The following is a 115,343-nucleotide window of genomic DNA, read 5'->3' on the forward strand; positions in this document are numbered from 1 at the left end:
TGGCCTGGGCCTGCATGCCTTCGTTGACCATCAACACCCGCGGCGCCAGGGCCTGTACCTGATGGATGATCTGCGACAGTTGCTCGCCCACTTGCTGCACCTCCGACATGCCACGGCGCACCTCCTCGGAGAACTTGTCCATGCCCATCACCCCCGCCGACACCGCCGACTGGATTTCACGCACCATCTGCTCGATGTCGTAGGTCGCCACAGCGGTCTGGTCGGCCAGGCGGCGCACTTCGGTGGCAACCACGGCAAAGCCGCGCCCGTACTCACCGGCTTTCTCAGCCTCGATGGCCGCATTCAGGGACAACAGGTTGGTCTGGTCGGCCACCTTGACGATGGTCACCACCACCTGGTTGATATTGCCGGCCTTCTCATTGAGGATCGCCAGCTTGGCGTTGACCAGGTCGGCGGCGCCCATCACCGAGTGCATGGTTTCTTCCATGCGGGCCAGGCCCTGCTGGCCGGAACCGGCAGCCACCGAGGCCTGGTCGGCGGCGGTGGACACTTCGGTCATGGTGCGGACCAAGTCCTTGGACGTGGCGGCAATCTCGCGGGAAGTGGCGCCGATTTCGGTGGTGGTGGCTGCGGTTTCTGTCGCGGTCGCCTGTTGCTGCTTGGAGGTCGCGGCAATCTCGGTGACCGAGGTGGTGACCTGCACCGATGAACGCTGCGCCTGGGACACCAGGGCAGTCAGCTCGGTCATCATGTCGTTGAAGCCGGTTTCAACCGCGTTGAATTCGTCCTTGCGCTCCAGGTTCAGGCGCTTGCTCAGGTCGCCGGTGCGCATGACTTCGAGGATTTGAACGATGCGCTGCATCGGCGCCATGATCGCGCGCATCAGCAACAGGCCACACAGCGCGGCGGCGAGAATCGCCAGCAACAGCGAGACGCCCATGCTGATCTTCGCGGCCGCTACCGCATCATCGATGGCGGCGGTGGCGTTGTCGGCGACCTGCTTGTTCTCATTGATAATGTCATTGAGCTTCATGCGGCCTGCTGTCCAGGCGGGGGTCAGTTGCTCGTTGAACAACCTCAGTGCTTCGGCGGCGTTATTGCTCTGATGGGCCGCCAAAACCTGGGCGAGAATCTGGTTGTAGCTCTGGTGCAGTTTTTCGAAGGCATCGAATTCGGTGCGATCCTGGGTGATATTGATCGTCCCTGCGTAGCTGGCCATATGTTGCTCAAGCCGAGCCTCGAAAGACTTGTAGTCCTGTTTGTCGGTTTCGGAAATACCCTGGTTCTCGTGGATTCCGACCAACTCCTGGGTTTGCAGGTAGCTGTCGACCCAGGCGCTGCGAATCATCGAGCTGAAAAACACCCCGGGCACCGCATCGTCCCGCACTGAGTTTTCGCTGATTTCGATTTTCAGCAAGCGCGAATACGAGACCACGACCATCAGCAGCATGATCGCGATAATTACCGCAAAGCTCGCCAAAATCCTTTGGCGCAGGGTCCAGTTCTTCACAGTAATTCCTCGCAGGGCCATTCAAATGGAGGGGAGTATAGCTGAGCGGCTGCGCGCTTTTATCAAGGCTTTTGATGTGCAGTGCACAGAATGCAAAAGTGGGAGCGGGCTTGCTCGCGGATGCGGTGAGTCAGCCAGAAATAGAGTGACTGGTCTACCGCATTCGCGAGCAACCCCGCTCCCACATTTTTGATTGGCGTGCGGCCTTGTTTATGCGTTAAGCCGCACTTGTTTTTCCAACTCAAGCTTCAAGCCGGGCTCAAGTTTCAGTTGGCGGGCCAGTTCGTCCAGGTAGGCTTTTTCCATGAAGTTTTCTTCGTCCACCAGCATCACGCTGGCGATGTACATTTCGGCGGCCATTTCCGGGGTGCTGGCGGCGCGGGCGACGTCGGTGGGGTCCAGGGGCTTGTTGAGTTCGGCGTGCAGCCAGTGTTGCAACTCCTGGTCGTTATCCAGCTTGGTAAACTCGCCTTCGATCAAGGCACGCTCGCGCTCATCCACATGGCCGTCAGCCTTGGCCGCGGCCACCAATGCCTTGAGAATGCCTTGGCTGTGTTGTTCGACCTGGGCCGCTGGCAGGCGGTCGATGGTTTGCGGCTCGCCTTGGGGCGCGCTGGCCTGCTGGGACTGCCAGTTGCCGTAAGCCTTGTAGGCAATCACACCCAGTGCGGCCAGGCCGCCGTAGGTGAGCGCTTTGCCACCGAATTTACGCGCCTTCTTGTTGCCCAGCAGCAAGCCCATGGCTCCCGCCGCCAGGGCCCCGCCGCCTGCACCGCCGAGCATGCTGCCGAGCCCGCCACCGCTGAGCAAGCCGCCGAGGGCGCCCTTGTCATTCGACTTAGGCTGCCCACCAGCCTTGTTTTGCAACATATCCTGGCCAGACTTAAGCAGTTGATCGAGCAATCCACGGGTATTCATTCGTAGCCTCCAGACACTTGGGTTCGTAGGACCAATAGGCCTCCAGCGTAAAACTAAGTGCCAAAAAGCCGCGATCTAGAGTGCTTCCAGATGTAACGTTCTACTGCGATGCTGGAAATGTCTTGTTGCATATGCAACGCCATCATCCCGCCATCAATCAATTTGCCTTGTTCATCGAACCGCTTAAGCTATCCGGCGTCTGTTTATTGTCCGTTGCGTTTGGCCGAAGGCATGTCCGAACCGTTATTTCTGATCCGCTACGTGCCAGGAACGGCGCGGGATTTGCTCACGACAGGTTGTCTCTATGCACCGCAGGAATTTGCTCAAAGCATCCATGGCCATTGCGGCTTACACCGGTTTGTCGGCCAGTGGCCTGCTGGCCGCGCAGGCCTGGGCCGGGAATCGGGCTGCCGATGGCAAGGCCGTGGCGTTCGATTTCGAATCGCTCAAGGCCCAGGCCAAGCAATTGGCCACCCGTGGCTACCAGGACACTAAGCAGGTGCTGCCGCCGACCCTGGCTGCCATGACCCCGCAGAATTTCAACGCCATCGGCTATGACCGTAACCATTCGCTGTGGAAAGAGTTGAACGGCCAACTGGACGTGCAGTTCTTCCACGTCGGCATGGGCTTCAAGACGCCGGTGCGCATGCACAGCGTCGACCCCAAGACCCGTGAAGCCCGCGAAGTGCATTTTCGCCCGTCGTTGTTCAACTATGAAAAAACCACGGTGGACACCCAGCAATTGACCGGCGACCTGGGTTTCTCCGGTTTCAAGCTGTTCAAGGCACCGGAGCTGGACCGCCATGACGTGCTGTCGTTTCTGGGCGCCAGCTACTTCCGTGCGGTGGATTCCACCGGCCAGTACGGCCTCTCGGCGCGTGGCCTGGCGATTGATACCTACGCGAAAAAACGCGAGGAGTTCCCCGATTTCACGCAGTTCTGGTTCGAAACTCCGGACAAGGACGCCACGCGCTTTGTGGTCTACGCCCTGCTCGACTCGCCAAGCGCCACCGGTGCCTACCGCTTCGACATCGACTGCCAGGCCAACCAAGTGGTGATGGCGATCGACGCGCACATCAATGCGCGCACCGCCATCGAGCAACTGGGCATCGCGCCCATGACCAGTATGTTCAGCTGCGGCACCCATGAGCGCCGCATGTGCGACACCATCCACCCGCAAATCCACGACTCGGACCGCCTGGCCATGTGGCGCGGCAACGGCGAGTGGATCTGCCGCCCCCTGAACAACCCGGCCAAGTTGCAATTCAACGCGTTCGCCGACACCAACCCCAAAGGCTTCGGCCTGGTGCAGACCGACCATGAGTTCGCCAGCTACCAGGACACCGTCGACTGGTACAGCAAACGCCCAAGCCTGTGGGTTGAACCGACCACGGCCTGGGGCGAAGGCTCCATCGACTTGCTGGAAATCCCCACCACTGGCGAAACCCTGGACAATATCGTGGCCTTCTGGACCCCGAAAAAGCCTGTGGCCGCCGGTGATTCGCTCAACTACGGCTACAAGCTGTACTGGAGCGCACTGCCGCCAGTGAGCACGCCGCTGGCACAGGTCGATGCGACCCGTTCCGGCATGGGCGGCTTTACCGAAGGCTGGGCACCCGGCGAGCATTATCCGAAGGTATGGGCGCGGCGTTTCGCCGTGGACTTCAAGGGCGGCGGCCTGGATCGCCTGCCAGCGGGCACCGGCATCGAGCCCGTGGTGACCTGTTCCCATGGTGAGGTGAAGGACTTCAGTGTGCTGGTGCTGGACAACATCAAGGGCTACCGCATCCTGTTCGACTGGTACCCCACCAGCGACAGCGTGGAACCAGTCGAATTGCGCCTGTTTATACGAACCCAGGACCGCACCCTCAGTGAAACCTGGCTGTATCAGTACTTCCCACCTGCCCCAGAGCAACGCAAATACACCTGATGCCACACTGCACGATCATTCCCACGCAATAACGTGGGAATGATCGGATTTGGCTCAGAATCGCGACACGCTTTTCATCGCGCCAATCAGATAGCGCATCGCCACCTGATCGCTCTCGGTCAGCGCCCGGTATTGCACCAGCAACTCCATCTCATCTGAACTCAACCTTCGACCCCGCAAGGACATCCGGCGACTCAGAAAAGACGCCACTGCACCCGCTACGCCATAGGACTTGGCCATGGACCGCTACTCCTGATATCAGTCAAACACTCCTGGTGCCCATTTCCCAACTCCCGGGAAGCGCAACGGCTTCGCGGACCAACCGCCTGTCTCCCTGGGCCAGGAGTCGGGCTTACCCTTAGCGTAGAAACTATCTCACCATTCGTGGGATTTTTTTAGAGTATTAACTTAAAAAAATAACGTCGGTAATAAAAGCCTACAGCCATTACTCACGCAGGGGTCGATACAGGTGGATGTCTAGCGGTTCTTGCGCATAAAGCTCAGCGTGGGGTTGCTGCAACAAATGGCAACCATGGCGCAGGTAAAAGTCCACGGTGTTACGCGACTCCGTCGCCGAGATATAGAGCGCTTGGACCTCCACTTGCCGGCCGTGCTCGCAAGCCAGCGCCAACAACCGACCGCCCAGGCCAGTACCGCGGGCACTATGGCTGACATGCAGGAATTTCAACTGCCGCATCAGCAAGCCCTGGTGATGGAAGGACCGATTGTCCACCACCACTGCGGCGACCAGCACCGGGCCGTCGAATACGCCCCACAACCACCCGCCGCGCTGGAGGCAGGCATGCAGCGCCACCGCATCCTGTTCAGCCTCGCCTTCAGGCCAGCCGCGCATATCATGATGTGTGGCATACAACACCAGTTCGCCGCAGTCCATGCGATAGCACGCCGGGATCAGCTCCGTACGATCGATGGTTGCCAGCAAAGGGATATCGTCTTCGGTTAACGCGCGTTCCACCAGCATAAGCTTCTCCTGCTTAACAACCGCCAAGGATCAGCCTTCCTATAAACGCGAGCAAGAAAAAACCCACCGTGTCAGGGTGGGTCCGGTAGGGCCGTGTGCAGGATCAATCGCGCAGATCCGACTCATGAATCGGCTGGTCGCGGTGGGTGGCGCGCTGGTATTGCGCGGGCCAGATGGCCTTGCGCCCACCCAGATCATCGTCGGCATGCAAAGGCCAGTACGGGTCGCGGAGCAGTTCCCGGGCCAGGAAGATGATGTCGGCCTGGCAAGTGCGCAGGATATGCTCGGCCTGGGCCGGTTCGGTAATCATGCCAACCGTGCCGGTGGCGATGCCCGACTCCTTGCGCACTCGCTCGGCGAAGCGCGTCTGATAGCCGGGGCCGGTGGGAATCTCGGCATTGGCAGCGGTGCCGCCAGAGGACACGTCGATCAAGTCAACGCCCAAGTCTTTCAGGCGGCGCGCCAACTCCACGGTTTCATCCGGGTTCCAACCATCTTCCACCCAGTCGGTGGCCGACACGCGCACAAACAGCGGCAGCTCCTCTGGCCACACGGCACGCACGGCCCTGGTCACTTCCAGCACCAGGCGAATGCGGTTTTCGAAGGAGCCGCCATAGTGGTCCTGACGCTGGTTGCTGATCGGCGAGAGGAACTGGTGCAGCAGATACCCGTGGGCGGCGTGGATTTCCACCACTTCAAAGCCTGCGGTCAAGGCGCGCTTGGCAGCGGCGACAAAGTCGGCGATCACTTGCTGGATCTGCCCTTCGTCCAGTGGCTTGGGCTGGGTGTGATTGGGGTCGAAGGCAATCGGCGAGGGCCCCACCGGCACCCAGCCGCCCTCCTCCGGCTTGACGCTGCCGTGTTTGCCGATCCATGGCCGATGGGTGCTGGCCTTGCGCCCGGCGTGGGCCAGCTGGATCCCAGCCACCGCGCCCTGGGCCGCGATAAAACGGGTGATGCGCCGCAACGGTTCGATCTGGGCGTCGTTCCACAGGCCCAGGTCCTGGGCGGTGATACGGCCATCGGCGGTCACCGCCGTGGCCTCGGTAAAAATCAGCCCGGCGCCACCCACGGCCCGGCTGCCGAGATGCACCAGGTGCCAGTCATTGGCCAGGCCATCGTCGCTGGAGTATTGGCACATGGGTGAAACCGCGATGCGGTTGAGCAGGGTCAATTGGCGCAGGGTATAAGGTTCGAGCAGCTGACTCATGGCGCACCTCTTCTGGGCTTCATAGGCATTTTTGTAGGAGCGAGCTCGCTCCTACCAGCCTAGTCGACAACCATCGTTTGCACAGGGTTCAGAAGGAAAGCGGGAGCCGATTGCCGGCTCCCGGTAGGCAGCGCCTTACATCTCGACCTGGGTACCCAGCTCGATCACACGGTTGACCGGCAGTTTGAAGAACCGCAGGTTGCCGTTGGCGTTTTTCAACATGAAGGCAAACAACACTTCGCGCCAACGGGCCATGCCTTTGATGCGCGAGGCAATCACCGTTTCACGGCTGAGGAAGTAAGTGGTGCGCATCGGGCTGAAGTCCAGGTCATCCAGATGGCACAGTTTCAGCGCTTCAGGCACATCCGGCTCATCGGTGAAACCGAAGTGCAGGATCACGCGGAAGAAGCCTTCGCCGTAGGCATCCACCTCGAAGCGTCGCGCCGCTGGCACCCGTGGAATGTCTTCGTAAACCACGGTCAACAGTACCACCTGCTCATGCAGCACCTGGTTATGCAACAGGTTATGCAATAGCGCATGGGGCACGGCGTCGGGCCGCGCAGTGAGGAACACTGCCGTACCCTGAACGCGATGGGGCGGCTGTACGCGGATGCTGCTGATGAAGATCGGCAACGGCAGGCCACCCTCGTCGAGACGGCCGACGAGCAATTGCTTGCCGCGCTTCCAGGTGGTCATCAGCACAAACAACACGATCCCCGCCAGTACCGGGAAGGCGCCGCCCTGGAGGATCTTCGGCGCGTTGGCTGCGAAGAACAGGCCATCCACCAACAGGCAGCAGAGCAACAGCGGCACGGCCAGCACCGGTGGCCATTTCCACAGCAGCAGCATCACCGCCGACACCAGGATGGTGGTCATCAGCATGGTGCCCGTCACAGCTACGCCGTAGGCCGAGGCCAGGGCACCGGAGGATTCGAAGCCTAGGACCAGCAGGATCACACCGACCATCAACGACCAGTTCACCGCACCGATGTAGATCTGGCCCTGTTCGGCACTGGAGGTGTGCTGGATATGCATGCGCGGGATGTAACCCAGCTGGATCGCCTGGCGGGTCAACGAGAACGCGCCGGAAATCACCGCCTGGGAAGCAATCACCGTGGCCATGGTGGACAAGCCCACCAACGGGACCAGGGCCCAGCTCGGCGCCAGCAGGTAGAACGGGTTGCGCGCCGCCTCCGGATCGCCCAGCAGCATCGCGCCCTGGCCAAAATAGTTGAGCACCAGCGCCGGCAGCACCAGCAGGAACCAGGCGCGGGCGATGGGTTTGCGGCCGAAGTGGCCCATGTCGGCGTACAACGCTTCAGCGCCGGTCAATGCCAGCACCACCGCGCCGAGGATCGCCACGCCAATACCGGGGTGAACCATGAAGAAGCGCACACCCCATGCCGGGTTCAGTGCATTGAGCACTTCGGGTTGCTGCAGGATGCCGTACACCCCCAGGCCGCCCAACACCAGGAACCAGGTCACCATCACCGGGCCAAACAGCTTGCCGATGCGGTCGGTGCCGTGTTTCTGGATCAGGAACAGCGCCACCAGCACCACCAGGGCAATGGGCACCACCCATTTTTCCAGGCCGTCGAACGCCAGTTCCAAGCCTTCGATGGCCGACAACACCGAAATTGCCGGGGTGATCATGCTGTCGCCGTAGAACAACGCCGCGCCACACAGGCCACACACCACCAGGAAACTGCGCAATTTCGTGTGCTTCCCGGCAGCTCGCCGGGCCAACGCGGTGAGGGCCATGATGCCGCCCTCGCCCTGGTTGTCGGCACGCAGCACGAACAGCACGTACTTGATCGACACCACCCAGACCAGCGACCAGAAGATCAGCGCAAGGATCCCCAAGACACCGTCATGGTTGACCTGCACCCCATAACCGCCGTTGAACACCTCTTTAAGGGTGTAGAGCGGGCTGGTCCCGATATCGCCATAAACCACCCCGACCGCCGCCACTAGCATGCCAATCGGCTTGGCTTTTGAATGCTCGGCACCTGCTGCCTGACTACTTGCCTGACCCATCAACCACTCCTGCCCTTTGACCTGAGGTCTTTTATAAACAGCGCTTCTAAGCTGACCCTAGCATGCGCTGTTTTACTTCTCGTAACAGACGTTTTATTGACCCAAGGGCTTTACCCGTGCGCAACGGCGCGAAGCATAGCGCAGCACTCGTCGTATTTCCCCGTTCAAGTGAACGGGGTGTCGTTTTAGGCAATCAGTCATAGCGGGCACAGCAGCACTTTGGCGCCTTTTTGCCTGCATTGATCACATTTACGGCCAACCGTATATTCCTGGCCCGGCTCAGTCGTGCTGCCTGGGTGGTGTGAGCAGGAGCGCCTTGGCCGGATTACCTGATCAGTCAATCGTGCATTCGCAGGGCGCGCAGTCGATATAAAAACTCAACTATCGGACTGTATCTTTTAAGGTACACTCCTCATGTACGAAGTGAAACACGTACTGTCAATCAACGGCGTGGATATCTTCCAGGCTTGGCTGGATACAGTGCAGGACACGCGTTCGAAAGCAAGAATCACCACCAGAGTGGATCGAGCGTCCCTTGGTCACTTTGGCGTTACCGAGCCAGTGGGTGATGGGGTCTTTGAAATGAAGCTCGATTTCGGCCCGGGGTTTCGCGTGTATTACGCAGTCCAGGATCGAAAAATCATTTTCCTATTGGGCGGTGGTTCGAAGGCCAGACAGCAGAACGATATCGATCAGGCCAAGGCTCTCTGGAAATCTTACAAGGTGCAGCAAAAATGACCATTCGTACCCGCCCGCACGAAGATAGCGTTCTGGAAATGCTTCGCAACGACGAAGCATTCGCCCTCGAATATTTATCTGTCGCGCTTGAGGAAATAGATGAAGCCGGTGGCGAGGACGCTTTCCTTGTCGCTATCCGTCGAGTGGCGGAAGCCCGTGGTGGGATGCTCAGCTTGTCGCAGAACACAGGACTCAATAGAGCAAACCTCTACAGGTCCATCGGCGTCGGCGGCGATCCTAAGCTCTCCACTTTGCTTAAAGTCCTCCAGGCGTTAGGTGTGGGTATGTCTAAAGTGGTATCGCACCGAACCGAACAAGACATCCGGGCTTAAGCGCGCGCCAGTGGCTATGGGGATGACCCGGCGCAGCACTCGTCGCATTTCCCTGCATAAAGCTGGTCAAGTGCGTTGCCCACCGATAGAATTGCGCACTTTTTGATCAGAGGCGCACCAAGCGCCCATCCGTTGCCTTGTCGTGCACGACCGGCAGCGTCATTCAATACCGAGGTTAGACATGTCCACCACCATCGCAAAAGCCAACCCCAAGGTTGGCTTTGTTTCCCTGGGTTGCCCGAAGGCGCTTGTCGACTCCGAGCGCATCCTCACGCAATTGCGTATGGAAGGCTACGACGTCGTGTCCACTTACCAGGACGCCGATGTGGTGGTGGTCAACACCTGCGGCTTCATCGACTCGGCCAAGGCCGAATCCCTGGAAGTGATCGGCGAAGCCATCAAGGAAAACGGCAAGGTCATCGTGACCGGCTGCATGGGGGTGGAAGAAGGCAATATCCGTAACGTGCACCCGAGTGTGCTGGCGGTGACCGGCCCGCAGCAGTACGAGCAAGTGGTCAACGCTGTGCACGAGGTGGTGCCGCCACGCCAGGATCACAACCCGCTGATCGACCTGGTGCCGCCTCAAGGCATCAAGCTGACCCCACGCCACTACGCGTATCTGAAGATTTCCGAAGGCTGCAACCACAGCTGCAGCTTCTGCATAATCCCGTCGATGCGCGGCAAACTGGTAAGCCGCCCGGTGGGTGATGTGCTCGACGAGGCCCAGCGCCTGGTCAAGTCTGGCGTCAAGGAGCTGCTGGTGATCTCCCAGGACACCAGCGCCTACGGCGTCGATGTGAAATACCGCACCGGTTTCTGGAACGGCGCGCCGGTGAAAACCCGCATGACCGAGCTGTGCGAAGCCCTCAGCAGCCTGGGCGTGTGGGTGCGCCTGCACTATGTTTACCCTTACCCGCACGTGGACGAGTTGATCCCGTTGATGGCCGCCGGCAAGATCCTGCCGTACCTGGACATCCCGTTCCAGCACGCCAGCCCGAAAGTGCTCAAGGCGATGAAACGTCCGGCGTTTGAAGACAAGACCCTGGCACGCATCAAGAACTGGCGCGAGATCTGCCCGGAGCTGATCATCCGCTCCACCTTCATCGTCGGTTTCCCCGGCGAGACCGAGGAAGACTTCCAGTACCTGCTGGACTGGCTGACCGAAGCGCAGCTGGACCGCGTCGGTTGCTTCCAGTACTCGCCGGTGGAAGGTGCTCCGGCCAACCTGCTGGACCTGGCCGTGGTGCCGGACGACGTCAAGCAAGACCGTTGGGAGCGCTTCATGGCGCACCAGCAGGCGATCAGCTCGGCACGCCTGCAACTGCGCATCGGCAAGGAAATCGAAGTGCTGATCGATGAAGTCGACGAGCAAGGCGCGGTGGGTCGTTGCTTCTTCGACGCCCCTGAAATTGACGGTAACGTGTTTATCGACGATGCCAGCGGCCTGAAGCCGGGTGACAAAGTCTGGTGCACCGTGACCGACGCCGACGAGTACGACTTGTGGGCTGAAAAGCGCGACTGATCGCACGGTGATAAAAAAGCCTCGCCTCTGAGAAGATGCGGGGCTTTTTTAGGTCTATCGTATTGTCCATCAACCCCGAATACAGCAAGGGACAGCGGGTATGCGTCAGCATTCGGTGATTCACACACCTAAAACCAGCGACTACGCACGCCTGGTGCAGATCTGGGAGGACTCGGTACGCGCCACCCACGACTTCCTCCCGGACAGCTATATCGACATGTTGAAAAACCTGGTGCTGAGCCGCTATCTCGATGCGGTCATGCTGATCTGCACCAAGGACGTGCGCCAGCACATTACCGGCTTCGCCGGGGTGTCGGCGGGCAAGGTGGAAATGCTGTTTATCGACCCGCGCTACCGTGGCCAGGGGCTGGGCCGGCAATTGCTGGGCTACGCGATCGAACACATGAACGCCGATGAACTGGACGTCAACGAACAGAACCCCCAGGCCCTGGGTTTTTACCTCAAGCAAGGCTTCGAGGTGATCGGGCGAACGGACCATGATGGGCTTGGGCAGCCTTATCCGTTGTTGCACCTGCGTCTGCGCCAGCAGCAACAGGCCCGTAATGCCTGAACTGTGGGAGCTGGCTTGCCTGCGAAGGCGTCGGGTCAGTCTACCCATCCGGTGCTGGTATATCGCCATCGCAGGCAAGCCAGCTCCCACATTTGACCCGTGTTGTGTTAGTTAAGTAATTGTTATGGCCGATGTGCTGAAATGGGGCCGGGATTAACCGGCGCCAGGCAGGTACAATAGTGGCCCCCTTTTGTTACGGCCCTTGTCATGACTGACCCCATACGCCTCTCCAAACGCCTTATCGAACTGGTCGGTTGCTCCCGTCGGGAGGCTGAGCTGTTTATCGAAGGCGGCTGGGTCTCGGTGGACGGCGAAGTGATCGACGAGCCGCAGTTCAAGGTCACTGACGAGAAAGTCGAGCTGGACCCGGAAGCTAAAGCCACCGCGCCAGAGCCGGTGACCATCCTGATGCACGCCCCCGCAGGCATGGATGCTGAAACCGCCATGGCCTCGATCAGCGCCGAAACCCTCTCTGAAGAACACCGCTTCGGCAAGCGTCCGCTCAAGGGGCACTTTCTGCGCCTGAGCGCCAGCGCCGACCTGCAAGCCAAAGCCAGTGGCCTGCTGGTGTTTACCCAGGACTGGAAGATTCTGCGCAAGTTGACCGCCGATGCCGCCAAGATCGAGCAGGAATACGTGGTGGAAGTCGAAGGCGACATGGTTGCCCACGGCCTTAACCGCCTGAACCACGGCTTGACCTACAAAGGCAAAGAGCTGCCTGCCGTCAAAGCCAGCTGGCAGAACGAGAACCGCCTGCGCTTTGCGATGAAAAACCCGCAACCCGGCGTGATCGCGCTGTTCTGCGAAGCCGTTGGGCTGAAAGTCATCGCCATCCGCCGCATCCGCATCGGCGGCGTGTCCATCGGCAAAGTGCCAGTGGGCCAATGGCGTTACCTGTCCGGCAAAGAGAAGTTCTAAGCCGTTCCCCTTTTCCCGACACCGCCTGATTCCGGCGGTGTCATCAGTTGAATACCAGGATTGCCCACCATGATTCACAACGACGTACTGCGCAGCGTGCGCTACATGCTCGACATCAGCGACAACAAGATGGTCGAGATCATCAAGCTCGGCGGCATGGACGTGACCAAGGAAGACCTGCTGACCTACCTCAAAAAAGATGAGGAAGAAGGCTTCGTGTTCTGCCCGGATGAAGTCATGGCTCACTTCCTCGATGGCTTGGTGATTTTCAAGCGCGGCAAGGACGAAAGCCGCCCGCCGCAGCCGATCGAAACCCCGGTGACCAACAACATCATCCTGAAAAAGCTGCGCGTGGCCTTCGAACTGAAGGAAGACGACATGCATGCAATCCTCAAGGCGGCGGAGTTCCCGGTGTCCAAGCCAGAGCTGAGCGCGCTGTTCCGTAAGTTTGGTCATACAAACTACCGCACCTGTGGCGATCAGTTGCTGCGTAACTTCCTCAAGGGCCTGACCTTGCGGGTCCGTGCCTAAGCCCATGAGTTACCAGGTCTCGCCCGTCGGCTTCGTACGCTCCTGTTTCAAGGAGAAGTTCGCCATCCCGCGCCAACCGCAACTGGCACCGGCTGCCCGTGGCGTGCTGGAGCTGGTGGCGCCGTTCGACCAGGGTGAGGCGGTGCAGGGGCTGGAGCAGGTCAGCCATGTGTGGCTGCTGTTTCTGTTTCATCAGGCACTGGAAGACAAGCCACGCCTGAAAGTGCGCCCGCCACGCCTGGGCGGCAATACGTCCATGGGTGTGTTTGCCACCCGCGCAACCCATCGTCCCAATGGCATCGGCCAGTCGGTGGTGAAGCTGGACAAGGTGGAACCGGGGCGGTTGTGGATATCGGGCATAGATTTGCTCGATGGCACGCCGGTGCTGGATATCAAGCCGTATGTGCCGTATGCCGATATCGTGGATGCGGCCACCAACGACATCGCCAGCAATGCGCCCGCGCTGATCGGCGTGCAATGGCTCAAGGCTGCACTGCAACAGGCGCAAGGCCATGCACAGCGCCTTGGTGAACCGTTGGTGGAGTTGATTGAACAGTGTCTGGCACAGGATCCGCGGCCGGCGTATCAGGTTCCTACCTCAGAACGGGAATACGGTGTGCGGTTCTGGGATGTGGATGTGCGCTGGCACTACCCGGAGCCGGGGATGATTTGTGTGCTGGAAGTGGTTTCGGCTAAATAGGGCGAAAACCAAATGTGGGAGCTGGCTTGCCTGCGATGCAGACACCTCAGTGGTTCAGTTGAACCGAGGTGATGCTATCGCAGGCAAGCCAGCTCCCACACTTTTTGGATCGCTGGTGTTACTGACTCTGTATTACTTCTCGACGAACGCACGCTCGATCAGGTAGTCACCCGGCTCACGCATCCGTGGCGAAACTTTCAGGCCGAAGCTGTTCAACACTTCGCTGGTCTCATCCAACATGCTTGGGCTGCCGCACAGCATGGCGCGGTCGTCCTCGGGGTTGATCGGCGGCAGGCCGATGTCGCTGAACAGTTTGCCGCTGCGCATCAGGTCGGTCAGGCGACCTTCGTTTTCGAACGGCTCGCGGGTCACGGTCGGGTAGTAGATCAACTTGTCACGCAGGGCCTCGCCGAAGAACTCGTTCTGCGGCAGGTGCTCGGTGATGAATTCGCGGTAGGCGACTTCGTTGACGTAGCGCACGCCGTGGCACAGGATGACTTTTTCGAAACGCTCATAGGTCTCCGGGTCCTGGATCACGCTCATGAATGGAGCGAGGCCAGTACCGGTGCTGAGCAGGTACAGATGCTTGCCCGGCTTCAAATCGTCAAGCACCAGGGTGCCTGTCGGTTTTTTGCTGATGATGATCTCGTCGCCTTCCTTCAGATGCTGCAACTGGGAAGTGAGCGGGCCATCGGGCACCTTGATGCTGAAGAACTCCAGATGCTCTTCCCAGTTCGGGCTGGCAATGGAGTAAGCGCGCATGAGCGGGCGGCCGTTGGGCTGTTGCAGGCCGATCATCACGAACTGACCGTTCTCGAAGCGCAGGCCCGGATCGCGGGTGCACTTGAAGCTGAACAGAGTGTCGTTCCAGTGATGAACACTGAGGACACGCTCGTGGTTCATGTTGCTCATGTACGGGGGACTCCTGGAAATGGGTCTGCGCCAAAGGTAAGGATGCGCAATTGCACAGCATTCTAATGGCGGCGACAATATCTGTTAACTGGATTATTAAGATAAGGGTTATCGGTTATATCGATATGCGATTTACTCTCCGTCAACTGCAAGTTTTCGTCGCCGTCGCCCAGCAGGAAAGCGTCTCGCGCGCTGCTGGCCTTCTGGCCTTATCTCAATCCGCCGCCAGCACCTCAATCACCGAGCTGGAGCGTCAATCCAGCTGTCAATTATTCGACCGCGCCGGTAAACGCCTGAGCCTCAACGCCCTCGGTCACCAGCTGTTGCCCCAGGCGGTGGCATTGCTGGACCAGGCCAAGGAGATCGAAGACCTGCTCAACGGCAAGTCAGGCTTCGGTTCCCTGGCGGTCGGCGCCACGCTGACCATCGGCAATTACCTGGCGACGCTGCTGATTGGCAGCTTTATGCAGCAGCATCCCGAGAGCCAGGTGAAACTGCATGTGCAGAACACTGCGCATATCGTGCATCAGGTGGCGCACTACGAAATTGACCTGGGTCTAATCGAAGGTGACTGCAGCCACCCGGATATCGAAGTGCAAACCTGGGTAGAAGACGAGCTGGTGGTGTTTTGCGCGCCCCAGCATCATCTGGCCAAGCGTGGCGTGGCAAGCATGGATGAGCTGACCCACGAAGCGTGGATCCTGCGCGAACAAGGCTCTGGCACGCGCCTGACCTTTGACCAGGCCATGCGCCATCATCGCAGCGCGCTGAATATCCGCCTGGAGCTGGAACATACCGAGGCAATCAAGCGGGCTGTGGAGTCGGGGTTGGGGATTGGCTGCATTTCGCGGCTGGCGCTGCGCGATGCCTTCCGCCGTGGCAGCCTGGTGCCGGTAGAAACCCCGGACCTGGACCTGGCCCGGCAGTTCTACTTCATCTGGCACAAGCAGAAGTACCAGACCTCGGCGATGCGCGAGTTTCTCGAACTGTGCCGCGCCTTCACCGCTGGGGTGCAGCGCAGCGACGAGATCGTGCTGCCGAGTATCGCGTGATCGTCAGATCAGGATTACGGCCCATACCAGGGTGATCATGGTCAGTGCCACGAATTGCGCGGCGCTGCCCATGTCCTTGGCGTTTTTCGACAGCGGGTGGCGGTCCAGGGAAATACGGTCAATGGCCGCTTCTACCGCTGAGTTAAGCAATTCGACGATCAGCGCCAACAAACACACTGCAATCAGCAGCGCCCGTTCAACCCGGCTGACCTGCAGGAAAAAGCTCACGGGAATCAGGATGACATTCAGCAATACCAGTTGGCGGAATGCCGCCTCGCCAGTGAAAGCCGCACGCAGGCCATCCAGGGAATAGCCCCCTGCATTGAAGATACGTTTGATACCGGTTTGACCCTTGAAAGGCGACATAGATGTAGGCAACTGAACCAAAGAAGTGGGGAAGCTAGATCACGCAAAGTCAAAAAAGCGTGAAGCGGCTGTAACTTAATGTTGCGAGATGGACTCGAGTTGCTGCAAAAGCAACGCCGCCTGAGTGCGCGTACGCACGCCCAACTTACGGAAAATCGCCGTAACGTGGGCCTTGATGGTCGCTTCCGACACACTCAATTCGTAAGCAATCTGCTTGTTCAACAACCCTTCGCAGACCATGGTCAATACTCGGAACTGCTGGGGCGTCAAGCTGGCCAGGCCATCGCGGGCGGCCTTGGCTTCATCGGACACATTGATTTCTTCAAACGCCTGGGGTGGCCAGGACACATCGCCGTCCAACACCGTGCGCACTGCTTTCTGGATATCTTCCATCGCGCTGGACTTGGGAATGAAGCCGCTGGCGCCAAACTCTTTGGAGCGCACCACCACGTCGGCTTCTTCCTGGGCCGACACCATCACCACGGGGATCTGCGGGTATTGGCCACGCAGCAGCACCAGCCCGGAGAAACCGTACGCGCCCGGCATGTTCAGGTCGAGCAACACCAGATCCCAGTCGGATTTTTCAGTCAGGCGGGCTTCCAGTTCGGCAATGCTGGCCACTTCGACCAGACGTACATCGGGGCCAAGGCCCAGGGTTACGGCCTGATGCAGTGCGCTGCGAAACAGCGGGTGGTCATCGGCAATCAGGATTTCGTATGTGGCCATTGGTTAAATGATCCTGTTTTTTATGGGAGCCCTGATGGGTTCAGGGTTCACCAATACACGAGGCGACGGCCAGGCAGCGATCGCCACAGGGCCCGCTCAACGTCAAAAACACATGAAACGACGTCGATAATTCACGGTTGCACCCAATCGGCGCACAGCATGCCCAGCGTAGCCTGGAGGGTCAAGCACTACGCCCGTGGGGATTTTAGCGGGTTGCGGGCTTACAGTGCCATCATGCAAACGTCGTCTGGTTATCCCGCCGGGATGTAGGGTGCAAGGCGGGTATGCACGGTGTCCGCCGCATCCAATGGCAGTTGGAATTTGGCAGCCAGGTAATGGGTGCTGAACACATCAAGGTAGGCATCCAGCACTTCGCTGGCGGCCAGGTCATCGGCCAGCTCCAGGCACAGCGCCGCCACCTCGGCGGTGCAGAAATGGTCATCGCGCTTGGAGCGCCGTAGTTTGTAGCGTGACAACTGTTCGGGCGCCAGGCTCAGCACCGGTAAATGTTCCAGATAGGGACTTTTGCGAAACATCTTGCGCGCTTCGCTCCAGGTGCCGTCCAACAGGATGAACAGTGGGCGCTTGCCCTCCTCCACGCGCACTTCACTGACCACCCGTTGCGGCGCCACGAATTCACCGGGAAATACGATGTAGGGTTGCCACTGCGGGTCGGCCAGCAACCTGAGCAACTCGGGGTCGACTTCGGTACGCGACCAGGCAAACGCGGTGGTGTCGTGTATGACATCGGCGATCAGCCAGCCCGTGTTACTGGGCTTCATCGGTTCAACGTCATGCATCAACAGGCACATGGCGGACTTGGCTTCTACCTGAGGCCGCCAGGCACACAGGCAGTACTCAGGAATGACCCGACAGCCGGGACAGCGCTCAGCACGGGAACCCCGATTGAGAAACGGCCTGACGGCACGCGCCAGACGCTGGGTACGCAAACGGGAGACGGCGTGACTCATCGGGCACGCGGCGAAGTAGAAGAAATCGACACGGAACAAACTCGTGAAAAACAGAAGTCCCGCAGTTTACCAGCGATACGCCTGGCTGTAGTGGCAAGGGCTCACCTATAATTGCGCGCCACTGAACGCACAGCCCAGTGGCTGGTCTATGCACCAGTAACCGAATCAGGAGAGTTTCATGCTGCGTTCCATGCTGCGCCTTGTTGCCCCATCCGTCGCCCTTGCGCTGGTCTTGCCTATGGGCGCCCACGCGGCCTCGCTGCTGGAGGCTCAAATGAACAAGAAGCTGCAAAGCGTCGCGGCCGAAAGCAACAAGGACCTGCCCCGGGAAATCGATGAAAAAACCCTGGAAGTCGCCTACACCGTTGAAGGCATGCAACTGATCGATCACCTCAGCGTGTTGCCTGACCGTGCCGAACAGATGCGCGCCAACCCCAAGGCTGTGTATTTCCAGCTGGGCCGCAGTGTATGCACCAACCCGGGCTACCGCGAGCTGATGGCCAAGGGCGCAGTGATGCGCTATGAAATCACCGAGAACAAGACCAATCGCCCGGTGGCCTCGGTCAAGTTCGCAGAGGCCGATTGCCCGGCTCCGACGAAGAAGAAAAAGTAACCTTTGCTTGCCCCTCCCGCGCCGCTGCCCAGCGGCGCGCACGCCCCCGCTGCGTTTGCTGTCAACGACTAAACTGCCTAATGAGCCATCAATAAGCGGTTGCCAGCCAAGGGTTTTTCGGCCCATGATCAGCTCATCCCAGATGCCCGCCCACCACAGTTTTTAACGCTGTTCTGTCACATTTTCAGGGCAAAAAAGGCCTGCCCTCCTGCGGCATGCCGCGACACAAGCAGTGTCGTGGCCCAGGCGACGTTCTCGTCGACTACCCAGGCCCTGTAGAGAAGGAGAAATTGAATGCCTTATGAATCGAATGATTTGTTGCTTCGTCATTTTGAAGAAAACGGGACCGACCTCACCCAGCAGGTCGACGCACAAATTCAGTTGATCGCCCCCAACAGCCCGAATATCTCCCTTTATCGAGACATGATCCTCACCGTCCTGCGCATGGCCCAGGACGACCGTGATCGCTGGAACGCCAAGATCACCCTGCGGGCCATCCGCGAACTGGACCATGCCTTTCGGGTGCTCGAACAATTCAAGGGCCGGCGCAAAGTCACGGTATTCGGCTCGGCGCGTACGCCAGTGGAAAGCCCGCTGTATGCGCTAGCCCGAGAGGTAGGTGCGGCGTTGGCACGGTCCGACCTGATGGTCATCACCGGTGGCGGTGGCGGCATCATGGCCGCGGCCCACGAAGGTGCGGGCCTGGAGCACAGCCTAGGGTTCAATATCACCCTGCCCTTTGAACAGCATGCCAACCCAACCATTGATGGCACCGACAACCTGCTGTCATTCCACTTCTTCTTTACCCGCAAGCTGTTCTTCGTCAAGGAAGCCGACGCGCTGGTGTTGTGCCCTGGCGGTTTCGGCACCCTCGACGAGGCATTGGAAGTGCTGACCCTGATCCAGACCGGCAAGAGCCCACTGGTGCCGGTCGTGCTACTGGATGCGCCGGGCGGTGGGTTCTGGCAAGGCGCCCTGGATTTCATCCGCAGTCAGTTGGAAGCCAATCGCTATATCCTGCCCACCGACCTCAAACTGGTCCGCCTGGTCTACAGCGCCGAAGAGGCCGTAGACGAAATCAACCAGTTCTACGCCAACTTCCACTCCACCCGCTGGCTTAAGCGTGAGTTTGTGGTGCGCATGAATCATCCCCTGAGTGAGCGCGCCCTCGCCCATATGCAGCAAGCGTTTGCCAGCCTGCGGCTCAGTGGCGAATTCCAGCAACTCGCCTATACGGGCGAAGACCATGACGAACCGAGATTCAGCCATTTGACGCGCCTGGTGTTCAATTTCAACGGTCGCGATCAGGGGCGATTGCGGGAGTTGGTGGATTACATCAACCTGCCGGAGAACTGGGCACAGGCTCAGGGCAAGGCCCAGCAACGGATGACGCCAGAGACAGCGTGATTTTTTGCAGGCAAAAAAAAAAGGCCCACTATTTTCATAGTGGGCCTTTTGTTTTTTGGCGTTCAGTCGTCCATATCCCGGCCGCTCAACAAGCGGCTGATCATGTCCATCGAAAACCCGCGATAACTCAAGAAGCGACCTTGCTTCGCACGTTCTTTGGCATCAATCGGAAGATGCCCCGCAAATTTGCGACGCCAGGTGTCTTCCAACTGCGACTGCCAATTGATACCGCACTCACGTAGCGCAAGGTCAATATCGGCACGTTGCAGTCCACGTTGGCTTAACTCCTCGCGAATCCGCGCAGGGCCGTAACCGGAACGTGCGCGGTAAGACACAAAGCTTTCAAGGTAACGGGCTTCCGACAACAGCCCTTCTTCCGTTAACCGGTCGAGGGCTGTTTCGATCATCTCTGGCTCTGCGCCGCGCTGACGCAACTTACGTGTCAGCTCGACTCGACCATGCTCGCGGCGAGCGAGCAGGTCCATCGCAGTGCGCCGAACGGCGACGAGTGTATCCAGTACAACAGTCATCGTTTGCTTCAGACGTCAGTATCGGCTTCTTCCATTTCATCTACCGGCTCGCGGTTGGCAGCCGCTTTCACGTCCGGCGCTGCGGTCAGCAGCTTGTCGCGGATCTGCTTCTCAAGCGTGGCAGCGATATCCGGATTGTCTGCCAGGAACTTGGCCGAGTTGGCCTTGCCCTGACCGATCTTGCTGCCGTTGTAGGCATACCAGGCACCGGACTTCTCGACAAAACCGTGCAGTACGCCCAGGTCGATCATCTCGCCGTTCAGGTAGATACCCTTGCCGTAGAGAATCTGGAACTCAGCCTGACGGAATGGCGGGGCCACTTTGTTCTTCACGACCTTGACGCGGGTTTCGCTACCGACAACCTCGTCACCTTCCTTCACCGCGCCAGTACGACGGATATCCAGACGGACCGAAGCGTAGAACTTCAGCGCGTTACCACCGGTGGTGGTTTCCGGGCTGCCGAACATCACGCCGATCTTCATACGGATCTGGTTGATGAAGATCACCAGGCAGTTGGCGTTCTTGATGTTACCGGTAATTTTACGCAGCGCCTGGGACATCAGGCGGGCTTGCAGGCCCACGTGCATGTCGCCCATTTCGCCTTCGATTTCAGCCTTGGGCACCAGGGCCGCCACGGAGTCGACCACGATCACGTCGATGGCGTTGGAGCGCACCAGCATGTCGGTGATTTCCAGGGCTTGCTCGCCGGTGTCCGGCTGGGAAACCAGCAGGTCATCGACGTTGACGCCCAGCTTGCCGGCGTATTCAGGATCCAGGGCGTGCTCGGCGTCGACGAACGCGCAGGTAGCGCCCATCTTTTGCGCCTGGGCAATCACCGACAGGGTCAGGGTGGTTTTACCGGAAGATTCAGGACCGTAGATTTCAACGATACGGCCTTTTGGCAGGCCACCAATGCCGAGCGCGATGTCCAGACCCAGAGAGCCAGTGGAAATAGCCGGGATCGCCTGACGGTCGTGATCGCCCATACGCATTACGGCACCCTTGCCGAATTGACGTTCGATCTGACCCAGGGCCGCAGCCAAGGCTTTCTTCTTGTTGTCGTCCATTAAAGTCCTCACGTAATCAATAAGGCCTGACGGCCAACACCTGTATAAGTAGACAGTATTGTTCCACAAAGATCGGTGATCGCCTACCCCTGATTGTCTATTTCTGCTGCAGCTCGTCGCAACAAGCCCTCCAGCGCGGCTTTTACCGTTTGTCGGCGGACCTCGTCGCGGTTGCCGGGGAAGTGCGCAAGCTCGGCGGTCACCTCGTCGCCCACGGCAAAGGCCAGCCAAACGGTGCCCACCGGCTTGTCCGGCGAGCCGCCATCGGGGCCGGCCACACCGCTGACCGCCACGGCAAATCGCGCCAGGCTTTTTTCCTGCGCACCGCGGGCCATCGCCTCCACCACTTCCTGGCTGACAGCCCCGACCTTGACGAACAGTTTTTCCGGCACATTCAACTGTCGGGTCTTCTGTCGGTTGGAATAAGTGACATAGCCCGCCTCGAACCAGGCCGAACTGCCCGGGATCCGCGTGATGGCTTCGGCAATACCGCCGCCGGTACAGGACTCGGCAGTGGTCACGTGGGCACTGAGCACCTGCAAACGGCGCCCCAGTTCGGCAGCCAGTTGAGTGATTTCCTTCACGGTCGTCTCCAGGAATGGGCGGGGGTTTGTCTACCCTACAGGAGCCTATCGGCCATGCAAGGTACAGAGTGCATCAAGAGGCTAATGCGCGACGGCCTGCACCTGCCACACATGCGCCATGAGCAGGCGCGCACCGATCAGGCGAAACGCACCTAAGAAACGCAGAGCACCGCCTTCGCCCGCGCCCACAACTGCAAACGGTCGTCCAGGCCATTGAGGCCGCCGTTGATCCGACGGGTGATGGTGGTGAACTGATCGTTGTCGGCAAGTTCGTTAAGGCCGTTGCTTTGCCAGAACCAGGCGGCGGACTCGCAGGCCCATTGCGGTTGTTCCAGCAGTTGCGGCTGGAGCAGCAGGCGATCATCGCCGAACAGTGCTTGGCTGCACGCAAGGTAATTACGGCGGCCGGTTATCTGGATCAACCCTCTGCCGCGATACTTTTGTCCATCTCCGTCCGCTTCCGGGGTGTTGCCCAGGCGCGCGCCCAAGACGCCGGTGTCATATTTGCTCAAGTATTGATCACTGCCCAATTCGCGCACGTACTGCAACTGGGCAGACTCGTGGCCGATTTGGGCGAGGAAGGCGGCGACGCGACGGGCCGTATTGATCTGATGCCCCGCAAAGGCCGCATTTAGAAAGGTTAAAAAAATGCCCGCGCGAAGGCGGGCTCCAGGCATGACACCCAGAAGCTGAGCATGTGTGATTACCATGGGTTTTACTCTAAGGAAGGATCTACACCGACAAACCGCTGGCCTGGACCGTACTCCGATAGCCACCTTTTCGCTCGCCCCTGGATTTCACCGTTGTAATCGACCAGCGCCCTTGCATGAACCCCGGCCACGACTCATCCAGCAGCAACAGGCCTTCAGCAGCCAACGAAGGATTACCAGGGCAGACCACATCAATCTGCAACCCTTCGCGCCCCACCCGCCGCATCTCTCCCTGCGCCGCCGAGCGTGCTTCGTCCTCGCTCTGGTAGCGCTGTGTCACCACTTTGAAGGGTGCGATGCCCACCTTGACGACACGCTGTTTTCCGGCTGCCGCGTCCCACCATGACGTTTGCGCGCCGTTGTATTTGGCACGGCTGGTTTCGGTGAAACTGGCGCTGATGAACGCGCGGTCACCTGGGCGATTATCATGGGTGATCGACAACCGTACATCCGGCAATGCCTTGCCCGACAGCGTCTTGATCTGGCCTTTGCGCCCCAGTACATACAGCTCATCGACAGGCTTGGCCACCGCATCGAAGCGCTTGGCCAGGCGCGTCAGAAAAGCCATGTCGCTTTCATTGGTCTGATCGATGTGCGCGATCGGCTCACCGTCGAGTTCAGGCGCCACACGCGGTGAAAAACCGTATCGGGTGGTCAGTTGGCGAAACAGCGAACCCAGGGTTATCGGACCATGGCTGGCGGTGCGGCGCTGTTTGAATTCGTGCTCGTCGAACGGTGCCGCCGTGGCCACCAGCACCAGTCGCAATGGGAACATCGAGGGCGTGCGCTGGGTGATCTTGAACACGCCCTTATCCACCAGGCCCGATTCCAGGTACCCAATACGCAGGCCAATTTTGCCGCCCAGATCGGGCAGCCCTTCAAGCCCCTCGATATCGAGGGTCAGCTTCAGTTGATCAGATACAAACCCCGCTGCGTCGGTATGTTCCCACTCCAAGAGCCGCTCGTTGAATAACGCGGCATTGGCTCCGTATAGCTCCACTACAGGTGTAAATCCGAGTGCCATGATGGCTCCTTAATCCCAGGCGGAAACCGGCCGGCTCGCAACCGGTTGCGCGTCCAACTCGGGCACCAGCACGCTGACGCCCGCCGGCAGTACCGCGCCCTGTTCGGCCAACTCCGGGTTCAAGCGCCACAACGCTTCTTCTGCGGCATCATCACTGCGCCCCAGTTCACGGTAGAGCAACAGGTTCACCGAGTCGCCGGCAATACTTCGAACCCTACGCATTGACGAACTCCTCCAGTAACAATGTCCAATTGATCACCATGGCCGTCCCGTCGTCGATCACGCTGGCTTGTTTTTCACTGATCGACTGGATGGTCCATAGCCCCCAGTTACGCCCTAACCCGTCCACCAAAGGCAACGGCGCACGCAGGGCCTGCAGGGTGCGCAACTCATCCAGGCGCGCCATGCCATTGGCACGCGCAGCCTTGCCGCCCAATGCCAGCGTTTCGAGCCCCTGGCCGACCTGGCTGGATTTAGGTTTGCCGGCAATGATGTCGAGACTGACCCAGCCCCCGCTGCTACCACGATCAAGCGTGTCGTAGGCGAACCCACGGGACAGCCCGAAAATAAAAGTACCCAAGACCATCTGTTGTCGCATCACACAGCTCCATCGGTGAGTGCTGCGCCGCGTCGGGTCGCCAGCAGGTTGTCCATCGACAGCGGGGTAAATTGCGCTTCGATCTGTTGCACCACGAGCGCCGCCAGTTGTTGATGGCTGGCTTGCTCAGGCGCGGTGATGGTGATTTGCGGGGCGAAGTTGATTTGGCGGTTGTCGGCTTGAGGGGCGTTGAGGTTTTTGCTGACCTCTGTGGGGGATGGCAGGCGATCGCCCGCCCCCATCACTTTTTCAGCCAGCCACGCACCGACGTCACTGCCCACGAAAGTGCCCACGGCACCACCGACTACCTTACCGATTGCGCCCCCGGCGACGCCGCCCATCACACCGCCCAACACTGTGCCGGCACCCGGAACGACCGAACCGATAACAGCTCCCGCCAGCGTGCCGACCGCTCGGCCTATCGCCATCCCAGCCACATCACCGACGACACCGCCGGCAACACCGCCGCCGATAGAGCCCACGCTAGTGCCAACCGCTTGACCCAGGTTTCCGGTCATCGCGCCTTGCGTCATCTCGACACCGGCCTGGGCCACCACCAAACCCAGGGGGACCCCTTTGGCCAGCTTGCTCACCTTCGCCGCTTTGCCAGAGATGCCAGGGCCGGAAGCAGGCGGGCGATTACCGCTGTGCTCGTCATTGCTCGGGGCTTTGCGCTGGCTGTCCGGCGGCGTGGTTTTATTCCCTGCTGCCGGCCCCTCTCCGAGCACTTTCCCTGCGACCTTTTCGAAAATCTTGTCCTTCACGGCACCGAAAACACCAGAAACCACCGGGATCAGCACCGCCCCCGCCAGGGCGACGGCAGCGGCAGCCTTGGGCAGGCCTTCCGCGAGCCAAGCCACGCCACTGACCAGGCCGTTCATTGCGGTCAGCGAGGCATCTACAACGGGGGCAAGCGCTGTATCAGAGGCGGTGCTCAAGCGTGTGGTACTGGCCTCGTAGGCTTGCCGACGCGCGTAAGTAGAGTCCGCACGAACCGCGGCCGAACGCAGCACCGAACCTTGGTCGCCCAGCGTCGAAGTGGCGTAGGTGGATTTTTCTGCGACCAGCGAAAAGGCCTGTTTCACGCTGTCGATCACCGGTACCAGGCTCAGAATCGTCTGGTTGCCGTCGAACAACTGCGTCGCCAGCACCGCCTGCCTTTCGGCAGGTTGCGACTTGAGCGCCTCCAGCACCGTAAGCACGGCCTGTGGGGCGTCCTGTTTCATGCCCGCCGCGAGTACTTTTGGATCAAGCTTGAGCTCTGCCCAGGCACTGCGTTGCCCTGCAGAGGCGTTGTCGCCTTTAGCCAGGACGGTGCTGATTTTTTCCAGCCCGGCACCAGCAACAGCCTTGCTGTTACCTGCGCTCAACAACGCCGCCGAAAGCGCTGCAGCCTGTTCGGGACTCATGCCCGCAGCCTTCGCGGCAGCGCCCTGGAGTTGCACAACAGCGCCGATATCCGCCGATTCGGCCTTGAGCGATACCTGGGTGCCCAGCACGTTTGTTGCGTCGGCAAGGTCCAAGGCTTGTGCGCGATCAAGGTGCATTGACTCGCGCCAGCCGCCCATGATTTCGCCGGAATTTTTGACGTCGATCTTGAACGCCGTCGCCATGATCGCAGCGTCGCGAGCGAACTGCTGCAGGTCTGCCCGGCGCCCAACGGGGTCGATATTGCCCGAAGCGTCCTTACGATCACTGCCGATACCGGAACGGGCGGCGGCATACTCGACCTTCGCGAGGTCGACGGCACTGGCACCACTGGCAGCTACCACCGGCTCGGACGCCATGGCAAGGTTGGCTTCACGCAATGCCTTGCGCTCATGCCGGGCAAACATCAACAGTTGATCAATATCGGTCATCGCGGCGTCCAGCGCCTGCGAGGGTGTGCGCTTGTCTGTAGCCGCGACGGTCTTCGTACCCTCTGCGTTCCCGGCAGTTTGAGCTTGCCGGGCGTCCATCACCTTGAGCAACGAGACGTTGAACAGCTCCAGCGTATCGACCAACCGTACCTGCCCGTCCGCCAGATGCTTGATCTGCAAGCTGGCATCGGCCAATGCCAGGGCCAGACTCGCCGCACTCCCCGGGGCCACCTCAAGCGGGCTCGGCAGCGCTTGGGTGATAGGTTTGAGACTGGCCTGCATTCCTGTCATCTGAAGGGCGCCCTGAGTCATCACGCCGCCCTTGGCAATGGCTGACCCTGCTCCATGATTACTATCTGCCATTGCGCTCTACTCCTGTTTGACGCCAAGACGACTGATTGCGATGTCGTAGCGGCGCAATGCTTTGCCGGCTTCCCAATCGAGGATTTCCGCTTCGTTCACCGAGTAAACCAGCGGCACTACATCGAGAATCACTTCGATGTCGCGCTCCGAAAGAAGTCCGCCGGTTTGTTTAAAAAATCGTCGATGCGCTCCTGCAGCTCGGTCCAGTCGGGCACGGTCAGGCCGGCAAGATCGGGAATCATCAGGCCCGTGCAATGGGCGGTGATGAACTCGGCGCGCTCTTTGTTAGTGGCGAGTTTTTTCATCACCTTGGTAGCGCGCAGGGCGGGCATTTCCAGGGGCAGTTCCGACAGGTTTCGGCCGGCGGCTTCCAGGGGTAATAGCAGGTGGACAGGCTGGTCGTGGGTCGTCACGTCCTGTTCTTTCAAGAAGAACGAGGCCGGGCGTGTCGACATTTCGTGTACGTACTGCGCAATGCTCACGTAGTCCGGGCGCTTGAGTTGGTCGAGCTCTTTTTCCGACAGGCCGGTGGCGAGTTTCGCCAGTTCGAAGAACTGGTCGTCCTCGTCATCACCGGCCCGGGCCAGCGCGTCTTTTTGCGCGGCATAGAACAACGGTTTGAGTTGAACCTGCTCGATCATTGCACCGGTGTCGGCGGTGATCGGGGACAGCAGGATGTGCAACGGTGGCATCCAGGCCATGGGGAATTCCTTGTTGAGCGGTGTTGAAAAGTGCAAAAAATCTAAACCTGAGCACGGCCCCTGCGGGAGCTGGCTTGCCTGCGATGGCATCCACTCGATGCTCCAGAGATACCGAGTCGCCTGCATCGCAGGCAAGCCAGCTCCCACCTTGACCGTGCTCGCTTCAGATTGCGCCGGCCCTTAAGGCATCAGCACGGCGCGGCGGGCATCGCCAAGGATGTCGACGCCGTTGAGCACGAACTTCTGGGTGCGCACATCGATATCGATCACCGAAATGCCATTTTCCAGACGGTTGTAGGTACGGCAGGACAGCTCCAGCGTGGTGGTGGCCTTGTCGCCCATTTTCAGCTTCGCCTCCTCCAGGGATTTGAGCTTGCCGCCCACGGTGTGGTAGGTGAAATAGGTCTTGCCGTCTTGATCCTGGCCGGCTTCACGCACGTTCAGCAAAATGTCGTCGCCCATGCGCACGCCCAGGGCCAGCATGATTTGCGGGCCGGCACCTTGCAGCACCAGCTTGGCATTGAGCACCTTGCCGCTCTTGGCCATTTCCTCGGCGATAAAGCGCCCGCCGGACATGGCCTCCATGTCGAACTCGATCTTCGGCGGGGTGAATTCTTCCACGGTTGCGGACAACGGCAGGCCTTGAAGGGTGGCCGCAATGGCCTGTCTGACTCGGTTGGTAAACATTAGAGAACGTCCTCCAGGAACTGCTCGATGATTTCATCGCGGGCGTTGAGTTGATAAACCATGTGTTCGTTCGGCGCGTAGCGGCCGTAGTCGATGACGATGAACCAGGTGCCGTTCTTGTACTTCTCGACGCTGTTCAGTTCCGGGTGCAGGTACACGCTGCCGCCGGGGATGGTTTCGTCGGCCACCAGGGTTTGCAGCCAGTCGTTGATGCGCTTGACCTCCTGGTCCATGAAGGACTTGGTGAGGTTCTTGGCCATGGCTTTCTGGCCGGCCTTGACCAGCTTGCGGCTGATGGCATCTTCCAGGCCGACGTAGCTGATGAACTTGCCGGTGATGGAGCGGTTGCCCAACAGCGAGAAGCCGCCGAGGATGGTGCGGGCGTAGTAGCTCACGCCGTAGCGGTTGAGCAGGTCGCCTTCGGTGGAGGTGTCGAGGATGTTGTACTCGACCACGCGGGAAACGTCCTCGGCGAAGGTCACCTGGTTACCTGGACTCTCCCACTGCTTGACCTTGGCCAATGCGGCGATGGCCAGCGAGGATGGCGACAGGAACACGTTCTTCTTCGCGGCTTTGGAGTACACCGACGGCATGTTGTGCACCAGCAGGCAACGGTCGAAGCCGAGGTCGGCCCCGCCCAGTTCGCCGCTGTAGGTCACTTGGTCGGCAACGGACGCGTCCTTGCCATCCAGTACCACACGGGCCTTGATGCGCTTGCCGAAGGAGGCGAACTCACCAGCCACGGCCTTGGTGCCGGTAAAGCCTGGAGCGCCGATGATGGTCAGGTCTTCAGGCACGCTGCTCAGGGCCGCCAGGCCCAGCTTGCGACCGGTGACCGGGTCGTTGCCGCCGATCACATTGTTGATCGTATCGGCCGGGGTGGCGCCCTCTTCGACGATCACGACATAGACCGGCACCTTGACCACTTTGAGGATCTGGTACACCGCCTGGAACAAGGTGCCCGACTCAGTGCCGGTAGGGTCCAGGAGCGCCTGGGCGGTGAAGCTGTTGATGCGAAACGGCGCGTTTTTGGGGATCGACGCATGGGCATTCGGCGCAGTGCCGACCAGGCCGATGACGTTATCGCCAAGGCCACCCATGGCCTCGGGGGATTCAGTGGCATTCACAGTGATGCCGTTGTGCTCGAAGTTCAGGACTTCTGCCATGGTTATTCAGCCTTCTTGGGGGTGGAGTTGAGGACGCTGGTCAGTTCCAGACGGCCGGCGGTGCGCAGGGCGGATGCTTCGACGTCGAGCAGTTCCAGCTCCTCACCGGCGGTAGACCAATGGCCGTTGCCGATGGGGAATGGGATGAGGACGGTGTAGGTTTGGCGGGTGGGCATGGGTGGAAATCTCCGGGTGGGAAATGCAAAAGCCCCTGCGGGGAGGGGCTTTGGGGAGGCGAAAAAAAACCGCTTTCGCGGTGGTTTATTACTTATCCTCAGGTAATGGGAAACGCGCCTTGATTTCGGCTACTTTGGCTCGCCATTCTTTTTCCTTTTCAGCCGTACCGTCGAATTGCCATTCGAGGTACATCGGGTCAGCTTCGCTGACGTAGGCAGAGCGGCGGGCAGCAATAGTGCTAGCGAGCGCGGCTGCGGCAGCGGCGTTCTCGATCAGCTCCTGCGCGGCCTTATCACTAAAACCCAGGCCCTTGAGGGTCTGCGCGCTAGCAGGTACGTTGATCAACGAGTCACCAGCAGGCGTTACCAACTTTTCGATAAACAAAGTCATTTGATCAGTCCTTAAACCTTGGCGGTATAGCGAATGTCGTTATCGTGGGAATAGGCTAGGCGCTTCTCTTCAAGGGTCTTGCCAAGCACGGCATCAGCCTGGGCTAACGCATAAGGCTTCACTGCCCAACGTATTTCCCAATCGGCATTAACGTCATCCTTCATGATCACTTCCGTGTCTAACTTGCTGTAGTTCACAGGATAATCAAACGTTTTGGTAATGGTGTAACTTAGACCACCTCTCAGGTATACCCCGGAAAACTGTGGAGATGTGGTCACTTGCCCCGCGACCAAGCCAAGGTACAGAGGCTTAAGCCCAGTAACGGCACGAGCGATGCAAACCATACCAAAGGAAACACCCCGAACCGTCTCTCGATAAGTCTGCGAGATACGTTTGATCGCTAGAAAATTGGCATCGCCGTTCCATGCGAAGCCCACCCCTTCCAGTTGCAAACTCAAACCCGCAATATGGTAAACCCCTTCACCGAAGGGCGCCTTTTCGCTATCTCGGGCAAATATACGAGAGATAGTAATTTCGGTTTCACCCGCGTCGTTCCCGGGCATGGTCCACCAGACCGGATAAAATACATCTGTAGGCAAACCAGTAAGGTCAATATCCTGCTTGTAAAGCGCGCGCCCGTTAATATCCTTAGCCTGCACACTGTTACGCCACGCCGTGAACTGACTCGAAGCCGCCTCTACTCGCGCATCAATTTTTCCGATCTGATTAGTCACTGTTTCCGTCAGCTTGTTACATGCATCCACAACTTTCGTGATAGTCGCTTCAATTCCCATCTTCAACTCCCTGTCAATTAATCTTTCCAGCACTTTTGTCAGTGCGATTACTTCGCCTCGAGGTGCATAACCCGCAACATCAAATCTACATGGCGGGACATATTGCCAACCGAAGCAGCCGCCATAATCGCGAGTTCCTCCGCCAGCAACACATTCAAATTTTCACTCCCCACCACAATCGTCACGCTATCCGCCGGCAACGGCGAAATATCCAGCGTGAACTTCTGCAGCACCCGCGCCGCCGCCGCTTTATACGTCAGCAACTTCCCCGCCACGGAATACACCGCCAGCAAGGTCCCACTGGCGAGGTAAAAACCGAACTCGCCAATCTCATATTCACCGTCGCCATCAAACAGCGCGACCATCCTGAGTTGGCGCTCACCCAGGTCCTCGTAATCCACAATGGCGACCCGCTGGCGCTCATCACGCAAGGCCACTTCTGTGCCGTCGGGGTTGTAGCGGCCGGTGCCGGCGCCAATGTGGGTGATTTCGCCTTTCAGGCCCTGGTTCTTTGCCTGCAGCACTTCATCCAAACCCTTGGAGGTGAAGCGCACCAGGCGCGTAATTTCATCTGTCATGGCTGCGCCCTGAGGTCGTAGTCGTTAATGGTGTAGTGCCGGGCAACCCCGACACTGTTTAGTCGGGCGGCAAGCCCGAGTTCAGGCAGCACACCTTCAAGCTGCAACTCGCCATCACTCAGGGGTATGTGGGCTGCGCTGTTGAAGGAGACGGCACCGTGTAATTTCACCTCGGGCAAGGCGCCGGGTCGGCTGTCGTCACCGATACTCAGTGCCGGGTCTGCTGCTGCGGCGACATGCAAGCCTTGGGTGGTCTCATGCACGATGGTAATCGTCGCCAGATCCCGCTCACTCTTGGCCGCATTGATACGCCGAATCAGCCGGTTGTGATCACCGCTGGACCAACTGCGCCCGATGATCGCCTGCACGTCGAAGGTGTAAGGCACGCCGAGCGGACGTTGCTGGTACCAGGCGCTGATATTGGGCGTGAAGCCAAGTGACTCCACCGCATAACTGAGTGCCTTGGGCGTGCCGGCCTGGCGTTGAATCTGCCAGGACAAGGCCACGGTCAGGCGTTTTTCCGCTTCGCTGGCCTCGGCATCCCATTCGCTGACGCCACGGTCGGCGGCCAGGTAAGGCAGGAACTCGCTAGGGGTATACAGCGGGTTCATCAGCGCCGGAAACGGCGGGGCGACACGCTCAAGCAATGTGCCGAAGCCCAGGTCCAACGCCTTTTCCAGCGGTGAGCTGTTGGCGGGCAGCAAACTCGCTTTGGGTTCACTCATAGTGTGCGCACCTCCACCTCGACGCCCGTGCAATACGGGGCCTGGAACGCCGTGCTGACAATCGGCGCCAGCGGTTCGAGGATGTGCAGTTGCGCGGCCCCGGCACTGTGGATGGCGTAGTCGATCCAGCTGGGGTCCACCCGACCTTCCAGACGGTGGCAGGACTCGGCGTAGTCTTGCAGCAGTTTCTGCGCGGCCACTTGGGTCAGCCCCGAGTCCGGGCCGGCGTTGATCTTGGCCACCACGCGAATTTTATAGGGTTGAATCTGCGCGCCTTGGACGCTGACAAGATCGGTTTCTGGCCGTACATCCGGCCGGGCGAAATGTCGACGTACACCGTCAAGCAAGTCGACAGATGGCGTGCCGTCGCCCTCCCTGGAAAGCACGGTGACCATGACTTCCCCCGGTGCGGTGCGGCGAGCGTTGCCGTCCTTGACCTGGGCCGCGTAGCCGTCGGGGTCGAAGGTGTAGGTGACCGTGACCACACCGGGCGTCGCGCTTTGTACTTTCACTGCTGGGCGCTCGCCCAAGGTGAACACTTCGCGGCGATACTGCATGCGCGAGCCCGCCGCTGGGGCGTGGGGTGCCAAGTAGTAGCGCAGGCGGGCGTCGTCGTCGCTTTCCAAGGTGGGCGGCACCGGCGGGAAAGCGGCCGGGTCGCCTGGGTCGAGCACTTGGCGTTCCAGGCCCATATCGGCCAGGCGCGCATCCAGGTTGCTACCGGTGGCCCACCACGCCAGCATCTGCTTGATGCGGGCGTTGTATTTGCGTTCGTGGGTTTGCAGGCGCACGCAAAACGCTTCCAGGGCCAGGGTCAGCAGTTCGCTTTCGTTGTCGAGGCTGGCCTGGAGTTTGGCTGCGCTTTGCGGCGCGCGAGTGGCGACGTAGTCGATGACAAACGCTTTGAATTCGGCCAGCAACGGTTCGAACTCATCGACCTTAATGATGGCCGGTTCCGCCAGTTGGTTCTGGCCGGGGATCAGCATGCTCATGTCACGACCTCGAAGGATTGTTGGCGGTTTTTCCAGGTGCCGGCAAACCGCAGCAGCAGGCCGGCGCCCTGGCGGGTAGCGACAATGACCTGAGGGTCAAAATCGCCAATGCCGTTATGAATGTTGTAGAACGCTTGGGCGGCGTGGCTTTGGGCGAGGATCAGCAAGTCATCGCCCAGGTTCTGGCCGAGCAATTGCGGGATCAGTGAGCCGTACAGCGGGCGTTTTTGCCGCGTTCCGATGGGGGTGGTCAGCGCGCGGGTGGCGCGCTGCACAAATTGCAGCCAGTCGTCGACGGCCGCCCCGGTGTTCCTATCGATTCCGAGCATGGGGTGTCCTTATCGGGGGCTGATGACGCGTCCTTGATGGTCCACCAACGGGCCGCTGAAGTGCGCGCCGCCGGCATCCAGCAACAGGCTGGTACCGCCGATTTGCAGGGTGATGCTCTGGGCATTCATGGTCAGGCTGGCAGCGCCGACTTTAATGTCGACCTGTTCACGGGAGCCGCTGACGGTGGTTGGGCCGTTGACCCAGTTGAAGGTATGGCTGGCATCGTCGTAGTCGCTTTGGGTGCCGTCTTGATGGCGCCGCCGGGTCAGCGTTGCCACGCTGGAGACCGGCGGGAAGCGATCACTGTTGAGGCCGAACAGGGCCACGGATTGCACACCGCCCTCCCCCCCGCCGTAGTTGAGCAGCAGGCATTGCTCACCCACCGTGGGGATGCGGGTTTCGGTTTGTGCACCGGCACTGGGGTTGAAAAAGCGGATCGCCGGGGTGAGCAGGTCACCGTGGCTGACCTTGCAGGTGTTGCTGGCCGCATCGACGTGCTGGCAGATGCCGATCCGGCAGAAGCTCTCGGCGCGGCGGTAGAGGTCCTCAAGCTGGGACTCCATCTCAGCCAGGCGTTCGACGATCGGTCCCAATTGCATGCGTAACAGCGCGTCGAACATGGGCTACTCCGCCAGTGGCTGGTATTGGGTTGGGTCGTCGATGTTGGAGACGTCCCAAGTGCAGGCAAATAGCGGTTGGCCTGTGGGATCGTCGAGTAACACCGGCCCCAGATAGAGGGTTTGCGTGAAGGAAACCGTCCAGGTGTCGTAGTCCGTTTCCACGGAAGTGCGCGCAGCGGGAGCGGCGACGATATTCGCCGGCAAATCGCACTGCGTCTGGGGCAGGTTCCAACGGTTATCCAACACCAGGTCCATGAGTTGGCTGGCCAGGTCGCAGGCATCGAACGGCAATGCACCGGGGGCGACCATGGCCCTCAGTGAAATGCTCAGCACGTGAGCCTTGCGCCCTTCGCGAGAGCGAATGCCCGGGCCATTGCCTTCGACCGTGACCTGCACACCGGTTTTTTCGGCGTCGCCCTTAAAGTCCTGGTGGCTACCGACCTTGATGTCCGGGAAGGCCGCGTGCAGCACCGCGCCGATGGCCTGGGGCAGTTGGGATGGCTTTTCGATAAGCGTCATTTAAGTAGCGTCCTTGCAACAATTACTGCGGGTCCTGGCGGGAGCCTTGGTTGATCCCGATGCGCTTGGCTGCCCACCGTTCATAAAGACCGATGGCCACGTCGGCACCGGCCATGGCGGTCAGGCAACCAATGGCGCCGGCGGTCCAGATCGACATTCCGGCGGCGTAGCACAGCATCAGGGCGGAAACCCCGCAAACCATGCACGCCCCGGAACGCAGGGCCAGACGGCGGATCAGTGACCAACCGCGGGCGCCCTCCTTGTCGGCCCGCCACATCTCGCCGGATACGCCGCCGATCACTGCCAATACGATCACCAGCCAGATAGGCATTTCCGCTAACGCTTGCTGTTCATTTGTCATGTCACGCCTCCTGGCTGAGCAATAGATAGTCCGTCTTTCATTTACAAATGCTTGAGTAGGTAGGCATTCCAAAAAGCCCGGTCGCCCGGGCTTTTCAGTAATGATGTCCTCGGACTTTCGGCGCTACTGGCGCGGTACGGTCCTTTCCTCGATGTTTTTCCGACCACGATCCCTGTCTGCCGGATAACTGCTTCTGGTGCTTTACGCTGCACACCCGGGTCAGTTGCCAACCCTCTGAACCGTTAAGGCCGGTTCATCGCTGCCTGTTGTTGAAGCGGTGAAACTAAAGAGCGTCGGCATCCTTGCCGGTGTTGCCTGGCATCCCTGCCATCGCTTCGATGGCGTCCTTGCCGATGTTGCGTGCCTTCCTTGTCTTCCTTGGCAGCATCCTTGCCGCCTCCACCAGGCCTTGTTGGCTGGCTTGAGATGAAGAATATGCATGTATGCATATACAGTCAATGCACAAATGCATTTATTTTTGCTGCGGAAATGCGCATATGCATTAGAAGGCCTACTGGCTTGGGGTTTGCCGGTTTTCTGCGGGCGAAAAAAAACCCGCACATGGGCGGGTTTCTTCTTACGAGTGGGAGTTAGCGGGCGTACATACCCCACCAGAAAACATGACCGAGGATGCTGATCTGCTCGTCCTGGATATCCTGGAAGCTGTAGTCCTCATCGGGGTGTTCATCACGATTGAAGCTGCGCAGGCGGATACCGGACGGCAGGCGGTAGAGCTGTTTAACCCGCAACTGGCCGTTGTGATTGATGGCATACAGGTCGCCATCGACGATGTCGCCAATGCCGCTCTTGCCGGCATTGACCCCCACCGTGGCGCCGTCGCGCAACACCGGCAACATACTGTTGCCGCGCACCGTCACGCACTTGGCCTGGTCGAACTGCACACCGTTATGCCGCAGGCTGCGCTTGCCGAACCGCAGGCTGGCCTTTTCGCTTTCCTCGATGACGAATCTTCCTGATCCAGCAGCCAATTCAACCTCGCGCAGAAAGGGGATCGACACCTCGTCATCATTGACGGGGGTGTCGTCGTCCCACAGGCTTATGTCCTTGAGTTCCGAATGCATCGGGTCGCGCCCGTCATCGCGCAAAGCGCCCACTGCTGCACGCCCGCGCAGGTAATCAGTGCTCACGCGAAAATACTCGGCGATACGGGAGATGTGTTTATCCGACGGATCAACGATCTTGCCGCTGAGGATCCGGGACAGTGTGGATTGAGGCACGCCAGTGCGTCGGTGAAGCTCCGTGGGGGAGATCCGGTCGCGGTCCAGCAGCTCTCTTAAGACGATAGAAACGTTGCGTTTTTGCATAGCGCGGATAGTGACGGGAGTTTGGGGGGTTGGCAAATGCTAATTTGCATATTTATGCATTAAACATCCGGATCTCACTTAATTCGAATCAGAACACTGTATATACAACCAGTTATCGACACTCTATTATTCCGACAGCTTGGTATTGCTGCCGATCAACACCTTGCATGTCGACAACTCAAGGCCTATGTATAAAACTCTTTGACAACGTAGCCAGCAACGACGGAGGTGCTCATGGCTTATTCAGCGCTAGCTGTCGCTAACGCCTTCATTGAACGTGCGAAGGAAGGCAAGCTTTCGGGCCTGACGCCCATGAAGCTGCAAAAACTGCTGTTTTATACGCAGTCCTGGCATTTGCGCGAACGGGATCAGCCCCTCATGGATGATCACTTCGCCCGCTGGCAATATGGCCCGGTCATTCCGTCGCTTTACCATGAGTTAAAATCCTACGGTAATCGCCCGGTGACCGCGTTGCTCAGCAACCTGAAGCCCGACGCTGAAGACATTGTCTTCGTGACACCGAGAGTGCCTGAGAGCGATACCTACACCCATCGTTTGATTGACCGGATCATCAACAAATACGGCAAGTGGTCTGGCACCCAACTGTCCAACCTCTCCCACGAGGACGGCACAGCCTGGGCCCTCAAGGGCGCCGACGGTTCGGCCATCGACTGGGAAGACATGGCCACACTCATTCACCCAAAGAGCCGCATCCGTGAGTGAAGAACTCGACAACCTGGAACTCACCTTGCCCCCCGTGGCAGGGCCTGACCAGGACACCCAAGCCGGTGGCGAGCAAGCCATAGGCACCGACGATGAAAGAAGCCAGAACCTCAAAGACCAGAAGGCTGAAAGGCAACTGCGCAAGAAATATGCGGGGCGTGCGTTTTGGTTCGCTGCGTGCGGGGTGATCTTCTGGGGGGTCCTGCTGGTGTGGAATGGCTGGTCGACGTATTACTCGGGTAAAGCGCCGTTCTCGGACAATGTGTTGATTGCCATCACTACGGCGACTTCAATCAACTTGTTTGCGGCGTTTCTTGGGGTGATCAGAGGGTTGTTTCCGGCTAGTGGGCGTAAATCCAAATAGTCTGGTCGTACTCATACCCTGACTTCTCTCTATTCGGCATTGAGGTGTGAGCACGCAAAAGTCAGTTAATCATCTTCAAGGCACTGATCGGTTTTTTAGTTTTTGCCGAGCTTATCCAGCAGCGACCGGCTGCAAAAATCGCACCGAGGTGGAGTTTCATCTTGCGGCCAACACCTCGGATTTCCGCCACGTCTGTATTGCGCAAGACCCGGTCCCGCTTAACCGGGTCGGTGCTATTGACCACCCCGACCAGCATCAACTGAAGCCGCACCCGCGGCGGCTTCTGTCGTCGGCCAGTCAGCGGCGCGGAGTCTGCAAGGCGTGGTAGCCGTAATCGGCGCGAGCTTTGCGTAAAGGAACGCCCTCCTCGATAGCCGTACGAATATGTTCTTCGGCCTGGTGGATTTCTTCGGCCACCTCCAGCACTTCGCTCAGTGAGCCGGCCGGAATCACCACCAGGCCGTCAGCGTCGCCGCGCAACCAATCATCGGGTTGTACCCGCACGCCACCCAGCGTAACGGGCGCCTGGATCGCTTCGACACGCACGCGATCCTTGCCGGTGCGCATCCAGTTCCCCCGGGAAAAGATCGGGTAGTTAAGCTCCAACGCACGGTCGACATCGCGGCAGATACCGTCAATCACCGTCCCGGCCAACTGCTTACGGGCGGCGGTAGAGGTCAGTAAATCGCCCCACACGGTGGTGTCGAGCCGCGCCTGGTTGTCGATCACTACCACCTGGCCAGCCTCAAGGTCGTCGATGTAGTCACCCACCGAGCCGCCGTCCAGGCCAGTAGGGCCGTAGCGCAGGGTCCAGGCTTTGCCTGTGAGGTTGAACGACCGGTCCAGAGGCATGATGTCGGTGCACTGGCAAACGATTTTCAGGCGGTCCATCGCATCGCTGAGGTCGGTGCAACTCAGGGCGTCGAGGCGGGTAACAATAGAGGTTTGCATGATGTGGCCTTCCTTGTGTCCTGTGGGTTAACGCGCGGTGGCGTCGGCACTGAATGCGTGGATCTTGTCGACGATCTGGCGTGACGCCGTCCGGATTGCCGTGGTGGTATTGCCAGCGATGTGCGGCGTCAATTGCGCATTGGCAATAGTGGTCAATGGCGAGTCGAAGCGGTCTTTTTCAAGGGCAAAGGTATCGATGGCGACGGCTTTGATATGCCTGGGAAACTGGCGCATGAAAGCGGCCAACCGGTGTTCGTCGACGATCCCGCCGCGCGCGGTATTGATGAGGATTGATCCCTGGCGCATCTGCTGGAACTCGGCGGTGCCGAACAAGCCTCGGGTCTGCGGGGTGAGCGGTACGTGGATCGAGACGATGTTCGCCTCGGCCAGTAACTGTCCAAGACCTGCCCGCCGTTCAAGCCCAAGGCTGTGCGCCACCGGTTCGGTAAAACGTTCGGACCCGGTGGCGATCACCCTGATGCCCAGCGCCGCAGCCTTGCGCGCCACCTGCCGGGCAATGCTGCCGGTGCCCACCAGCCCAAGCGTCAGTTCGGCGTATTCGCAGGCAGGTGCCAAGGAGCCTTTTGCCCAATGGCCGTTGTGCGTTTCAGCGTTGTAGTCATCCAGGTCGCGCGACAGAAACAGCGCCTGGGCCACGACGTATTCGGCAACAGCGGTCGCGTTGGAGCCCGGTGTGTTGAGGATCGCCACGCCACACTGCTCGCACGCCAGCCGATCAATATGATTGATCCCTGTGCCAGCCTGGGCAATGGCGCGCAGTGGCGTGGCCAACGCCGGCGAGGTGGCAGCGCGGATCAGGCCAGCGCCCAACGGGATGTTCAGGCGCGTCTTGAACACGCTGTAACCCCCGGCCTGACTCACGGCGGCAATAAAGCCAGGCTCGTCATGGCAGTTGATCTCGGCATAGTGAATGCGCGTGCCGTAGTGCTGCCGGATGCGCTCTTTGTCCGCGAAATAATGCAGGTTGAGGGTGACGCCCAGGCCCAGTTCAAGAAAGCGATCGACTTCCTCAAACAGTAACGGCGGCCCGGGGGCATCCAGTATCAAGGTGGTAAATGCCATACAGTTGATCCTCTTGGAGGGTAGCGCCTGCCGATACCCAGGTTGCCCTGGGCATCGGGGTTAATCACCAGGTGAAATGGTGGGCGCTTGCGGGATCGACCAAACCTGCATCGGTACTCACGGCCGCGAGGAACCCGCTGTAGAAATCATTCAGCGATGACGACTGGATGAACGCGGGATTGCTTTTGGCGTAGAGCAGAAACAAGCGATAGATTCGCAAGTTCTTTTCCTTGAGATAGACCTCGGCCCTGAGGCTGGGCCAGAGGTTGAGCAAGCTGCCTTCCTTGATTTTCCATGGATCCGCCGGCTCGGTGCCGTTGGTGGCTTTGTACACGAAGCGCTTACCTTCAATCACTTCCAGGTGCAGGCTGGCCAGCAGCTGTTCGGCGGTACCGACGGCTTCGGTCTTCAAGGCTTGCGCCAGCCTCTGGATGTGGGCCTTTTCCGGGATGCTGCCGGTCAGGGTCAGCCAGGCGCATTTGAGGTCGGTTCGCGCAATGGCGTAGGCCATGCCTTTGACGTAGGTGTGAAAGCTCTCATCCTCGTTGAAGGCCTTGGACAAGCAAGTTGCCGGATCTTGCGCAAACTGCCCGACGCCGATCAGTTCGCTGTGCAATCCACCGGCCAGCAAGGCGCGGGTCCAGGGAATCGCACGAATGGCATCGGGGCGCGACTCGAACACCTTGATGTTGAAGATACGAGAAGGCGGCCGGGTGCCTTTGGCGGTGGCCCTGACCACATCGAATCGCGCCAGGTCCCGCAGCAGGGAAGGCAGCGCCGGATGCTCGAAGAACGTCGCCTGGTAGCGGCGCACCACGCCCCCCCAACGTTGAACCCTGTCGGCAATGACCTCCTCGGACGGCTGCGGCTTGGGCTCGGCGTGCATACGGTACAACTGGCTGAGAAAGTTGACGGACTGGTTGCGGGTCAGCAGATGAGCGCGCATCTCCGCGCAGCCGGCCAGCATGAAGCGGGTTTCCGGGCCCTCCAGCGCGCCGAACTCCTGCAAGGTCTCGGCGATCACCCCATTACACCGTGCGTGTTCCCCGCCCATGATGACGTGGACGACCACCTCGATGCCATAACGAGCCGCGATCAACTTGTGCTGGTTGGCAATCGCCATGTTCAGCTTGTGCATGGCCTTGCCGCCTTGCTTGCCCGTGTCGCTGGGGCCAAACGTGATGTATTGGCGGTTGCCGCGCGTTGCCAGGTGCTGGCGGTACACCGGGTTTTCGTACACCTCATGCACCGTGGCCAGCGTGCGCTCGGCACCTGCCAGGTCTTCAGGTTGCAGAGCGATGTCAATCCCGTCCCGTACCTGGGCCGCTTTCATCAGGAACAGCACCTCCAGCGCGCTGAGGGCCGAGGTGTACTCGGCGATCCCGTGGATTTTCATCCGGTCGCGATAACGGTCAATCATTTCAAACCGTTCCACCGCGTTGCGCGCATCGTGCATGCGGATATAGCTCGCATCCTGCTCCATCAGCGCAATGTAATCCTGGCCGGCATATTGCTCGACTTTCCGCGTGTAAATCGGCGTGGTGCGTTGCAAATACTCCTGCCACAGGGCAGCGGGCGTCCGGGCCGCCCCGCCCTCCAGCGCGACCTCAAGGGCGGCCTGACGCGCACGCTCATCCAGCTCGTGATAGTGCCGGCCCTGGCCCAGGCCGATGGTTTCCAGCCACTGGCTGGAAAGGATCTCATCGACCACGCAGCTGAACATCTCGGCGTTTTCACGAAACTCGATATCCAGATAGTGAAAGCCAAACGCATGCACCCGCAGCAGCAGACGGTCGATGGCGGCGGGCTGGGTAAAACGGATGCTGCTCAGTGCGTCGATCAGTTCGGCGGGACGCTTGAAATGCTCGGGATGATCCTTGCCCACGCGAGCACGAATCTCTTCAAGGCGATGCCGTGCGCCGCCGTCCTTGATCAGACTGTCGATATCAGCGATGTAGCGATTGCGCAGCGCCGTTTCCAGCGCCACCACCAGGGTTTCGGTGTGCTGGTTGGTGTCATAGGGGCGGCCATCCTTGTCGCCGTATAACCAGGTGAACAAAGTCAGCCATTTTTCCTGCGGCGCCAGGCCCAGGGCGTGATGCACGTCGGGCAACGCGTCATACACACTGTCGGCGTAAAAAATCTGTGACTCGATATCGGTGCCATTACTGCCCGACCACACGGCGTTGTACAACTCCAGCAGAAGCTGCGCAGTGACTTGAGGCTTTTTCAGGCCACGATCCTCGACGTGCTGTGCCAGTTTCTGCAAGACCAGCACAACGGAATGCTTGAGCTGATCGGTTTCTTTGCACAGCACTCCCAGGCTGATATTCACGCCCGCAGGCGCTGCAATCAACTGCGGATCGAGCGTGAGCAACTGACGAGGCAGACTGGCTTGCGAAGCAATCTGGGTCGCCACACCCCTGACCGACAATTCGAACAGCAGTTGCTTGATCAGTAACAACTTCCAGAATGCCTCGACGTCTTTGCTGGAGCGCGATTCGAAGAACGCCTTGCCCAGAGCTGCGGCCAATTTCGAATCACCCTTGTCCAGATACGACAGCGTATCGATTTCAGCATAGATCCTGAGACAGGCACGGGCATGCGGGGTGTGGGAAGCATCATCCGTGTTGGCCTTGAGTACGTGCTCCAGGGCTCGCCATAGGACGTCATGCAGTAGCGCGGGGTTGGTATGGCCGATTGAGGGGCGAGTTGATGCATTTTCCAGTATGGAGTTGATCACATGATTCATGGGTTCAAGCCTCGATAATTGTCAAATCCCTTGTTTGCAGTGCGCCGAACAGACACACGCAAAATCATCAATGTCCCAGGCTTAACCCACTGCGTCGCAACGAACGGAACTCACCTGTTCGCCGACAGAAAGCCCCCTTGTCGATACCGAAAAACGGCAAAAAAATGAAACAATTTGTTACATCCGTGAGCAATAAAACATGCTCCGAATTTTTCGACAAAAGACCTTTTTGGAATAGACAGCCAGGAAAAAATGATAGGAAGCTAATAAAAATCACATCAACGATTCTTTTTAGTGCGGATGTTTTTTCTAAAACCCTGATTATTCGAAATTATATTCACCCGCTCAAAAACGCTCGCCCCAGGAAGGATCTCGCGAAGGCACGACCTGCGAGCGCAACTTAAACAATTCTTCATAAACACGGCTTTATGAAAAACCAGAGCAGGTTCACGCATTAACAGCGGTGTCTCCTTGCAAAACGCCTTGCACCCCACCTCCAATCTTCTCCACGTCGCCAAGCTGCTCGTAGAAGATGCGGCGATGACCAAGGAGACGGACCGTTACGCCTGGGCTTCGCATGACTTGCAGGAAATGGTCAAGGCGGTGGTTGATGATGGGGTGAAGGTGTTGGATTCGCCGGTTAATACCCAGTAAGCCGCGAAAATAGAAAAGGCGGGCAACCGCTAACCTGTGGCGGCGCCGCTCCTTTAGTGGTGGATATCGGGGCGGCACCGCTTTTGCTTTTTACCTATCCGTTTGCGACCTGCGAACCCCCGACCTCGCGTGTTAACCTTGCCGCCATCGCAAAAAATGCTGGGCCAAGCGCCCCCTTTGCCCCATCACTTTCAACGAATTTGCCTACTACCCAATGAGTAAAAACACTTCAGACCTGTCCTCCCACACCCCGATGATGCAGCAGTACTGGCGCCTGAAAAACCAGCACCCTGATCAGTTGATGTTCTATCGCATGGGCGACTTCTACGAGATCTTCTACGAAGACGCGAAGAAGGCCGCCAAGCTGCTGGACATTACCCTGACCGCGCGCGGGCAGTCGGCGGGGCAGTCGATTCCGATGTGTGGGATTCCTTATCACTCGTTGGAAGGCTACTTGGTCAAGCTGGTCAAGCTGGGCGAGTCGGTGGTGATCTGTGAGCAGATCGGTGACCCGGCCACCAGCAAAGGGCCGGTGGAACGCCAGGTGGTGCGCATCATCACCCCAGGCACGGTGAGTGATGAGGCGTTGCTGGATGAGCGTCGCGACAACCTGATCGCTGCGGTATTGGGCGATGAGCGTCTGTTCGGCCTGTCGGTGCTGGATATCACCAGCGGCAACTTCAGCGTGCTGGAGATCAAGGGTTGGGAAAACCTGCTGGCGGAGCTGGAGCGTATCAATCCGGTGGAGTTGTTGATCCCGGATGATTGGCCCAAGGACTTGCCCGCCGAGAAGCGTCGGGGAACCAAACGTCGTGCACCGTGGGATTTTGAACGTGATTCGGCACTGAAAAGTCTGTGCCAGCAGTTCTCGGTGCAGGACCTTAAAGGCTTTGGTTGCGAAACCCTGACCCTGGCTATCGGCGCTGCCGGCTGCCTGCTCAGCTACGCCAAGGAAACCCAGCGTACCGCCCTGCCGCACTTGCGCAGCCTGCGCCATGAGCGTCTGGACGATACCGTGGTGCTTGATGGCGCCAGCCGTCGCAACCTGGAACTGGACACCAACCTGGCCGGTGGCCGCGATAACACCCTGCAATCGGTGGTAGACCGTTGCCAGACCGCCATGGGCAGCCGTTTGCTGACCCGTTGGCTGAACCGTCCGCTGCGGGACTTGACCGTGCTGCAAGCACGCCAGACGTCTATTACCTGCCTGCTGGACGGCTACCGCTTTGAAAAATTGCAGCCGCAACTGAAAGAAATCGGCGATATCGAACGTATCCTGGCACGGATCGGTTTGCGCAATGCACGGCCCCGTGACCTGGCGCGCCTGCGTGATGCCTTGAGCGCCCTGCCGCAGTTGCAAGTGGCGATGACCGAACTGGACACGCCGCACCTGCAACAGCTGGCAGTGACTGCCGGCACGTACCCGGACCTCGCGGCACTGCTGGAAAAGGCCATCATCGACAACCCGCCGGCGATCATTCGTGACGGCGGCGTATTGAAAACCGGCTACGACAGCGAGCTGGATGAGCTGCAATCCCTGAGCGAAAACGCCGGGCAGTTCCTGATCGACCTGGAAGCCCGCGAAAAAGCCCGTACCGGCCTGGCTAACCTGAAAGTCGGCTACAACCGCGTGCATGGCTACTTTATCGAGTTGCCGAGCAAGCAGGCGGAGTCTGCGCCTATCGACTATCAACGTCGCCAGACCCTCAAAGGCGCCGAGCGTTTTATCACCCCAGAGCTCAAAGAGTTCGAAGACAAGGCGCTGTCGGCCAAAAGCCGCGCCCTGGCGCGGGAAAAGATGCTGTACGAAGCCTTGCTCGAGGACCTGATCAGCCGCCTGGCGCCGTTGCAAGACACCGCCGCCGCCCTGGCGGAGCTGGATGTGTTGAGCAACCTCGCCGAACGGGCGCTGAACCTGGACCTCAACTGCCCACGGTTTGTCAGCGAACCGTGCATGCGCATCGTGCAAGGCCGTCACCCGGTGGTAGAGCAGGTGCTGACCACGCCGTTCGTCGCCAATGACCTGTCGCTGGACGACGATACCCGCATGTTGGTAATCACCGGTCCGAACATGGGTGGTAAATCCACCTACATGCGCCAGACCGCGTTGATCGTGCTGTTGGCGCATATCGGCAGCTTCGTACCCGCAGCCAGTTGCGAATTGTCGCTGGTGGACCGCATTTTCACGCGGATCGGCTCCAGCGATGACCTGGCCGGTGGCCGTTCGACCTTTATGGTGGAAATGAGCGAAACCGCCAACATTCTGCACAACGCCACCGAACGCAGCCTGGTGCTGATGGACGAGGTGGGCCGCGGCACCAGCACGTTCGACGGCCTGTCCCTGGCTTGGGCCGCGGCCGAACGCTTGGCGCATTTGCGTGCGTACACGCTGTTCGCCACGCACTACTTCGAGCTGACGGTGTTGCCGGAAAGCGAGCCGCTGGTGGCCAACGTGCATCTCAATGCCACCGAGCACAACGAGCGCATCGTGTTCCTGCACCATGTGCTGCCAGGGCCTGCGAGCCAGAGCTACGGCCTGGCCGTGGCGCAGTTGGCCGGTGTGCCGAACGAGGTGATCACCCGTGCCCGCGAACACCTCAGCCGCCTGGAAACCACGGCCCTGCCCCATGAAACCGTGGTCGCCAGCCCGGCCAAGGCCAGCAAGAAACCTGCCGCGCCGCATCAGAGCGATATGTTCGCCAGCCTGCCCCATCCGGTGCTGGATGAGTTGGCAAAGCTTGACCTGGATGACTTGACGCCGCGTAAAGCGCTCGAAATGTTATATGCACTGAAGACTCGGATATAACGCAGACGCTTGCAAGCTGATAGAATCTCGCGCGGTTTGGGATGCTGCGGGCTTTTAGCCTGGTCCGCAGACTATCGCTCTCAAACCTCGCGAACCCCACCACAAGGGGTTTCGCTGCCGCCGCCTGAGGAGAAAATTAGAAATGACCTTCGTCGTCACCGACAACTGCATCAAGTGCAAGTACACCGACTGCGTAGAAGTCTGTCCGGTGGACTGCTTCTACGAAGGCCCGAATTTCCTGGTTATCCACCCGGATGAGTGCATCGACTGCGCCCTGTGTGAACCAGAATGCCCGGCCGTCGCGATTTTCTCCGAGGACGAAGTGCCTGCGGGCATGGAGCAATTCATTCAGTTGAACGTCGAGTTGGCAGACATCTGGCCAAACATCACTGAGCGCAAAGATCCGATGCCGGACGCCGCCGAATGGGATGGCAAGCCCAACAAGATTGAGCAACTAGAGCGCTAAAGCGCCACTGCCCAACAAAAAAAGGCCCTTGAGGGCCTTTTTTGCGTTCGGGTGCCTGGGTTCACTTTTCTACAGGCAAAAAAAGGGGCGGTATGACCCGCCCACATTTTTTCCCTAGTCCCTGTATTCCTTTTCATCATCCTGATGAATCGCATCCTGCGACGTTCCTTCAAACCATCGTTCCTTGATGGCTGTGCCAATCCGTGGACACAGGGCTGATGTTAGAGCGTTCCAAGGGAAGTTCAACGCGATCCCCACGGCGGGCTGACAAACGTTGCCGCTCGCCAGCATGAAAATAATCGTTATTTTTCAAAAAGATAGATAATAGCTTCGTCGATTCAAGACGTACGCAACCGCTAAAAAAACCAAACACTTACGAAAAAGTAAGCGAATGCTTACACCTGCATTGCGCAAAGTAGCAACAAGCCCTTTTGGCGCCCCACCTGTAGGAGCGAGCTCGCTCGCGAAAAACCTGAGAGCACCACGGATCGTCAGGCTTTTCGCGTAACCGTTAAAGCCTAATCAATCGTCGCTCACGGTAATGGTCGGCATTGCCGGCGCCGTCGCTTCCTGCAAAACAATCCGCGCACCGACGTGACGGGCCAATTCCTGATAGATCATCGCGATCTGCCCATCGGCCTCTGCCGCGACGGTAGGTTTGCCACCATCGGCCTGCTCGCGAATCTCCATCGCCAATGGCAGCGATGCCAGCAGTTCGACGCCATACTGAGTAGCGAGCTTCGCCCCCCCGCCCTCACCGAACAAATGCTCGGCATGCCCGCAGTTGGAACAGATGTGCACCGCCATGTTTTCCACGACGCCCAGCACCGGGATGTTGACCTTGCGGAACATCTCCACACCTTTCCTGGCGTCCAGCAGCGCCAGGTCCTGAGGCGTGGTGACAATCACCGCACCGGCCACCGGCACTTTCTGCGCCAGGGTCAGTTGAATGTCGCCGGTGCCTGGCGGCATGTCGATCACCAGGTAGTCGAGGTCGCCCCAAGCTGTTTGTGTGACCAATTGCAGCAACGCACCGGAGACCATTGGCCCGCGCCAGACCATCGGCGTGTTGTCATCGGTGAGAAACGCCATGGACATCACTTCCACACCCAGCGACTCGATCGGTACAAACCATTTCTGATCCTTGACCTTCGGCCGTGTGCCTTCGGCGATGCCGAACATCACGCCCTGGCTCGGCCCGTAGATATCGGCATCGAGAATGCCCACGCGCGCCCCTTCCCGGGCCAAGGCCAGGGCCAGGTTGGCCGCGGTGGTGGATTTACCCACGCCACCCTTGCCGGAAGCCACCGCCACCACATTCTTGACGTTGGCCAGACCCGGGATCTGCGCCTGGGCCTTGTGCGGCGTGATCACGCATTGGATGTCGACCTTGGCCGAACCCACACCGTCGAGGCCCTCGATAGCCATTTGCAGCATCTGCGCCCAACCGCTTTTGAACAGGCCCGCGGCATAACCCAGTTGCAACTGCACCGCCACCTGGTCGCCCTGGACCTCGATGGCACGTACACAGCCGGCACTGACCGGGTCCTGGTTCAAATAGGGGTCGGTGTACTGGCGAAGAACGGCTTCCACCGCTGCGCGATTGACGGCGCTCATGGGCTACTCCCGAAAAAAAGACTGACTGAAACAGGCGGCTATCCTAACCGTTCCAGCCGCCGAACGGCATGCTTTCGAAAGTACGGAAGATTCTGAAACAGCGTCACGGGGTGAAATAAATTTCCCGGCGCTTTATAGTGGCCGACCTCCGTTTCATCAAGTAGCCGAGCCCCATGTCCGAGCCACGCAAGATCCTCGTCACCAGCGCCCTGCCCTATGCCAATGGTTCGATCCATCTTGGCCATATGCTTGAGTACATCCAGACCGATATGTGGGTGCGCTTCCAGAAGCATCGCGGCAATCAATGCATTTATGTCTGCGCGGACGACGCCCACGGTTCGGCCATCATGTTGCGCGCCGAAAAGGAAGGCATCACCCCGGAACAGCTGATCGCCAATGTGCAGGCTGAACACAGCGCCGACTTTGCCGAGTTCCTGGTGGACTTCGACAATTTCCACTCGACCCACTCCGACGAAAACCGCGAGCTGTCGAGCCAGATCTACCTGCGGTTGAAGGAAGCCGGGCACATCGACCAACGTTCGGTGACCCAGTATTTCGACCCGGAAAAGAAAATGTTCCTGGCCGACCGTTTCATCAAGGGCACCTGCCCGAAATGCGGCACCGAAGACCAGTACGGCGACAACTGCGAAAAATGTGGTGCGACCTACGCACCGACCGACTTGAAGGATCCCAAGTCAGCGATCTCCGGCGCCACGCCGGTGCTCAAGGACTCGCAGCACTTCTTCTTCAAGCTCCCGGATTTCCAGCAAATGCTGCAAACCTGGACGCGCAGCGGCACCTTGCAGGACGCCGTGGCCAACAAACTCTCCGAATGGCTCGACAGTGGCCTGCAGCAGTGGGACATCTCCCGCGACGCGCCGTACTTCGGCTTCGAGATTCCGGGCGAGCCAGGCAAGTATTTCTATGTATGGCTGGACGCGCCGATCGGCTACATGGCCAGCTTCAAGAACCTGTGCGACCGCACCCCGCAGTTGGACTTCGACGCGTTCTGGGGCAAGGACTCCACCGCCGAGCTGTACCACTTCATCGGCAAGGACATCGTCAACTTCCACGCGCTGTTCTGGCCGGCAATGCTTGAAGGCTCGGGCTATCGCAAGCCGACCGGCATCGCCGTGCACGGCTACCTGACGGTCAACGGCCAGAAAATGTCCAAGTCCCGTGGCACCTTTATCAAGGCGCGCACCTACCTGGACCATCTGTCGCCGGAATACCTGCGCTATTACTACGCATCCAAGCTGGGCCGTGGTGTGGACGACCTGGACCTGAACCTGGAAGACTTCGTACAGAAGGTCAACTCGGACCTTGTAGGTAAAGTCGTCAACATCGCCAGCCGTTGCGCCGGGTTCATCCACAAGGGCAACGCCGGTGTACTGGTAGCCGAGAACGCCGCACCGGAACTGACCGACGCCTTCCTGGCCGCCGCGCCGAGCATCGCCGACGCTTATGAAGCCCGCGACTTTGCCCGCGCCATGCGCGAGATCATGGGCCTGGCCGACCGCGCCAACGCCTGGATCGCCGACAAGGCGCCATGGTCGCTGAACAAGCAGGAAGGCAAGGAAGCGGAGGTTCAGGCGATCTGCGCCACCGGGGTCAACCTGTTCCGTCAGTTGGTGATCTTCCTCAAGCCGGTGCTGCCATTGCTGGCCGCCGATGCCGAGGCGTTCCTCAACGTGGCGCCGTTGAGCTGGAACGATCACACCACCTTGCTCGGTAATCATCAGTTGAACGCGTTCAAGCCCTTGATGACCCGGATTGACCCGGTGAAAGTCCAGGCCATGACCGATGCTTCGAAAGAAGACCTGGTGGCCAGCCAGACCGATACCGGCCAATCCGCGCCGGCGGGCAATGGCGAGCTGGCCAAGGACCCGATTTCCCCGGAAATCGATTTCGACGCCTTTGCCGCCGTGGACCTGCGCGTGGCGCTGATCATCAAGGCCGAAGCCGTGGAAGGCGCCGACAAGCTGCTGCGCCTGACCCTGGATATCGGTGACGAACAGCGCAACGTGTTCTCCGGCATCAAGAGCGCGTACCCGGACCCGTCCAAGCTCGATGGTCGCCTGACCATGATGATCGCCAACCTCAAGCCACGAAAAATGAAGTTTGGCATTTCCGAAGGCATGGTGATGGCTGCGGGCCCTGGCGGCGAAGAAATTTACCTGCTGAGCCCGGACAGCGGTGCCAAGCCGGGTCAACGCATCAAGTAACCTCTGCAAAATGCCCCGCTGTTGCTACAGCGGGGCTTCTCAGCTTGCCCTCCTCCCTGGACCGGGCATCAACGCTATGATCACAGCATGAACCTCATTCAACGTATCGACGCGCTGCTGCCGCAGACTCAATGCGGCAAGTGCGGGCACCCGGGCTGCAAGCCCTACGCAGAAGGCATCGCTAAAGGCGAAGCCATCAACAAGTGCCCGCCCGGTGGGCAGGAAACCATTGCCGGGCTCGCGCAACTGCTGCGCCTGCCGGTACTGGAGCTGGACACCAGCCGTGGAGATGCGCCTGCGCAAGTCGCCTATATCCGCGAGGCCGAATGCATCGGCTGTACCAAATGCATCCAGGCCTGCCCGGTGGACGCCATTGTGGGTGCCGCCAAGTTGATGCACACCGTGATTGTCGACGAGTGCACCGGTTGCGACCTGTGCGTTGCGCCTTGCCCTGTCGACTGTATCGAGATGCGCCCACTTGCTGACGTTCTGCCTATCGTCGGTGACTTGGCCAGCAACGATGATGAACGGCGTGTACGCGACCTCAAACGCAACCGGGCGCGGCGGCGCTTCGAGCAACGTAACGCCCGCCTGCAACGTGAAGAAGCCTACAAGCTCGCCGAACGCCTGGCACGAGCCAAGCGCACAGCGCCGATGGAGGTGGCACCGGTTGATAACACTCAGGCCGCTCAGGACGCTGCGATCAAGCAGGCCAAAAGCAGCGTCGCCATGAGTCGCGCTCAGTTGCACAAATCCTTGAAAGCGTTTGGGCATCCGCCGACCTTTGAGCAACAGTCGCAATTGATTATGCTGCAGCGGCAGTTCGAGGCATCCGAGCAGGCGCTTGCCGCACTGGAGGCCAACAGCTCACCGCAGCCACCAAAGACGACCACTAAAAGCCCCGAGTTCAAGCGCGCAAAAATCCAGCTGGCCATGCGCCGTGCAGCGTTGAAAAAGGCTCAGGATCACCATGCCGACGAGCATCAATTGGCAACCTTGAAAGCCGCATTGAATGCCGCCGAGCAAACGCTGCAAGATGCCGAGGCCAACGGCTGACCCAGTGCGCTGTGTATTGCTAACATCACGCCGACCGCCTGCAAGGAAACGCCTGTCCCTATGAATGCCGCAAAACGCCTGGAAATCTTCCGCAGGTTTCACGAAGACAATCCGGAACCGAAAACCGAACTGGCCTACTCCTCACCGTTCGAATTACTGATTGCGGTGATCCTATCGGCTCAATCCACAGACGTAGGCGTTAACAAGGCCACGGCGAAGTTGTACCCCGTGGCCAATACACCCGCCGCGATTTACGCCCTGGGTGTGGAAGGCTTGTCCGAATACATCAAAACCATCGGCCTGTATAACAGCAAGGCCAAGAATGTGATCGAAACGTGCCGCCTGTTGTTGGAGCTGCATGGGGGTGAGGTGCCACAAACCCGCGAAGCCCTCGAAGCCTTGCCAGGCGTGGGCCGCAAAACGGCGAACGTGGTGCTCAATACGGCGTTTCGGCAGTTGACCATGGCGGTGGACACGCACATTTTCCGCGTCAGCAACCGAACCGGCATTGCACGGGGCAAGAATGTGGTTGAGGTGGAAAAGCAATTGATGAAGTTCGTGCCCAAGCCCTATTTGCTCGACTCCCACCATTGGCTGATCCTGCACGGACGCTACGTTTGCCAGGCCCGCAAGCCGCGCTGCGGCAGCTGCCGTATCGAAGACTTGTGCGAATACAAGGACAAGACCTCCGACGATTGAGCGATCATTGCTTTTTGTGATCAGGCGATTGAAAAAATCTTTTTTACCCGTTCGCGGATTATCGCTATAAGGAGCCCCAACGGCAGTCTTAGCCTGGAGTTGACCTTATGAGCGCTGGCAACGAACAACTGGAAGTGGAAGACGACCTCGTTGAGTCGGATGACGATGTGGTAGAGGCACCTGTGGCAGAGGTGGCCAAGACCAATTTAAGCAAACGCCGCACTATCGACAATCTTCTGGAAGAGCGACGCTTGCAAAAACAGCTGGCCGATTACGACTTCGATCTCTGATCGAGCCGTTGGCGGCCGGAAGCCTCCCTGACGGAGGCTTTTTTCTGCCGGTTACACGGGTATTCAAGAGATGCAATATCCTCCTAGACCAGGCCGTTGCGCTGGGCCAGTTCGATCAAGTCCACGAGGGACCTGGCATTGAGCTTGAGCAGCAAGCGCGTCTTGTAGGTACTGACGGTTTTGTTGCTGAGGAACATGCCATCGGCAATCTCCTTGTTGGTTTTGCCACGGGCCAGTTGCTGCAGCACCATCATCTCCCGCCCCGATAAGCGTTCGACCATGTCGGCTTCACTGGCATTGCCCATGGTTGACCGCACTGAGTTGAGCGCCTGGTTCGGGAAATAGCTATAGCCGGAAAGCACCGCCTTGATGGCACTGAGCAACTCTGTCAGATCCTGCTGCTTGCACACATAGCCGGCGGCACCCGCCTGCATGCAGCGCATGGAAAAATGGCCAGGCGCCTGGGACGTCAGCACCAGCACCTTGAACGAGACGGCTTGCTTGGTCGAAGCCAGCCGACAAATAACTTCCAAGCCGTCGAGCTTGGGGATTCCGATATCCAGTATCACAATATCCGGCATATGTTCCCGTGCAAGTTGCAACGCATCGACACCGTTATCAGTCTCGGCAACGACCTCATAACCATGACGCTCCATTAGCATGCGCACAGCAAGACGAATGACGGGATGATCATCCACGATCAGCACTTTATTCATGAGAAAGTCCAATTTCGCTGTTCGAATTATTTAGAGCAAACACAATAGCCTAGTCGATTACTAGTTGGCATAGCATTCCACCCCGAGCAAGAGCAGGCAGAGACCCAACCCACAAGAAGATAGGAATTAACCTACAAAAATTCGCCAACTTAGATGCATGTAGCTTTATGGTTGCTTTCAGACCTTTCCCGGCGCGCACATATTTTGAGTGAAATGTCTGGGGCATGAGCCCCTGAAGGTAAACGTGCCGCACAAGACTTTCAGGAAATGCCCCTTGCTTGTCGCAATGACGCCCGCAAACCGACCCGGAAAAACCGTCCGCATTAGTTCCATTTAACATATTTCAACACTTCCGCAATTCCTACAGAAAATTCATAAACTCACATCTCCATTGCAACTACATGAGTGAATTTTCTGTCAGACATAGTTCCTCCCCAGATGTAAAAAATGATTCAGCCTTAAAAAAAGATAAACCGGTAAATAATTGCGCAAGTTACGAAAAAACCTTAAACACACGCTAAACGCTAATAAACAGTGCGACATCTAAAATCCAGGCAAAAAAAATGGCCCCTTGCATAAGGGGCCATTTTTCACGACAGGCGCACGGTTCAGAACAACGAGCGCCCCTTGTTGGCAGCAATGCGCATGCGCAGTGCGTTCAACTTGATGAAGCCTGCCGCGTCCGCCTGATTGTAGGCCCCGCCGTCTTCTTCGAAGGTGGCGATGTTGGAGTCGAACAGCGACTCATCGGACTTGCGGCCGGTGACGATCACGTTGCCCTTGTACAGCTTCAGGCGCACAACACCGTTCACATGAGCCTGGGAGGCGTCGATCATCTGTTGCAGCATCAGACGCTCAGGGCTCCACCAGTAACCGGTGTAGATCAGGCTGGCGTACTTGGGCATCAGCTCGTCTTTGAGGTGCGCGACTTCGCGGTCCAGGGTGATGGATTCGATGGCGCGGTGGGCGCGCAGCATGATGGTGCCACCTGGGGTTTCGTAGCAGCCACGGGACTTCATGCCCACGTAACGGTTCTCGACGATGTCGAGACGGCCGATACCATGCTGGCCACCGATCCGGTTCAGGGTCGCCAGTACGGTGGCCGGGGTCATTTCAACGCCGTCCAGCGCAACGATATCGCCGTTACGGTAAGTCAGTTCCAGGTACTGCGCCTTGTCTGGAGCGTTCTCCGGGGAGACGGTCCATTTCCACATGTCTTCTTCGTGCTCGGTCCAGGTGTCTTCCAGCACGCCGCCTTCATAGGAGATGTGCAACAGGTTGGCGTCCATTGAGTACGGCGACTTCTTCTTGCCGTGGCGCTCGATCGGGATGGCGTGCTTTTCAGCGTAATCCATCAGCTTTTCACGGGACAGCAGGTCCCATTCCCGCCACGGCGCAATGACTTTCACCCCTGGCTTGAGTGCGTACGCACCCAGTTCGAAACGGACCTGGTCGTTGCCCTTGCCGGTGGCGCCATGGGAAATGGCGTCGGCGCCGGTTTCGTTGGCGATCTCGATCAGGCGCTTGGCGATCAGTGGACGTGCGATGGAGGTACCCAGCAGGTACTCACCTTCGTAGACAGTGTTGGCGCGAAACATCGGGAAGACGAAATCGCGGACGAACTCTTCGCGCAGGTCGTCAATGTAGATCTCTTTCACGCCCATGGCTTGCGCCTTGGCACGTGCAGGCTCGACCTCTTCACCCTGACCCAGGTCAGCGGTGAAGGTCACCACTTCACAGTTATAAGTATCCTGCAGCCACTTGAGGATCACCGAAGTGTCCAGGCCGCCGGAATACGCGAGAACGACCTTGTTTACGTCGGCCATGCCATCACTCCACGGGGTTGTACGGAAAGGCGACGATTCTACCGATCAAAACCGTGAAATTACAGGGGCGCGACAGCAAATGAAGATAAAGCGACAGATTATGTCGAGTGGGCGACCGATGGTCGCCCTTATGAGGTAGCCGCCGGGTTGCTTGGCGCAATGGTCTGGGGCGCCGGTTTCTCGGGGGCAGACACGCGCTCCAGCTGAATATTCACACGGCGGTTACGCGCGCGGTTGGCGGCATTGGTGTTGGGCGCCAAGGGGTAGCTTTCGCCATGAAAGCGCATCGTGATCTGCGATTCCTGGATGCCGTTGGCCTTGAAGTAGTCCATCACCGCCAGGGCGCGGCGACGTGAAACGTCACGGTTGGTCAGGCGGTTGCCACTGTTGTCCGAATGGCCGTTCAACTCGACATGGTTGACCGTAGGATCGGCCTTCATGAAGGCAAGGATCACGGACAACTTCTTCTTGGCCGCCGCGTCCAGCTCAATGCCGCCGCCGGGAAAGCCCACTTCGGTCTGTCTGACCTGGTCGTAATTCATGGGCAGCAGCTTGGTGGTGCACAGCTGATAATCGCTGTAAGCCTTGTTGAACTTCACAGGCAGCAGGCGAATTTCCGAGTAGCCGCCTTGACGCCCGTAATGCCGCACGGTCGGGCTGCGCCCTTCAAGCAAACCCGTGAACAGGCGGCCGGCCTGGGCCTGGGAGCTATTGAACAGGACGTCGCCGCTGCCGACACGCACGGCTCCAAGGTTGATATCACCTCGGCCCGGCTGCCACGGCGCGGCCGCGGCCAATAAGGTTGCCGAGCCGGCGCCAAGGGTGCCGCCATAGGTTTTCAGACGAAACGTCGCCTGTTCGCCGGCCCGGCGTACGAATTCACCGGAACCGAAATCGCTGATCGGCTGGGTCAGGCGGCACTCGAACTGATCGCCCTCTACCTTCCACTCAATATTCTCCAGACGTGTCTGGAACGTGAGGGCCGCCGCAGGCAGGCTGGCGAACACACTGAGCAGGGCTAGATAATACTGGCGCACGGGAGGCTCCACTGGTTTCTACAACACTTCAAAGCGTCATACATCGTTAAGGCATACCCGGAGATATCGGTAGCATCCGGCAAAACTTGATAGCGAGTGCCTGCAAGAGTCTTTTCCGGTAGCATTCCCACCAGATTGACCCGCCTGGAATCCCCAATGTCCGACCGCCTGACCCTGCTGCGTCCCGACGACTGGCATATTCATCTTCGCGATGGTGCTGCGTTACCTCAAACCGTGGCCGATGTCGCGCGCACGTTTGGCCGCGCCATCATCATGCCTAACCTCGTACCTCCGGTGCGCAATGCCGCAGAAGCCGACGCCTATCGCCAGCGCATCCTCGCTGCGCGACCGGCCGGCAGCCGCTTCGAACCGTTGATGGTGCTCTACCTCACCGACCGCACCCAGCCTGAAGAAATCCGTGAAGCCAAGGCCAGCGGTTACGTGCACGCCGCCAAGCTGTACCCGGCAGGCGCGACCACCAACTCCGATTCCGGCGTGACCAGCATCGATAAGATCCTGCCGGCAATCGAAGCCATGGCGGAGGTCGGCATGCCATTGCTGATCCACGGGGAAGTCACCCGTGGCGATGTGGACGTGTTCGATCGCGAAAAAATCTTCATCGATGAACACATGCGTCGTGTGGTCGAGCTGTTCCCCACGCTCAAGGTGGTGTTTGAACACATCACCACCGCCGATGCGGTGCAGTTCGTCAGCGAGGCGTCGGCCAACGTTGGCGCGACCATCACGGCCCATCACCTGCTCTACAACCGCAACCACATGCTGGTGGGCGGGATTCGGCCGCACTTCTACTGCCTGCCGATCCTCAAACGCAACACCCATCAGGTAGCCCTGCTGGATGCCGCCACCAGCGGCAACCCGAAGTTCTTCCTCGGCACCGACTCGGCGCCCCACGCCCAGCACGCCAAGGAAGCCGCATGCGGCTGCGCCGGCTGCTACACCGCGTTTGCCGCCATCGAGTTGTACGCCGAAGCGTTTGAACAACGTAATGCTCTGGACAAGCTCGAAGGTTTCGCCAGCCTCAACGGCCCGCGTTTCTACGGCCTGCCGGCGAATACCGACCGCATTACCCTGGTCCGTGAAGACTGGACCGCCCCTGCCAGCCTGCCGTTTGGCGAGCTGACCGTTATCCCGCTGCGCGCCGGTGAGAAACTGCGCTGGCGCCTGCTGGAGGAAAGCAAGTGAGTGAAGACCATTACGACGACGAACAAGAGCACGGCGGTGGCGGCTCGCGCCATCCGATGGCCGAGCGTTTTCGCGGTTATCTGCCGGTTGTCATCGACGTAGAAACCGGTGGTTTCAACTGCGCCACCGACGCCTTGCTGGAAATCGCCGCAACCACCATCGGCATGGACGAACAGGGCTTTGTGTACCCGGAACACACCCATTTCTTTCGCGTCGAGCCGTTTGAAGGCGCCAATATCGAAGCCGCTGCCCTGGAATTCACCGGGATCAAGCTCGACCACCCACTGCGCATGGCGGTAAGTGAAGAAGCGGCGCTGACCGACATCTTCCGTGGCGTGCGCAAGGCATTGAAGGCCAATGGCTGCAAACGTGCGATCCTGGTCGGCCACAACAGCAGTTTCGACCTGGGCTTCCTGAACGCCGCCGTGGCGCGGTTGGACATGAAGCGCAACCCGTTTCATCCGTTCTCCAGTTTCGACACCGCAACGCTTGCAGGCCTGGCCTACGGTCAGACCGTTCTGGCCAAAGCCTGCCAGGCGGCCGGTATCGACTTTGACGGGCGTGAAGCCCACTCGGCCCGCTACGACACCGAGAAGACCGCCGAGCTGTTCTGCGGCATCGTCAACCGCTGGAAGCAGATGGGCGGCTGGGAAGACTTCAACGACTGAAGTCAAATCCCGCGCATAAAAAAACCGGCCTTTTCAGGCCGGTTTTTTTTACCGTGACGTTGGCTTACAGCTTGCCAGCGTTCTCGGTCAGGTAAGCCGCAACGCCTTCTGGCGAAGCGTTCATGCCTTTGTCGCCTTTTTTCCAGTTGGCAGGGCAGACTTCGCCGTGCTCTTCGTGGAATTGCAGCGCGTCGACCAGGCGGATCAGCTCTTCCATGTTACGGCCCAGCGGCAGGTCGTTGATGATCTGCGAGCGCACAACGCCCTTGTCATCGATCAGGAACGCGCCACGGAACGCCACGCCGCCTTCGGACTCAACGTCGTAGGCCTTGGCGATGTCGTGCTTCATGTCGGCAGCCATGGTGTATTTGACTTTACCGATACCGCCGTCATTGATGGCGGTGTTGCGCCAGGCGTTGTGGGTGAAATGGGAGTCGATGGAAACCGCGACCACTTCAACGTTGCGCGCCTTGAAATCGTCCATGCGGTGGTCCAGGGCGATCAGCTCCGAAGGGCAGACGAAGGTGAAGTCCAGCGGGTAGAAGAACACCAGGCCGTATTTGCCTTTGATGGCTTCAGACAGCTTGAAGCTGTCTACGATTTCGCCATTGCCGAGGACGGCTGGTACGTCGAAATCCGGGGCTTGTTTACCGACGAGTACGCTCATTGGATATCTCCTGATATAGGGGTGACGATTGAAGTAAAAGGACCGGTCGAATCTGCCTGTGGAAATAGACAAAAATATGACGCAATCACGCTTCGTGAAGACCGACCATCATACACCGAAAAAACCGTTCGTCAGCGCACGGGCAATTCCCCCCGGATTGCTGCTGAAACTATTTTGACAATCATTCTCGTTAACATTAAGATCCATCGCACTTAAGCCATAAACCCGCGACGGTTCTCACTTATGTATGTCTGCCTCTGCACTGGCGTCACCGACGGACAAATCCGCGAAGCAATCTACGAAGGTTGCTGCAGCTATAAGGAAGTACGTGAAACCACCGGCGTTGCCAGCCAGTGTGGCAAATGTGCTTGCCTGGCCAAGCAAGTGGTACGGGAAACCCTGACGCAGCTGCAAACAGCCCAGGCCGCGCTCCCCTACCCAGCAGAATTTAAACACGCCTGAATAGGCATGTTTTGAAGAACCGGACCTAGTGTCCGGTTTTTTTATGCCATCAATTCAAATAGTTAGCGCCAAGACGCGGAACACAAACATTCTTATTCCGATTAATTTTCATTTATTATTCAATAACTTAGGTTTGACACTAGGATTTTCACCGCTCAGACTCCGCCCTATACACAGCTATTACAGGGCAGGACCCCAGTCATGAAAGGCGACATCTCAGTCATCCAGCAACTCAACAAAATCCTTGCCAATGAACTGGTCGCGATCAATCAGTACTTTCTGCATGCGCGCATGTACGACGATTGGGGCCTGGAAAAGCTCGGCAAGCGTGAATACAAAGAGTCGATCAAGGCCATGAAGGACGCCGACGCGCTGATCAAGCGCATCCTGTTCCTGGAAGGCCTGCCGAACGTACAGGACTTGGGCAAGCTGAACATCGGCGAGCACACCCAGGAAATGATCAGCAGCGACCTGGGCTTCGAGCGCAAGAGCCACAGCGATCTGAAAGCCGCTATCGCTCACTGCGAAACCAAGGGCGATTTCGGCAGCCGTGAACTGCTGGAAGATATCCTGGAAGATCAGGAAGAGCATATCGACTGGCTTGAAACCCAGTTGGGCCTGATCGACAAGGTCAGCCTGGAGAATTACCTGCAATCGCAGATGGGTGAATAACCCGTAGCGTTCAGGCACAAAAAAGCCCCGCTCTCACCAGAGAAGCGGGGCTTTTTATTGCTCGCCAATTAGGCGTCAGTCTTGACTGCTGCTTTTTGCGCTGCGTCTTTGATCAGCGCTTGCAGCGAACCATCAGCTGCCATTTCAGTGATGATGTCGCTACCGCCAACCAGCTCACCGGCTACCCACAACTGCGGGAAAGTCGGCCAGTTGGCGTACTTTGGCAGGTTGGCACGGATTTCAGGGTTTTGCAGGATATCCACGTAAGCGAACTTCTCGCCGCATTGCATGACGGCCTGGGACGCTTTTGCGGAGAAACCGCACTGAGGCGCGTTAGGTGCGCCCTTCATGTAAAGCAGAATGGTGTTGTTGGCAATCTGCTCTTTGATCGTTTCGATGATATCCATGGAACACCTCTGCAGGAACTTTGCGACTCACGGGTCGGCACGGTGGCGCATTGTAACGCAAAAATCCAGCAGGATGCTCAGGCCGCCGCCACCTTCACCGGTACGCCATTGAGCGCCGCATTACCCGACAACTCATCCAATTGCCGCTCGTCGGTCAAGTCATTCGCACTCGCCCCCGGCTGGTTGCTCGCGATGCTCATCTGCACGCCCGGGCGACCGTGGCCCCAGCCGTGAGGCAAGCTGACCACACCCGGCATCATGTCCGTGCTGGCCGCTACTTCCACTTCGACCATACCTATACGCGAACTCACCCGCACCCGCTGGCCATCGCTCAACTGACGGCTAGCCAGATCATCGGGGTGCATCAGCAGTTGATGGCGTGGCTTACCCTTCACCAGCCGGTGATAGTTATGCATCCAGGAATTATTGCTGCGCACATGCCGCCTGCCAATCAATAGCAGTTCGTCGGCCACCGGCAACGGCTGCGCGGTGAAACGCGCCAGGTCTGCCAGGATCACGGCCGGTGCCGCTTGCACCTTGCCATCCGCGGTTTTCAAACGTGCCCCGAGGTTGGGCTTGAGCGGCCCCAGGTCCACGCCATGGGGATGATCCGCCAGCATGGCCACCGACAGTTTATGACTGGATGCGTCACCATAGGCACCCGCACGCAGGCCGAAGTCGATCATCTGTGCCGGTGGCAGGGTGGGCTTGAGCACCGCGCCAGTGTGCGCCGCAAACGCCTTGGCCAAGCCGACAAAAATCTCCCAGTCATGCAACGCCCCCTCAGGCTTGGGCAGGATGGCACGATTGAAACGCGTGACATTGCGCACCGCAAACAGATTGAAGGTGGTGTCGTAGTGATCGTTTTCCAGCGCCGAGGTGGAGGGCAAGATCAGGTCGGCATAACGCGTGGTCTCGTTGATATACAGGTCGATGCTGACCATGAATTCCAACCCGTCCAGTGCTTGCTCCAATTGGCGACCGTTAGGTGTGGACAGCACCGGGTTGCCGGCCACCGTCACGAGGGCGCGGATCTGCCCTTCACCCTCGGTCAGCATTTCTTCGGCCAGCGCCGACACCGGCAGTTCTCCACCGTACTCCGGGCGTCCGGACACGCGGCTCTGCCAGCGGTTGAAATGGCCGCCGCTGGTGGAGGCCACCAGGTCCACCGCGGGGCTGGTGCAGAGCGCGCCGCCGACGCGGTCCAGATTGCCGGTCACCAGGTTGATCAGTTGCACCAGCCAATGGCACAGCGTGCCAAACGCCTGGGTCGAGACCCCCATGCGGCCATAACAAACGGCCTTGTCAGCGCCGGCGAAGTCCCTGGCCAACTGGCGGATCTGCTCGGCAGGCACCGCACACTGGCGGCTCATGGCCTCGGCATCGAAGCCGGCAATCGCCTTGCGTACATCATCCAGGCCTTGCACCGGCAAATGGCTGTCGCGTGTCAGCCCTTCTGTGAACAACGTGTTGAGCACCCCAAACAACAACGCCGCATCGCCGCCGGGGCGTACGAACACGTGCTGGTCGGCGATGGCTGCCGTCTCGCTGCGCCGCGGGTCGACCACCACCACTTTTCCGCCCCGCGCCTGGATGGCCTTGAGGCGTTTTTCCACATCGGGCACGGTCATGATGCTGCCATTGGAGGCCAGCGGGTTGCCGCCGAGGATCAACATGAAGTCGGTCTGGTCGATGTCGGGGATGGGCAACAACAGGCCGTGGCCGTACATCAGGTGGCTGGTGAGGTGATGAGGCAGCTGGTCTACCGAGGTCGCGGAAAAGCGATTGCGCGTCTTCAACAGCCCTAGAAAGTAGTTGCTGTGGGTCATCAACCCATAGTTATGCACGCTTGGGTTGCCCTGATACACCGCCACCGCGTTCTGCCCATGCCGCGCCTGGATACCCGCAAGCCGCTCGGCCACCAGGGCAAAGGCTTCATCCCAGCCAATCGGCTGCCATTCGCTGCCCACCCGCCGCATGGGTTGGTGCAGGCGGTCCGGGTCATTCTGGATGTCCTGCAGGGCCACGGCTTTGGGGCAGATGTGGCCGCGACTGAAACTGTCCAGAGGGTCGCCCTTGATCGAGGTGATCGCCAGGCGACCGTCTTCGCCTTGGGTGGTTTCCAGGGTGAGGCCGCAGATGGCTTCGCACAGGTGGCAGGCACGGTGGTGGAGAGTCTTGGTCATGGCCAGTCTCTTTTATAGGGGCTTTGGCTCAACTATGGGCCGCGACCACTTGGGGCGCCAGCAACCTTCGCGTTGTGAATCGACAGGCATAGGCCAAGGCATGGCTAAGCATGAGCAAATGTTTCAGAAACCTTGCCAGCAGGCGCTGAAACCGACGCGGCCTGGCCCAAGCCCGCCCCCGCGCATTGCAAAAGGCCTGGACGCCAGTGTACAAATGGCTCGCTGCTGTCAGGAAATCGTCTTCAAACGCGCGCCAGCGCCCTGCTTGAACATCCCTAAAGCCGTAGCCCTATTGGTAAAACGCGACATTTAATGTCAATATCGCGTCTTCCCCTATTTCGTCGCCCCGTGCGGCTTTCGCCGCAGGTCTCGCCCGTTGTCGCAATAAACAAGGCTTTGAGTATCTGCGGTCTGTTGCAAAAGGTAGTTAATGATGAGCGCAAGGCACTTTCTCTCCCTGATGGATTGCACGCCCGAAGAGCTGGTCAGCGTGATCCGTCGCGGCATTGAGCTTAAAGACCTGCGTAACCGCGGTGTACTGTTTGAGCCGTTGAAAAACCGGGTGCTCGGGATGATTTTCGAAAAGTCCTCGACGCGCACACGCCTGTCGTTCGAAGCCGGCATGATCCAGCTGGGTGGCCAGGCCATCTTCCTGTCACCGCGCGACACCCAGTTGGGCCGTGGTGAGCCGATCAGCGATTGCGCCATCGTGATGTCGCGCATGCTCGATGCCGTGATGATCCGTACCTTCGCCCACAGCACCTTGACCGAATTTGCCGCCAACTCCCGTGTGCCCGTGATCAACGGCCTGTCCGATGACCTGCATCCCTGCCAGTTGCTGGCCGACATGCAAACCTTCCTCGAACACCGTGGCTCGATCCAAGGCAAGACCGTGGCCTGGATCGGCGACGGCAACAATATGTGCAACAGCTATATAGAAGCGGCGATCCAGTTCGACTTCCACCTGCGTATCGCCTGCCCTGAAGGCTACGAGCCCAGCGCCGAGTTCATGGCCAAGGCCGATGGCCGTGTGCAACTGCTGCGTGATCCAAAAGACGCAGTGGTCGGCGCGCACCTGGTGAGCACAGACGTCTGGACCTCCATGGGCCAGGAAGACGAAACCGCCAAGCGCCTGGCCCGGTTCGCGCCGTTCCAGGTGACTCGCGCGTTGCTCGACCTGGCCGCGCCGGACGTGCTATTCATGCACTGCCTACCCGCCCACCGGGGCGAAGAAATCAGCCAGGACCTGCTCGACGATCCGCGCTCAGTCGCGTGGGATCAGGCCGAGAACCGCCTGCATGCGCAAAAAGCCTTGCTCGAATTCCTCGTCCCGCCGTCGTACCACCACGCATGAGCCAGCCATTACTGCTGAACCTGCGCAATCTGGCATGCGGCTATCAAGACCAGCGGGTGGTGCAGAACCTCAACCTGCACCTCAACGCCGGTGATATCGGTTGCCTGCTCGGCTCTTCGGGCTGCGGCAAGACCACTACCCTGCGCGCGATCGCAGGCTTTGAGCCGGTGCATGAAGGCGAAATCAGCCTGGCGGGCGACGTCATCTCCCGCGCCGGTTTCACCCTCGCGCCGGAGAAGCGTCGCATCGGCATGGTGTTCCAGGACTACGCATTGTTCCCGCACCTGAGCGTGGCTGACAACATCGCCTTTGGCATTCGCAAACACCCGCAAAAAGAGCGCGTGGTCGCCGAGTTGCTGGAACTGGTCAACTTGAAGAACCTGGGCAAGCGCTTCCCCCATGAGCTTTCCGGTGGCCAGCAACAACGCGTCGCCCTCGCCCGCGCCCTGGCGCCGGAGCCGCAGCTGCTGTTGCTGGATGAACCCTTTTCCAACCTCGATGGCGAACTGCGCCGCAAGCTCAGCCATGAAGTGCGCGACATCCTCAAGGCACGCGGCACTAGCGCGATCCTGGTGACCCATGATCAGGAAGAGGCCTTCGCCGTCAGCGATCACGTCGGGGTCTTCAAAGAAGGCCGACTAGAGCAGTGGGACACACCCTACAACCTCTATCACGAACCGCAGACGCCTTACGTTGCCAGTTTCATCGGCCAGGGGTATTTCATCCGTGGGCGGCTGAACTCACCGGAATCGGTCAGCACTGAACTGGGCGACTTGCGCGGAAACCGAGCCTATACCTTGCCGACCGGTGCAGCAGTGGATGTGCTGCTGCGCCCGGACGACATCGTGTATGCGCCGGACAGCGCGTTGAAAGCCCGGATCGTCGGCAAGACCTTCCTCGGCGCCTCAACGCTGTACCGGTTACAGCTGCCGACCGGCGCGCAATTAGAGTCGATTTTCCCCAGCCATGCCGATCACCAAGTGGGCGCAGAGGTGGGGATCCGTGTGGCGGCTGAACATTTGGTGGTGTTCCAGGCATCCGGCAGCACAGCGGCGCAGATTCCTGCCGTTGAGTCAGGCGTGCGCCGCCACAGCGTCGCTCACTGATAAAACCGGATCAAACTGTGGGAGCTGGCTTGCCTGCGATACAGACAACTCGGGTTATCTGTTACACCGCGTTGATGCTATCGCAGGCAAGCCAGCTTCCACATTTGATCCTCATAGACTTCAAAGATGATTATCAGGCCCGACCGATCGGTGCGAATTTGGCCTGGGTGTGTTCTGCCAGCACCGCCGCTGGCAATTCAACTTCCAGGCCTCTTCTGCCCGCGCTGACAAAAATCGTTGCAAAGGGTTGCGCCGTTTCATCGATAAACGTGCGCAGGCGCTTTTTCTGCCCCAACGGACTGATGCCGCCCAACAGATAACCCGTGGAGCGCTGCGCCGCTGCCGGGTCAGCCATTTCGACTTTCTTCACACCCGCAGCGTGAGCCAGGGCTTTCAAGTCCAGACTTCCGACGACCGGCACAACCGCCACCAACAATTCACCCTTCTCACTGCTCGCCAGCAGCGTCTTGAACACCTGGGCCGGGTCCAGGCTCAATTTCTCCGCGGCCTCCAGCCCATACGAGGCTGCCTTGGGATCATGTTCATAACTATGCACACGATGTTCGGCGCGAACTTTTTTCAACAGGTCCAATGCAGGGGTCATAGCGGCTCCGGGCGGGCAAACTGATGGCCAATTCTAGGCCAAGCCTACCTAAAACGCTCTAGCACAGACCTATTACCGCTTAAGCAACGCGCCTTGGCCATGATCATTCATCACACCAATAGTTCGGAAATGACCAATGGTTCACTTTCGACCTTTGACAGCGGTCATTCTTGTCTATATTTTTTCGTTTCCGAATACCGTAGGAATAATCCTCTGGTACTCCGCAGTAAGCCGCGATCCAGGATGGGGATCCTTCTCGTGGTGAATATCGCGCAACTGCCCGTTGAGGCCGTGCGCAAGACAAGAACAACAATTGAGGTTTTCCATGACAACTGCTCTTCAACAGCCTTCACTTTCGAGCCAATGCATGGCCGAATTCCTGGGCACCGCGCTGCTGATCTTCTTCGGTACAGGATGCGTCGCCGCGCTCAAGGTCGCGGGTGCGAGCTTTGGCTTGTGGGAAATCAGTATCATCTGGGGGGTCGGCGTGAGCATGGCGATCTACCTGAGTGCCGGTATTTCCGGGGCTCACCTCAACCCAGCGGTCAGTATCGCCCTGTGCATCTTTGCCGATTTTGAAAAGCGCAAACTGCCCTTCTATATTCTTGCCCAGGTCGCCGGCGCCTTTTGCTCCGCCGCCCTGGTGTACACGCTCTACAGCAATCTGTTTTTCGATTACGAACAAACCCACCACATGGTCCGCGGCTCCCAAGCCAGCCTGGAATTGGCCTCGGTGTTCTCCACCTATCCTCATGCGCTGCTGAGCACGGCCCAGGCATTCCTGGTGGAAATGGTCATCACCGCCATCCTGATGGGCGTGATCATGGCCCTCACCGACGATAACAACGGCCTGCCACGCGGCCCCCTGGCGCCCCTGCTGATCGGTTTGCTGATCGCGGTGATTGGTAGCGCCATGGGCCCCCTGACCGGCTTTGCGATGAACCCGGCACGGGATTTCGGCCCCAAGCTGATGACCTTTTTCGCCGGTTGGGGTGAAATGGCCTTTACTGGCGGTCGAGATATTCCTTACTTCCTGGTGCCGATTTTCGCCCCGATTGTCGGCGCATGCCTGGGTGCTGCGGCCTATCGCGGGCTGATTGCCCGCCATCTGCCGAGCGCAGCACCGGCTATCGCTGAAGAAACACCTGACACGGCTGTCAACGGCAAGACTCGTATTTCCTGAAAGCGCCAGCCTGGTCCCCTGCCCTTCGCGGCCCAGGCTGATTTCTGACTTCCTTATTTCGTCCAAGGCAATTGACATGACCGACCTTCAGAATAAGAACTACATCATTGCCCTTGATCAGGGCACCACCAGTTCCCGGGCGATCATCTTCGATCGTGACGCCAACGTGGTGTGTACCGCCCAGCGTGAATTCGTCCAGCACTACCCGCAGGCGGGCTGGGTTGAACATGACCCGATGGAAATCTTCGCCACCCAGAGCGCGGTGATGGTTGAGGCGCTGGCCCAGGCCGGCCTGCACCATGACCAGGTGGCCGCCATCGGTATCACCAACCAGCGTGAAACCACGGTGGTCTGGGACAAGATCACCGGCCGCCCGATCTACAACGCTATTGTCTGGCAGTGCCGCCGCAGTACCGAGATCTGCCAGCAGCTCAAGCGCGACGGCCATGAGCAATACATCAGCGACACCACGGGCCTTGTGACCGACCCGTACTTCTCCGGCACCAAGCTCAAATGGATCCTCGACAACGTCGAAGGCAGCCGCGAACGTGCGCGCAATGGCGAACTGCTGTTCGGCACTGTCGACAGCTGGCTGATCTGGAAATTTACCGGCGGCAAGACCCACGTCACCGACTACACCAACGCGTCGCGCACCATGCTCTTCAACATCCACACCCTGGAGTGGGATGCGAAGATGCTGGAGATTCTCGACATCCCACGGGAAATGCTCCCTGAAGTGAAGTCATCGTCGCAAATCTATGGCCGTACCAAGAGCGGCATCGCTATCGGTGGCATTGCCGGCGACCAGCAAGCGGCCCTGTTTGGCCAGATGTGCGTGGAGGCGGGCCAGGCCAAGAACACCTACGGCACCGGCTGCTTCCTGCTGATGAACACCGGCGACAAGGCGGTGAAATCCAAGCACGGCATGCTCACCACCATTGCCTGCGGCCCGCGCGGTGAGGTTGCCTATGCCCTGGAAGGCGCGGTCTTCAACGGCGGCTCCACCGTGCAATGGCTGCGTGACGAACTGAAGATCATCAACGATGCCCACGACACCGAATACTTTGCCGGCAAGGTCAAAGACAGCAACGGCGTGTACCTGGTACCCGCCTTCACCGGCCTCGGCGCGCCCTACTGGGACCCGTATGCCCGTGGCGCACTGTTCGGCCTGACCCGTGGCGTACGCGTAGACCACATTATTCGCGCAGCCCTGGAGTCGATTGCCTACCAGACCCGCGACGTCCTCGACGCCATGCAACAGGACTCGGGCGAACGCCTCAAGGCCTTGCGCGTGGACGGCGGCGCGGTTGCCAACAATTTCCTGATGCAATTCCAGGCCGACATCCTCGGCACCCAGGTAGAACGCCCGCAAATGCGTGAGACCACTGCCTTGGGCGCAGCCTACCTGGCCGGCCTGGCGTGTGGCTTCTGGGGCAGCCTGGACGAGTTGCGCGGCAAAGCAGTGATCGAGCGCGAGTTCGAACCACAGCTGGATGAAGCGGCCAAAGAAAAACTCTATGCCGGCTGGCAAAAAGCCGTGAGCCGCACCCGTGACTGGGAGCCGCACGAAGGCGCCGAATAAGCCAAGCGCTGGCTTACGGTAGGTTGTAACTGGCAGGGAGCGGATTCCTGCGTCATCATGGGCCACTTTTGTATGGCAGCCCAAAGGACGCCCCATGAATCTGCCTCCCCGCCAACAACAAATCCTCGAACTGGTCCGCGAACGCGGCTACGTCAGTATCGAGGAAATGGCGCAGCTATTCGTTGTCACCCCGCAAACCATCCGCCGCGATATCAACCAGCTGGCGGACGCCAACCTGTTGCGCCGCTACCACGGCGGCGCAGCCTATGACTCCAGTGTCGAGAACACCGCGTACGCCATGCGTGCCGACCAGATGCGCGACGAGAAGCAACGCATCGGTGAAGCCATCGCCGCGCAGATTCCCGATCATGCCTCGCTGTTCATCAACATCGGCACCACCACCGAATCCATCGCCCGTGCGCTGCTCAATCACAGCCACCTGAAAATCATCACCAACAACCTCAACGTTGCCACCATGCTCAGCGCCAAGGACGACTTTGATGTGTTGCTCACCGGCGGCAATGTGCGCCGTGACGGTGGCGTGGTGGGCCAAGCCAGTGTCGACTTCATCAACCAGTTCAAGGTCGACTTTGCCCTGGTGGGCATCAGCGGGATCGACGAGGACGGCAGCCTGCTGGACTTCGATTACCAAGAAGTGCGGGTTTCCCAGGCCATCATCGCCAATGCGCGGCAAGTGATTCTGGCGGCAGACTCCAGCAAATTCGGGCGCAATGCCATGATTCGCCTGGGGCCGATCAGCCTGGTGGACTGCCTGGTGACTGACCAGCAGCCGGTGCCGGCCTTGGTGCAAGTGCTGAATGAGCACAAGGTGCGGCTGGAAGTCGTTTAGCGCCTGTTCAGGCGTCATCGCGGGCAAGCCCGACTCCCACAGTTTGAAATGCGATTAAATGTGGGAGCCGGGCTTGCCCGCGATGACGGCCTCACTCACACCCATACATTCACCTTTGTTCATAATTCTTCCTTTCTCCGCCCTTCGATGAGTTTTTTCAATCGAAGTCGGGTGGCTGTGCCCGCAATTATCAGCTACCATTTTCGCAAATGAACATTAATGTTCGAATTCCAAGACGAAAAGATCGCGAGGCCAGCCGATGAACCCTTCCACCTTGCCTGCTCCACCGCTTGCCGAAGTCTATGACGTTGCCGTAATTGGTGGCGGGATCAATGGCGTCGGGATTGCGGCAGACGCAGCCGGTCGCGGTTTGTCGGTATTCCTTTGCGAAAAGGATGACTTGGCCAGCCACACCTCCTCGGCCAGCAGTAAGCTGATCCACGGCGGCCTGCGTTACCTGGAACACTACGAATTCCGCCTGGTGCGCGAAGCCCTGGCCGAACGTGAGGTGCTGCTAGGCAAAGCCCCACACATCGTCAAGCAAATGCGCTTCGTGCTGCCGCACCGCCCGCACCTGCGCCCGGCGTGGATGATTCGCGCTGGCTTGTTCCTGTATGACCACTTGGGCAAGCGCGAAAAACTGGCAGGCTCCAAAAGCCTCAAGTTCGGTGCCGACAGCCCGCTGAAAAGTGAAATTACCCGAGGCTTCGAATACTCCGACTGCTGGGTCGATGACGCTCGCCTGGTCGTGCTCAACGCCATGGCGGCCCGCGAGAAAGGCGCGCACATCCATACGCAGACCCGTTGCGTCAGCGCCCATCGCAGTAACGGCCTGTGGGAAATGAACATGGAGCGTGCCGACGGCAGCCTGTTCTCGATCCGCGCCCGCGCCCTGGTGAATGCTGCCGGCCCTTGGGTAGCCAAATTCATCAAGGACGACCTGAAGCTGGATTCGCCCTACGGCATCCGCCTGATTCAAGGCAGCCACCTGATCGTGCCGCGCCTGTACGAAGGCGCCCACGCGCACATCCTGCAGAACGAAGACCAGCGCATCGTCTTCACCATTCCGTACCTGAACCACTTGACGATCATCGGCACCACCGACCGCGAATACACCGGCGACCCGGCTGCAGTGGCGATCACCGAAGGCGAAACCGACTACATGCTCAAAGTGGTCAACGCGCACTTCAAGAAACAACTGAGCCGTGACGATATCGTCCACACTTACTCCGGCGTGCGCCCGCTGTGCAACGACGAGTCCGACAACCCATCGGCCATCACGCGCGATTACACCCTGGCCTTGTCCGGCGGCACCGGCGAAGCGCCGATCCTGTCGGTATTCGGCGGCAAGCTGACCACCTATCGCAAACTGGCCGAGTCGGCCATGGCCCAACTGGCGCCGTACTTCACCCAGATGCGCCCTAGCTGGACCGCCACGGCCAGCCTGCCCGGCGGTGAAGACATGACCACCCCTGAAGCCCTGGCTGACGCCATCCGCGCCAAGTTCGACTGGGTACCGAGCGAGATCGCCCGCCGCTGGTCCACCACTTACGGCAGCCGCACCTGGCGCTTGCTGGAGGGCGTGCAAACGCTCGCCGATCTGGGTGACCACCTGGGTGGCGGCCTGTATAGCCGCGAAGTCGACTATCTGTGCGCCGAAGAGTGGGTGACGCAACCGCAGGACGTGCTATGGCGCCGTACCAAGCTTGGCCTGTTCACCACCGAGCAGGAGCAGGAAAACCTGCAACGCTATTTGTCCAAGGTCGAGCAGAACCGCAGCAAGATCGAAGCGGCCTGACCGCCTGACTGTAGGAGCGAGCTTGCTCGCAGAAAACTAGAGAGCGCCGCGTTTATTCAGCATAAACGCGGCGTTTTTGCGTTTTTCGCGAGCAAGCTCGCTCTACAGACTATTCGGTTTTCCGAACGTGCCCCTCTGCTCTATTCGGTTTGCCGGATCAAAGACCGAAAATATCATCGAAACAAAAAGTTAATTTCCATATAAATCATGTAGTTATCCTTTTATTTTCGGTATGGCACGACTCATGCTCTACACTCTTCAACGATTGCCTGAGGCGCCTTAGGAGCCGTCACGGGCAGTTGCTGTACAAGAGAGCCGTTCAGCTGGCTTCATAAAAAAAACAAATGTCGAGGAAGTATTGATGCGCATCGTTCCCCATATCCTGGGCGCAGCTATCGCTGCTGCTCTGATCAGCACTCCAGTTTTTGCCGCCGAACTCACCGGCACACTGAAGAAAATCAACGACTCCGGCACCATCACTCTCGCTCACCGCGACAGCTCCATTCCGTTTTCCTACATCGCGGATGGTTCGGGCAAACCCGTGGGCTACTCCCACGACATCCAGTTGGCCGTTGTCGAGCAACTGAAAAAAGACCTGAACAAACCCGACCTCAAAGCCAAGTACAACCTGGTGACCTCGCAAACCCGTATCCCGTTGATCCAGAACGGCACCGCGGATCTGGAGTGCGGCTCCACCACCAATAACGCCGAACGCGCCCAGCAAGTTGACTTCACCGTCAACATCTTCGAAATCGGCACCCGCCTGCTGGTCAAGAAAGACAAGGAAGGCAAGCCGTCCTACGCTGACTTTGCCGACCTGAAAGGCAAAAACGTCGTGACCACCGCCGGCACCACGTCCGAGCGCATCATCAAGGCGATGAACGCCGACAAGCAAATGGGCATGAACGTTATCTCCGCCAAAGACCACGGCGAATCCTTCCAGATGCTCGAAAGCGGCCGTGCCGTTGCATTCATGATGGACGACGCCCTGCTGGCCGGTGAAGAAGCCAAGGCCAAGAAGCCCGATGACTGGGTTATCACCGGCACTCCGCAGTCATTCGAAGCCTATGCATGCATGGTTCGCAAAGGCGACCCGGACTTCAAGAAAGCCGTGGATGACGCCATTGTCGCCCTGTACAAGTCCGGCGAGATCAACAAGATCTACGCCAAATGGTTCGAAAGCCCGATCCCACCGAAAGGCCTGAACCTGAACTTCCCGATGAGCGACAAGGTCAAGGAGCTGATCGCTAACCCTAGCGACAAACCAGCGCCAGAAGTAAAAATCTGATACCTGACTAAGCTTATGTCCTGAGGGAGCCAACCCTCCCTCAGGCGTCTGTAATTACCTGCTGGTTTTAACTTGGAACACTCGACCTGGCGGTTTTCGAGCCGATCGTGTGTGCCTGGCGTTCAACGTCAGGCGGGAACGGATCTTCCCCAAGCGGGTGCTTGTACATCGATCGATCTCGAGGGGAGACCCTAATGAATTACAACTGGGACTGGGGCGTGTTCTTCAAGTCCACCGGCGTGGGCAGCGAGACTTATCTCGACTGGTACCTCTCCGGGCTGGGCTGGACCATCGCCATCGCTGTCGTGGCATGGATTATCGCCTTGCTGCTGGGCTCCATTCTGGGGGTCATGCGCACGGTGCCAAACCGCCTCGTATCGGGCATCGCGACCTGCTACGTGGAACTGTTTCGTAACGTGCCGCTGCTGGTTCAGCTGTTCATCTGGTACTTCCTGGTACCGGACATGCTGCCGCAGAACCTGCAGGACTGGTACAAACAAGACCTGAACCCGACCACTTCGGCCTACCTGAGTGTCGTAGTGTGCCTGGGCCTGTTCACTGCCGCCCGTGTGTGCGAGCAAGTGCGTACCGGTATCCAGGCGCTGCCACGGGGCCAGGAATCCGCGGCGCGCGCCATGGGCTTCAAGCTGCCGCAGATCTACTGGAACGTGCTGCTGCCCCAGGCTTACCGCATCATCATTCCGCCGCTTACCTCGGAATTCCTCAACGTGTTCAAGAACTCCTCCGTGGCGTCCTTGATCGGCTTGATGGAACTGCTGGCGCAAACCAAACAGACCGCCGAGTTCTCGGCCAACCTGTTTGAAGCCTTCACCCTGGCCACGCTGATCTACTTCACCCTGAACATGAGCCTGATGCTGCTGATGCGCGTGGTCGAGAAGAAAGTCGCAGTGCCCGGCCTGATCTCCGTGGGGGGCAAATAATGGACTTCGATTTCAGCGGCATCATCCCCGCCATCCCGGGCCTGTGGAACGGCATGGTCATGACCTTGAAGCTGATGGTCATGGGTGTGGTCGGCGGCATCATCATCGGGACCATTCTGGCCCTGATGCGCTTGTCGTCCAATAAACTGCTGTCCCGCGTGGCCGGCGCCTATGTGAACTACTTCCGCTCGATCCCGCTGCTGCTGGTGATCACCTGGTTTTACCTGGCGGTGCCGTTCGTGCTGCGCTGGATCACCGGCGAAGACACCCCGATCGGCGCGTTCACCTCCTGCGTCGTGGCGTTCATGATGTTCGAGGCTGCGTACTTCTGCGAAATCGTACGAGCCGGCGTGCAGTCGATTCCCAAGGGCCAGATGGCGGCGGCACAAGCCATGGGCATGACCTACGGCCAGACCATGCGCCTGATCATCCTGCCCCAGGCGTTCCGCAAGATGACGCCGTTGCTGCTGCAACAGTCGATCATCCTGTTCCAGGACACCTCCCTGGTCTACACCGTGGGCCTGGTGGACTTCCTCAACTCCGCCCGCTCCAACGGCGACATCATCGGCCGCTCCAACGAGTTCTTGATCTTTGCCGGTGTCGTCTACTTCATCATCAGCTTTTCCGCCTCGCTGCTGGTCAAGCGTCTGCAAAAAAGGTTTGCCGTATGATCTCTATCAAGAACATCAACAAGTGGTATGGCGACTTCCAGGTGCTGACCGATTGCAGCACTGAGGTTAAAAAAGGCGAAGTGATCGTGGTGTGCGGGCCGTCCGGCTCGGGCAAATCCACCCTGATCAAATGCGTGAACGCGCTGGAACCGTTCCAGAAAGGCGACATTGTCGTCGACGGCACCTCCATCGCCGACCCGAAGACCAACCTGCCAAAACTGCGTTCGCGCGTGGGCATGGTGTTTCAGCACTTCGAGCTGTTCCCGCACCTGACCATCACCGAAAACCTGACCATCGCGCAGATCAAGGTATTGGGCCGCAGCAAGGAAGAAGCCACCAAGAAGGGCCTGCAACTGCTCGACCGCGTGGGCTTGTCGGCTCACGCCCACAAGCACCCTGGCCAGCTCTCCGGCGGCCAGCAACAACGTGTGGCGATTGCCCGCGCCCTGGCCATGGACCCGATCGTCATGCTGTTCGACGAACCGACCTCGGCGCTGGACCCGGAAATGGTCAACGAAGTGCTCGACGTGATGGTGCAACTGGCCCACGAAGGCATGACCATGATGTGTGTGACCCACGAAATGGGCTTTGCGCGCAAAGTGGCCGACCGCGTGATCTTCATGGACGCCGGCAAGATCATCGAAGACTGCCCGAAGGAAGAGTTCTTCGGCGACATCAGCGCACGCTCCGAGCGTGCGCAGCACTTCCTCGAGAAAATCCTGCAGCACTAAAAGCAACACCGTTCGTCCTGTAGGAGCCGGGCTTGTGTGGGAGCTGGCTTGCCTGCGATGGCATCGCCTCGGTGCAACTGTTACACCGAGGCGCCTGCATCGCGGGCAAGCCCGACTCCCACACAAGCCCGCTCTTACACTGGCGAGAAGTAGCTGACCCAAGGCATCTGTGATGAAATGCGACCCCAATCAATATCGCGCCGCGCCGCCATCACTTGCCGTGAAGCCTCGTCTGATACGCCAACTGTTCCTGCCGCCGTTGATCATCGCCCTGATGGTCGGCCTGGGTTATATCGGCTTCTGGGTCAGTGACTACTACGGCATCCGCACCCTCAGCGACAACGGCGAACGCCAGTTGGAGCTGCACGCCCGCACCGTCGAAAGCGAACTGAGCAAGTACACCTACCTGCCCAGCCTGCTGGAACTGGAGTCCAGTGTTTCCCAACTGCTCGCCGACCCGAACCAGGAAACCCGCAAGACGGTCAACGACTACCTCGAAGGCCTGAACCGCCGCAGTCGCAGCCGCGCCATCTACGTGATGGACACCACCGGCCGCGTGCTGGCCACCAGTAACTGGCGCGATGCCGACAGTTACCAAGGTGAGGACCTGTCCTTTCGCGCCTATTTCCAGAACGCCGTACGCGGCCAGCCCGGTCGTTTCTACGGCATCGGCAGCACCAACGGCGAACCCGGCTATTACCTGGCCCATGGCCTGGAAGAGCACGGCAAGATCATCGGCGTCGCTGTGGTCAAGGTACGCCTCGAAGCGCTAGAAGAGCGCTGGCAACGTGCGCGCCTCGAAGCTTTCGTGAGCGATGAGAACGGCATCATTATTCTTTCCAGCGACCCGGCGCGTCGCCTCAAGGCCGTACGCCCGCTGAGCGATGACACCAAGGACCGCCTGGCCCACAGCCTGCAATATTACTGGGCGACGCTCAATGAACTGCAACCCCTGGCCCGTGAGCGCCTGAACGAAGGCACCGAGAAACTGACCTTCCCGGCCAACACCGAAGTGGTCAACGACCAGCACGCGGTCAGCTACCTGGCGCAGACCCGCCCGCTGAACGACACGCCGTGGAACTTCACCCTGCTCACCCCGCTCAACGACCTGCGCCGCGCCGCGATCAACCAGGGCATCCTGGTGGCCGTCGCCTTCGGCCTGGTCGCCTTCCTGCTGATTGCCTGGAACGAGCGACGCAAGGTCATCGCCACCCGCCTCGCCGCACGGGAAGCCTTGCAGGAAGCCAACAGCCAGCTTGAGCGTCGGATTGCCGAACGCACCGCCGACCTGCGCGCCAGCAACGAACGGCTCAAGGGCCAGATTCGCGAACGACGCCAGGCCGAAGAAACCTTGCGCCGCGCCCAAGACGAACTGGTACAGGCCGGCAAACTCGCGGCCATCGGCCAGATGTCCACCAGCATCGCCCACGAACTGAACCAGCCGCTGGCGGCCTTGCGCACGCTGTCGGGCAACACCGTACGCTTCCTTGAGCGCGGCGCCCTGGACACCGCCAGCACCAACCTCAAGACCATCAACGAACTGATCGACCGCATGGGCCGCATCACCGCCAGCCTGCGCTCCTTTGCTCGGCGCGGCGACGACCAGGGCGAAGCCAGCCTCGGCAAGGCCGTGGACGCCGCGTTCCAGGTGCTCGGCGCGCGCCTGGACAGCCTGCCGTTGACCGTGCACCGTGACTTTGCCAACGCCCAATTGCAGATCGACCAGACCCGCCTGGAGCAGATCCTGGTCAACCTGATCGGTAACGCGCTCGATGCCATGCAAGCCCAAGCGGTGCCGCAACTGTGGCTGGAAGGCCAGAGCGGCGATGGCAAATACCGCCTGTTGGTGCGTGATAATGGCCACGGCATCGACCCCGAGGCGCGCAAGCATTTGTTCGAACCCTTTTTTACCACCAAGCCCGGCGAACAAGGCCTGGGCCTGGGCCTGACCCTTTCCGCAAGCCTCGCGGCCGCTACCGGCGGTAGCCTTGCCGTGGAACATCCGGCCAATGGTGGTACCGCCTTTGTCCTTAACCTGCCATTGGTGGGCGCTCAACGAGCTGAGTCGACATGAATACACAAGCCCAAGACCTTACCGTCCTGATCGTCGAAGACGACCCCCACGTACTGCTCGGTTGCCAGCAAGCACTGGCGCTCGAAGACATCACCAGCGTCGGCGTGGGCAGCGCCGAAGAAGCGCTCAAGCGCATCGGCGAGAACTTCGCTGGCATCGTCATCAGCGATATCCGCCTGCCGGGCATCGATGGCCTGGAACTGCTGACCCGCCTCAAGGCCATGGATAAAAGCCTGCCGGTGGTGTTGATCACTGGGCATGGCGATATCTCCATGGCGGTGGGCGCCATGCGTAACGGCGCCTACGACTTCATGGAGAAACCCTTCTCGCCCGAACGCCTGGTGGACGTGGCACGCCGCGCCCTGGAACAGCGCGGCCTGGCGCGGGAAGTCTGGTCGTTACGCCGGCAACTGGCCGAGCGCGACTCGCTGGAAGGCCGCATCATCGGCCGCTCGCCGGCGATGCAAAACCTGCGTGAACTGATCGCCAACGTCGCCGACACCTCGGCCAACGTGTTGATCGAAGGCGAAACCGGCACCGGCAAGGAACTGGTCGCGCGCTGCCTGCATGATTTCAGTCGACGCCATACCCACCAGTTCGTTGCGCTCAACTGCGGTGGCCTGCCGGAGAACCTCTTCGAAAGCGAGATTTTCGGCCACGAGGCCAACGCCTTCACCGGCGCCGGTAAACGTCGCATCGGCAAGATCGAGCATGCCCATCAAGGCACGCTGTTCCTCGATGAAGTAGAGAGCATGCCGATCAACCTGCAGATCAAATTGCTGCGGGTGCTGCAAGAACGTACGTTGGAACGCCTGGGTTCGAACCAGAGCGTGGCAGTGGATTGTCGGGTAATCGCTGCCACCAAGTCCGACCTCGACGAGTTGAGCCGCGCCAGCCAGTTCCGCAGCGACCTGTACTACCGCCTCAATGTCGTCACCCTGGAACTGCCGCCTTTGCGCGAGCGGCGCGAAGACATCCTGCAACTGTTCGAACACTTCCTGCAGCAATCGTCGCTACGCTTCGACCGCGCCGTGCCGGAGCTGGACAACCAGACCCTGTCCAGCCTGATGAGCCACGACTGGCCGGGCAACGTGCGTGAGTTGCGCAACGTCGCCGAACGCTTCGCCCTGGGCTTGCCCGCCTTCAAGAAAAGCGGCGCCGGCAGCGGCAACCAAGGGGTTGCCTTTACCGAGGCGGTGGAAGCCTTTGAGCGCAACCTGCTCAACGATGCCCTGCAACGCAGCGGCGGGAACCTGACCCAGGCCAGCCAGGAACTGGGGATGGCCAAGACCACCCTGTTCGACAAGGTCAAGAAATACGGGTTGAGTCACTGATGGATCTGTTCTTGAAGGCTGCACTTGGCGCCGCAGTGGTGCTGATCCTGGCGGCGCTGGCCAAGACCAGAAACTATTACATCGCAGGCCTGGTGCCGCTGTTTCCCACTTTTGCGCTGATCGCCCATTACATCGTCGGCAAAGGCCGAACAGTTGCGGATTTGAAGACCACCATCTTGTTCGGGATGTGGTCGATCATTCCGTACTTTGTGTATTTGGCGACGCTGTATGTAATGGTCGATCGGCTGCGGTTGGAGGCATCGCTGGCAGTCGCCGCCGTGGCCTGGTTGATGGCCGCGACGGTGTTGGTCAGCGTGTGGGTACGCCTGCACACCTGACACGACGCGGCAGATCGTTCCCACGCTCCCGCGTGGGAATGCAGCCAACGACGCTCCGCGTCCACGCGCGTGACGCAGAGCGTCACCAGAGGCACTCCCACGCGGAGCGTGGGAGCGATCATCGCAGGCAAGCCAGCTCCCACACTCAGATCAGCGCACGATCTTGTCTACCTGAATCCCCAGCTTCTTCAGGCGATACCAGAAGCTGCGCTCGGAAATGCCGATCCGCTGCGCCGCCGCGGCCTGCACCCCATTGCTCTCCTGCAACGCCGCAAGAATGTAGGCTTTCTCCACTTCGGCCAGCGCCGCATCCAGGTCCCGCGGCACGCCTGGGCCGTCGCTGAGGAGCGCGGTTACATCGCCCTCGCTCGGTTTGGAAGCAAACAGATACCCCGGCAAATCAATATCCTCGATCACCGATGAAGCCGCGACGATGGTTGCGCGCTCCACGCAGTTTTGCAGCTCGCGAATATTGCCCGGCCAGTGATACGCCGCCATGGCCTGCAACGCCTCGGGGCTGAAACCGGTGATGCGTTTGCCGGTGGTGGCGCTCAGGGTGTGGGCAAAGTGGCGCGCCAGAGGCGCGATGTCTTCCACCCGTTCGCGCAACGACGGCAACGGAATCGGGAAGACATTCAGGCGGTAATACAGGTCTTCGCGAAACTCCTTGGCCGCCACCGCATCCAGCAGGTTCTTGTTGGTGGCGGCAATTACTCGTACATCCACCTTGCGCTCGCGGGGGTCGCCTACCGGCTCGATAACCCGCTCCTGCAAGGCGCGCAGGATCTTGGCCTGCAGCGCCAAGGGCATATCACCTACCTCATCCAGAAACAGCGTGCCCTTGTCGGCCTGCATGAAGCGCCCTACCCGGTCAGCCACGGCGCCGGTGAACGCGCCTTTGCGATGGCCAAACATCTCGCTTTCCAGCAAGCCTTCAGGGATGGCCGCGCAATTGACCGCCACGAAGGGTTGGTCGGCACGGCTGCCATGCTTGTGGATGGCGCGGGCGACCATTTCCTTGCCAGTGCCGCTTTCGCCGGTCAGCAGGATAGTAGCGTTGCTGTCGCGCACCGAATCCACCGCCTGGAGCACTTGGCGAAACGCCGGGCTATCGCCCACCAGGCTGTCGAACTGCGCATGCTCGTCCAGCTCGGCGCGCATGCGCGCGTTGTCGCGCATGATGTCGCGAAACTGCAGGGCCTTGGCCACGGTGATGTCCAGCTCGTCGATGTCGAACGGCTTGGCAATGTAGTCATAGGCACCGTTACGCATCGACTGCACGGCGTTTTTCACCGTGCTGTAGGCCGTCATCACGATCACCGGCAAGGTCGGATAACGCACCTTGATTTCGGCCAGCAACGCCGGCCCGTCCATGCCCGGCATGCGCCAGTCGCTGATGACCAGGTCGATGTCCTCCTCCCCCAGCACCTTGAGCGCATGCAGGCCATTGCCCGCGCTGAACACCTGGATGCCGTTCTGGCTCAAGGCCTGGGTCAGCAGATCACAGAGCTTGGGCTCGTCGTCGACCACCAATACGTTATGCGTCATGCCCTTCCTCATCTTCACCGTCGTCTTCACCGTCAGCCGGAATGTACAGGCTGAAGGTCGCGCCGGCATCTTTCTCACTGGCGCATTCGATGCTGCCGTCGTGACTTTCCATGATCGAATAGACTTTGGCCAGGCCCAGGCCTGTGCCGGAGGCCTTGGTGGTGACGAATGGCGTGAAGATACGCTCCACCATGTCCGCAGGGATGCCCTCGCCGGTATCGGCGATGCTGATCACGGTGTTGTCGCCCACGCTGCGAATGCCCAGGGTCAAGCGCCCGCCGTCGGGCATCGCGTCGATGGCGTTGAGAATCAGGTTGAGACAGGCCTGCTTGAGCTGCTTGGCATCGGCGTAGATCGTCGCGCCAGGCGCCTGGTCGTCGATCTGCGCGTCAATGCGATGGCTGCTCAGCTCCGGGCCGCAGAAACCGAGGATTTCTTCCACCAGGGCGCGTGCCGGTTGCTGCACGCGTATCGGCGGGTTGGGCTTGGCGAAATCGAGGAACTCGGTAATCAGCTCGTTGATGCGGCTGACTTCGCTGATGACATATTCCAGGTGGCGCTTGTCGGTTTCCGCCAGGTCAGCGCGCCGATGCAACAGTTGGGTGGCGGTCTTGATGATGCCCAGTGGGTTGCGAATTTCGTGAGCCAGGCCCATGGCGACTTCACCCAGGGCATGCAAGCGGTCACGCCGGCGCAGTTGGGCTTCCAGATGATGCAACTCGCCCAGGCGTTCGGTCATGTGGTTGAAGGTGCTGCTCAATTGCGCCAGTTCGTCACCGCCACTGACCACCACACGGTGCGCATAACTGCCCGAGATCACCGCATCCACGCCTTGGGACAAATCGCGCAGAGGCTTGGTCAGGCGCCGCGACACCAACAACCCGGCCGCCAGTGACAGCGCCGAGCTGACCAGGAAGATCAGCACGAACAAGTTGCTCTGGTTCACCAGCCCCACCAGGCTGGTATGGCGTAGCAGACCGCTGAAGATCACGCCTTGCAACTCGCCGGCATCATTGAAAATCGGCCAATACAAACCGCTGTACTGGTTAGTGAACTGCTCGCTGGGCTGCTTGGTGCTGCGCAGGTAGGCCTCGACATTCTTGGGGATGCGCGAGGGGTGATTGGCGAAGCGCTGGGTGGAAAATATTTCGGAAAAACCGGCAGGGTTGGCCAGGTACAAACGCAGGTCGAGGGAATGCACGTCGGCCACGCTGGTGAGGAAACTGCTGTCCAGGTAAGTGGCGACCAGCAACAGGTAATCAACGCCGTCACGGCTGGTTTCGAAAGTGGATACCACCAGGCCCGTGCTCACGCCGGCGACTTGCACGGTTTGCAGCACCGCGTTGCTGGTGAGGTTGATCTGCCTGACGATGTCATCGGCGGCCGTGCTGAACATCACTTTACGGTCGCTGGTGCGAATCAGCGCGACCACGTCGATATCGGTGGCATCGGCAATGTCGGCGGTGAGCCGGTCATGCTTCTCGGCATTTTTGGACGACGGCGGGCTGGTATAGCGCAGGAACAGCTTGGCCATGCGCGCGTTGTCGTGAAGGATGTCGCCGATTTCGTCCTTGACGATCTTGGTCGACTCTTGCAGCCAGATACGCACGTTACTGTCGAAAATCTGCGACAGCGTGGTGGCAGCCAGCTCAGCCGCGATCATCGTAGGAATCACGCTGACCAGCCAGAACGCCAGCACCAGCTTGCGCTGGACGCTCCAACGCGAGATGGCAAAGGGGCGGGCTTTCTGGCGGGTCTTGGTAATCATCAGGTTTCGCTTATCGCAGCAGCCATGGCAGGGTCGGAACGATCCGGTCGAATAAACAGTTTTACAAGCTTGAGCAGGCCGTTGACCAGCCAGTTGCGGTGGCGGAAGAACAGGCTGTTGCCCTCAAACTCGCACCCCAGGCGCAGTTTACTGGCATACCCGGCCTGGCCGCACTCGTACAGCGCAATACGGTGTTCAATACAGTAGTCGACATTGGTCAACCAGCTACGGAAGTACAGGTTGTACTCGCGGCTGAACGCAAGGTCATGGCCAAAGAACTTGTCCACCAGCCGATGCTCATCCAGCAGGATCAGGTTGAACGCCACCAGGCGCTCGTCCACCCAGTACAGAACACAGACCGCCCGCTCGTGCAGGTGTTCGAGCACCCCCGTGAAGTAACCAGCGGGCAGGCGTTCGAACTGCAAGTCTGCGCGCGCGAGCGTGGCCTCATACAGACGCATGACCTCGGGCAGCACGTCATCGATATTGCGCCGCCACTCGACCCGCGGCCCTGGTGCGCGCAGTTTGCGGCGCAGGTCCTTGCGCGTGGATTTGCCCAGCGACCCCAGGTAGGCATCCACCGAGCCATAAGGCAGGGGCAACACCCCCGTGGGCAAACTGGGCATGCTTTGAAAGCCTGCGGCAAGGCAGCTCTGGGCCCAATGCGGGTCGTTGGTGGGCGCATCCTTGACCGCCAGCAAGCCGATACCGAGCGCGTTGGCATCGCTGCGCGCAGCCGCCAGTAACTGCTGCAACAGCAACGGGCGCCGGGATTCGGCCACATGGCTGGCGACACCGGCATCACAGCGCTCAGCCACCGGCGAACCGATGGCGTACAACGCCAGTTGCAAAACGCCCGGCCACAGCCGCTCCAGGCGCTCGGTCAAGCGTTTGCCGGCCCCCGACAGCGTAGTGTCGAGGCGATAATGGGTGATGAACGCGGCAGCCACGGCCACCAGCGTTTGATCCTCGAAGACCGCCAGGTAACGCCACTGAAAGTCATCGATCGCGGCGTTTTCCACGGCCAGGTAATAGTCCCAATCCTCCAGGGCACCGGGAAAACAGTCGTTCCAGGCATCGCGCTGGATAGCCCGGATGGTCGGGAAGGCTTGGGTGGTAATCACAGTTTTTCCTTATCAACACCGCTCTACTGTAGGAGCGAGCTTGCTGTGGCGAGGGAGCTTGCTCCCGCTCGACTGCGCAGCAGTCGCAGGCTTTTGGGGGTGCTTCGCACCCCAGCGCAAGCAAGCTTGCTCGCCACAGCAAGCTCGCTCCTACAAGTAAATTAATCACGCCACACGATTGAGTTGCACTGCGTGCTGCTCGACAAACCTGGCACTCAACTCGATCACCCGGCGGTACTGCAAATCGACCGTGATCATGTGGTAGCAGTTGTCCAGCAGGATCTTGGTCACCGGCCCGCCGAGGTGGCGCTCCACGTAATCGGCGTTCCAGCGGCTGGTGATGTCGTCCTCGATGGAATGCAGCACCAGCGCCGGCACCTTGATCTGGGGCATGCGTTTCTTGACCACCGCGTTCATGCGGTGCAGCTCGCGCACGGTTATGCCTTCCATGGTCAGCAACCCCGCCTCACTGCTCTCGCCTTCCTTCATCTGCCGCTCTACGATGGCCCGCAGGCGCTCGTTCTTAATGCCATAGGGCGGCTTCTCTTCGAAGCTGCAAATGTGCACGCCGAACGGAATCTTCATCAGCAAGGGCGTGAGAAACGCCAGTTTGTTGATGCTCCAGCCGTCGTACTTCAAGGTGGTGGAATACATCAGCAACCCGGCGACTTGCCCTGGGTGTTCGGACGCCACATACATCGACATCACCGCGCCCATGGACAAGCCACCGACAAACACCTGCCCGTGGCGTTGCTTGACCTGTACGAAGGTCTTGCGCACGCCTTCGTACCAGTCCTGCCAGCCGGTGGCCTGCAAGTCGCTGTTGTCGCCGCAGTGCCCGGCCAGCGTGGGCACATACACCGTGCAGTTGCCCGCCTTGGCCAGGCCCTTGGCGACCTGGCGCAACTCGGTCGGTGTGCCGGTCAGGCCGTGGATCAACAGGATCCCGACCGGACCATCACCGAGAACGAAACCGGCAGTACCTTCACCGAGGTCGATCCCTTGAGCATTCACCGCGTGGTTGCTCGCACCAGCAGTTGCTCGAGCAACTTCAGGCCCAGATCGATTTCCGGGTAGCTGATTTCCAGGGACGGCGCCAGGGTGATCACGTTCTTGTAGTAACCGCCCACATCGAGGATCAACCCGAGCTTCTGGCCGTCTACCAGCATGTCGCCTTTCATGCCTTCTTCGACCATGTAGTCCAGGGTCGCCTTGTCCGGGGTGAAGCCATCCGGGCCGCAGATTTCGCAGCGCAGCGCCAGGCCCAGGCCGTCCACATCGCCGATGATGGGGAAGCGTTTTTGCAAGTCTTGCAGGCCTTCCAGGAAGTATTTGCCCTTGGCCATGACCATGGCGCCGTAGTCGACTTCGCTGGTCATCTTGAACATTTCCAGGCCCACCGCGGTGCCCAACGGGTTGGAGGCGAAGGTGGAGTGAGTCGAACCTGGCGGGAACACCTTCGGGTTGATCAACTCTTCACGGGCCCAGATACCGCCCAATGGGTTGAGACCATTGGTCAACGCCTTGCCGAACACGATCACGTCCGGCTGTACATCGAAGTGCTCGATCGACCAGAGTTTGCCGGTGCGATAGAAGCCCATCTGGATTTCGTCGGACACCATCAGGATGCCGTGCTGGTCCAGGACGTGCTTGAGCTCGCGGTAGAAATTCATCGGCGGGATCACGTAGCCGCCGGTGCCCTGGATCGGCTCGACATAGAAAGCTGCGTATTCGCACTGGTTGGTCTTAGGGTCCCACACGCCGTTGTATTCGGTCTCGAACAAGCGGGCGAACTGCTGCACGCAATGGCTGCCGTACTCTTCCTTGGTCATGCCCTTCGGGCCACGGAAGTGGTAAGGGAATGGGATGAAATTGGCGCGTTCGCCAAAGTGGCCGTAGCGACGACGATAGCGGAAGCTAGAGGTGATCGACGAGGCGCCGAGGGTGCGCCCGTGGTAGCCGCCTTCGAAGGCGAACATCAAGCTTTTGCCGTTGCTGGCGTTGCGCACCACCTTCAGGGAATCTTCGATGGACTGCGAACCGCCGACGTTGAAGTGCACACGGCCGTCGAGGCCGAACTTGTTCTTGGCATCGACCGCGATCATTTCCGACAGCTCGATCTTGCCTTTGTGCAGGTACTGGCTGGCGATTTGCGGCAGGGTGTCGATCTGCTTTTTCAGCGCGTTGTTCAGGCGCGGGTTGGCATAGCCGAAGTTGACGGCCGAGTACCACATCTGCAGATCGAGGTAGGCCTGGTCTTCGGTGTCCCACACATAGGAGCCTTCGCAGCGGCTGAAAATACGCGGCGGCTCGATGTAGTGAACGGTGTCGCCGTAGGAGCAATACTTGGCTTCTTTATCCAGAAGCACCTGGTCTTCAGCGGTAGCGATACGGATATCAGACATGATGGAAGAGTTCCTGATTGTCAGAAGAGGTGTTGAAGGTGGTGGCGTTGGCGGCGAGGCCTTGTGGCAGCTTGGCCAGCAACGCCGGCACTTGCGCAAAGCTGTCGAAGCGCGCATGAGGAATCTGGTGGGCGACGCAGTAGTCGGCGAGGCTGCCCTTGGCGAACACGAAGTCGGCGGTGGAGGCCACGCACATGTCGGACTTGCCGTCGCCGATCACCAGCACGCGCTTGTTGCGCGGCGTGGATTTGCACTTGCAGTTGCCGGCAGCGGCGCGACAGGCATCGCTGGCATACGGGAAGTCGATGCGCCAGCTGTCCTGGTCGACCTGGCGCAGGCGGTTGGCGAGGATCGGCAACAAGGTCACGTAGTTGCGCGAAAGGATGCGGGCAATGCCCTGCTCGATGCCATCGCTGACCACTTCGATGGAAGCACCCAGGCCCATGACGTGATCGACAAAATCCGGGAAGTCCGGGTCGATCTCGACGCTGTCAAAGTACGCCAGCAGTTCAGCCGGGGTGGCCTTGATCAGCGCCAGTTGGCGGCTCAGGCATTCGCGTGAACCGATATGCCCATCCAGCCATTCCTGCTCAATGGTTTCCCACTCGGGGCCGGCGAAGCGTTGGAGGACGTTGTCGATGACATCGGTGGGGGTAATGGTCCCGTCGAAGTCACACACGATATGCCAGTTGATCATCTGCCTTTCCTTTAGGTAAAGGGCCTTGGAGGAGCGCGCTGTCTGCGCTTGCCAAGGGATAGAGCAGGGACTGTGCCAACTGGCCAAAACCCCGCAGGGCTGGGGGTGAGCGCGAAATGCGCAGCGATATATGTCGCGGAAGCTACAATTTTTGTAGCTTGCTACAAACAACATGAGTGCTTGCGCAGGCGCGTCGGTTTGCGCGTTCATGCGCGCCTGCCCACCTTCAGGAAACGTCTCCATGTCCAAGCTCGCTGCTGCTGTATTCACCGGTTTACTTGGAGGGTGGGGCCTTTGCAGTGCCGCGTGGGCAGAAGGCATCACGGGCGACGTGGGCGCGGGCCTCAGCTATCAGCCCCACGACCCCAGCGCCAGCCGCTACGAAACCCGGCCTGTGCCTTACCTGGACCTGGATTGGGGCGACGTCAGCCTGAGTACCGATGACGGCCTCACCTGGAGCGCCCTGGATACCCACGGCCTGACCGCTGGCCCCTATATCAACTACCTTCCGGGGCGTACTTCCAACGGCGAATTGCAGGGCCTGCGCAACGTGTCGGACATGGCCGAGGTGGGCGGCTTCGTCCAATACGCCCCGGCCAATTTCTGGCGGGTCTATGCGCAATTGGGCCAGGCCGTGGGCGGCGGGCATTCCCAGAGCGGCGCCCTGGGTAAAATCGGCGGCGAACTGGGTTACCCCGTGGGTGGCGGGATTATCGGCAGCAATAGCCTGGTTGCGCATTTTGCCGATGCGCGCCAGACCAATACCTTCTTCGGCGTGGACAACAACGAAGCCGTCGCTTCAGGCTTGCGGCCCTATAACGCGAGCGGGGGCTTCCAGAATGTGACGCTGAGCCAAAGCTTCGCCTTCCCCCTGGCGCCCCATTGGTCGCTGCTGACCAGCGCCAGCTGGGTACACCTGGTGGGGTCGGCGGCCAAGAGCAGCATCGTCAAGGAGGCTGGCCATGTGAATCAGGGCCAGGTGCAGACGGCGATCAGCTACACCTTCGACTGAATTACACGGGAGCAAAATTGTGGGAGCGGGCTTGCTCGCGAAAGCAGTGTGTCCGTCACCCGACACTTAACTGACCCACCGCATTCGCGAGCAAGCCCGCTCCCACATTGAGCCTGTGTTTCATAGCACAAACTTCAGTGTTCTTCGCCTTCAGCCAACAGCGCGATACCACCGATAATCACCACCACGCCCACCCAATGCAGCACGCTGATGTGCTCGCCCAGCCCCAGCCAAGACCCCAGCAATACGGCCACAAACACCAGCGAACTCAGCGGAAACGCCAGGGACAAACTGCTACGCCGCAGGATCAGCATCCACACAAAAAACGCACCCAGATAGCTGGCAATCGCCGCCAGAATCCCCGGGTTACGCGCCACGTCCGCCAGCCATTGCCAACTGAAGTCCATCGGCCCCAATTGATCGCCGGCCACCTTGGTGAACAACTGCCCGGCGCTTTCGGTGGCGATCAGCAGTGCCCACAGCACCAGGGTGCCAAGCCGCCCATGCAGCCAGCCGGTATTGATTGTTTGCGTTGTCATGCCTGGTTCCCCGCGATTGCTACCAACATCACACCCAAAGTGATCACCAATGTGCCCAGCCAGCGACGTCCGCTGACGGTTTCCTTGAGCACCACCCTGCCCGCCAACACCACCAGGCAATAGGCCAACGCCGCCAGCGGAAACAGCAGACTCAAGGGCGCACGGGACAGCGCTTCGAGCCACACAAAAAACTCAATCACATAGGCGCCGACGCCGGCCCACAGCAGCGGCGCATTGAACACCTGGCCCCAGAACGCACGCAGGCGAAAACCGCCATCGAGTTGGGGCAAACGGTCCACGCCCAATTTGAAACACAGCTGGCCAATCACATCGAGGACGATGGAAAACGCCAGTAACAACACCACGGTCAGGGTCACGGGAACAGCTCCTCAAACAGGTCGATCAAGGCTTCATTGGTTGCAGCATTGCGCTGCAAGTCTTGCGGGCTCCAGCGCTCCGGTGGCGGCTGGTCGGACTTGGCTTCCCAGCGCTTGAACGCGTTGCTGAACGCCGGTGTGGCGAACTCACCGCAGATGTCGATGCCAATGATGCGTTTACCCGCCGCCAACGCCCGCAGGGCCTGGAGCAAATGGGTCAGGCGCATGCCGCCCTGGTCCCAGTTGGTGGCGGCGTCTTCACTGGCCAGCACATCTTTGTCGATGGTGATCCAGATCGCCTCGGTGGGCAGGCTGGCAATCATCTGGTCGAGGAAGGCTGCCCAATCCAGGTCCGCCAGGTTGCGCCAATGCAGGTGGTTTTCCTGTTGCTGGTGGCCGGCGCCGTCCCCCACCCGGCCCCAGACCTTGGACGGCGGATGCTGCCAGGGAAACAACTGCAAACGCCCGCGCTTGAGGGCGCCAAGGTTGCCGCCGCGCAGTTGCGGGTTATGCAGGTCATCGCTGCACGGGCCGAGGGTGACGATGCGTTGGATCGCCGGCATCTTCAGCGCCCGGTTGACCCACGAACCGCAGTGCCGCTTGGGCGCAAAGCGCACCCAGTCGGGGTGGTTGTCAAAGTGAATCAGGCTGACGGGCTCTTTGAGATCGGCCAAAAACGCCGGCGTAAGGTGGTGATAATCGCCGGAACCGACAAACAGGATTTCCGGGCGCGCGTCACGGGGCCGTGGCCGTTGGGCCAGGCGCTCGACGAAACGCTTCCAGGTTTTTTCGGTGGACCACAAACGCAATTTCGGGCCCAGGTCCAGCAGGTCCAGGCGCGTGGCCCGACCGCTGGCCAACCGCCGGGCAATCGGTGCCTGGCCGGTGAGGCTGTGGTCAAGGTCTAGAATGTTCAAGGTAAGTTTCACCCCTAATGGCAGCGCCCAACCGCAGGCCGGTTGGGCTTTAGGGGGGTAATGCAAGGGATGGGCCAGCGCTCGGATGAGCGCCATGTTTGCAAACAATGAGTATCACGTGTGGGAGCTGGCTTGCCGGCGATAACGGTGTGTCAGCCAGCCCATTTGCAACTGACAGTCCGCTATCGCAGGCAAGCCAGCTCCCACATTTTGCTCCGTGCTCGGCCTCAGGATTTCGATTCGTTGATAATCTGGCGAATCGCGCCGACGAAGGCTTCCGCCGGTTGCCCACCGCTCACCGCATATTGGTCATTGAAGACAATGGTCGGCACCGAACTCACCCCACGAGAAACCCACAGCTGTTCCTGCTCGCGGACTTCGGCGGCGTATTCATCGCTGGCAAGAATCTCGGCGGCGCGCGCAATGTCCAGCCCTACGCTCTCGGCGATGATCGCCAGGGTCGCGTGGTCGGAAGGGTCCTGGCCATCGCTGAAATACGCCTTGAACAGCGCTTCCTTGAGGTTGTATTGCAAACCTTCCAACCCGGCCCAATGCAACAGGCGGTGCGCGTCGAAGGTGTTGTAGATACGGCTCTGGCCGTCGGTGCGGAACGCAAAGCCCAATGCGGCGCCCATGTCGCGGATACGCGCACGATTAGCCTGGGACTCTTGCGCCGTGGAGCCGTACTTTTCGGTGATGTGCTCGACGATGTTCTGCCCGATGGCGGGCATGTTCGGGTTCAGTTCGAACGGCTGGAAATGAATCTCGGCCTGCACTTCGCTGCCGAGCTGGTCGAGGGCTTCGGTCAGGCCGCGCAGGCCGATGATGCACCAGGGGCAGGATACGTCGCTGACGAAATCGATTTTCAGGGGGGTACTCATGGTGGGCAACCTCGCGGGCAGTCATGCGCATACATAAAGGTTGCACGATACACCACCTTCACAGCACCTTCGAAGGCTCGCTCAAATCGATCTGCGCCCAGTGCGCGGCATCCTGGCGATGGGCTTGCAGGTAGGGCAACACCGCCGCCAGCAAGGGCGCCTTGAACGCTTCCTGAAAACGGTGGGCCAGGCCGGGAATCAATTTCAACTGGCTGCCCTGGATATGCGCGGCCAGATGCACGCCGTGCATTACCGGCAACAACGGGTCGGCGGTGCCGTGTACGACCAGGGTCGGCACCCGCAGCTGGTTGAGCAAGGGCACACGGCTCGGCTCGGCCAGGATCGCCATGATCTGGCGCTTCACGCCTTCGGGGTTGAAGGCGCGGTCATAGGACAGCGCCGCCTGGTGCAGCAACGCCTGGCGATCGTCCTTGATATCCGGGCTGCCCAACGCCGCGAGCAAGTCTGCCTGTTGCTCCAGCGCCACCTCACGATTGGGCGCGCTGCGCCGCGACAGCAATTGCACCAGGGCTGCGTTCGGTGCGGGCAGGCCCTCGGCGCCGGAGCTGGTCATGATCAGGGTCAGGCTTTCCACACGCTGTGGCGCCATGGCCGCCAGGTGTTGAGCGATCATGCCGCCCATGCTTGCGCCAAGGACATGAAATTGCTGCACCTGCAATGCATCCATCAAGCCCAGCGCGTCGTCGGCCATGTCGGTCAACGTATAGGGTGCCGCCACCGGCAAACCGAGCTTGTAGCGCAGCACTTCGAAGGTCAGGTTGGCGCTCGCCGGCGCCTGCCGCCAGGTGGACAGGCCGACGTCGCGGTTGTCGTAGCGAATCACCCGAAAGCCTTGTTCGCACAGGGCCACCACCACTTCATCCGGCCAGTGAATCAACTGCCCGCCCAGCCCCATCACCAGCAGCAACGCAGGGTCGGACGCACGGCCGATACTTTGATAGGCGATGCTCACCTGAGCCAGGTCGACCGTTTGGGTCGGGACATTGACATCACACCGAGAAGCCGCAAAAGACGGCAGGCCGAACAGGAGAGCGGCCACTAAAAACAACGCACGCATGAAAAACACCAAAACGCAGAACCCCAGTAGAGCGCGAGTCTGATGAAGTTTGTTCAAGCGCGCTGCCACAGTTCGATGACAGTTTGATGAAGAGTGCCCAGCGGTCATGTCGATAGCTATGTGCCGCAGCCCACTTGGCATGTCGATCTCTAATAGGGCTTTGGCCTTTTAGATAGAGCGAATCCGCCCCATGCCTTCTTCCATTGCCCTACCTCCTGCGACACACCCACTGATGCAACCGGCCATCGACGAACACCTGCTCGCCGATGCCACGCCACGCTTGCAGAACTGCCGCGCCGAGCTGCTCGTGCTAATGGAGGGTATCCCGACGGTGCGCGACACCATCAATCGGATGCTCCAAGCGCAGCTTCAATTGGACGGCGAGCGCGTGGCACTGGAGTTTCCCGCCACCGAGCGACGTGGGCGCAGCCGCATTGTCCTGACAGATGCCTGCCTCTATATGCAACAGCATCCGGCCCTTGATACAGCGCAGGTGCCAGATGCACGTGTGCTCAACCTGCCGCAGGCCCACGCGTTGTCGCGCTACACCGCGGCGATGCTGCTCGACGAGCTCAAGGGCCTGGACCTGGAACAAAGCCTGGATGACCACTGGCTGCGCTACTGGCGTACAGAGCGAGCGCCCCGCTCGCCGGTAACTTGCTACAAGCGGGTGCTGGAGCTGTACCGGATTCACATTGAAGCCAGCGCTGAGCGGTCACTCGCCTCGGGGAAGGTGCATGCCGAAATCCTCGATCCCGTGTTTTCACTGCTCCATTCGCAGTCTGCTACAGCGCAGACACCTCGCCGCTACACCGAACACCTATTTCTCAAGCCCCACGACGCCCCAGCCATCGCCCTGCCTGGTGCCTGGGTATTGAGCCTCGATACGGAAACGCCGGCCAGTCAATTGCTGTACCTGCCGACTCAGGTTCCGACATGGAAGGTATTGAGCAGACGCGAAGACCTGGAACGCTGGCTGCTCGACCGACAGCAAGCGCTGTTCGGCATCACCGAGGTCGATCCTTTGGCAAGGATCGACTATAAGGCCAGCCACAACCCGCTGGAAACGGGCATCACCCTTTGGCTGAAACAATTGACCGAGGCGCAATATCAGGACGCGCTGAGCCCGCTTGCGAACGTACAGATTCACAACGCTTACTTGGCCCTCCAGCACGTCGACCGGCTTGATGACATGCGTAAAACCCGTTGTCTGTTTGCCTCGGAGCCTGAACACCCGGAATCGGCCGTCGGCACCACTAGCACCCCACCCGTTCCCCAATTCGGCCGGCTGCATAACGGTGTCGATACCCGCCAACGCAAAGCTTTGATCGAGCACCAACGGCGCGCCCTGGAAAACCTGTTGGGCAACGACACACCAACGAGTGAGCGCTGGCAGTCATTCAAGCAACAACTGGACGCACTCAAGGCGCTACAACACGCTGCCGAAGCGGCGGCGCGGGCCATGCTCAACCGAGCGCCCCTGGATTTCGACACGCTCAACACCCACTACACCGCGCTGTACCAGGCACGTTTGCAGGGGGTCAAGACCGAAGCGCGTATCCAGAGAACCCTCGATCAACTAAGTGAGGACGAACTGCAACTGATCGAAAACGCCCTGGCCGCACCCTCGCCGGATGTCGTCGCATTGACCTTGTCGGTCACTCAGGCCGGGAATCCAACGCCTTCCCGCACCGAACTCAACGGGCCACTGGTTTTCCTTCCACCCCAGGACGAATCCACGGCCGGGACACGTGAAGGCGTGCATATCATTTACTGGCCCGGCAGGGACGGTGGTTTGCAGCGTTTCTCGTCGCGCCAGGCACTGGAGGATGGGATATTTGGCATTCAGCCCGAGGATCAACAACTGGCGCTGCAATTCACGACACTGACCCAGGACCCATTCGACTACAGCTTGAGCAGTCAACAGGCCGCCTTTGAAGAACAGGCCGCCCGCGTGCGCCAGACGTGGTCAGCCGATGAACACGCGTCACAGCGCGTCGGTGAACTGGAGCAACGGGTGGAGCAAACGCTGCCTGGCTTGTTGGTGCCCGAAAACTCGGCGCGTGAGGCGGCGTTTCTGCTACTTGTCGAACAACATAATGCGCGGCTGCTGGCCGAACGACTGCCGTCATGGCTGATCACTCAACCCGTTGAAAAACGCGAGGCATTCAAGGCCCTGCTACGCGCCTATATACCGGCGCTGAACAATGCCCAGACGCTGCTGGAGCGCTCCCTGCCACCGCGTGACGCGTTCGTCAGGCACAAGCTCGATGCGCGTATACGCAAGGATTTTTCTATCCGCAAAGGCTTTACTCTTCAACTGGAACTGCCTGACTCGGTGGAGCATAAACGCGACATCATTGCCGGCGCCGCACCGGGTACTCCGGTCAAAATCATTGATGTACCCAGTGCCAGGCGCAGCCAGATGACGTTGGACGACTTGGCGCTACGCAACATCGACGCCGAACTGAGCCAGCGCCTGGGGTTCGTGACTGTCCAGGTGACGGCCGACGATGTCGAGGAGCGTGACACCCTCAAGGCTGGCATCACAAAAAGCTACCTGAAGAATCTAGTTACCGGCCTTGACCTGGCTAAACAGTACGAAGTCCGCATCCTCGACGCGTTCAAGGGCGCCCAGGGCGAATCCATCCATCAAAAACTCTACCGCCGCGAATGCCTGGTGGAGCCTTTGCGCCTGATGCTCAAAACGCAGGGCATATTGGCGCACATGCAGAACCACATCAGCGCCGACGAAGTACAGGTGTTGAACACTGCCATCGACGCCGATACCCAGGCCGCCTGGCACGCCAGCGCGAAGCGCATCCGTCTGCTGCCGGCTCATCTGAGTGTTGGTGGTGCGGACACCCGGCAGGAGAGCCAGATTACCCTGTCGGGCATCACATTCATCGAGGAACAAAACTCGGGCAGCACCTTGCTTTACCTTCCGGACGCGCCTGACGAACGCTACCTGCGCCGTTATGCCAATCTTGAGCAGGCGCGCATTGCCCTGTTCGAACTCTGCCGTCTCGACAGCATGGCGCTATACGTGGCGGGTCGCGCAATCAAGGGTGATGTGCGAGCACACCTGGGTCGTATCGACCATGCCACCGGTAAAGGCTACGACGCGATGATACAGGCCGGACTCCCCTGGCCAGTCACCACTTCGTTGGCCGCCCATCAGTTGAATGCTCAGATGGGCCGTTTGCTGGAAGCGCATCGTAATGATGCGCGATCCAATGATGACCTGGCCCACGAAAAATATTCTCTCAAAAGCGGCAAGGTGTTCAACGGCATCAAAATCGCTCTGTCGTTCGTACCCTTCATCGGCACTGCAGTGTCCCTGGCAGACGCCACCACCAGCCTGTACCAAGCCGTAGCTGCCTTCAGGCGCGGTGACAGCGGGCATGGCATCGAACAATTAGCCTCGGTGTTCGAGTGCCTGGTATACGCGGCGATGGATACCCTTGCGCTGGCGGCCGTGCCCGGCTCACGCGGCAGTTCGGCCCGGCGATTGAGCGCCGCCCACCAGCTCAAGCATCCGCGACGCCCAAACTTTTGGCGCTCTGTCAAAACACACCAGCGCACAACCGCACGCCAGCGTTTTGCCGGTTACGAACACCCGCATATCTTCAGTATCGACAGCCTGCAACCGGTACATACCGGGCCTTATCGCCATACCCTGCGCCACACCTCTGGCGAGCATTTCATCCTCAGTGAGGGGCGCTATTACAACGTCAAGTTTGACCCAACGGCTCACGAGATGCGTCTGGTCGCCAAGGGCAAGTATTACTCACCGGCCGTTGCCCTGGACCACGCGTTGCAGTGGGACACTTACTCGGCACTGCATGGCGGCCACCTCACGGGTTATGGCGGCGGCAGCAGGCGCACAGGACGTGACGCATCGCGGGCGCGGGCCAACGTGCCAGCAACCGTCGCTCGGCAACTGCCTGCAGACGCGCTTGAGGTCAATATGCAGCGCCTCGAACTCGGCCAATCCCTGCAAAACCAGGCCCGTGCCTGTTACGGTCAGGTCAGCGAGACCACCAGCAAGCTAAAGAAATTTGCCAGTGACTATCCGGCCCCGTCAGACGTATCACCACAAAAATTAACGGACAGCAAAATCCTGGATATCGCGCTGACCAAAGACGTCGACGATGCCAAGCACCTGTATGCATCGTTCGAAACGGCTAAACAGCGTCAAGTGCATATTCGCGACCTCGACTATTCCGAGGAACTGAACCGGACAGCCCACATCGTAGCGGACCGCCTGAACCACCTGATCCAGAATGCAAAAGACCGGGCCGGTGTGCTTATCGATCGAATCATCGAGATCAACCACCAACTGAACCGCTCATCTCACACACCAGGGGCTCTTCAAGCACTGACCCAGGAAATCAGACAGTGTCGCCTTGACTTGCTCGATGAGCTGAACCGGATAGAGGCCTCGATGAAAGACATGAGCACGTGGGTCAAACGCATCACCGTCAGGCACACGCGCACGGAGGTCTCCACCTACTTGGATGCCTGGAAAAACAGGTTTACCGACCTGCGCATGGCGAGCACGAGAAGCAGCAATCTCATGCAAGCGCTCAGCCTGCGGCCAGACACCTTGAGCATTGACTGGCTGTTTCTGGAGGCCGCAGTGCATCGAGCCAGAAGCAAGTTCGATCGTGCCGTCACCAGCCACATGACGTTGCCCGATGCCAACATCAGCCGTGTCGAACGCAACCGGGTCCTGCAAAACTGCATCAAGGTCTATGAAGACTTGTCGCTTGACTTGATAACCTGGAACGAAAAATCGCCCAGCCATTTCGACCAAAGCTTTCTGGCGCTGCTGCAGAAGGATCTTGCCCGCCTGATACGAAAAGCCCAGCGCACGATAAAAAAGCCCGCTTCCCAGTCAACATCGAACACCACCCAAACGGTGTTTGAAACTGAAGAGGGTCAGTTATTGATTGGTATCGAGAAGCCGGCCGGCCAGCAGTCGCCGAGGCAATTGATCATCAACGATGCGGATGGGGCGACTGTTGAAGTGTGGGACAAGATTGGCGACAGCAACACCTTTCGCTTGAACACCAACCAAAGCCGAACGGTTGCCGCCCCACCGAAGCTCCCCACCGACGTAAACGCCTTGCTCGCGAACGCCCGTGCACGCTTGGCGGCGGCGGATGCCTTTGAAAATAAGGTGCGAAGCTACAAAACCATGGAACCGATCAATCTTGAACATATGCTGGTGACCGAGGCCAACGATCTGCGTGCCCGCGCCAGCAAAGTGCAGAGCCTGGATGCAAACAACCCGATCATCGAACAACTGAACACTCGAGCCAGTGCGCTTGAAAAGTCCGGTGAAGCGTTGCGTATCACGCGCAGCCTGCAAAGCAGTACGCCTACCGAGGGCTACCTGGATTACCTGATGGGCAAAGGTCGCGTGGTAATCCGCAAGAAAGGCACACGGCAAAAAATGCGCGAAAAGCGTCCCGATGGACAAGACGACTACCTGCAAGAATATGAAATATACGAGGCGAGCAAGCAGGCGAAAACCGACAAACCGATCTGGTACGCCCATTTTCATTACGATGCGCCGAACTCGGCATTCGACAGTTTTCGCAAAGCACATTTAAAGCTGCAACATCAGCAATATCTCGGGATGAAATGGCAAGCCGCCAAAGAGGGTGCTGGCGCTGCCTTTGCCGACACCAGGATCTGGCGCGGCAACATCGACAAGTCGATCGCCGAAACCCACTTCCTGCCATTGGGTTGACGCCGTTACGCTGCGGCCAACATGAACAAAGCTCAATGCATTATCATTGAACGCAAATTGCACTCATGAAGGCCGCCATGCTCGAAATTCGCCACCTCAAGACGCTTCACGCCTTGCGCGAAGCTGACAGCCTGGTCGAGGCCGCCGAACGCCTGCACCTGACCCAGTCCGCCCTGTCCCATCAGTTCAAGGAGCTGGAAGAGCGCCTGGGCATGCAGTTGTTCGCGCGCAAGACCAAGCCTGTGCGCTTCACCAGTGCCGGCCTGCGCCTGCTGCAATTGGCCGACGCCACCCTGCCCTTGCTGCGCGGCGCCGAGCGCGATATTGCGCGGCTGGCCGGGGGCACCGCCGGGCGTTTGCACATGGCGATCGAATGCCACAGTTGTTTCCAGTGGCTGATGCCGACCATCGACCAGTTCCGCGATGCCTGGCCGGAAGTCGAGCTGGACCTGGCCTCGGGCTTTGCCTTCGCGCCGCTGCCGGCCCTGGCCCGTGGCGACCTGGACCTGGTGGTGACCTCCGACCCGCTGGAACTGCCGGGCATCACCTACGTGCCGCTGTTCACTTACGAAGCCATGCTGGCGGTGGCCAACCAGCACGCGTTGGCGAACAAGTCCTACATCGTGCCGGAAGACCTGCTGACAGAAACCCTGATCACCTACCCGGTGGAACGTGACCGCCTGGACATCTTCACCCGCTTCCTGGAACCGGCCGACGTTGAACCGGCCCAGGTACGGACTTCGGAGCTGACGGTGATGATGATGCAACTGGTGGCCAGCGGCCGTGGGGTGTGCGGCATGCCCCACTGGGCGCTGCATGAATACAGCTCGCGCGGGTATGTGAAGGCCAAGCGTTTGGGTGAGAAGGGTTTGTTCGCCACCTTGTATGCGGGCATTCGTGCCGACATGCTCGATGCGCCTTACATGCGCGACTTTTTGCTGACGGCCAAGGACACCTCATTTTCCACCTTGGATGGCGTCAGCGCGGCGCGTTGAACGGGCTTCAAGTGTGTGGCCTTGTGTGAGTAATGCCGGTCAGTTAAACGCAGCCCCCCCTGTGGGAGCGGGCTTGCTCGCGAATGCGGTGGGTCAGTCAACGTATCCAGTGACTGGTATCGCGCTTTCGCGAGCAAGCCCGCTCCCACATTTTGATCTTCGTTGCTTTGAGTATCGCGTTCGCTTAACTGACCGGGATCAGGGCTTGCCAGCGATGCAGGCAAGCCAGCTCCCACAGTAAATTTCAGTCAACGTGCAATTCACGCCACATGTGGATCTTGTCGAAGTATTCGACGCCTACCCGCACCGCCAGTGGCTCCAGGCCGTACTGAATGAAACCGCAGCGCTGGTAGAGCGCAAAGGCGGCGTCATTGCCGGCGGTGACCGTCAGTTGGATCAGCTTCAGGCGCGGGTGGCGGCGGGCCTCTTCCAGTGCCGCTTGCACCAGTTGCCGCCCCAGCCCCTGCTGTTGATAAGCCTCGGTCACGTACATGCCGAACAAGGTCACTTTGTGCCGGGCCTTTTCCCGTGGCTCGAACGCAAGGCCGACAATACCCGCCAACTGATCGCCGTCGAAGGCGCCAAACAGACGGTCCAGCGGGCTGTCGAGGCGTTTTTCCCACCAGTTCAGGGGCATCAGAGCACGCTCGGCCACGCTGGAGGTGAACGCCTGGGGATAAGCGCCATACGCCTGTAGCATCAACGCCCGGTAAGCAGGCGCGTCTTTAGCCTCCAGCGCGCGAATGATCATGCGTCGATCAGCGACGCGCGGTAGAGCGGCAGGATCGTATCGCGGGTCAACGGCGCCAATTGCAGGCCGCCATCGCCCGAGGGGTCGATCCAGCGGATTTCTTCAATTTCCGCCGCTGGCATCACCGCAACGTCGATCTGCACCTGGAACAGCTCGGCCTGCACGGTGAAGCCCGGTTCGTTGGCGGCAGGCGCCGAGAATTGGCCCAGGTACGTGGCGTCCTCTACCTTGATGTGCAGGTTCAACTCTTCATACAGCTCACGGGCCAGCGCCTGGACGGGTTGTTCGCCCGTGTCGATCTTGCCGCCAGGTTGCATGAACGCCTGGGTGCCGCGCTTGCGCACCAGCAGGGTCTGGCCGGCTTGATCAATGAGGATGGCGGCGGCGATGCGGATGGTAGAATCATTCATGAAAGAATCGAGGTCTCTTCGGGCTGTTTGATAAATACGCTGTACTTGGCGCCTTCCATCGCTTCGAACGCGATCAATTTGTCCACCAGCGGCAAGTTCAGCACTTTGCCGGCATTGAGCAGCAGCATGCCGTTATCGGCGTTGAGGTTACGGGCCAACACCATACCGGCCTCAAGCTCACGGGTGGTGAGGACTTTGACCGTAGGGTCGCCCAGGGTCACGTCGCTGAGGAAGGTGGCGCAGGCTTGCACAAAATCTTCCACCAACGCCGGGTCATACAGGCGCCCGGCGTACTTGCGGATATACAACAGCGCTTCGTCGCTGTTGAGGTGTCGCTCCAGGATCAGGCCTTTCTGCAATTCGATAAAGTCCACCGCCAGCTTCAGCAGCCGTGAACCGGGCGGGATGGTATCGCCCTTGAGGTGGTCGGGAAACCCCGTGCCGTCCCAACGTTCCTGGTGATGACGAATGATCCGCGCCGCGTCCTTCATCGGCTCCAGGGTCATCAGCAACGACTCGCTCTGCCCCGGATACTCACGGTACAAACCGCGGTCGGTGCTATGCAGTTTGTCCGACGGTGCAACCATCATGCTGTCGGTCCAGCTCAACTTGCCGATGTTGTACAACGCGGCGGCCATGGTCAGGTCACGGGTGCTGGATTCGTCCATGGACTGGGCGGCGCAATACACGCGGATCAACTCGATCAACGCACGGTTGGTCTGTTTGTCCTTGGGCAAGCGCAGGTTGGCCAGCAGCGAGAAGACTTCGGTGCCGGTCACGTAGCTGCGCTTGAGCTCGTCGTAGGCCAGGTCGAGCATGTCGGCGGTTTGTTGCAACTCGGCGGTACGCGCCGCCACACGTTTTTCCAGGGTGGCGTTGAGCAGCTTGAGCTGTTCGGTCTGGTCTCGGGCCAGGCGTTCAAGCCGTTGGTGCTCGAGGGTTTGCTGCAACACCAGTTGCAACTCCTCGTCGTTCCAGGGTTTGCTGATGTAGCGGTGGATCTGCCCGTCGTTGATCGCCTTGATGATGGTGGTCAGGTCGGCGTAGCCGGTGAGCAGGATGCGGCTGGTGGCGGGATACAGGCGGTGGACCTCGGCCAGCAGCGTGGCGCCGTCCATGCCGGGCATGCGCGCATCGCTCATCACCAGATCGATAGGCCGGGTCGCCATGATCTCCAGCGCCTGGGCGCCGCTGGTGGCCAATACCACGTCATAGGGCTGGCCGCGCAGCAGGCGGCGCAGGCTGTTAAGGATCGACTCTTCATCGTCGACCAGCAAAACAACGGACTTCGTAGCGAGTTGTTCATCCATGGCGACTCTGCCTTCAAATTAAACGAAGTTAGGCTAAATTGAATCCGCGCAATACAAAGCGCGATTGATTTGACGCCAACTGGCCGTCGATATCAAGGGAACTCAACTATGCTGCACTGCATGCTCGCGCCCCGTTCAGTTGTAGAACCAGGGAAGGAATTGTCATGCCATCAAGCCTTTTGCACGTGCTGAGTACGCCATGAGGGCGGAATCGGGCCGGGCCAACCGGCGCATCCTGATCGTGGATGACACGGCTTCGATCCACCAGGATTTCCGCAAGATCCTTTGTGCCGACGAGTACGGCGAGCCCTCCCTCGACACTCTGGAGTCCGCCCTGTTCGGCACCACGGTGCCGGTGCGCCAGGCGTTTGACCTGGACTCGGCCTATCAGGGCCAGGAAGCCTTGGCGCTGGTCAAGAAAGCCCTGGACGCCCACTCGCCCTACGCCATGGTGTTTATCGACATGCGCATGCCCCCTGGCTGGGACGGCCTGCACACCATCGAACAGTTGTGGGAGGTGGACCCCAACCTGCAAATCGCGCTCTGCACGGCCTATTCCGACTATTCCTTCGAGGCCATCGAAGCGCGCCTGAAGTACAACGACCAACTGCTGATCCTGAAAAAGCCCTTCGACCACCTGGAAATCCGCCAGATGGCCAGCGCCCTGACCTGGAAATGGCAACTGGCCCAGGACGCGGCCCTCAAGGTGATCAGCCTGGAGCGCACCATCGAGGAACGCGTGCAGGAGCTGCTCAAGGTCTCGCACTTATTGCAATACGACGCCCTGACGGAGTTGCCCAACAGCACGTTGCTGGGCGACCGCCTGACCCAGGCGATCGCCTTGGCCCGCAGGCACGACACGCAACTGGCGGTGATGTTTCTGGGGCTCGACCGCTTCAAGCGCATCAACAACGCCCTGGGCTATCCGGCCGGCGACGAGGTGCTGGCGCAGGTGAGCCTGAGCCTGGTGGCGGCGGTGCGGGCGTCGGATTCGGTGTTTCGTTATGGCTCCGATGAGTTCGTGGTGCTGCTTAACGATATCCAGCACCCCCAGCAAACCCAGCACATTGCGCAAAAGGTACTCAATGCTGTCAGCGCGACTCGCCATGTCGCGGGGCATGACCTGAGTGTGAGCGCCAGCCTGGGCATCAGTATTTACCCCGATGACAGCGACAATGCCGTGGGTTTGCTCAAGCACGCTGAAACCGCGATGCGCACCAGCAAAGAACGCGGCCCGGGGGATCTCAGCTTTTACACCGAAGACATGAACCTGCGCGCCCAGCACCAGCAAAACCTGGAAAGCGCGATCCGCCAGGCGCTGGACCGCGATGAGTTTGTGCTGCATTACCAGCCCAAGCTGGCGCTGGAGACCGGGCGCATCGTCGGTGCGGAAGCGCTGACACGCTGGTTTCGACCGCAGTCGGGTTGGGTCAGCCCGGCGGAGTTCATTCCGGTCGCCGAAGACAGCGGCCTGATCGTACGCCTGACTCAGTGGGTACTGCGCCAAGCCTGTACACAGGCCCAAGCCTGGCGCGAGATGGGCCTGGCGCCCCTGCGCATGTCGGTGAACATCTCGGCGATCGACTTTCGCCAACGGGACTTCGTCGACAACCTGGCCGCCATCCTCAAGGACACCGGCCTGCCGCCCACCCAACTGGAACTGGAAATCACCGAAAGCGTGCTGATGCAGAACGTCGACGAAACCGTGGAAACCCTGCAAAAGATCAAGGCCATGGGCATCCGCCTGGCCCTGGACGATTTCGGCACTGGCTACTCCAGCCTCAGCTACCTGCGGCGCTTTCCCATCGACGTGCTGAAGATCGATCAATCCTTCGTGCGCGGCCTGCGCATCAATAGCCAGGACGAACAACTGATCAGCGCTATCATCGGCATGGGCAAGAGCCTGGAACTGAACATCATTGCCGAAGGCGTGGAAACCGTCGACCAACTGAATTTCCTCAAAGCCCAGCAGTGTGAGGAGGGCCAGGGTTTTCTGTTCAGCAAGGCGCTGCCTTCGAAAGATTTCGTGCAGTTGCTGCAAACGGATAGCGCGACACTGATGCCGGATCAATAAAATCAATAGCCCTGGGCCTGCAAGGAGTGCTCGCTTGAGCAATGTCGTAAACCACCGTTCCGGCCTGATGTTCGCGTTATGCCTGGGCACCGCATCGCTGTCAGCCGCGCCGCTGGACGAAGCACTCAAGCCCTTGCCGGCGGTTCCAGTACTGGACCCTGCCAAGGTTGAATTGGGTCGCCAACTGTTCAACGAGCCGCGTTTGTCGGTCAACAACACCTTGTCCTGCGCGAGCTGTCACCAACTGACCAGCGGCGGCGCCGACAACAAGCCATTCTCCATTGGCTTTGACGGCAAACCGGTGCAGATCAACACCCCGTCCGTGTTCAACGCCAGCCTGAACTTCAAGCAGTTCTGGAACGGTCGGGTGGACACGTTGCAGGCCCAGGTCGAGCAGGTGGTGATCAGCCCGGTGGAAATGGGCAGCGACTGGAATACCGTGGTGCGCAACCTGTCTGCCCTGCCCGCCTACCAGAACGCGTTCGAACAGGCCTATCCCGATGGCGTCACCGCTTCCAATGTGCAAAATGCCCTGGCCACCTACGAGCGCACGCTGCTGACACCCAACTCGCGGTTTGACCAATACGTGCTGGGCAACACCGATATCCTGACCCGCCAGGAAAAATACGGCTACCAACGCTTCAAGGATTACGGCTGCATCGCCTGTCACCAGGGCGTGAACATTGGCGGCAATATGTTCCAGAAGTTCGGCGTGATGGGCGACTACTTCAAGGCCCGCGGCAACCCGCTGGAATCAGACCTGGGGCGCTACCTGCTGACCCAGGATGAAGAGGACCGCCATGTGTTCAAGGTGCCCAGCCTGCGCAATGTGGCCGTCACGGCGCCGTACTTCCACGACGCCTCGGCCAAGACCCTTGAAGAGGCGGTTGACGTAATGTTCAAGTACCAGTTGGGGCGCAACCCGTCCCAGGAAGACAAGGACCTGATTATCCAGTTTCTCAAGACCCTGACCGGTGAATGGGCGGGCAAACCGTTATGAGACCCTTGTCACGCCGACGCACCAGTCAGATCCTGCTAGGCCTCATCACCCTGCTCCTGGCCTCCACCCTGGTGTTTTTGTACTTCAAGTCTTCACGCGACCAGACAGCCACTTATACCCAGTCGCGCGACTTGATCCGCCAACTCCAGCAGCTCAATGCCCAGTGGGACAGCGAAGTACTCAAGGCCCGCATCGCGATCACCCACAACTACGACCCACTGGTCACACCGCTGACCGAAATGACCCGCATCGGCGCTGAACTGGAGAGCCGCGACACCTACCACAGCGCTGCCGACCTGCCCGGTTGGCAAGCCAGCCATGCGGCGTACCTGACGGCCATCGAGGAAAAAGCCCGGCTCGTCGACCAGTTCAAATCCCACAACGCAGTGCTGCGTAACTCATTGGCTTTTTTGCCGACGGCCGAAGACGACATCCAGGCCCAATTCAACAGCATGACCGACGAAGGCCGCCTGCAACTGCAAAGCGTGGCCACCGACACTTACGACCTGCTGCTCAGCAGCCTGGAGTTCGCCCAAGTCACCAGCGACGAACGTGCCGCCGATATCCTGGTGGGCCTGGGCAAGCTGGCCATCAACCAACAGAGCCTGCCCAGCGAGTTCCAGGCACCGGTGGAGATTCTCAGCAATCATATTTCGCTGATCCTGCGCGAACAGCCACTGGTCAACAGCCTGCTCGAGCGGATTGCCGCCGTACCGGTGGCCGAACACCTCGATGACCTGACCACTCACCTCAATCAGGACCAGCAGGCCACTGACCTCATCGATCATCAGTACCATCGCTACCTGCTGATCTTCTCGACCTTGCTGGTGGTGTTACTGCTTTATCTGGCGGTGCGCCTGCTGCGCAGCTTCGCCGAGATCAACCGCGTCAACCGCGCGTTGCAGGCCGCCAACGAAACCCTGGAGCAACGGGTGGAGCGGCGCACGCAACAGCTCAAGGATGCCCAGAGCGAGCTGATGGACAGCGCCCGCCAGGCCGGCATGGCGGAGATCGCCACCAACGTGCTGCACAACGTCGGTAACGTGCTCAACAGTGTGAACATCTCCGCCGACCTGGTCAGCCGCAAGTTGCGCAGCAGCAAGGCCCTCGGCCTGGGCAAGGCCATGCAACTGATCAACGCTCACCAAGGCGACCTGGGTACCTTCCTTACCGAGGATGAAAAGGGCAAGTTGCTGCCGGGCTATCTGAACCAGTTGGTCGAAGCGATTGCCATCGAACAGCAAGGCATGAGCGATGAGCTGGCGCAGTTGAGCAAAAGCGTGGACCACATCAAGGACATCGTCTCGACCCAGCAATCCTATGCGGGTGCGTCTACCTTGCTGGAGCCGGTCAATATCAGCGCCTTGATGGATGACGCCCTGCGCATGAACGCCGGCGCGCTGAGCCGTCACCATGTCACTGTTGTGAAGGCGTACGCCCCGGTGCCGGAGATATTGGCGGACAAGCACCGGTTACTGCTGATCATGGTCAACCTGATCAGCAATGCCAAATACGCCATGGACAAACTGTCTGAGCGGCCACGGCAAATCACCCTGGCGGTGGAATCGGTAGGCGATGAGACCCTGAAGATCAGTGTGAAGGACGATGGCGAAGGCATACCGCCCGAGAACATGGCACGCATCTTCACCCACGGTTTTACCACCCGCAAGGAAGGCCACGGCTTCGGCCTGCACAGCTGCGCCCTGGCCGCAGTGGAAATGAACGGCCAGCTCAGCGCCCACAGCGACGGGCCGGGCCTTGGCGCCGTCTTCACCTTGACCATCCCCCTGACCCTTGCCGGAAGCAGCTCATGAACCAACCTCCCAACCGGCGCATCCTGCTGATCGATGACACACCGTCCATCCATGAGGATTTTCGCAAGATCCTGATGCCCGACGAAGCCTCAACCGAAGCGCTGGATGAGATGGAGTCGGCACTGTTTGGCGACGCGGCCAAACCTCAAGCCCAGGCATTCGAACTGCACGGCGCTTATGGCGGCGAAGAAGGCCTGGGCTTGCTGACCAGCGCCATGGCGCAACAGCGCCCCTATGCCTTGGCCTTCGTTGACATGCGCATGCCCCAGGGCTGGGACGGCGCCAAGACCATTGAAGAACTGTGGAAAGTCGCCCCCGACCTGCAAGTGGTGGTGTGCACCGCCTACTCGGACTATTCCTGGGATGACCTGTTGTTTCGCCTGCACGCCCACGACCGCCTGCTGATCCTGAAAAAGCCGTTCGACAACATTGAAGTCCAGCAAATGGCCAACACCCTGGCCAACAAATGGGACATGGCGCGCCGCGCGTCCCTGCAAACCTCGCAGCTGGAGCGGTTGGTGGAAGAACGCACCCAAGCGCTGCAACTGGAAATTGAAGAGCGCAAGCTCCTGGAAAGCCAACTGGTGCAGTCGGAAAAACTCGCCTCACTGGGGCAACTCGCGGCCGGTGTCGCCCATGAGATCAACAACCCGGTGGGCTTTATTTCCTCCAACCTCAGCACCCTCGACAGCTACTTCAAGCAGCTGCAACAGATGCTCGATGCCTACCAGCGCAGCGAAGCGCACATCGGGGCGCCAGAACATCGCGAACCGCTCACGGCATTGCGCAACGAGCTGGACCTGGATTTTCTCAAGGACGACATTCCGATCCTGATCCGCGAATCCAAGGACGGCATCGGCCGTGTGGTGCAAATCGTCAAGGACCTGAAGAACTTCTCACGGGTGGATAACGACCAGACCTGGCAATTCGCCAACCTGCAGCAAGGCATCGATTCGACGCTGAACATCGTCGCCAGCGAACTCAAGTACAAGGCCGATGTGGTCAAGCACTACACGCCGCTGCCGGAAATCGAATGCCTGGCCTCCCAACTCAACCAGGTGGTGATGAACCTGGTGATCAACGCCGCACAAGCCATGGGCCCTGAGCGCGGCACCATTACCATCAGCAACGGAGTGGAAGGCGAAAACGTGTGGCTGGAAGTCGCAGACAACGGCTGTGGGATTGCCCCCGAGACCGTGCAGAAGATTTTCGACCCGTTCTTCACCACCAAGCCGGTGGGCGAAGGGACGGGGTTGGGGTTGTCGTTGTCCTACGGGATCGTCAAGAAACACCGTGGCGATATCAGCGTCAGCAGTGAGGTAGGCAAGGGTACGAAGTTTCGGGTAGTACTGCCGATTCGGCAGACGGCGGCGTAGGGCACGCCGCCGAATCATGCTCATGCGTCAGCTTTTTTCGGGCTCGACCCAAACGATGCAAAACGCTTGTTGAACCCGGCAATCCGGCCTTCGGCCTGGGTCTTGCGCTGCTGACCGGTGTAGACCGGGTGCGAGGCGCTGGAGACGTCCAGCGGGATGTAGGGATAGGTGTTGCCGTCGCTGTGCTTATGGGTGCGATCACTGTCGGCGGTGGAACCGATGAGGAAGAACACGTCGGCGGCAGTGTCGTGGAACAGCACGGTGCGGTAGTCGGGGTGGATACCAGCTTTCATGAGGCCTCCGGGGCGTCTGGGTGCGGTTGATTTGTTATACAGTAACACAACATCAAGCACCCAAACGAGAACCTTTTGCAATAAGGTTAGGCTTGTTGCGTCTAGTAAGCCGATGCTGAGAGCCGCCCGAAACTATCAATGCTGACAAGGGTAGAACCGAATCAAGCGCCGACAGGTGTCTATCCCAGGCCAGTCTGTCCCACCCGCGTTGCCAAACTGAATATTCCCACAGGTTGTCTATGGTTTCCTGACAGGCGCAGAATGGCGGATCGACCTGAAGAGTCCGAACCCAAGGAAACCGTATGAGCCTGTCCTTGTTAAGCCGCTACGCCTTCTTTGCCGTGTGCGTCATTTTCACCCTCGCCAGCCTCCCTTTTATCGAACATGAATGGCTGTGGCCGATCACGCTGGTCACCGGCGTACTCAGCCTGATCGGCATTGTCGACCTGCTGCAAAGCCCCCATGCGGTGCGCCGCAACTATCCGATCCTGGGCAATATCCGTTACCTGGTAGAAACCATCCGCCCGGAAATCCGCCAGTACCTGCTGGAGTCCGACAGCGACGCCCTGCCCTTCTCCCGCGCCCAGCGCTCGCTGGTGTATTCGCGCGCCAAGAACGAAACGGCGGACAAACCCTTCGGCACCCTGATTGACGTGTACCAGTCAGGCTTTGAATTTATCGGCCACTCCATGCGCCCTGCGCCACTGAGCGACCCCAGCAGCTTTCGCGTGATGGTCGGCGGCCCGCAGTGTGCACAGCCATACTCGGCGTCGGTGTTCAATATCTCGGCCATGAGTTTCGGCTCATTGAGCGCCAACGCGATCCGGGCACTCAACCACGGCGCCAAGCTCGGCAACTTTGCCCATGACACCGGCGAAGGCAGCATCAGCCCCTATCACCGAGAAAACGGCGGCGACCTTACCTGGGAACTGGGCAGCGGTTACTTCGGTTGCCGCACCAGCGACGGCCGTTTCGACCCCGAACGCTTCGCCGTACAGGCCCAGAACCCGCAAGTGCGCATGATCGAAATCAAGATGAGCCAAGGCGCCAAGCCCGGCCATGGCGGGATCCTGCCCAAGCACAAGGTCACCCAGGAAATCGCCGATACGCGCGGCATCATGATGGGCGAAGACTGCATATCACCGTCACGCCACAGTGCGTTCTCCACGCCCATCGAGCTGATGCAATTCATCGCCCAATTGCGCGAACTGTCCGGCGGCAAACCGGTGGGCTTCAAGTTCTGCCTGGGCCACCCGTGGGAATTCATGGGCATCGCCAAGGCCATGCTCGAAACCGGCATCCTTCCGGATTTTATCGTGGTGGACGGCAAGGAAGGGGGCACCGGCGCCGCCCCCGTGGAGTTCACCGACCATATTGGCGTGCCACTGCGTGAAGGCTTGCTGTTCGTGCACAACACCCTGGTGGGCCTGAACCTGCGCGACAAGATCAAGCTGGGTGCCAGCGGCAAGATTGTCAGTGCGTTCGACATCGCCAGCGTCCTGGCCATCGGCGCCGACTGGGCCAACTCGGCGCGTGGTTTCATGTTCGCCATTGGCTGCATTCAGTCGCAGTCATGCCACACCAACAAATGCCCGACCGGCGTGGCGACGCAAGACCCACTGCGTCAACGTGCCTTGGTGGTGCCGGACAAGGCCCAGCGGGTATTCAACTTCCACCGCAACACGCTGCACGCTTTGGCCGAAATGCTCGCCGCCGCCGGGCTCGATCACCCGTCGCAGTTGTCGGCCAAGCACTTGGTGCGACGCATGTCGGCGACCGAGATCAAACTGTTTTCGCAGTTGCATGTATTCCTGAAGCCTGGGGAATTGCTCACCGGGGAAGTGAACGGCGAGTTTTATTCGCGGATGTGGCAGATGGCGCGGGCGGACAGTTTTGAGCCGCATGAAATTGCTGCAGCCTAAAGGACACCTAGCATGTTGAAAGTCATCGCCGAAGACTTTATCAAGCCCGAACATGTGGAAACCGTGCGCCCCTGGTACGCCGAACTGGTGGAAAAAACCCGCCAGGAACCGCTGTGCATTGCCTACGACTTGTTTGTCGATCAAAAAGACCCCGGGCACTTCATTTTTATCGAGCAATGGCCGGATCAAGCGGCGCTGGATGCGCACTGCCAGACCGAGCACTTCACCCGGTTGGTGCCCCAGATCAATGAGCATCAAGCCAAGCCATGCCGGGTCTTGTTGATGGACGCTTTCTGACAAGACCCGCCGCCTGCTGAACCGGACCACCGACGGCATCGTTGAAACAAGGAGATTCACATGCCGTTATTGGACTTCGTCGCTATCGCCGCGCAACTGCCCGACAGTTGGACATCCACACGTCTGGGCCAGGTTGGCCCGGCGCGGATCAAAGTACTGCGCATGGATGAACAGGCGTACGAGGAAGAGACCCACGACTACAACGAAGGGTTGTTGGTGATCAGCGGGTACTTGCACCTGCGCATCGGTGATCAAGCCATCAGGGTGGACGCCGGCCAGATGTACCTGGTGGAAGCCGGCACTGCCCACGGTGTGCTCATAGGCAGCCAGGGCACCCTGGTGATCATTGATCTCTAGAGACATTCAGTAATACCCAGCCTTTGCAATTGCTTACAAATACCGCCAACCTGCGCCCGCCCTACGTGCGGCGACGCCCACGCTCACCTATCGTCAATCAACTACTTGTTCAAGAGCCCGCTGCCATGCTGAACGGACGCGACCCGCGCATCGATTTTTTTCGGGGCCTGGCGTTGATCTTCATTTTCTGGGATCACGTGCCTCACAACCCCCTGGCCAATGTCACCGTGCAGAATTTCGGCTTCAGTGACGCCGCCGAAATCTTCGTGTTCCTGGCCGGCTACGCGGCGGTGCTGGCCTACGGCAAGATCCTGCTGCGCGACGGCTACGTGTTTGCCTGCGTGAAGATCCTGCGCCGGGTATGGACGCTTTATGTGGTGCATATTTTCCTGTTGGCGTTGTTGATGGGCATCGTGATTTTTGCCAACAGCCATATCGAAACCCGCGATCTGGTGCAGGAGATGGGCCTCGAGTATTTCCTCACTCACACCCAGCAGGCCCTGCTCGATGAGCTGTTGCTGCGCTTCAAACCCAACCTGACCGACCCATTGCCGCTGTATATCGTGCTGATGATGAGCCTGCCCATTACCCTGCCGCTGCTGGTGCGAGCGCCCACGCTGATGGTGGCGATATCGTTAGCGGTGTATCTCCTGGCGCCTTGGCAAGGCTGGAACCTGCCGGCCAGCAACGGCGGCGTGTGGTACTTCAACCCTGTCACCTGGCAATGCCTGTTTATCCTCGGCGGTGCGTCGGCCTTGCGTTCGCCAGGCCCGGTCGATGCACGCCCGCTGCTGCGCCAACCGCTATTCGTTGCCGCTGCGGTCTACGTGTTGGTGACCTGCGTGATCACCTTGTCGTGGCGCTGGCCCGAGGTGCACGACGCCTGGATGCCGAGGGCGATTGGCGAATGGCTGTACCCGATCAGTAAGACTGACCTGTCCCCCGTGCGCCTGCTGCACTTCCTGGCCTTGGCCTACGTCACCGCCAAACTCCTTCCCGATGTCGGCTGGACGCAACAGTGGCTGGCCCGACAACTGGCGCGGATGGGGCGTTATTCACTGGAAGTGTTTTGCCTGGGAGTGGTGTTGGCACCGTTGGCCGATATGCTCAATGCCATGGCCGGCGACTCCCTGGCGATCAAGCTGACCACGGCCCTGGCAGGGGCGGCGCTGATGGCGGCACTCGCGGGGTGGCTGGACGTCAACAAGCAACTGAACCAACGCGCCGCCGCCCGCGCCGCATCGCTACATAGTTAGCCACGGCGCCCATCAGCGGGATGGTTCCATTGCCCTTCCACCTCACCGTGAAAGGAAATGGCGCCATGCCCACCCAGTTACTGCTCAACGGTTTATCCGGGACCTTGCAAGACAGCGAGTCCTGGAACCGGCAACAAGCCCTGGCAATGATCCGCGACACCGTCGCCCAGACCCTGGCCAGCCTCACGCCCACCCAACAACGTGAGTATGTGAAGCTGCAGCGCGAGGCACATCGCGCACTCATGGCGGTGGAAGCCGCCAACAACACCCTGATCAGCACCTTCAAGGCGCAGGGCCTGGCACGCCTGAGGGCGAAGGTCGGCGGCCAGGATCCAGAAAAAATCTACCTGCACACACGCTATCTGGAACCGGTCTCGCCGCCCCTCCCGTGGGAGCCCCGTGCCAGCACGGTCAACGGCCTGAACCCCAAGCGCTTTCGCAGGGCGTATGACGAATGGAAATACCGGCCGCACCTGTCGACGATGTCATTGTGGGAAGCCGCATGCCTGAACTTCAGTTTCGCCACCCAGACGCGCCAGGCTTCCGGCCACACATTCGTCGACGCTTCCTACCTGTCCGGCAGCCACGACAAGTCGCTGACGGTGGAGTCGTTTATCGCGATCACCCGCGAGCTGGACCTGGGCGGCGCGCTGCAAGCAACCCTCAATGCGCAGTTGCGCCCGGACGGCAACCTGCATGCCCTGTTGCGCACCAGTGCACGCGCCTGCCTGCGCTTCGAGGCCCTAGAAGCCTATCGCAATCGCCGCAGCTCTGGCCTGACCCTTGGGCTTTACAACACGTTGATCGAGGCCATCGACAAGGATGAAACGGTCCAGCACATTGAGCAATTGGCGCTGAGCAAACCGTCAGGTGTGTTTCCGCAGGTCACCCTCACGCCGCCCGCCAGCGCTGTTCCATTGCCGCTGCTGCTGATTCCGGTCGCCAGCCTTGGAGTAGTCTCCTACTTCCCTTTCCGCCCCGGTGGCGCGCTGCGTTTCCATCCCGATGCACGCAGCGCCCATGCCCAATTTCTGGCGCAACTCAAAGAAAGCCATCGCAAACACGACCTGGGCTGGTTTTCTCGCCAGTTGCCGATCACCGAACTCAACGAGTTCAAACGCCTGTTGTACGCGCAAGAGCGCCCCGAGGGTTTGTCTGCCGCTGCCGCTTTTCTGTACGACAGCCTGCACTACCTGTTCCCCGAGCACACGCTGGCTGACCTGCGCTTCACACCCGTGCCCAAGAGCCCGCGTCCCGTTTCAATGGTCGACACCTTGACCGCCTCGATGGTGCAACAATTGCAGTCCAACCTGGCCACATTGGCCAATACCCGTACGGACCGCGACGTGCAAGCCGTCATCGATGGCGCCGCCGCGATTGCCGCCGAAGTCCTGGAATTGTTGCTGACGCCTGTACCGGGCGGCGTCACCGGCTTGAACCGGGTCATGCAAGTGGCGGTATTCGGCAGCCTGGCCCACAGCGTCACGCAGGGCGTCAACGAAGCGCTCAAGGGCGAGGCCAGTACCTTTGCCGCCGCGATAGGTGACGTCGCCGACCTGGCAATCAGCGGCCTGCTGATCTCTACCGCCGGCCGAGTACATCGTCGCCGCATGAACCAGTTGCTCCAGCAACTGGGCAACCCGCGCAAAGTCACGCGCAACGATGGCAGCCCTGCGCTGTGGAAACTCGACATCAGCCCCTACGCGATCCTCGACCAGCACCTGCTCAACGGCCAGATAGCCAATGCCCAGGGGATCTATTCGCTCAGGGGCAAACAGTACGTGTGGCTTCAAGCGGCCGAGCAAAAACACGTGGTGGAGGTGGGCTACGACAACCGCCTGATGCGCTTTGTGCTCAAGAACGACCACCAGGGCGGCTTTGCCCCACCGATTGTGTTCGCCCCGCACCTGGACGCCTGGACGCTGGACCTGCAAAACGCACACACCCTGTCCAACGTGCAATTGGCCGAACGCATGCTGCCCAATGGCGCTGCCGCCGTGCCCATTGAGTCCATGGAAAACCTGCTGCGCAGCACGGCCACCAGCCGCAGTACCCTGGATGCTATCTGGGCAGGCCAGCCGACGCCGGTCAACCTTACCGAAGGGGTGCGTCGACTGCAGGCCGACCGTGTGATCGAACAACTCATCCACACCTTTCATCGACGCGGCCACATGCCGCCCCACGCCGACGGTGCCGTGCTGTGCCTGCTGACTCAATTACCGGAGTGGCCGGCGGGCGCGGCAATCAATGTGTATGACGGCCAAGGCAATCTGAGCGAAACCTACAGCGCCAGTGAGCAGACGACCACGGCCATTAATATCAAGCGGCGCGACGATGGCCGCTACGCGGGGCTTGATGATCCTGCTGACAGCGAAACGACGAGGCAGGCACTGTTTGAGCTGATCCTGCGTCAGCAACCCGCCGGTTCCGTATTGGGCAAGGCCGGTAGCCCGCTGCTCAACAATACCCAGCGTATCGCCCGCTTGCGCCTGCAAATCAGCGCCCTGGCCCAGGCCCGACGTGCCGACCTGTTCAACGCCATGACTCGTTTCGCCGGTTACGCCCGCCACGAAATGCCTGCGGACCATCCGGCCCGTTCGCTTGTACCCACCAGGGTGGCTCAACCGCTGGTAGCGATCACGCCATTGCTGCGAAAACTGCACGAACGCTATCCCCCGCTCACGCCAGCCAACCTGGCACAACTGCTTGAGCAACACCCACTGACCTCAGAGCAGCAAGCACGCTTTTTACAGGACGCCACCCTGCCACCCACAGTCCATCAAGGGCTGGAACAACACCGCATCGCGTTGCGTCTCGATGCCGCCATCGACGGCCTGTACCATTCGCGCCCGTTCAATCCAGACAACGACCAGTGGGCCCGGGAGTTTGCATCCAGCCTGCTACGCACGCGGCTCAACCGCGCTTTCGTGGTGACCGAGGTCGTCGATGGCGTTATCACCCGGCCCTATGTCTCGACGGGGCCCGATGACACCACGGTTGAACTGCGCCATTACGGCGAAGGCCGCTACGAAGCGTATGACATGCGCAACGGCGGCACCATTCCTGTATCGCCCACCACCGACAGTTTTTACCTGGCCATTGCCTCGGTGCTGCAACCTCACGAACGCACCCAATTGGGCATGACCGCCGACACCGATGCCAAGGGCCTGCGCAAAACCCTGGGCGACCTGATGAGCGAACGGCGCGGCCCCGAAGGTGTCAGCCTGCTCAACGGTTCTCTGGGGCAGTACGAACAGAATGTGCTGCTGCCGGCGCACGTGCAGGCCAATGCCGAGGGCATCTATCAATGGCGAGACCAGCAGTTGATTGCCCTCTACGGCTCGTTGTATCCGATCACATTCGATCAACAAGTGCTCAAGTGGCGGCTCAAGCATCCGCAGAAAGTCGGCGTCGATACACCACGGCTCGAACACAATGGCCACGGCGCCTGGCGCTTGGCCAGCGAAGACCCGCTTAGCTGGGATGACCATGCATTGCTCTATCGCCTGGGCCCGCAAGAGCTCCACATCGACCGGCCAACCTCGGCACGCATCCTCGCCATCACCGATACCCCGGCTCGGGCCCTGCGTGAAGTGCACAGCGCCGGCCTGCCGCCACCGCCGCTGCTTGCCGATACCCGTAAGCGGGTGGCTATCGAGCGGCAAATCCTGCACTTCATCGAGGCCATGCGCACGGCGTCAGCCCGCCACAACGCCCGCCCGACCCTGCAATTGATGTTGCTGAGCCTGCTGCCGGGCTGGCCTGAGACCCATGTGTTGCAAGTGGTGGGCAGACAACGCCAAGTACTGGCGCAATATCCGGCCAGGGTCAAAAACCCCGTAGAGAAGATCTTGATTTCAGAAGCCGACGCCCGAGGGCCGACGCCGCTGCACGATGCGGCACTCAATGACACCCTGGTCCAGGCACTGCTGGGGGAACTGCCAGGCACCGTGCAAGAACGCCAGTTCAAGTTGGCAAAGAAAATCGCCGAGTACGCTTACCAGGAACGGGCCCAGTTGTTCGAGCAGTTTTACACGCAAAGCGAACAGCCCGGCACACTTCTGGAGACGCGCCTGAAAGCTCAACATCCCCATCTGCCCGTCAGTGCCGTCAGGGCCATCCTCGGCCAGGCCACGCTCAAAGAACAGCGCCAGCTCCAGGACAAGGATCAGGTCGGCCTGCGCCTGGCCGAACAAGCCCGGCTGACCGCCAACGACCTGCGCCTCAACCGTGCGTATGAAGGCCTGTACCTGACCACCCTGATGAACCCCGACAGCGACTCCATCATCTTGCACTTGCTCAAAACCCTTCCGGGCTGGCCTGCACAATTGCGCCTGGATGTTCACTCTGAACGCGACCCTGGGCGCCTGCTCGAGAGCGGCGGTAATCTGAACGGCACCGATCGCCGCTCACTTATCCGGGAGGGTGGGCGTTACCGTGCGCTCGACGCACAAGGCCGTTCACTCAACGATCCGGCAGACAGTACCTGTGACTTGTTGAGCGCGATTATCCTGCTGCTGTCGACACGCGAATGCGAGGCCTTGGGCGTGGCTGACCGGCTGGACCTAACGGCGCTGCAGGCGCGTATCGTCGACCTGGCGCTCAACCAGCGGGTGTCGATCAAACGGTTGCTCGACCTGCCCCATATTCCGCCATGGCTGCAGCCGCCCATGCAGGTAAACAGCTCGTTCGTGGTGTACCCGCTTTCGCTGCAAAACCTGTGGCCCGCCCGCCCCCTTCGGTCGCCAGACCTGATCAGCAAAGTCCAGGCGCTCTACCCCAGCCTCAATGCGATGCACGCCGGTGATCTGATCGACTCACTGGGCCTGTCACAACCCGCCCTGCTGCTGGAACTGGAACGGCGCAGAGTCGAATACGCCAGCCTGGATTACGGTTTGACCCGGTGGGCAGAAACCCCGCAGCCCATTGACGACTCTGCCACCGACCCCTTGGGGCTGAACATGGGCCGGCGGCGCCACCTGGCCCAGCACATTCGTCGGGCCTGGCGCCGGGAAACCTGGCGCGGCCATATCCACGGCCAGTTCGATACCCACTGTATGATCCTGCGTCTGGATGACAACAACCTGCCCGACGCCGACTTCATCCTGGGAACACGGGGCTTTGAACACATTGAATACCTGAACATCTCGGGCAATGCTTTCCCGCCCACCGGCAACGCCTTTCTGAGTCGCTTTTCCAATCTGCGTACGCTGAATATCGATTGCCTGCTCAACGAGTTGCCCGTCGAAATCACCCAGATGCGCCATCTGCAAATTCTGAACCTGGGTGGCAACAACATCACCCTGACCGAGGAGGCTCGCCAACGCTTGGGGCAAATGACGGCGTTGCAGGAGTTGAACCTGAACGACAACCCGTTGCGCCTGGCTCCGGACGTCAGCGCCATGGAGCGTTTACGAATCCTCAACCTGCGTAACACCCAGCTCGATCAATGGCCCGCCGGGGCTGAAAGCAGGCCTCTGCTGACCCAACTGCTGCTCCAGGAGAATCAACTGACGACGTTGCCGCCGACGCTGTTCCAATCCGATCGAAGGGTCCGCTCCAGCCGCAATATCAATTTGCATGACAACCCGCTGAATGCCGAGTCCCTGGCATTGATAGGTGAATACCGCCTGCGCACCGGGAACACCGCCGGTGGGCCACTACCCGGAATTGTCCATCAACTGCTCCCGGCAGATTGTTCCGATTGGTTGAGCGGCATACCGCAGGCTGAACACGCACAACGCCGCACCCTCTGGGACCAACTGCTGCAGATCGAAGAGCCCAGGCCCGATGACGCCTTTCGGGTGTTCCGGGATTTGACCAGCGCTTATGCCTATCGCAATACGCATTTGCGCCCAGCACTGACCAAACGCGTCTGGAAACTGATGGAGGCCATGGGCAACGCCACTGAATTGCGCAATGAAATCTTCCTCAACACCTACCTGGCAGGCACCTGCGGCGACGGTGCGCTGTTGACCTTCATTGATATG

General features: G+C 59.7%; 107 protein-coding genes and 1 pseudogene (2 of these 108 only partly in view). 49 read left to right on the forward strand and 59 right to left on the reverse strand.

Features of this window, described 5'->3' with window-relative positions:
- Both MHH62_RS09860 and MHH62_RS09865 read right to left on the reverse strand, forming a co-directional pair.
- A protein-coding gene (locus tag MHH62_RS09860) for a methyl-accepting chemotaxis protein (RefSeq protein ID WP_014717193.1) crosses the window boundary here: on the reverse strand, positions 1–1,471 show its 5' portion. 152 nt of this gene lie to the left of the window's left edge; only the first 1,471 of its 1,623 coding nucleotides appear in the window; it begins with the start codon at positions 1,469–1,471; its stop codon lies off the left edge, out of view.
- Between the two features lie 210 nt (positions 1,472–1,681).
- Positions 1,682–2,389 carry a tellurite resistance TerB family protein gene (locus MHH62_RS09865; protein ID WP_014717192.1) on the reverse strand — a complete coding sequence of 236 codons (708 nt, stop codon included), beginning with the start codon at positions 2,387–2,389 and terminating at the stop codon, positions 1,682–1,684.
- A gap of 304 nt (positions 2,390–2,693) precedes the next feature.
- Between MHH62_RS09865 and MHH62_RS09870 the strand changes: the two genes are divergently transcribed.
- Positions 2,694–4,319: a glucan biosynthesis protein D gene (locus tag MHH62_RS09870; RefSeq protein WP_339232877.1), complete on the forward strand. Its 1,626-nt coding sequence runs from the start codon at positions 2,694–2,696 to the stop codon at positions 4,317–4,319.
- 54 nt (positions 4,320–4,373) lie between these two features.
- Here the strand turns inward: MHH62_RS09870 and MHH62_RS09875 are convergent, their stop codons facing one another.
- The 4 genes from MHH62_RS09875 to MHH62_RS09890 all read right to left on the reverse strand — a co-directional run bounded on the left by MHH62_RS09875 (position 4,374) and on the right by MHH62_RS09890 (position 8,548).
- The gene (locus MHH62_RS09875; RefSeq protein WP_014717190.1) at positions 4,374–4,559 is read right to left on the reverse strand and encodes a hypothetical protein; all 186 of its coding nucleotides are present in this window, start codon (positions 4,557–4,559) and stop codon (positions 4,374–4,376) included.
- A 205-nt stretch (positions 4,560–4,764) separates the two neighbouring features.
- Positions 4,765–5,301 (reverse strand): GNAT family N-acetyltransferase, encoded by a 537-nt coding sequence (locus MHH62_RS09880; RefSeq protein WP_014717189.1) that lies wholly within the window; start codon positions 5,299–5,301, stop codon positions 4,765–4,767.
- A 103-nt stretch (positions 5,302–5,404) separates the two neighbouring features.
- The gene (locus MHH62_RS09885; protein WP_019817719.1) at positions 5,405–6,511 is read right to left on the reverse strand and encodes an NADH:flavin oxidoreductase/NADH oxidase; all 1,107 of its coding nucleotides are present in this window, start codon (positions 6,509–6,511) and stop codon (positions 5,405–5,407) included.
- 135 nt (positions 6,512–6,646) lie between these two features.
- The gene (locus tag MHH62_RS09890) at positions 6,647–8,548 is read right to left on the reverse strand and encodes a potassium transporter Kup (RefSeq protein ID WP_339232880.1); all 1,902 of its coding nucleotides are present in this window, start codon (positions 8,546–8,548) and stop codon (positions 6,647–6,649) included.
- A 414-nt stretch (positions 8,549–8,962) separates the two neighbouring features.
- Here MHH62_RS09890 and MHH62_RS09895 point away from each other — a divergent pair, with 414 nt between their 5' ends.
- The 7 genes from MHH62_RS09895 to tsaA all read left to right on the forward strand — a co-directional run bounded on the left by MHH62_RS09895 (position 8,963) and on the right by tsaA (position 13,860).
- Positions 8,963–9,286: a type II toxin-antitoxin system RelE/ParE family toxin gene (locus tag MHH62_RS09895; protein WP_339232882.1), complete on the forward strand. Its 324-nt coding sequence runs from the start codon at positions 8,963–8,965 to the stop codon at positions 9,284–9,286.
- On the forward strand, positions 9,283–9,618 hold the full coding sequence (locus MHH62_RS09900; protein WP_014717185.1) for an addiction module antidote protein: 336 nt from the start codon (positions 9,283–9,285) through the stop codon (positions 9,616–9,618). The genes MHH62_RS09895 and MHH62_RS09900 overlap by 4 nt, the downstream gene beginning before the upstream one ends.
- A gap of 193 nt (positions 9,619–9,811) precedes the next feature.
- On the forward strand, positions 9,812–11,140 hold the full coding sequence (gene rimO, locus MHH62_RS09905; protein ID WP_169855583.1) for a 30S ribosomal protein S12 methylthiotransferase RimO: 1,329 nt from the start codon (positions 9,812–9,814) through the stop codon (positions 11,138–11,140).
- A gap of 100 nt (positions 11,141–11,240) precedes the next feature.
- Positions 11,241–11,711, forward strand: a complete 471-nt coding sequence (locus MHH62_RS09910) for a GNAT family N-acetyltransferase (protein ID WP_072447648.1) — start codon at positions 11,241–11,243, stop codon at positions 11,709–11,711.
- A 207-nt stretch (positions 11,712–11,918) separates the two neighbouring features.
- Positions 11,919–12,629 carry an rRNA pseudouridine synthase gene (locus MHH62_RS09915; RefSeq protein WP_014717183.1) on the forward strand — a complete coding sequence of 237 codons (711 nt, stop codon included), beginning with the start codon at positions 11,919–11,921 and terminating at the stop codon, positions 12,627–12,629.
- A gap of 69 nt (positions 12,630–12,698) precedes the next feature.
- Positions 12,699–13,160 (forward strand): DUF1456 family protein, encoded by a 462-nt coding sequence (locus MHH62_RS09920; RefSeq protein ID WP_005785469.1) that lies wholly within the window; start codon positions 12,699–12,701, stop codon positions 13,158–13,160.
- Positions 13,161–13,164: 4 nt separating this feature from the next.
- On the forward strand, positions 13,165–13,860 hold the full coding sequence (tsaA, locus tag MHH62_RS09925) for a tRNA (N6-threonylcarbamoyladenosine(37)-N6)-methyltransferase TrmO (protein WP_014717182.1): 696 nt from the start codon (positions 13,165–13,167) through the stop codon (positions 13,858–13,860).
- A gap of 132 nt (positions 13,861–13,992) precedes the next feature.
- Here tsaA and fpr read toward each other — a convergent pair whose 3' ends face one another.
- Positions 13,993–14,772, reverse strand: coding sequence for a ferredoxin-NADP reductase (gene fpr, locus MHH62_RS09930; protein WP_003189055.1), 780 nt, complete (start codon positions 14,770–14,772; stop codon positions 13,993–13,995).
- 125 nt (positions 14,773–14,897) lie between these two features.
- Here fpr and MHH62_RS09935 point away from each other — a divergent pair, with 125 nt between their 5' ends.
- Positions 14,898–15,824: a LysR family transcriptional regulator gene (locus tag MHH62_RS09935; RefSeq protein ID WP_010212678.1), complete on the forward strand. Its 927-nt coding sequence runs from the start codon at positions 14,898–14,900 to the stop codon at positions 15,822–15,824.
- A 3-nt stretch (positions 15,825–15,827) separates the two neighbouring features.
- On the opposite strand, the gene MHH62_RS09940 is transcribed toward MHH62_RS09935, so the two are convergent.
- The 3 genes from MHH62_RS09940 to MHH62_RS09950 form a co-directional block, all read right to left on the reverse strand.
- Positions 15,828–16,190, reverse strand: coding sequence for a diacylglycerol kinase (locus MHH62_RS09940; RefSeq protein WP_019817716.1), 363 nt, complete (start codon positions 16,188–16,190; stop codon positions 15,828–15,830).
- A gap of 75 nt (positions 16,191–16,265) precedes the next feature.
- On the reverse strand, positions 16,266–16,916 hold the full coding sequence (gene erdR, locus MHH62_RS09945) for a response regulator transcription factor ErdR (protein WP_003189050.1): 651 nt from the start codon (positions 16,914–16,916) through the stop codon (positions 16,266–16,268).
- Positions 16,917–17,167: 251 nt separating this feature from the next.
- A complete protein-coding gene (locus tag MHH62_RS09950; protein ID WP_032903391.1) occupies positions 17,168–17,887 on the reverse strand; it encodes a tRNA-uridine aminocarboxypropyltransferase in 720 nt (239 codons plus the stop codon).
- A 178-nt stretch (positions 17,888–18,065) separates the two neighbouring features.
- On the opposite strand from MHH62_RS09950, the gene MHH62_RS09955 reads away from it, so the two are divergent.
- Together MHH62_RS09955 and MHH62_RS09960 are read left to right on the forward strand one after the other, a co-directional pair.
- A complete protein-coding gene (locus MHH62_RS09955) occupies positions 18,066–18,500 on the forward strand; it encodes a PA3611 family quorum-sensing-regulated virulence factor (RefSeq protein ID WP_014717179.1) in 435 nt (144 codons plus the stop codon).
- Positions 18,501–18,794: 294 nt separating this feature from the next.
- On the forward strand, positions 18,795–19,907 hold the full coding sequence (locus MHH62_RS09960; protein ID WP_020301155.1) for a TIGR00730 family Rossman fold protein: 1,113 nt from the start codon (positions 18,795–18,797) through the stop codon (positions 19,905–19,907).
- 62 nt (positions 19,908–19,969) lie between these two features.
- Here the strand turns inward: MHH62_RS09960 and recX are convergent, their stop codons facing one another.
- The 23 genes from recX to MHH62_RS10075 form a co-directional block, all read right to left on the reverse strand.
- Entirely contained in the window at positions 19,970–20,437 is a 468-nt protein-coding gene (gene recX / locus MHH62_RS09965; protein ID WP_014717177.1) for a recombination regulator RecX, read from the reverse strand.
- An 8-nt stretch (positions 20,438–20,445) separates the two neighbouring features.
- Positions 20,446–21,504 (reverse strand): recombinase RecA, encoded by a 1,059-nt coding sequence (gene recA / locus MHH62_RS09970; RefSeq protein ID WP_014717176.1) that lies wholly within the window; start codon positions 21,502–21,504, stop codon positions 20,446–20,448.
- A gap of 83 nt (positions 21,505–21,587) precedes the next feature.
- Positions 21,588–22,088, reverse strand: coding sequence for a CinA family protein (locus MHH62_RS09975; protein WP_014717175.1), 501 nt, complete (start codon positions 22,086–22,088; stop codon positions 21,588–21,590).
- 152 nt (positions 22,089–22,240) lie between these two features.
- A complete protein-coding gene (locus tag MHH62_RS09980) occupies positions 22,241–22,798 on the reverse strand; it encodes a glycoside hydrolase family 19 protein (protein ID WP_014717174.1) in 558 nt (185 codons plus the stop codon).
- 22 nt (positions 22,799–22,820) lie between these two features.
- Entirely contained in the window at positions 22,821–23,822 is a 1,002-nt protein-coding gene (locus MHH62_RS09985; protein WP_339232887.1) for a phage late control D family protein, read from the reverse strand.
- 9 nt (positions 23,823–23,831) lie between these two features.
- Entirely contained in the window at positions 23,832–24,044 is a 213-nt protein-coding gene (locus MHH62_RS09990; protein ID WP_014717172.1) for a tail protein X, read from the reverse strand.
- Positions 24,037–24,420, reverse strand: a complete 384-nt coding sequence (locus tag MHH62_RS09995) for a phage tail protein (RefSeq protein ID WP_014717171.1) — start codon at positions 24,418–24,420, stop codon at positions 24,037–24,039. The genes MHH62_RS09990 and MHH62_RS09995 overlap by 8 nt, the downstream gene beginning before the upstream one ends.
- Complete coding sequence (locus MHH62_RS10000; protein WP_339232888.1) at positions 24,420–26,642, reverse strand: phage tail tape measure protein; 2,223 nt, start codon at positions 26,640–26,642, stop codon at positions 24,420–24,422. The genes MHH62_RS09995 and MHH62_RS10000 overlap by 1 nt, the downstream gene beginning before the upstream one ends.
- A gap of 6 nt (positions 26,643–26,648) precedes the next feature.
- Complete coding sequence (locus MHH62_RS10005; protein ID WP_014717169.1) at positions 26,649–26,774, reverse strand: hypothetical protein; 126 nt, start codon at positions 26,772–26,774, stop codon at positions 26,649–26,651.
- Entirely contained in the window at positions 26,771–27,343 is a 573-nt protein-coding gene (locus MHH62_RS10010) for a phage tail assembly protein (RefSeq protein ID WP_014717168.1), read from the reverse strand. Before MHH62_RS10010 ends, MHH62_RS10005 begins: the two co-directional genes overlap by 4 nt.
- A gap of 180 nt (positions 27,344–27,523) precedes the next feature.
- Positions 27,524–28,030 (reverse strand): phage major tail tube protein, encoded by a 507-nt coding sequence (locus MHH62_RS10015; RefSeq protein WP_014717167.1) that lies wholly within the window; start codon positions 28,028–28,030, stop codon positions 27,524–27,526.
- Positions 28,030–29,196, reverse strand: a complete 1,167-nt coding sequence (locus MHH62_RS10020; protein WP_014717166.1) for a tail protein — start codon at positions 29,194–29,196, stop codon at positions 28,030–28,032. The genes MHH62_RS10015 and MHH62_RS10020 overlap by 1 nt, the downstream gene beginning before the upstream one ends.
- Before the next feature lie 2 nt (positions 29,197–29,198).
- Positions 29,199–29,372, reverse strand: a complete 174-nt coding sequence (locus MHH62_RS10025) for a hypothetical protein (RefSeq protein ID WP_003189022.1) — start codon at positions 29,370–29,372, stop codon at positions 29,199–29,201.
- 88 nt (positions 29,373–29,460) lie between these two features.
- Positions 29,461–29,763, reverse strand: a complete 303-nt coding sequence (locus MHH62_RS10030) for a hypothetical protein (protein WP_060767083.1) — start codon at positions 29,761–29,763, stop codon at positions 29,461–29,463.
- Positions 29,764–29,774: 11 nt separating this feature from the next.
- Positions 29,775–30,557, reverse strand: coding sequence for a hypothetical protein (locus MHH62_RS10035; protein ID WP_060767084.1), 783 nt, complete (start codon positions 30,555–30,557; stop codon positions 29,775–29,777).
- A 47-nt stretch (positions 30,558–30,604) separates the two neighbouring features.
- Positions 30,605–31,135, reverse strand: coding sequence for a hypothetical protein (locus MHH62_RS10040; RefSeq protein WP_102666034.1), 531 nt, complete (start codon positions 31,133–31,135; stop codon positions 30,605–30,607).
- Positions 31,132–31,860, reverse strand: coding sequence for a phage tail protein I (locus MHH62_RS10045; protein WP_102666035.1), 729 nt, complete (start codon positions 31,858–31,860; stop codon positions 31,132–31,134). Before MHH62_RS10045 ends, MHH62_RS10040 begins: the two co-directional genes overlap by 4 nt.
- Positions 31,857–32,852 carry a baseplate J/gp47 family protein gene (locus MHH62_RS10050; protein WP_339232892.1) on the reverse strand — a complete coding sequence of 332 codons (996 nt, stop codon included), beginning with the start codon at positions 32,850–32,852 and terminating at the stop codon, positions 31,857–31,859. The genes MHH62_RS10045 and MHH62_RS10050 overlap by 4 nt, the downstream gene beginning before the upstream one ends.
- Complete coding sequence (locus MHH62_RS10055; protein WP_014717160.1) at positions 32,849–33,181, reverse strand: phage baseplate protein; 333 nt, start codon at positions 33,179–33,181, stop codon at positions 32,849–32,851. The genes MHH62_RS10050 and MHH62_RS10055 overlap by 4 nt, the downstream gene beginning before the upstream one ends.
- A 9-nt stretch (positions 33,182–33,190) precedes the next feature.
- On the reverse strand, positions 33,191–33,802 hold the full coding sequence (locus tag MHH62_RS10060; protein WP_339232893.1) for a phage baseplate assembly protein V: 612 nt from the start codon (positions 33,800–33,802) through the stop codon (positions 33,191–33,193).
- A gap of 3 nt (positions 33,803–33,805) precedes the next feature.
- A complete protein-coding gene (locus MHH62_RS10065; RefSeq protein ID WP_014717158.1) occupies positions 33,806–34,321 on the reverse strand; it encodes a hypothetical protein in 516 nt (171 codons plus the stop codon).
- Positions 34,322–34,343: 22 nt separating this feature from the next.
- Positions 34,344–34,682, reverse strand: a complete 339-nt coding sequence (locus MHH62_RS10070; protein ID WP_005785384.1) for a phage holin family protein — start codon at positions 34,680–34,682, stop codon at positions 34,344–34,346.
- 590 nt (positions 34,683–35,272) lie between these two features.
- Positions 35,273–36,016, reverse strand: a complete 744-nt coding sequence (locus MHH62_RS10075) for an XRE family transcriptional regulator (RefSeq protein ID WP_172832690.1) — start codon at positions 36,014–36,016, stop codon at positions 35,273–35,275.
- A 225-nt stretch (positions 36,017–36,241) separates the two neighbouring features.
- On the opposite strand from MHH62_RS10075, the gene MHH62_RS10080 reads away from it, so the two are divergent.
- Positions 36,242–36,730 carry a type II toxin-antitoxin system antitoxin SocA domain-containing protein gene (locus tag MHH62_RS10080; protein WP_014717156.1) on the forward strand — a complete coding sequence of 163 codons (489 nt, stop codon included), beginning with the start codon at positions 36,242–36,244 and terminating at the stop codon, positions 36,728–36,730.
- On the forward strand, positions 36,723–37,094 hold the full coding sequence (locus tag MHH62_RS10085; protein WP_014717155.1) for a hypothetical protein: 372 nt from the start codon (positions 36,723–36,725) through the stop codon (positions 37,092–37,094). Before MHH62_RS10080 ends, MHH62_RS10085 begins: the two co-directional genes overlap by 8 nt.
- Positions 37,095–37,391: 297 nt before the next feature.
- On the opposite strand, the gene MHH62_RS10090 is transcribed toward MHH62_RS10085, so the two are convergent.
- The 3 genes from MHH62_RS10090 to MHH62_RS10100 form a co-directional block, all read right to left on the reverse strand.
- Positions 37,392–38,045 (reverse strand): RraA family protein, encoded by a 654-nt coding sequence (locus tag MHH62_RS10090; RefSeq protein ID WP_168223721.1) that lies wholly within the window; start codon positions 38,043–38,045, stop codon positions 37,392–37,394.
- A 27-nt stretch (positions 38,046–38,072) separates the two neighbouring features.
- The gene (locus MHH62_RS10095; protein ID WP_019817702.1) at positions 38,073–39,128 is read right to left on the reverse strand and encodes a D-isomer specific 2-hydroxyacid dehydrogenase family protein; all 1,056 of its coding nucleotides are present in this window, start codon (positions 39,126–39,128) and stop codon (positions 38,073–38,075) included.
- A 64-nt stretch (positions 39,129–39,192) separates the two neighbouring features.
- Positions 39,193–41,880, reverse strand: coding sequence for a phosphoenolpyruvate carboxylase (locus tag MHH62_RS10100; RefSeq protein ID WP_339232894.1), 2,688 nt, complete (start codon positions 41,878–41,880; stop codon positions 39,193–39,195).
- 428 nt (positions 41,881–42,308) lie between these two features.
- Here MHH62_RS10100 and MHH62_RS10105 point away from each other — a divergent pair.
- From MHH62_RS10105 to fdxA, 3 genes and pseudogenes are all read left to right on the forward strand, one after another.
- Positions 42,309–42,534: pseudogene (locus MHH62_RS10105) on the forward strand (DUF3077 domain-containing protein).
- A 214-nt stretch (positions 42,535–42,748) separates the two neighbouring features.
- A complete protein-coding gene (gene mutS / locus MHH62_RS10110) occupies positions 42,749–45,340 on the forward strand; it encodes a DNA mismatch repair protein MutS (RefSeq protein WP_020301168.1) in 2,592 nt (863 codons plus the stop codon).
- 142 nt (positions 45,341–45,482) lie between these two features.
- On the forward strand, positions 45,483–45,806 hold the full coding sequence (gene fdxA / locus MHH62_RS10115; RefSeq protein WP_014717148.1) for a ferredoxin FdxA: 324 nt from the start codon (positions 45,483–45,485) through the stop codon (positions 45,804–45,806).
- Positions 45,807–46,328: 522 nt separating this feature from the next.
- On the opposite strand, the gene apbC is transcribed toward fdxA, so the two are convergent.
- The gene (gene apbC / locus MHH62_RS10120) at positions 46,329–47,423 is read right to left on the reverse strand and encodes an iron-sulfur cluster carrier protein ApbC (protein WP_339232895.1); all 1,095 of its coding nucleotides are present in this window, start codon (positions 47,421–47,423) and stop codon (positions 46,329–46,331) included.
- 173 nt (positions 47,424–47,596) lie between these two features.
- Here apbC and metG point away from each other — a divergent pair, with 173 nt between their 5' ends.
- The 4 genes from metG to MHH62_RS10140 all read left to right on the forward strand — a co-directional run bounded on the left by metG (position 47,597) and on the right by MHH62_RS10140 (position 51,693).
- Positions 47,597–49,648: a methionine--tRNA ligase gene (gene metG / locus MHH62_RS10125; RefSeq protein WP_014717146.1), complete on the forward strand. Its 2,052-nt coding sequence runs from the start codon at positions 47,597–47,599 to the stop codon at positions 49,646–49,648.
- A gap of 87 nt (positions 49,649–49,735) precedes the next feature.
- Positions 49,736–50,704, forward strand: coding sequence for an electron transport complex subunit RsxB (rsxB, locus tag MHH62_RS10130; RefSeq protein WP_058410453.1), 969 nt, complete (start codon positions 49,736–49,738; stop codon positions 50,702–50,704).
- A gap of 60 nt (positions 50,705–50,764) precedes the next feature.
- On the forward strand, positions 50,765–51,403 hold the full coding sequence (gene nth, locus MHH62_RS10135) for an endonuclease III (protein WP_003188989.1): 639 nt from the start codon (positions 50,765–50,767) through the stop codon (positions 51,401–51,403).
- Positions 51,404–51,510: 107 nt separating this feature from the next.
- Positions 51,511–51,693, forward strand: a complete 183-nt coding sequence (locus tag MHH62_RS10140) for a hypothetical protein (protein ID WP_014717144.1) — start codon at positions 51,511–51,513, stop codon at positions 51,691–51,693.
- An 83-nt stretch (positions 51,694–51,776) separates the two neighbouring features.
- On the opposite strand, the gene MHH62_RS10145 is transcribed toward MHH62_RS10140, so the two are convergent.
- From MHH62_RS10145 to MHH62_RS10155, 3 genes are all read right to left on the reverse strand, one after another.
- The gene (locus tag MHH62_RS10145; RefSeq protein ID WP_003188986.1) at positions 51,777–52,409 is read right to left on the reverse strand and encodes a response regulator transcription factor; all 633 of its coding nucleotides are present in this window, start codon (positions 52,407–52,409) and stop codon (positions 51,777–51,779) included.
- Between the two features lie 608 nt (positions 52,410–53,017).
- Positions 53,018–54,235: an argininosuccinate synthase gene (locus MHH62_RS10150; RefSeq protein WP_003188984.1), complete on the reverse strand. Its 1,218-nt coding sequence runs from the start codon at positions 54,233–54,235 to the stop codon at positions 53,018–53,020.
- 128 nt (positions 54,236–54,363) lie between these two features.
- Positions 54,364–55,272 carry an OmpA family protein gene (locus MHH62_RS10155; protein WP_339232896.1) on the reverse strand — a complete coding sequence of 303 codons (909 nt, stop codon included), beginning with the start codon at positions 55,270–55,272 and terminating at the stop codon, positions 54,364–54,366.
- A gap of 156 nt (positions 55,273–55,428) precedes the next feature.
- Between MHH62_RS10155 and pyrC the strand changes: the two genes are divergently transcribed.
- Together pyrC and rnt are read left to right on the forward strand one after the other, a co-directional pair.
- Positions 55,429–56,475: a dihydroorotase gene (gene pyrC, locus MHH62_RS10160; protein ID WP_197865024.1), complete on the forward strand. Its 1,047-nt coding sequence runs from the start codon at positions 55,429–55,431 to the stop codon at positions 56,473–56,475.
- Positions 56,472–57,143: a ribonuclease T gene (rnt, locus tag MHH62_RS10165; RefSeq protein WP_003188980.1), complete on the forward strand. Its 672-nt coding sequence runs from the start codon at positions 56,472–56,474 to the stop codon at positions 57,141–57,143. The genes pyrC and rnt overlap by 4 nt, the downstream gene beginning before the upstream one ends.
- A 64-nt stretch (positions 57,144–57,207) precedes the next feature.
- Here the strand turns inward: rnt and MHH62_RS10170 are convergent, their stop codons facing one another.
- On the reverse strand, positions 57,208–57,810 hold the full coding sequence (locus MHH62_RS10170) for a peroxiredoxin (RefSeq protein WP_003172097.1): 603 nt from the start codon (positions 57,808–57,810) through the stop codon (positions 57,208–57,210).
- A gap of 243 nt (positions 57,811–58,053) precedes the next feature.
- Here MHH62_RS10170 and MHH62_RS10175 point away from each other — a divergent pair, with 243 nt between their 5' ends.
- Together MHH62_RS10175 and bfr are read left to right on the forward strand one after the other, a co-directional pair.
- Positions 58,054–58,272 carry a bacterioferritin-associated ferredoxin gene (locus MHH62_RS10175; RefSeq protein ID WP_003188977.1) on the forward strand — a complete coding sequence of 73 codons (219 nt, stop codon included), beginning with the start codon at positions 58,054–58,056 and terminating at the stop codon, positions 58,270–58,272.
- Positions 58,273–58,473: 201 nt separating this feature from the next.
- Positions 58,474–58,944: a bacterioferritin gene (gene bfr, locus MHH62_RS10180; RefSeq protein WP_012722487.1), complete on the forward strand. Its 471-nt coding sequence runs from the start codon at positions 58,474–58,476 to the stop codon at positions 58,942–58,944.
- Positions 58,945–59,012: 68 nt separating this feature from the next.
- Here the strand turns inward: bfr and grxD are convergent, their stop codons facing one another.
- Both grxD and MHH62_RS10190 read right to left on the reverse strand, forming a co-directional pair.
- Positions 59,013–59,351, reverse strand: a complete 339-nt coding sequence (grxD, locus tag MHH62_RS10185) for a Grx4 family monothiol glutaredoxin (RefSeq protein WP_014717141.1) — start codon at positions 59,349–59,351, stop codon at positions 59,013–59,015.
- A gap of 77 nt (positions 59,352–59,428) precedes the next feature.
- Complete coding sequence (locus MHH62_RS10190; protein WP_339232899.1) at positions 59,429–61,537, reverse strand: molybdopterin oxidoreductase family protein; 2,109 nt, start codon at positions 61,535–61,537, stop codon at positions 59,429–59,431.
- A 433-nt stretch (positions 61,538–61,970) separates the two neighbouring features.
- Here MHH62_RS10190 and argF point away from each other — a divergent pair, with 433 nt between their 5' ends.
- On the forward strand, positions 61,971–62,891 hold the full coding sequence (gene argF / locus MHH62_RS10195; protein WP_014717139.1) for an ornithine carbamoyltransferase: 921 nt from the start codon (positions 61,971–61,973) through the stop codon (positions 62,889–62,891).
- Positions 62,888–63,997 carry an ABC transporter ATP-binding protein gene (locus MHH62_RS10200; RefSeq protein WP_014717138.1) on the forward strand — a complete coding sequence of 370 codons (1,110 nt, stop codon included), beginning with the start codon at positions 62,888–62,890 and terminating at the stop codon, positions 63,995–63,997. The genes argF and MHH62_RS10200 overlap by 4 nt, the downstream gene beginning before the upstream one ends.
- A gap of 133 nt (positions 63,998–64,130) precedes the next feature.
- On the opposite strand, the gene ybaK is transcribed toward MHH62_RS10200, so the two are convergent.
- A complete protein-coding gene (ybaK, locus tag MHH62_RS10205) occupies positions 64,131–64,601 on the reverse strand; it encodes a Cys-tRNA(Pro) deacylase (RefSeq protein WP_014717137.1) in 471 nt (156 codons plus the stop codon).
- A 325-nt stretch (positions 64,602–64,926) separates the two neighbouring features.
- Between ybaK and MHH62_RS10210 the strand changes: the two genes are divergently transcribed.
- The 11 genes from MHH62_RS10210 to MHH62_RS10260 all read left to right on the forward strand — a co-directional run bounded on the left by MHH62_RS10210 (position 64,927) and on the right by MHH62_RS10260 (position 77,391).
- On the forward strand, positions 64,927–65,784 hold the full coding sequence (locus tag MHH62_RS10210; protein ID WP_014717136.1) for an MIP/aquaporin family protein: 858 nt from the start codon (positions 64,927–64,929) through the stop codon (positions 65,782–65,784).
- 76 nt (positions 65,785–65,860) lie between these two features.
- Positions 65,861–67,366, forward strand: a complete 1,506-nt coding sequence (gene glpK, locus MHH62_RS10215) for a glycerol kinase GlpK (protein WP_014717135.1) — start codon at positions 65,861–65,863, stop codon at positions 67,364–67,366.
- A 94-nt stretch (positions 67,367–67,460) separates the two neighbouring features.
- Positions 67,461–68,216 carry a DeoR/GlpR family transcriptional regulator gene (locus MHH62_RS10220; protein ID WP_003188962.1) on the forward strand — a complete coding sequence of 252 codons (756 nt, stop codon included), beginning with the start codon at positions 67,461–67,463 and terminating at the stop codon, positions 68,214–68,216.
- Between the two features lie 259 nt (positions 68,217–68,475).
- Positions 68,476–70,014, forward strand: a complete 1,539-nt coding sequence (glpD, locus tag MHH62_RS10225; RefSeq protein WP_020301173.1) for a glycerol-3-phosphate dehydrogenase — start codon at positions 68,476–68,478, stop codon at positions 70,012–70,014.
- A 361-nt stretch (positions 70,015–70,375) separates the two neighbouring features.
- The gene (locus MHH62_RS10230; protein ID WP_005785249.1) at positions 70,376–71,302 is read left to right on the forward strand and encodes a glutamate/aspartate ABC transporter substrate-binding protein; all 927 of its coding nucleotides are present in this window, start codon (positions 70,376–70,378) and stop codon (positions 71,300–71,302) included.
- Between the two features lie 194 nt (positions 71,303–71,496).
- Entirely contained in the window at positions 71,497–72,243 is a 747-nt protein-coding gene (locus MHH62_RS10235; protein WP_014717132.1) for an amino acid ABC transporter permease, read from the forward strand.
- A complete protein-coding gene (locus MHH62_RS10240) occupies positions 72,243–72,914 on the forward strand; it encodes an ABC transporter permease subunit (RefSeq protein ID WP_003188954.1) in 672 nt (223 codons plus the stop codon). The genes MHH62_RS10235 and MHH62_RS10240 overlap by 1 nt, the downstream gene beginning before the upstream one ends.
- Entirely contained in the window at positions 72,911–73,645 is a 735-nt protein-coding gene (locus MHH62_RS10245) for an amino acid ABC transporter ATP-binding protein (RefSeq protein WP_003188952.1), read from the forward strand. The genes MHH62_RS10240 and MHH62_RS10245 overlap by 4 nt, the downstream gene beginning before the upstream one ends.
- 172 nt (positions 73,646–73,817) lie before the next feature.
- A complete protein-coding gene (locus tag MHH62_RS10250) occupies positions 73,818–75,719 on the forward strand; it encodes a sensor histidine kinase (protein ID WP_014717131.1) in 1,902 nt (633 codons plus the stop codon).
- Positions 75,716–77,053, forward strand: coding sequence for a sigma-54 dependent transcriptional regulator (locus MHH62_RS10255; protein WP_014717130.1), 1,338 nt, complete (start codon positions 75,716–75,718; stop codon positions 77,051–77,053). The genes MHH62_RS10250 and MHH62_RS10255 overlap by 4 nt, the downstream gene beginning before the upstream one ends.
- The gene (locus MHH62_RS10260) at positions 77,053–77,391 is read left to right on the forward strand and encodes a GlpM family protein (protein ID WP_014717129.1); all 339 of its coding nucleotides are present in this window, start codon (positions 77,053–77,055) and stop codon (positions 77,389–77,391) included. Before MHH62_RS10255 ends, MHH62_RS10260 begins: the two co-directional genes overlap by 1 nt.
- A 150-nt stretch (positions 77,392–77,541) precedes the next feature.
- On the opposite strand, the gene MHH62_RS10265 is transcribed toward MHH62_RS10260, so the two are convergent.
- The 6 genes from MHH62_RS10265 to MHH62_RS10290 all read right to left on the reverse strand — a co-directional run bounded on the left by MHH62_RS10265 (position 77,542) and on the right by MHH62_RS10290 (position 84,933).
- Positions 77,542–78,939 carry a sigma-54 dependent transcriptional regulator gene (locus MHH62_RS10265; protein WP_019817693.1) on the reverse strand — a complete coding sequence of 466 codons (1,398 nt, stop codon included), beginning with the start codon at positions 78,937–78,939 and terminating at the stop codon, positions 77,542–77,544.
- Positions 78,929–80,707: a HAMP domain-containing sensor histidine kinase gene (locus MHH62_RS10270; protein WP_032903293.1), complete on the reverse strand. Its 1,779-nt coding sequence runs from the start codon at positions 80,705–80,707 to the stop codon at positions 78,929–78,931. The genes MHH62_RS10265 and MHH62_RS10270 overlap by 11 nt, the downstream gene beginning before the upstream one ends.
- On the reverse strand, positions 80,707–81,831 hold the full coding sequence (locus tag MHH62_RS10275) for a GNAT family N-acetyltransferase (protein ID WP_020301176.1): 1,125 nt from the start codon (positions 81,829–81,831) through the stop codon (positions 80,707–80,709). Before MHH62_RS10275 ends, MHH62_RS10270 begins: the two co-directional genes overlap by 1 nt.
- 165 nt (positions 81,832–81,996) lie before the next feature.
- Positions 81,997–82,845, reverse strand: a complete 849-nt coding sequence (locus tag MHH62_RS10280) for an alpha/beta fold hydrolase (protein WP_020301177.1) — start codon at positions 82,843–82,845, stop codon at positions 81,997–81,999.
- Positions 82,842–84,236: an aminotransferase class III-fold pyridoxal phosphate-dependent enzyme gene (locus MHH62_RS10285; protein WP_003188936.1), complete on the reverse strand. Its 1,395-nt coding sequence runs from the start codon at positions 84,234–84,236 to the stop codon at positions 82,842–82,844. The genes MHH62_RS10280 and MHH62_RS10285 overlap by 4 nt, the downstream gene beginning before the upstream one ends.
- Positions 84,229–84,933 (reverse strand): MtnX-like HAD-IB family phosphatase, encoded by a 705-nt coding sequence (locus tag MHH62_RS10290; RefSeq protein ID WP_020301178.1) that lies wholly within the window; start codon positions 84,931–84,933, stop codon positions 84,229–84,231. The genes MHH62_RS10285 and MHH62_RS10290 overlap by 8 nt, the downstream gene beginning before the upstream one ends.
- Positions 84,934–85,174: 241 nt before the next feature.
- Here MHH62_RS10290 and MHH62_RS10295 point away from each other — a divergent pair, with 241 nt between their 5' ends.
- Positions 85,175–85,945, forward strand: a complete 771-nt coding sequence (locus MHH62_RS10295) for a MipA/OmpV family protein (RefSeq protein ID WP_020301179.1) — start codon at positions 85,175–85,177, stop codon at positions 85,943–85,945.
- 134 nt (positions 85,946–86,079) lie between these two features.
- Here the strand turns inward: MHH62_RS10295 and MHH62_RS10300 are convergent, their stop codons facing one another.
- From MHH62_RS10300 to MHH62_RS10320, 5 genes are all read right to left on the reverse strand, one after another.
- Entirely contained in the window at positions 86,080–86,484 is a 405-nt protein-coding gene (locus tag MHH62_RS10300) for an EamA family transporter (protein WP_014717122.1), read from the reverse strand.
- Positions 86,481–86,861 carry an EamA family transporter gene (locus MHH62_RS10305; protein ID WP_014717121.1) on the reverse strand — a complete coding sequence of 127 codons (381 nt, stop codon included), beginning with the start codon at positions 86,859–86,861 and terminating at the stop codon, positions 86,481–86,483. Before MHH62_RS10305 ends, MHH62_RS10300 begins: the two co-directional genes overlap by 4 nt.
- Positions 86,858–87,778: an arginase gene (locus tag MHH62_RS10310; protein ID WP_032872911.1), complete on the reverse strand. Its 921-nt coding sequence runs from the start codon at positions 87,776–87,778 to the stop codon at positions 86,858–86,860. Before MHH62_RS10310 ends, MHH62_RS10305 begins: the two co-directional genes overlap by 4 nt.
- Before the next feature lie 227 nt (positions 87,779–88,005).
- Complete coding sequence (locus tag MHH62_RS10315) at positions 88,006–88,659, reverse strand: DsbA family oxidoreductase (RefSeq protein WP_014717119.1); 654 nt, start codon at positions 88,657–88,659, stop codon at positions 88,006–88,008.
- A 58-nt stretch (positions 88,660–88,717) separates the two neighbouring features.
- A complete protein-coding gene (locus tag MHH62_RS10320; RefSeq protein WP_019817689.1) occupies positions 88,718–89,737 on the reverse strand; it encodes an alpha/beta hydrolase in 1,020 nt (339 codons plus the stop codon).
- Positions 89,738–89,927: 190 nt separating this feature from the next.
- On the opposite strand from MHH62_RS10320, the gene MHH62_RS10325 reads away from it, so the two are divergent.
- On the forward strand, positions 89,928–95,498 hold the full coding sequence (locus tag MHH62_RS10325; RefSeq protein WP_339232903.1) for a DUF6543 domain-containing protein: 5,571 nt from the start codon (positions 89,928–89,930) through the stop codon (positions 95,496–95,498).
- 77 nt (positions 95,499–95,575) lie between these two features.
- The gene (gene metR, locus MHH62_RS10330) at positions 95,576–96,493 is read left to right on the forward strand and encodes a transcriptional regulator MetR (protein ID WP_014717116.1); all 918 of its coding nucleotides are present in this window, start codon (positions 95,576–95,578) and stop codon (positions 96,491–96,493) included.
- Between the two features lie 244 nt (positions 96,494–96,737).
- On the opposite strand, the gene MHH62_RS10335 is transcribed toward metR, so the two are convergent.
- From MHH62_RS10335 to MHH62_RS10345, 3 genes are read right to left on the reverse strand one after another with little or no spacing between them, the layout of a single operon-like run.
- Positions 96,738–97,244: a GNAT family N-acetyltransferase gene (locus tag MHH62_RS10335; protein WP_014717115.1), complete on the reverse strand. Its 507-nt coding sequence runs from the start codon at positions 97,242–97,244 to the stop codon at positions 96,738–96,740.
- Positions 97,241–97,654: an NUDIX domain-containing protein gene (locus tag MHH62_RS10340; RefSeq protein WP_103451499.1), complete on the reverse strand. Its 414-nt coding sequence runs from the start codon at positions 97,652–97,654 to the stop codon at positions 97,241–97,243. The genes MHH62_RS10335 and MHH62_RS10340 overlap by 4 nt, the downstream gene beginning before the upstream one ends.
- Complete coding sequence (locus MHH62_RS10345) at positions 97,651–98,964, reverse strand: HD domain-containing phosphohydrolase (RefSeq protein ID WP_014717113.1); 1,314 nt, start codon at positions 98,962–98,964, stop codon at positions 97,651–97,653. Before MHH62_RS10345 ends, MHH62_RS10340 begins: the two co-directional genes overlap by 4 nt.
- Before the next feature lie 199 nt (positions 98,965–99,163).
- Between MHH62_RS10345 and MHH62_RS10350 the strand changes: the two genes are divergently transcribed.
- The 4 genes from MHH62_RS10350 to MHH62_RS10365 are packed head-to-tail and all read left to right on the forward strand — an operon-like array spanning position 99,164 to position 105,228.
- Positions 99,164–101,038 carry an EAL domain-containing protein gene (locus tag MHH62_RS10350; RefSeq protein WP_339232904.1) on the forward strand — a complete coding sequence of 625 codons (1,875 nt, stop codon included), beginning with the start codon at positions 99,164–99,166 and terminating at the stop codon, positions 101,036–101,038.
- 34 nt (positions 101,039–101,072) lie between these two features.
- On the forward strand, positions 101,073–102,038 hold the full coding sequence (locus tag MHH62_RS10355; RefSeq protein WP_339232906.1) for a cytochrome c peroxidase: 966 nt from the start codon (positions 101,073–101,075) through the stop codon (positions 102,036–102,038).
- Positions 102,035–103,852, forward strand: coding sequence for a DAHL domain-containing protein (locus MHH62_RS10360; RefSeq protein ID WP_032903297.1), 1,818 nt, complete (start codon positions 102,035–102,037; stop codon positions 103,850–103,852). Before MHH62_RS10355 ends, MHH62_RS10360 begins: the two co-directional genes overlap by 4 nt.
- On the forward strand, positions 103,849–105,228 hold the full coding sequence (locus MHH62_RS10365; RefSeq protein ID WP_339232907.1) for an ATP-binding protein: 1,380 nt from the start codon (positions 103,849–103,851) through the stop codon (positions 105,226–105,228). Before MHH62_RS10360 ends, MHH62_RS10365 begins: the two co-directional genes overlap by 4 nt.
- Positions 105,229–105,248: 20 nt before the next feature.
- Here MHH62_RS10365 and MHH62_RS10370 read toward each other — a convergent pair whose 3' ends face one another.
- Complete coding sequence (locus MHH62_RS10370; protein ID WP_014717108.1) at positions 105,249–105,521, reverse strand: type B 50S ribosomal protein L31; 273 nt, start codon at positions 105,519–105,521, stop codon at positions 105,249–105,251.
- Positions 105,522–105,823: 302 nt separating this feature from the next.
- Here MHH62_RS10370 and MHH62_RS10375 point away from each other — a divergent pair, with 302 nt between their 5' ends.
- The 5 genes from MHH62_RS10375 to MHH62_RS10395 form a co-directional block, all read left to right on the forward strand.
- Entirely contained in the window at positions 105,824–107,443 is a 1,620-nt protein-coding gene (locus tag MHH62_RS10375; protein WP_020301187.1) for an FMN-binding glutamate synthase family protein, read from the forward strand.
- A 12-nt stretch (positions 107,444–107,455) separates the two neighbouring features.
- Positions 107,456–107,740: a putative quinol monooxygenase gene (locus MHH62_RS10380; RefSeq protein ID WP_014717106.1), complete on the forward strand. Its 285-nt coding sequence runs from the start codon at positions 107,456–107,458 to the stop codon at positions 107,738–107,740.
- A 60-nt stretch (positions 107,741–107,800) separates the two neighbouring features.
- On the forward strand, positions 107,801–108,097 hold the full coding sequence (locus MHH62_RS10385) for a cupin domain-containing protein (RefSeq protein WP_014717105.1): 297 nt from the start codon (positions 107,801–107,803) through the stop codon (positions 108,095–108,097).
- Between the two features lie 125 nt (positions 108,098–108,222).
- Positions 108,223–109,353 carry an OpgC domain-containing protein gene (locus MHH62_RS10390; protein WP_020301188.1) on the forward strand — a complete coding sequence of 377 codons (1,131 nt, stop codon included), beginning with the start codon at positions 108,223–108,225 and terminating at the stop codon, positions 109,351–109,353.
- Between the two features lie 65 nt (positions 109,354–109,418).
- Positions 109,419–115,343, forward strand: the 5' portion of a protein-coding gene (locus tag MHH62_RS10395; protein WP_339232909.1) for an NEL-type E3 ubiquitin ligase domain-containing protein. Its footprint extends 570 nt past the window's final position; 5,925 of the gene's 6,495 nt are visible here — the first part of the coding sequence; the start codon lies at positions 109,419–109,421; its stop codon lies beyond the right edge, outside the window.

Source organism: Pseudomonas sp. FSL L8-0168 (genome assembly GCF_037976155.1).
Lineage (GTDB): Bacteria > Pseudomonadota > Gammaproteobacteria > Pseudomonadales > Pseudomonadaceae > Aquipseudomonas > Aquipseudomonas paracarnis.

Coding starts and splice junctions, on each gene's coding strand:
- MHH62_RS09865 (WP_014717192.1), bottom strand. CDS start 2,389: ATGAATACCCGTGGATTGCTCGATCAACTGCTTAAGTCTGGCCAGGAT.
- MHH62_RS09870 (WP_339232877.1), top strand. CDS start 2,694: ATGCACCGCAGGAATTTGCTCAAAGCATCCATGGCCATTGCGGCTTAC.
- MHH62_RS09875 (WP_014717190.1), bottom strand. CDS start 4,559: ATGGCCAAGTCCTATGGCGTAGCGGGTGCAGTGGCGTCTTTTCTGAGT.
- MHH62_RS09880 (WP_014717189.1), bottom strand. CDS start 5,301: ATGCTGGTGGAACGCGCGTTAACCGAAGACGATATCCCTTTGCTGGCA.
- MHH62_RS09885 (WP_019817719.1), bottom strand. CDS start 6,511: ATGAGTCAGCTGCTCGAACCTTATACCCTGCGCCAATTGACCCTGCTC.
- MHH62_RS09890 (WP_339232880.1), bottom strand. CDS start 8,548: ATGGGTCAGGCAAGTAGTCAGGCAGCAGGTGCCGAGCATTCAAAAGCC.
- MHH62_RS09895 (WP_339232882.1), top strand. CDS start 8,963: ATGTACGAAGTGAAACACGTACTGTCAATCAACGGCGTGGATATCTTC.
- MHH62_RS09900 (WP_014717185.1), top strand. CDS start 9,283: ATGACCATTCGTACCCGCCCGCACGAAGATAGCGTTCTGGAAATGCTT.
- MHH62_RS09910 (WP_072447648.1), top strand. CDS start 11,241: ATGCGTCAGCATTCGGTGATTCACACACCTAAAACCAGCGACTACGCA.
- MHH62_RS09915 (WP_014717183.1), top strand. CDS start 11,919: ATGACTGACCCCATACGCCTCTCCAAACGCCTTATCGAACTGGTCGGT.
- MHH62_RS09920 (WP_005785469.1), top strand. CDS start 12,699: ATGATTCACAACGACGTACTGCGCAGCGTGCGCTACATGCTCGACATC.
- tsaA (WP_014717182.1), top strand. CDS start 13,165: ATGAGTTACCAGGTCTCGCCCGTCGGCTTCGTACGCTCCTGTTTCAAG.
- fpr (WP_003189055.1), bottom strand. CDS start 14,772: ATGAGCAACATGAACCACGAGCGTGTCCTCAGTGTTCATCACTGGAAC.
- MHH62_RS09935 (WP_010212678.1), top strand. CDS start 14,898: ATGCGATTTACTCTCCGTCAACTGCAAGTTTTCGTCGCCGTCGCCCAG.
- MHH62_RS09940 (WP_019817716.1), bottom strand. CDS start 16,190: ATGTCGCCTTTCAAGGGTCAAACCGGTATCAAACGTATCTTCAATGCA.
- erdR (WP_003189050.1), bottom strand. CDS start 16,916: ATGGCCACATACGAAATCCTGATTGCCGATGACCACCCGCTGTTTCGC.
- MHH62_RS09950 (WP_032903391.1), bottom strand. CDS start 17,887: ATGAGTCACGCCGTCTCCCGTTTGCGTACCCAGCGTCTGGCGCGTGCC.
- MHH62_RS09955 (WP_014717179.1), top strand. CDS start 18,066: ATGCTGCGTTCCATGCTGCGCCTTGTTGCCCCATCCGTCGCCCTTGCG.
- MHH62_RS09960 (WP_020301155.1), top strand. CDS start 18,795: ATGCCTTATGAATCGAATGATTTGTTGCTTCGTCATTTTGAAGAAAAC.
- recX (WP_014717177.1), bottom strand. CDS start 20,437: ATGACTGTTGTACTGGATACACTCGTCGCCGTTCGGCGCACTGCGATG.
- recA (WP_014717176.1), bottom strand. CDS start 21,504: ATGGACGACAACAAGAAGAAAGCCTTGGCTGCGGCCCTGGGTCAGATC.
- MHH62_RS09980 (WP_014717174.1), bottom strand. CDS start 22,798: ATGGTAATCACACATGCTCAGCTTCTGGGTGTCATGCCTGGAGCCCGC.
- MHH62_RS09985 (WP_339232887.1), bottom strand. CDS start 23,822: ATGGCACTCGGATTTACACCTGTAGTGGAGCTATACGGAGCCAATGCC.
- MHH62_RS09990 (WP_014717172.1), bottom strand. CDS start 24,044: ATGCGTAGGGTTCGAAGTATTGCCGGCGACTCGGTGAACCTGTTGCTC.
- MHH62_RS09995 (WP_014717171.1), bottom strand. CDS start 24,420: ATGCGACAACAGATGGTCTTGGGTACTTTTATTTTCGGGCTGTCCCGT.
- MHH62_RS10000 (WP_339232888.1), bottom strand. CDS start 26,642: ATGGCAGATAGTAATCATGGAGCAGGGTCAGCCATTGCCAAGGGCGGC.
- MHH62_RS10010 (WP_014717168.1), bottom strand. CDS start 27,343: ATGGCCTGGATGCCACCGTTGCACATCCTGCTGTCCCCGATCACCGCC.
- MHH62_RS10015 (WP_014717167.1), bottom strand. CDS start 28,030: ATGTTTACCAACCGAGTCAGACAGGCCATTGCGGCCACCCTTCAAGGC.
- MHH62_RS10020 (WP_014717166.1), bottom strand. CDS start 29,196: ATGGCAGAAGTCCTGAACTTCGAGCACAACGGCATCACTGTGAATGCC.
- MHH62_RS10025 (WP_003189022.1), bottom strand. CDS start 29,372: ATGCCCACCCGCCAAACCTACACCGTCCTCATCCCATTCCCCATCGGC.
- MHH62_RS10030 (WP_060767083.1), bottom strand. CDS start 29,763: ATGACTTTGTTTATCGAAAAGTTGGTAACGCCTGCTGGTGACTCGTTG.
- MHH62_RS10035 (WP_060767084.1), bottom strand. CDS start 30,557: ATGGGAATTGAAGCGACTATCACGAAAGTTGTGGATGCATGTAACAAG.
- MHH62_RS10040 (WP_102666034.1), bottom strand. CDS start 31,135: ATGACAGATGAAATTACGCGCCTGGTGCGCTTCACCTCCAAGGGTTTG.
- MHH62_RS10045 (WP_102666035.1), bottom strand. CDS start 31,860: ATGAGTGAACCCAAAGCGAGTTTGCTGCCCGCCAACAGCTCACCGCTG.
- MHH62_RS10050 (WP_339232892.1), bottom strand. CDS start 32,852: ATGAGCATGCTGATCCCCGGCCAGAACCAACTGGCGGAACCGGCCATC.
- MHH62_RS10055 (WP_014717160.1), bottom strand. CDS start 33,181: ATGCTCGGAATCGATAGGAACACCGGGGCGGCCGTCGACGACTGGCTG.
- MHH62_RS10060 (WP_339232893.1), bottom strand. CDS start 33,802: ATGTTCGACGCGCTGTTACGCATGCAATTGGGACCGATCGTCGAACGC.
- MHH62_RS10065 (WP_014717158.1), bottom strand. CDS start 34,321: ATGACGCTTATCGAAAAGCCATCCCAACTGCCCCAGGCCATCGGCGCG.
- MHH62_RS10070 (WP_005785384.1), bottom strand. CDS start 34,682: ATGACAAATGAACAGCAAGCGTTAGCGGAAATGCCTATCTGGCTGGTG.
- MHH62_RS10080 (WP_014717156.1), top strand. CDS start 36,242: ATGGCTTATTCAGCGCTAGCTGTCGCTAACGCCTTCATTGAACGTGCG.
- MHH62_RS10090 (WP_168223721.1), bottom strand. CDS start 38,045: ATGCAAACCTCTATTGTTACCCGCCTCGACGCCCTGAGTTGCACCGAC.
- MHH62_RS10095 (WP_019817702.1), bottom strand. CDS start 39,128: ATGGCATTTACCACCTTGATACTGGATGCCCCCGGGCCGCCGTTACTG.
- MHH62_RS10100 (WP_339232894.1), bottom strand. CDS start 41,880: ATGAATCATGTGATCAACTCCATACTGGAAAATGCATCAACTCGCCCC.
- mutS (WP_020301168.1), top strand. CDS start 42,749: ATGAGTAAAAACACTTCAGACCTGTCCTCCCACACCCCGATGATGCAG.
- fdxA (WP_014717148.1), top strand. CDS start 45,483: ATGACCTTCGTCGTCACCGACAACTGCATCAAGTGCAAGTACACCGAC.
- apbC (WP_339232895.1), bottom strand. CDS start 47,423: ATGAGCGCCGTCAATCGCGCAGCGGTGGAAGCCGTTCTTCGCCAGTAC.
- metG (WP_014717146.1), top strand. CDS start 47,597: ATGTCCGAGCCACGCAAGATCCTCGTCACCAGCGCCCTGCCCTATGCC.
- rsxB (WP_058410453.1), top strand. CDS start 49,736: ATGAACCTCATTCAACGTATCGACGCGCTGCTGCCGCAGACTCAATGC.
- nth (WP_003188989.1), top strand. CDS start 50,765: ATGAATGCCGCAAAACGCCTGGAAATCTTCCGCAGGTTTCACGAAGAC.
- MHH62_RS10140 (WP_014717144.1), top strand. CDS start 51,511: ATGAGCGCTGGCAACGAACAACTGGAAGTGGAAGACGACCTCGTTGAG.
- MHH62_RS10145 (WP_003188986.1), bottom strand. CDS start 52,409: ATGAATAAAGTGCTGATCGTGGATGATCATCCCGTCATTCGTCTTGCT.
- MHH62_RS10150 (WP_003188984.1), bottom strand. CDS start 54,235: ATGGCCGACGTAAACAAGGTCGTTCTCGCGTATTCCGGCGGCCTGGAC.
- pyrC (WP_197865024.1), top strand. CDS start 55,429: ATGTCCGACCGCCTGACCCTGCTGCGTCCCGACGACTGGCATATTCAT.
- MHH62_RS10170 (WP_003172097.1), bottom strand. CDS start 57,810: ATGAGCGTACTCGTCGGTAAACAAGCCCCGGATTTCGACGTACCAGCC.
- MHH62_RS10175 (WP_003188977.1), top strand. CDS start 58,054: ATGTATGTCTGCCTCTGCACTGGCGTCACCGACGGACAAATCCGCGAA.
- bfr (WP_012722487.1), top strand. CDS start 58,474: ATGAAAGGCGACATCTCAGTCATCCAGCAACTCAACAAAATCCTTGCC.
- grxD (WP_014717141.1), bottom strand. CDS start 59,351: ATGGATATCATCGAAACGATCAAAGAGCAGATTGCCAACAACACCATT.
- MHH62_RS10190 (WP_339232899.1), bottom strand. CDS start 61,537: ATGACCAAGACTCTCCACCACCGTGCCTGCCACCTGTGCGAAGCCATC.
- argF (WP_014717139.1), top strand. CDS start 61,971: ATGAGCGCAAGGCACTTTCTCTCCCTGATGGATTGCACGCCCGAAGAG.
- MHH62_RS10200 (WP_014717138.1), top strand. CDS start 62,888: ATGAGCCAGCCATTACTGCTGAACCTGCGCAATCTGGCATGCGGCTAT.
- ybaK (WP_014717137.1), bottom strand. CDS start 64,601: ATGACCCCTGCATTGGACCTGTTGAAAAAAGTTCGCGCCGAACATCGT.
- MHH62_RS10210 (WP_014717136.1), top strand. CDS start 64,927: ATGACAACTGCTCTTCAACAGCCTTCACTTTCGAGCCAATGCATGGCC.
- glpK (WP_014717135.1), top strand. CDS start 65,861: ATGACCGACCTTCAGAATAAGAACTACATCATTGCCCTTGATCAGGGC.
- MHH62_RS10220 (WP_003188962.1), top strand. CDS start 67,461: ATGAATCTGCCTCCCCGCCAACAACAAATCCTCGAACTGGTCCGCGAA.
- glpD (WP_020301173.1), top strand. CDS start 68,476: ATGAACCCTTCCACCTTGCCTGCTCCACCGCTTGCCGAAGTCTATGAC.
- MHH62_RS10230 (WP_005785249.1), top strand. CDS start 70,376: ATGCGCATCGTTCCCCATATCCTGGGCGCAGCTATCGCTGCTGCTCTG.
- MHH62_RS10235 (WP_014717132.1), top strand. CDS start 71,497: ATGAATTACAACTGGGACTGGGGCGTGTTCTTCAAGTCCACCGGCGTG.
- MHH62_RS10240 (WP_003188954.1), top strand. CDS start 72,243: ATGGACTTCGATTTCAGCGGCATCATCCCCGCCATCCCGGGCCTGTGG.
- MHH62_RS10245 (WP_003188952.1), top strand. CDS start 72,911: ATGATCTCTATCAAGAACATCAACAAGTGGTATGGCGACTTCCAGGTG.
- MHH62_RS10250 (WP_014717131.1), top strand. CDS start 73,818: ATGAAATGCGACCCCAATCAATATCGCGCCGCGCCGCCATCACTTGCC.
- MHH62_RS10255 (WP_014717130.1), top strand. CDS start 75,716: ATGAATACACAAGCCCAAGACCTTACCGTCCTGATCGTCGAAGACGAC.
- MHH62_RS10260 (WP_014717129.1), top strand. CDS start 77,053: ATGGATCTGTTCTTGAAGGCTGCACTTGGCGCCGCAGTGGTGCTGATC.
- MHH62_RS10265 (WP_019817693.1), bottom strand. CDS start 78,939: ATGACGCATAACGTATTGGTGGTCGACGACGAGCCCAAGCTCTGTGAT.
- MHH62_RS10270 (WP_032903293.1), bottom strand. CDS start 80,707: ATGATTACCAAGACCCGCCAGAAAGCCCGCCCCTTTGCCATCTCGCGT.
- MHH62_RS10285 (WP_003188936.1), bottom strand. CDS start 84,236: ATGTCTGATATCCGTATCGCTACCGCTGAAGACCAGGTGCTTCTGGAT.
- MHH62_RS10290 (WP_020301178.1), bottom strand. CDS start 84,933: ATGATCAACTGGCATATCGTGTGTGACTTCGACGGGACCATTACCCCC.
- MHH62_RS10295 (WP_020301179.1), top strand. CDS start 85,175: ATGTCCAAGCTCGCTGCTGCTGTATTCACCGGTTTACTTGGAGGGTGG.
- MHH62_RS10300 (WP_014717122.1), bottom strand. CDS start 86,484: ATGACAACGCAAACAATCAATACCGGCTGGCTGCATGGGCGGCTTGGC.
- MHH62_RS10315 (WP_014717119.1), bottom strand. CDS start 88,659: ATGAGTACCCCCCTGAAAATCGATTTCGTCAGCGACGTATCCTGCCCC.
- MHH62_RS10320 (WP_019817689.1), bottom strand. CDS start 89,737: ATGCGTGCGTTGTTTTTAGTGGCCGCTCTCCTGTTCGGCCTGCCGTCT.
- MHH62_RS10325 (WP_339232903.1), top strand. CDS start 89,928: ATGCCTTCTTCCATTGCCCTACCTCCTGCGACACACCCACTGATGCAA.
- metR (WP_014717116.1), top strand. CDS start 95,576: ATGCTCGAAATTCGCCACCTCAAGACGCTTCACGCCTTGCGCGAAGCT.
- MHH62_RS10335 (WP_014717115.1), bottom strand. CDS start 97,244: ATGATCATTCGCGCGCTGGAGGCTAAAGACGCGCCTGCTTACCGGGCG.
- MHH62_RS10340 (WP_103451499.1), bottom strand. CDS start 97,654: ATGAATGATTCTACCATCCGCATCGCCGCCGCCATCCTCATTGATCAA.
- MHH62_RS10345 (WP_014717113.1), bottom strand. CDS start 98,964: ATGGATGAACAACTCGCTACGAAGTCCGTTGTTTTGCTGGTCGACGAT.
- MHH62_RS10350 (WP_339232904.1), top strand. CDS start 99,164: ATGAGGGCGGAATCGGGCCGGGCCAACCGGCGCATCCTGATCGTGGAT.
- MHH62_RS10360 (WP_032903297.1), top strand. CDS start 102,035: ATGAGACCCTTGTCACGCCGACGCACCAGTCAGATCCTGCTAGGCCTC.
- MHH62_RS10365 (WP_339232907.1), top strand. CDS start 103,849: ATGAACCAACCTCCCAACCGGCGCATCCTGCTGATCGATGACACACCG.
- MHH62_RS10370 (WP_014717108.1), bottom strand. CDS start 105,521: ATGAAAGCTGGTATCCACCCCGACTACCGCACCGTGCTGTTCCACGAC.
- MHH62_RS10375 (WP_020301187.1), top strand. CDS start 105,824: ATGAGCCTGTCCTTGTTAAGCCGCTACGCCTTCTTTGCCGTGTGCGTC.
- MHH62_RS10380 (WP_014717106.1), top strand. CDS start 107,456: ATGTTGAAAGTCATCGCCGAAGACTTTATCAAGCCCGAACATGTGGAA.
- MHH62_RS10385 (WP_014717105.1), top strand. CDS start 107,801: ATGCCGTTATTGGACTTCGTCGCTATCGCCGCGCAACTGCCCGACAGT.
- MHH62_RS10390 (WP_020301188.1), top strand. CDS start 108,223: ATGCTGAACGGACGCGACCCGCGCATCGATTTTTTTCGGGGCCTGGCG.